This is a genomic window from Dongia rigui (genome assembly GCF_034044635.1).
In the GTDB taxonomy this organism is placed as follows: Bacteria; Pseudomonadota; Alphaproteobacteria; order Dongiales; family Dongiaceae; genus Dongia; species Dongia rigui.
In genome coordinates, this window is record NZ_JAXCLX010000004.1 from 1 (window position 1) to 112,979 (window position 112,979).

105 protein-coding genes and 1 tRNA gene (1 of these 106 running past the window's edge) are annotated in these 112,979 nt (G+C 62.2%); 55 read left to right on the plus strand and 51 right to left on the minus strand.

Annotated features, from left to right (window positions below; genetic code table 11):
• The 10 genes from SMD31_RS18870 to rpoC all read left to right on the plus strand — a co-directional run.
• On the plus strand, positions 1-76 hold a 76-nt coding region (locus SMD31_RS18870; RefSeq protein ID WP_211104280.1), incomplete at its 5' end, for an EF-Tu C-terminal domain-related protein.
• Positions 77-185: 109 nt separating this feature from the next.
• A tRNA-Trp gene (locus tag SMD31_RS18875) sits at positions 186-261 on the plus strand.
• Positions 262-307: 46 nt separating this feature from the next.
• Positions 308-505 carry a preprotein translocase subunit SecE gene (gene secE / locus SMD31_RS18880; protein WP_320502489.1) on the plus strand — a complete coding sequence of 66 codons (198 nt, stop codon included), beginning with the start codon at positions 308-310 and terminating at the stop codon, positions 503-505.
• A gap of 5 nt (positions 506-510) precedes the next feature.
• Positions 511-1,041: a transcription termination/antitermination protein NusG gene (gene nusG / locus SMD31_RS18885; protein ID WP_320502490.1), complete on the plus strand. Its 531-nt coding sequence runs from the start codon at positions 511-513 to the stop codon at positions 1,039-1,041.
• Between the two features lie 127 nt (positions 1,042-1,168).
• Positions 1,169-1,603, plus strand: a complete 435-nt coding sequence (gene rplK / locus SMD31_RS18890; RefSeq protein WP_320502491.1) for a 50S ribosomal protein L11 — start codon at positions 1,169-1,171, stop codon at positions 1,601-1,603.
• 3 nt (positions 1,604-1,606) lie between these two features.
• Positions 1,607-2,299, plus strand: a complete 693-nt coding sequence (rplA, locus tag SMD31_RS18895; RefSeq protein ID WP_320502492.1) for a 50S ribosomal protein L1 — start codon at positions 1,607-1,609, stop codon at positions 2,297-2,299.
• Positions 2,300-2,644: 345 nt separating this feature from the next.
• Positions 2,645-3,160 carry a 50S ribosomal protein L10 gene (rplJ, locus tag SMD31_RS18900; protein ID WP_320502493.1) on the plus strand — a complete coding sequence of 172 codons (516 nt, stop codon included), beginning with the start codon at positions 2,645-2,647 and terminating at the stop codon, positions 3,158-3,160.
• A 64-nt stretch (positions 3,161-3,224) separates the two neighbouring features.
• Positions 3,225-3,599, plus strand: coding sequence for a 50S ribosomal protein L7/L12 (gene rplL, locus SMD31_RS18905; RefSeq protein ID WP_320502494.1), 375 nt, complete (start codon positions 3,225-3,227; stop codon positions 3,597-3,599).
• Positions 3,600-3,889: 290 nt separating this feature from the next.
• Positions 3,890-8,080: a DNA-directed RNA polymerase subunit beta gene (gene rpoB, locus SMD31_RS18910; protein WP_320502495.1), complete on the plus strand. Its 4,191-nt coding sequence runs from the start codon at positions 3,890-3,892 to the stop codon at positions 8,078-8,080.
• Positions 8,081-8,148: 68 nt separating this feature from the next.
• Positions 8,149-12,321, plus strand: coding sequence for a DNA-directed RNA polymerase subunit beta' (rpoC, locus tag SMD31_RS18915; RefSeq protein WP_320502496.1), 4,173 nt, complete (start codon positions 8,149-8,151; stop codon positions 12,319-12,321).
• 83 nt (positions 12,322-12,404) lie between these two features.
• Here the strand turns inward: rpoC and SMD31_RS18920 are convergent, their stop codons facing one another.
• Positions 12,405-13,607 (minus strand): PAS domain-containing sensor histidine kinase, encoded by a 1,203-nt coding sequence (locus SMD31_RS18920; RefSeq protein ID WP_320502497.1) that lies wholly within the window; start codon positions 13,605-13,607, stop codon positions 12,405-12,407.
• A gap of 286 nt (positions 13,608-13,893) precedes the next feature.
• Here SMD31_RS18920 and SMD31_RS18925 point away from each other — a divergent pair, with 286 nt between their 5' ends.
• The 6 genes from SMD31_RS18925 to gabD all read left to right on the plus strand — a co-directional run bounded on the left by SMD31_RS18925 (position 13,894) and on the right by gabD (position 20,414).
• Positions 13,894-15,078, plus strand: a complete 1,185-nt coding sequence (locus tag SMD31_RS18925) for a glycosyltransferase (protein WP_320502498.1) — start codon at positions 13,894-13,896, stop codon at positions 15,076-15,078.
• Positions 15,075-15,944: a squalene synthase HpnC gene (gene hpnC, locus SMD31_RS18930; RefSeq protein WP_320502499.1), complete on the plus strand. Its 870-nt coding sequence runs from the start codon at positions 15,075-15,077 to the stop codon at positions 15,942-15,944. The genes SMD31_RS18925 and hpnC overlap by 4 nt, the downstream gene beginning before the upstream one ends.
• Positions 15,941-16,789: a presqualene diphosphate synthase HpnD gene (gene hpnD, locus SMD31_RS18935; RefSeq protein ID WP_320502500.1), complete on the plus strand. Its 849-nt coding sequence runs from the start codon at positions 15,941-15,943 to the stop codon at positions 16,787-16,789. Before hpnC ends, hpnD begins: the two co-directional genes overlap by 4 nt.
• A complete protein-coding gene (hpnE, locus tag SMD31_RS18940) occupies positions 16,776-18,041 on the plus strand; it encodes a hydroxysqualene dehydroxylase HpnE (RefSeq protein WP_320502501.1) in 1,266 nt (421 codons plus the stop codon). Before hpnD ends, hpnE begins: the two co-directional genes overlap by 14 nt.
• Entirely contained in the window at positions 18,038-18,817 is a 780-nt protein-coding gene (locus SMD31_RS18945) for a GNAT family N-acetyltransferase (protein WP_320502502.1), read from the plus strand. Before hpnE ends, SMD31_RS18945 begins: the two co-directional genes overlap by 4 nt.
• 109 nt (positions 18,818-18,926) lie before the next feature.
• Positions 18,927-20,414 carry an NADP-dependent succinate-semialdehyde dehydrogenase gene (gene gabD / locus SMD31_RS18950; RefSeq protein WP_320502503.1) on the plus strand — a complete coding sequence of 496 codons (1,488 nt, stop codon included), beginning with the start codon at positions 18,927-18,929 and terminating at the stop codon, positions 20,412-20,414.
• A 57-nt stretch (positions 20,415-20,471) separates the two neighbouring features.
• Here the strand turns inward: gabD and gltX are convergent, their stop codons facing one another.
• Positions 20,472-21,866: a glutamate--tRNA ligase gene (gene gltX / locus SMD31_RS18955; RefSeq protein ID WP_320502504.1), complete on the minus strand. Its 1,395-nt coding sequence runs from the start codon at positions 21,864-21,866 to the stop codon at positions 20,472-20,474.
• A 167-nt stretch (positions 21,867-22,033) separates the two neighbouring features.
• Here gltX and SMD31_RS18960 point away from each other — a divergent pair, with 167 nt between their 5' ends.
• On the plus strand, positions 22,034-24,343 hold the full coding sequence (locus SMD31_RS18960) for a ComEC/Rec2 family competence protein (protein ID WP_320502505.1): 2,310 nt from the start codon (positions 22,034-22,036) through the stop codon (positions 24,341-24,343).
• On the opposite strand, the gene lexA is transcribed toward SMD31_RS18960, so the two are convergent.
• Positions 24,300-25,034, minus strand: a complete 735-nt coding sequence (gene lexA, locus SMD31_RS18965; protein ID WP_320502506.1) for a transcriptional repressor LexA — start codon at positions 25,032-25,034, stop codon at positions 24,300-24,302. The two genes, SMD31_RS18960 and lexA, sit on opposite strands and share 44 nt — an antisense overlap.
• Before the next feature lie 315 nt (positions 25,035-25,349).
• Between lexA and SMD31_RS18970 the strand changes: the two genes are divergently transcribed.
• Positions 25,350-25,745, plus strand: a complete 396-nt coding sequence (locus SMD31_RS18970; RefSeq protein WP_320502507.1) for a lysozyme inhibitor LprI family protein — start codon at positions 25,350-25,352, stop codon at positions 25,743-25,745.
• Between the two features lie 12 nt (positions 25,746-25,757).
• Here the strand turns inward: SMD31_RS18970 and SMD31_RS18975 are convergent, their stop codons facing one another.
• Genes SMD31_RS18975 through SMD31_RS18995 form a run of 5 tightly spaced genes read right to left on the minus strand, consistent with a single transcriptional unit; the run spans position 25,758 to position 29,924 of the window.
• Complete coding sequence (locus tag SMD31_RS18975; protein WP_320502508.1) at positions 25,758-26,975, minus strand: molybdopterin molybdotransferase MoeA; 1,218 nt, start codon at positions 26,973-26,975, stop codon at positions 25,758-25,760.
• Positions 26,975-27,451, minus strand: coding sequence for a cyclic pyranopterin monophosphate synthase MoaC (moaC, locus tag SMD31_RS18980; RefSeq protein ID WP_320502509.1), 477 nt, complete (start codon positions 27,449-27,451; stop codon positions 26,975-26,977). Before moaC ends, SMD31_RS18975 begins: the two co-directional genes overlap by 1 nt.
• The gene (gene trpC / locus SMD31_RS18985) at positions 27,452-28,276 is read right to left on the minus strand and encodes an indole-3-glycerol phosphate synthase TrpC (protein WP_320502510.1); all 825 of its coding nucleotides are present in this window, start codon (positions 28,274-28,276) and stop codon (positions 27,452-27,454) included.
• Positions 28,273-29,316 (minus strand): anthranilate phosphoribosyltransferase, encoded by a 1,044-nt coding sequence (gene trpD / locus SMD31_RS18990; RefSeq protein WP_320502511.1) that lies wholly within the window; start codon positions 29,314-29,316, stop codon positions 28,273-28,275. The genes trpC and trpD overlap by 4 nt, the downstream gene beginning before the upstream one ends.
• On the minus strand, positions 29,313-29,924 hold the full coding sequence (locus tag SMD31_RS18995) for an anthranilate synthase component II (protein ID WP_320502512.1): 612 nt from the start codon (positions 29,922-29,924) through the stop codon (positions 29,313-29,315). The genes trpD and SMD31_RS18995 overlap by 4 nt, the downstream gene beginning before the upstream one ends.
• Before the next feature lie 82 nt (positions 29,925-30,006).
• On the opposite strand from SMD31_RS18995, the gene SMD31_RS19000 reads away from it, so the two are divergent.
• Genes SMD31_RS19000 through SMD31_RS19010 form a run of 3 tightly spaced genes read left to right on the plus strand, consistent with a single transcriptional unit; the run spans position 30,007 to position 33,623 of the window.
• Positions 30,007-31,893, plus strand: a complete 1,887-nt coding sequence (locus tag SMD31_RS19000) for a hypothetical protein (RefSeq protein WP_320502513.1) — start codon at positions 30,007-30,009, stop codon at positions 31,891-31,893.
• A gap of 1 nt (position 31,894) precedes the next feature.
• On the plus strand, positions 31,895-33,106 hold the full coding sequence (locus SMD31_RS19005; RefSeq protein ID WP_320502514.1) for a divergent polysaccharide deacetylase family protein: 1,212 nt from the start codon (positions 31,895-31,897) through the stop codon (positions 33,104-33,106).
• A gap of 16 nt (positions 33,107-33,122) precedes the next feature.
• A complete protein-coding gene (locus tag SMD31_RS19010) occupies positions 33,123-33,623 on the plus strand; it encodes a GNAT family N-acetyltransferase (protein ID WP_320502515.1) in 501 nt (166 codons plus the stop codon).
• 13 nt (positions 33,624-33,636) lie between these two features.
• On the opposite strand, the gene SMD31_RS19015 is transcribed toward SMD31_RS19010, so the two are convergent.
• From SMD31_RS19015 to SMD31_RS19025, 3 genes are read right to left on the minus strand one after another with little or no spacing between them, the layout of a single operon-like run.
• Complete coding sequence (locus SMD31_RS19015; protein ID WP_320502516.1) at positions 33,637-34,158, minus strand: PAS domain-containing protein; 522 nt, start codon at positions 34,156-34,158, stop codon at positions 33,637-33,639.
• Between the two features lie 7 nt (positions 34,159-34,165).
• Positions 34,166-35,680, minus strand: coding sequence for an anthranilate synthase component I (trpE, locus tag SMD31_RS19020; protein ID WP_320502517.1), 1,515 nt, complete (start codon positions 35,678-35,680; stop codon positions 34,166-34,168).
• 26 nt (positions 35,681-35,706) lie between these two features.
• Positions 35,707-37,593: a peptidylprolyl isomerase gene (locus SMD31_RS19025; protein WP_320502518.1), complete on the minus strand. Its 1,887-nt coding sequence runs from the start codon at positions 37,591-37,593 to the stop codon at positions 35,707-35,709.
• A 211-nt stretch (positions 37,594-37,804) separates the two neighbouring features.
• On the opposite strand from SMD31_RS19025, the gene tpiA reads away from it, so the two are divergent.
• From tpiA to SMD31_RS19050, 5 genes are all read left to right on the plus strand, one after another.
• Positions 37,805-38,563: a triose-phosphate isomerase gene (gene tpiA / locus SMD31_RS19030; RefSeq protein ID WP_320502519.1), complete on the plus strand. Its 759-nt coding sequence runs from the start codon at positions 37,805-37,807 to the stop codon at positions 38,561-38,563.
• 88 nt (positions 38,564-38,651) lie between these two features.
• Entirely contained in the window at positions 38,652-39,038 is a 387-nt protein-coding gene (gene secG, locus SMD31_RS19035; protein ID WP_320502520.1) for a preprotein translocase subunit SecG, read from the plus strand.
• Positions 39,039-39,119: 81 nt separating this feature from the next.
• Complete coding sequence (locus SMD31_RS19040; protein ID WP_320502521.1) at positions 39,120-40,748, plus strand: CTP synthase; 1,629 nt, start codon at positions 39,120-39,122, stop codon at positions 40,746-40,748.
• A 16-nt stretch (positions 40,749-40,764) separates the two neighbouring features.
• Positions 40,765-41,610, plus strand: a complete 846-nt coding sequence (gene kdsA, locus SMD31_RS19045; protein ID WP_320502522.1) for a 3-deoxy-8-phosphooctulonate synthase — start codon at positions 40,765-40,767, stop codon at positions 41,608-41,610.
• Between the two features lie 158 nt (positions 41,611-41,768).
• Entirely contained in the window at positions 41,769-42,938 is a 1,170-nt protein-coding gene (locus tag SMD31_RS19050) for an acyl-CoA dehydrogenase family protein (RefSeq protein WP_320502523.1), read from the plus strand.
• Between the two features lie 131 nt (positions 42,939-43,069).
• Here SMD31_RS19050 and SMD31_RS19055 read toward each other — a convergent pair whose 3' ends face one another.
• The 3 genes from SMD31_RS19055 to SMD31_RS19065 all read right to left on the minus strand — a co-directional run bounded on the left by SMD31_RS19055 (position 43,070) and on the right by SMD31_RS19065 (position 46,875).
• Positions 43,070-45,388, minus strand: coding sequence for an aminotransferase class III-fold pyridoxal phosphate-dependent enzyme (locus SMD31_RS19055; protein WP_320502524.1), 2,319 nt, complete (start codon positions 45,386-45,388; stop codon positions 43,070-43,072).
• A gap of 130 nt (positions 45,389-45,518) precedes the next feature.
• Positions 45,519-45,992 (minus strand): hypothetical protein, encoded by a 474-nt coding sequence (locus SMD31_RS19060; protein WP_320502525.1) that lies wholly within the window; start codon positions 45,990-45,992, stop codon positions 45,519-45,521.
• Complete coding sequence (locus SMD31_RS19065; RefSeq protein WP_320502526.1) at positions 45,982-46,875, minus strand: LysR substrate-binding domain-containing protein; 894 nt, start codon at positions 46,873-46,875, stop codon at positions 45,982-45,984. Before SMD31_RS19065 ends, SMD31_RS19060 begins: the two co-directional genes overlap by 11 nt.
• Before the next feature lie 112 nt (positions 46,876-46,987).
• On the opposite strand from SMD31_RS19065, the gene SMD31_RS19070 reads away from it, so the two are divergent.
• The 3 genes from SMD31_RS19070 to phnY are packed head-to-tail and all read left to right on the plus strand — an operon-like array spanning position 46,988 to position 50,813.
• Positions 46,988-48,118, plus strand: coding sequence for a 2-aminoethylphosphonate--pyruvate transaminase (locus SMD31_RS19070; protein WP_320502527.1), 1,131 nt, complete (start codon positions 46,988-46,990; stop codon positions 48,116-48,118).
• A gap of 4 nt (positions 48,119-48,122) precedes the next feature.
• A complete protein-coding gene (phnA, locus tag SMD31_RS19075) occupies positions 48,123-49,373 on the plus strand; it encodes a phosphonoacetate hydrolase (RefSeq protein WP_320502528.1) in 1,251 nt (416 codons plus the stop codon).
• 12 nt (positions 49,374-49,385) lie between these two features.
• Entirely contained in the window at positions 49,386-50,813 is a 1,428-nt protein-coding gene (gene phnY / locus SMD31_RS19080) for a phosphonoacetaldehyde dehydrogenase (protein WP_320502529.1), read from the plus strand.
• Here phnY and SMD31_RS19085 read toward each other — a convergent pair.
• A complete protein-coding gene (locus SMD31_RS19085) occupies positions 50,779-51,696 on the minus strand; it encodes a LysR substrate-binding domain-containing protein (protein WP_320502530.1) in 918 nt (305 codons plus the stop codon). The two genes, phnY and SMD31_RS19085, sit on opposite strands and share 35 nt — an antisense overlap.
• A gap of 105 nt (positions 51,697-51,801) precedes the next feature.
• Here SMD31_RS19085 and tmpA point away from each other — a divergent pair, with 105 nt between their 5' ends.
• Both tmpA and SMD31_RS19095 read left to right on the plus strand, forming a co-directional pair.
• On the plus strand, positions 51,802-52,944 hold the full coding sequence (tmpA, locus tag SMD31_RS19090) for a 2-trimethylaminoethylphosphonate dioxygenase (protein WP_320502531.1): 1,143 nt from the start codon (positions 51,802-51,804) through the stop codon (positions 52,942-52,944).
• Positions 52,941-53,483: a phosphonate degradation HD-domain oxygenase gene (locus SMD31_RS19095; RefSeq protein WP_320502532.1), complete on the plus strand. Its 543-nt coding sequence runs from the start codon at positions 52,941-52,943 to the stop codon at positions 53,481-53,483. The genes tmpA and SMD31_RS19095 overlap by 4 nt, the downstream gene beginning before the upstream one ends.
• A gap of 134 nt (positions 53,484-53,617) precedes the next feature.
• Here SMD31_RS19095 and SMD31_RS19100 read toward each other — a convergent pair whose 3' ends face one another.
• The gene (locus tag SMD31_RS19100) at positions 53,618-54,109 is read right to left on the minus strand and encodes a Fur family transcriptional regulator (RefSeq protein ID WP_320502533.1); all 492 of its coding nucleotides are present in this window, start codon (positions 54,107-54,109) and stop codon (positions 53,618-53,620) included.
• Positions 54,110-54,315: 206 nt separating this feature from the next.
• Here SMD31_RS19100 and SMD31_RS19105 point away from each other — a divergent pair, with 206 nt between their 5' ends.
• The 4 genes from SMD31_RS19105 to SMD31_RS19120 are packed head-to-tail and all read left to right on the plus strand — an operon-like array spanning position 54,316 to position 57,616.
• Positions 54,316-55,149 carry an NAD(P)-dependent oxidoreductase gene (locus SMD31_RS19105; RefSeq protein ID WP_320502534.1) on the plus strand — a complete coding sequence of 278 codons (834 nt, stop codon included), beginning with the start codon at positions 54,316-54,318 and terminating at the stop codon, positions 55,147-55,149.
• Complete coding sequence (locus tag SMD31_RS19110; protein WP_320502535.1) at positions 55,149-55,454, plus strand: DUF2849 domain-containing protein; 306 nt, start codon at positions 55,149-55,151, stop codon at positions 55,452-55,454. The genes SMD31_RS19105 and SMD31_RS19110 overlap by 1 nt, the downstream gene beginning before the upstream one ends.
• A 7-nt stretch (positions 55,455-55,461) precedes the next feature.
• Positions 55,462-57,144 carry a nitrite/sulfite reductase gene (locus SMD31_RS19115; RefSeq protein WP_320502536.1) on the plus strand — a complete coding sequence of 561 codons (1,683 nt, stop codon included), beginning with the start codon at positions 55,462-55,464 and terminating at the stop codon, positions 57,142-57,144.
• Positions 57,107-57,616: a DUF934 domain-containing protein gene (locus SMD31_RS19120; protein ID WP_320502537.1), complete on the plus strand. Its 510-nt coding sequence runs from the start codon at positions 57,107-57,109 to the stop codon at positions 57,614-57,616. Before SMD31_RS19115 ends, SMD31_RS19120 begins: the two co-directional genes overlap by 38 nt.
• Positions 57,617-57,683: 67 nt before the next feature.
• Here SMD31_RS19120 and SMD31_RS19125 read toward each other — a convergent pair whose 3' ends face one another.
• Both SMD31_RS19125 and SMD31_RS19130 read right to left on the minus strand, forming a co-directional pair.
• Positions 57,684-58,337, minus strand: a complete 654-nt coding sequence (locus SMD31_RS19125; protein ID WP_320502538.1) for an OmpW/AlkL family protein — start codon at positions 58,335-58,337, stop codon at positions 57,684-57,686.
• A 139-nt stretch (positions 58,338-58,476) separates the two neighbouring features.
• Positions 58,477-59,943, minus strand: a complete 1,467-nt coding sequence (locus tag SMD31_RS19130; RefSeq protein ID WP_320502539.1) for a cryptochrome/photolyase family protein — start codon at positions 59,941-59,943, stop codon at positions 58,477-58,479.
• A 126-nt stretch (positions 59,944-60,069) separates the two neighbouring features.
• On the opposite strand from SMD31_RS19130, the gene SMD31_RS19135 reads away from it, so the two are divergent.
• Positions 60,070-60,849 (plus strand): 5'-methylthioadenosine/adenosylhomocysteine nucleosidase, encoded by a 780-nt coding sequence (locus SMD31_RS19135; protein WP_320502540.1) that lies wholly within the window; start codon positions 60,070-60,072, stop codon positions 60,847-60,849.
• Positions 60,850-60,851: 2 nt separating this feature from the next.
• Positions 60,852-61,076, plus strand: coding sequence for a hypothetical protein (locus SMD31_RS19140; protein ID WP_320502541.1), 225 nt, complete (start codon positions 60,852-60,854; stop codon positions 61,074-61,076).
• Here SMD31_RS19140 and SMD31_RS19145 read toward each other — a convergent pair.
• Positions 61,070-61,489: an HIT family protein gene (locus tag SMD31_RS19145; RefSeq protein WP_320502542.1), complete on the minus strand. Its 420-nt coding sequence runs from the start codon at positions 61,487-61,489 to the stop codon at positions 61,070-61,072. The genes SMD31_RS19140 and SMD31_RS19145 overlap by 7 nt on opposite strands.
• A 100-nt stretch (positions 61,490-61,589) precedes the next feature.
• Here SMD31_RS19145 and SMD31_RS19150 point away from each other — a divergent pair, with 100 nt between their 5' ends.
• Together SMD31_RS19150 and SMD31_RS19155 are read left to right on the plus strand one after the other, a co-directional pair.
• Entirely contained in the window at positions 61,590-62,480 is an 891-nt protein-coding gene (locus SMD31_RS19150) for an EamA family transporter (protein ID WP_320502543.1), read from the plus strand.
• Positions 62,464-63,738 (plus strand): MFS transporter, encoded by a 1,275-nt coding sequence (locus tag SMD31_RS19155; protein ID WP_320502544.1) that lies wholly within the window; start codon positions 62,464-62,466, stop codon positions 63,736-63,738. Before SMD31_RS19150 ends, SMD31_RS19155 begins: the two co-directional genes overlap by 17 nt.
• A 16-nt stretch (positions 63,739-63,754) precedes the next feature.
• Here SMD31_RS19155 and betA read toward each other — a convergent pair whose 3' ends face one another.
• Positions 63,755-65,422: a choline dehydrogenase gene (gene betA / locus SMD31_RS19160; RefSeq protein ID WP_320502545.1), complete on the minus strand. Its 1,668-nt coding sequence runs from the start codon at positions 65,420-65,422 to the stop codon at positions 63,755-63,757.
• A 5-nt stretch (positions 65,423-65,427) separates the two neighbouring features.
• Positions 65,428-66,012 carry a transcriptional regulator BetI gene (betI, locus tag SMD31_RS19165; protein ID WP_320502546.1) on the minus strand — a complete coding sequence of 195 codons (585 nt, stop codon included), beginning with the start codon at positions 66,010-66,012 and terminating at the stop codon, positions 65,428-65,430.
• A 326-nt stretch (positions 66,013-66,338) separates the two neighbouring features.
• Between betI and choX the strand changes: the two genes are divergently transcribed.
• The 4 genes from choX (at position 66,339) to SMD31_RS19185 (ending at position 70,237) form a co-directional block, all read left to right on the plus strand.
• Positions 66,339-67,277, plus strand: a complete 939-nt coding sequence (choX, locus tag SMD31_RS19170) for a choline ABC transporter substrate-binding protein (RefSeq protein WP_320502547.1) — start codon at positions 66,339-66,341, stop codon at positions 67,275-67,277.
• 105 nt (positions 67,278-67,382) lie between these two features.
• A complete protein-coding gene (choW, locus tag SMD31_RS19175) occupies positions 67,383-68,264 on the plus strand; it encodes a choline ABC transporter permease subunit (RefSeq protein ID WP_320502548.1) in 882 nt (293 codons plus the stop codon).
• Between the two features lie 13 nt (positions 68,265-68,277).
• A complete protein-coding gene (gene choV / locus SMD31_RS19180; RefSeq protein WP_320502549.1) occupies positions 68,278-69,519 on the plus strand; it encodes a choline ABC transporter ATP-binding protein in 1,242 nt (413 codons plus the stop codon).
• A gap of 4 nt (positions 69,520-69,523) precedes the next feature.
• Positions 69,524-70,237 (plus strand): HAD family hydrolase, encoded by a 714-nt coding sequence (locus SMD31_RS19185; RefSeq protein WP_320502550.1) that lies wholly within the window; start codon positions 69,524-69,526, stop codon positions 70,235-70,237.
• A 9-nt stretch (positions 70,238-70,246) separates the two neighbouring features.
• Here SMD31_RS19185 and SMD31_RS19190 read toward each other — a convergent pair whose 3' ends face one another.
• Positions 70,247-71,029: a carnitinyl-CoA dehydratase gene (locus tag SMD31_RS19190; protein ID WP_320502551.1), complete on the minus strand. Its 783-nt coding sequence runs from the start codon at positions 71,027-71,029 to the stop codon at positions 70,247-70,249.
• Positions 71,030-71,090: 61 nt separating this feature from the next.
• The gene (rnd, locus tag SMD31_RS19195) at positions 71,091-72,269 is read right to left on the minus strand and encodes a ribonuclease D (RefSeq protein WP_320502552.1); all 1,179 of its coding nucleotides are present in this window, start codon (positions 72,267-72,269) and stop codon (positions 71,091-71,093) included.
• A 177-nt stretch (positions 72,270-72,446) separates the two neighbouring features.
• Between rnd and aspS the strand changes: the two genes are divergently transcribed.
• The 3 genes from aspS to SMD31_RS19210 all read left to right on the plus strand — a co-directional run bounded on the left by aspS (position 72,447) and on the right by SMD31_RS19210 (position 76,023).
• Positions 72,447-74,228 carry an aspartate--tRNA ligase gene (aspS, locus tag SMD31_RS19200; RefSeq protein WP_320502553.1) on the plus strand — a complete coding sequence of 594 codons (1,782 nt, stop codon included), beginning with the start codon at positions 72,447-72,449 and terminating at the stop codon, positions 74,226-74,228.
• Between the two features lie 118 nt (positions 74,229-74,346).
• On the plus strand, positions 74,347-75,384 hold the full coding sequence (locus SMD31_RS19205) for an agmatine deiminase family protein (protein ID WP_320502554.1): 1,038 nt from the start codon (positions 74,347-74,349) through the stop codon (positions 75,382-75,384).
• 9 nt (positions 75,385-75,393) lie between these two features.
• Positions 75,394-76,023, plus strand: a complete 630-nt coding sequence (locus SMD31_RS19210; RefSeq protein ID WP_320502555.1) for a nucleoside triphosphate hydrolase — start codon at positions 75,394-75,396, stop codon at positions 76,021-76,023.
• Here SMD31_RS19210 and SMD31_RS19215 read toward each other — a convergent pair.
• The 5 genes from SMD31_RS19215 to bmt all read right to left on the minus strand — a co-directional run bounded on the left by SMD31_RS19215 (position 76,017) and on the right by bmt (position 82,075).
• Complete coding sequence (locus tag SMD31_RS19215) at positions 76,017-77,150, minus strand: aminotransferase class I/II-fold pyridoxal phosphate-dependent enzyme (protein WP_320502556.1); 1,134 nt, start codon at positions 77,148-77,150, stop codon at positions 76,017-76,019. The genes SMD31_RS19210 and SMD31_RS19215 overlap by 7 nt on opposite strands.
• 12 nt (positions 77,151-77,162) lie before the next feature.
• Positions 77,163-77,792 carry a helix-turn-helix transcriptional regulator gene (locus SMD31_RS19220; RefSeq protein WP_320502557.1) on the minus strand — a complete coding sequence of 210 codons (630 nt, stop codon included), beginning with the start codon at positions 77,790-77,792 and terminating at the stop codon, positions 77,163-77,165.
• 778 nt (positions 77,793-78,570) lie between these two features.
• Entirely contained in the window at positions 78,571-79,107 is a 537-nt protein-coding gene (locus SMD31_RS19225; protein ID WP_320502558.1) for a GNAT family N-acetyltransferase, read from the minus strand.
• Positions 79,107-80,870, minus strand: a complete 1,764-nt coding sequence (gene argS, locus SMD31_RS19230) for an arginine--tRNA ligase (RefSeq protein ID WP_320502559.1) — start codon at positions 80,868-80,870, stop codon at positions 79,107-79,109. Before argS ends, SMD31_RS19225 begins: the two co-directional genes overlap by 1 nt.
• A 158-nt stretch (positions 80,871-81,028) precedes the next feature.
• Positions 81,029-82,075, minus strand: a complete 1,047-nt coding sequence (gene bmt / locus SMD31_RS19235) for a betaine--homocysteine S-methyltransferase (protein WP_320502560.1) — start codon at positions 82,073-82,075, stop codon at positions 81,029-81,031.
• A 128-nt stretch (positions 82,076-82,203) separates the two neighbouring features.
• Between bmt and SMD31_RS19240 the strand changes: the two genes are divergently transcribed.
• Positions 82,204-82,857 (plus strand): gamma-glutamylcyclotransferase, encoded by a 654-nt coding sequence (locus tag SMD31_RS19240; RefSeq protein WP_320502561.1) that lies wholly within the window; start codon positions 82,204-82,206, stop codon positions 82,855-82,857.
• Here the strand turns inward: SMD31_RS19240 and SMD31_RS19245 are convergent.
• Positions 82,854-83,318, minus strand: a complete 465-nt coding sequence (locus tag SMD31_RS19245; protein WP_320502562.1) for an Lrp/AsnC family transcriptional regulator — start codon at positions 83,316-83,318, stop codon at positions 82,854-82,856. The genes SMD31_RS19240 and SMD31_RS19245 overlap by 4 nt on opposite strands.
• 132 nt (positions 83,319-83,450) lie before the next feature.
• On the opposite strand from SMD31_RS19245, the gene phhA reads away from it, so the two are divergent.
• Complete coding sequence (gene phhA / locus SMD31_RS19250; protein ID WP_320502563.1) at positions 83,451-84,344, plus strand: phenylalanine 4-monooxygenase; 894 nt, start codon at positions 83,451-83,453, stop codon at positions 84,342-84,344.
• A gap of 10 nt (positions 84,345-84,354) precedes the next feature.
• On the opposite strand, the gene SMD31_RS19255 is transcribed toward phhA, so the two are convergent.
• From SMD31_RS19255 to SMD31_RS19265, 3 genes are all read right to left on the minus strand, one after another.
• Positions 84,355-85,875 carry a hypothetical protein gene (locus tag SMD31_RS19255; protein ID WP_320502564.1) on the minus strand — a complete coding sequence of 507 codons (1,521 nt, stop codon included), beginning with the start codon at positions 85,873-85,875 and terminating at the stop codon, positions 84,355-84,357.
• 101 nt (positions 85,876-85,976) lie between these two features.
• Positions 85,977-86,750 carry a ferredoxin--NADP reductase gene (locus SMD31_RS19260; protein WP_320502565.1) on the minus strand — a complete coding sequence of 258 codons (774 nt, stop codon included), beginning with the start codon at positions 86,748-86,750 and terminating at the stop codon, positions 85,977-85,979.
• A 348-nt stretch (positions 86,751-87,098) separates the two neighbouring features.
• Positions 87,099-87,662, minus strand: coding sequence for a GNAT family N-acetyltransferase (locus SMD31_RS19265; RefSeq protein WP_320502566.1), 564 nt, complete (start codon positions 87,660-87,662; stop codon positions 87,099-87,101).
• Between the two features lie 159 nt (positions 87,663-87,821).
• On the opposite strand from SMD31_RS19265, the gene SMD31_RS19270 reads away from it, so the two are divergent.
• Entirely contained in the window at positions 87,822-88,313 is a 492-nt protein-coding gene (locus tag SMD31_RS19270; protein ID WP_320502567.1) for a cytochrome b, read from the plus strand.
• A gap of 7 nt (positions 88,314-88,320) precedes the next feature.
• Here SMD31_RS19270 and SMD31_RS19275 read toward each other — a convergent pair whose 3' ends face one another.
• From SMD31_RS19275 to SMD31_RS19290, 4 genes are all read right to left on the minus strand, one after another.
• The gene (locus tag SMD31_RS19275; RefSeq protein WP_320502568.1) at positions 88,321-89,229 is read right to left on the minus strand and encodes an alpha/beta hydrolase; all 909 of its coding nucleotides are present in this window, start codon (positions 89,227-89,229) and stop codon (positions 88,321-88,323) included.
• An 87-nt stretch (positions 89,230-89,316) separates the two neighbouring features.
• The gene (gene darG / locus SMD31_RS19280; RefSeq protein ID WP_320502569.1) at positions 89,317-90,372 is read right to left on the minus strand and encodes a type II toxin-antitoxin system antitoxin DNA ADP-ribosyl glycohydrolase DarG; all 1,056 of its coding nucleotides are present in this window, start codon (positions 90,370-90,372) and stop codon (positions 89,317-89,319) included.
• Between the two features lie 14 nt (positions 90,373-90,386).
• Positions 90,387-91,034: a type II toxin-antitoxin system toxin DNA ADP-ribosyl transferase DarT gene (gene darT, locus SMD31_RS19285; RefSeq protein ID WP_320502570.1), complete on the minus strand. Its 648-nt coding sequence runs from the start codon at positions 91,032-91,034 to the stop codon at positions 90,387-90,389.
• Positions 91,035-91,247: 213 nt separating this feature from the next.
• The gene (locus tag SMD31_RS19290) at positions 91,248-93,809 is read right to left on the minus strand and encodes a GcvT family protein (RefSeq protein WP_320502571.1); all 2,562 of its coding nucleotides are present in this window, start codon (positions 93,807-93,809) and stop codon (positions 91,248-91,250) included.
• A gap of 366 nt (positions 93,810-94,175) precedes the next feature.
• Here SMD31_RS19290 and SMD31_RS19295 point away from each other — a divergent pair, with 366 nt between their 5' ends.
• Both SMD31_RS19295 and SMD31_RS19300 read left to right on the plus strand, forming a co-directional pair.
• Positions 94,176-95,753, plus strand: coding sequence for a trimethylamine methyltransferase family protein (locus tag SMD31_RS19295; RefSeq protein ID WP_320502572.1), 1,578 nt, complete (start codon positions 94,176-94,178; stop codon positions 95,751-95,753).
• Between the two features lie 100 nt (positions 95,754-95,853).
• The gene (locus SMD31_RS19300; RefSeq protein WP_320502878.1) at positions 95,854-96,381 is read left to right on the plus strand and encodes a L,D-transpeptidase family protein; all 528 of its coding nucleotides are present in this window, start codon (positions 95,854-95,856) and stop codon (positions 96,379-96,381) included.
• A gap of 9 nt (positions 96,382-96,390) precedes the next feature.
• On the opposite strand, the gene SMD31_RS19305 is transcribed toward SMD31_RS19300, so the two are convergent.
• From SMD31_RS19305 to SMD31_RS19315, 3 genes are all read right to left on the minus strand, one after another.
• Positions 96,391-96,912 (minus strand): PAS domain-containing protein, encoded by a 522-nt coding sequence (locus tag SMD31_RS19305; RefSeq protein WP_320502573.1) that lies wholly within the window; start codon positions 96,910-96,912, stop codon positions 96,391-96,393.
• 67 nt (positions 96,913-96,979) lie between these two features.
• Positions 96,980-97,735, minus strand: a complete 756-nt coding sequence (locus SMD31_RS19310) for a sulfite exporter TauE/SafE family protein (protein WP_320502574.1) — start codon at positions 97,733-97,735, stop codon at positions 96,980-96,982.
• 10 nt (positions 97,736-97,745) lie between these two features.
• Positions 97,746-98,312 (minus strand): septation protein A, encoded by a 567-nt coding sequence (locus tag SMD31_RS19315; protein ID WP_320502575.1) that lies wholly within the window; start codon positions 98,310-98,312, stop codon positions 97,746-97,748.
• Between the two features lie 120 nt (positions 98,313-98,432).
• Here SMD31_RS19315 and can point away from each other — a divergent pair, with 120 nt between their 5' ends.
• Positions 98,433-99,092: a carbonate dehydratase gene (gene can / locus SMD31_RS19320; RefSeq protein ID WP_320502576.1), complete on the plus strand. Its 660-nt coding sequence runs from the start codon at positions 98,433-98,435 to the stop codon at positions 99,090-99,092.
• A gap of 3 nt (positions 99,093-99,095) precedes the next feature.
• On the opposite strand, the gene SMD31_RS19325 is transcribed toward can, so the two are convergent.
• The 8 genes from SMD31_RS19325 to SMD31_RS19360 all read right to left on the minus strand — a co-directional run bounded on the left by SMD31_RS19325 (position 99,096) and on the right by SMD31_RS19360 (position 107,162).
• Positions 99,096-99,557: a Rap1a/Tai family immunity protein gene (locus SMD31_RS19325; RefSeq protein ID WP_320502577.1), complete on the minus strand. Its 462-nt coding sequence runs from the start codon at positions 99,555-99,557 to the stop codon at positions 99,096-99,098.
• Between the two features lie 64 nt (positions 99,558-99,621).
• A complete protein-coding gene (locus SMD31_RS19330) occupies positions 99,622-100,023 on the minus strand; it encodes a hypothetical protein (protein WP_320502578.1) in 402 nt (133 codons plus the stop codon).
• On the minus strand, positions 99,974-100,912 hold the full coding sequence (locus SMD31_RS19335; RefSeq protein ID WP_320502579.1) for a DMT family transporter: 939 nt from the start codon (positions 100,910-100,912) through the stop codon (positions 99,974-99,976). The genes SMD31_RS19330 and SMD31_RS19335 overlap by 50 nt, the downstream gene beginning before the upstream one ends.
• Entirely contained in the window at positions 100,909-101,799 is an 891-nt protein-coding gene (locus SMD31_RS19340; RefSeq protein ID WP_320502580.1) for a DMT family transporter, read from the minus strand. The genes SMD31_RS19335 and SMD31_RS19340 overlap by 4 nt, the downstream gene beginning before the upstream one ends.
• Positions 101,800-101,975: 176 nt before the next feature.
• Positions 101,976-102,587, minus strand: coding sequence for a sarcosine oxidase subunit gamma (locus SMD31_RS19345; RefSeq protein ID WP_320502581.1), 612 nt, complete (start codon positions 102,585-102,587; stop codon positions 101,976-101,978).
• Positions 102,580-105,594, minus strand: coding sequence for a sarcosine oxidase subunit alpha (locus SMD31_RS19350; RefSeq protein WP_320502582.1), 3,015 nt, complete (start codon positions 105,592-105,594; stop codon positions 102,580-102,582). Before SMD31_RS19350 ends, SMD31_RS19345 begins: the two co-directional genes overlap by 8 nt.
• 1 nt (position 105,595) lies before the next feature.
• Positions 105,596-105,886, minus strand: coding sequence for a sarcosine oxidase subunit delta (locus SMD31_RS19355; protein WP_320502583.1), 291 nt, complete (start codon positions 105,884-105,886; stop codon positions 105,596-105,598).
• Between the two features lie 22 nt (positions 105,887-105,908).
• Positions 105,909-107,162: a sarcosine oxidase subunit beta family protein gene (locus tag SMD31_RS19360; RefSeq protein WP_320502584.1), complete on the minus strand. Its 1,254-nt coding sequence runs from the start codon at positions 107,160-107,162 to the stop codon at positions 105,909-105,911.
• Between the two features lie 343 nt (positions 107,163-107,505).
• Here SMD31_RS19360 and SMD31_RS19365 point away from each other — a divergent pair, with 343 nt between their 5' ends.
• Positions 107,506-108,555, plus strand: a complete 1,050-nt coding sequence (locus SMD31_RS19365) for a GlxA family transcriptional regulator (RefSeq protein ID WP_320502585.1) — start codon at positions 107,506-107,508, stop codon at positions 108,553-108,555.
• Here SMD31_RS19365 and SMD31_RS19370 read toward each other — a convergent pair.
• The 3 genes from SMD31_RS19370 to SMD31_RS19380 form a co-directional block, all read right to left on the minus strand.
• Positions 108,552-108,848 (minus strand): hypothetical protein, encoded by a 297-nt coding sequence (locus SMD31_RS19370; RefSeq protein ID WP_320502586.1) that lies wholly within the window; start codon positions 108,846-108,848, stop codon positions 108,552-108,554. The two genes, SMD31_RS19365 and SMD31_RS19370, sit on opposite strands and share 4 nt — an antisense overlap.
• 175 nt (positions 108,849-109,023) lie before the next feature.
• Complete coding sequence (locus SMD31_RS19375) at positions 109,024-109,299, minus strand: hypothetical protein (protein WP_320502587.1); 276 nt, start codon at positions 109,297-109,299, stop codon at positions 109,024-109,026.
• 8 nt (positions 109,300-109,307) lie between these two features.
• Positions 109,308-109,880: an HD domain-containing protein gene (locus SMD31_RS19380; RefSeq protein WP_320502588.1), complete on the minus strand. Its 573-nt coding sequence runs from the start codon at positions 109,878-109,880 to the stop codon at positions 109,308-109,310.
• 88 nt (positions 109,881-109,968) lie between these two features.
• Between SMD31_RS19380 and SMD31_RS19385 the strand changes: the two genes are divergently transcribed.
• Together SMD31_RS19385 and SMD31_RS19390 are read left to right on the plus strand one after the other, a co-directional pair.
• Positions 109,969-110,646 (plus strand): ferredoxin, encoded by a 678-nt coding sequence (locus tag SMD31_RS19385; RefSeq protein WP_320502589.1) that lies wholly within the window; start codon positions 109,969-109,971, stop codon positions 110,644-110,646.
• Positions 110,647-111,147: 501 nt separating this feature from the next.
• Positions 111,148-112,089: a hypothetical protein gene (locus tag SMD31_RS19390; RefSeq protein WP_320502590.1), complete on the plus strand. Its 942-nt coding sequence runs from the start codon at positions 111,148-111,150 to the stop codon at positions 112,087-112,089.
• Positions 112,090-112,269: 180 nt separating this feature from the next.
• Here SMD31_RS19390 and SMD31_RS19395 read toward each other — a convergent pair whose 3' ends face one another.
• Positions 112,270-112,979: the 3' portion of a hypothetical protein gene (locus SMD31_RS19395; RefSeq protein WP_320502591.1), read on the minus strand. 190 nt of this gene lie beyond the right edge of the window; the window shows 710 of its 900 coding nt (coding positions 191-900); its start codon lies off the right edge, out of view; the stop codon is at positions 112,270-112,272.

Sequence of the window (112,979 nt, forward strand, 5' to 3'; positions counted from 1 at the left end):
TGAAGGCCTGCGCTTCGCGATCCGCGAAGGCGGCCGCACCGTCGGCGCCGGCGTCGTCGCCAAGATCGTCGAGTAAGTTCGGCGGCGAAAGCCGCCGAATAAGGCCTGAAAATGCTGCTCCGGCGGCTGCGAAGAGCGGTCGCCGGATCGGCGTTAGAAAGGCCCAGAGTTGTCTGGAAGCGGATAGGGGCATAGCTCAACTGGTAGAGCGTCGGTCTCCAAAACCGAAGGTTGCGGGTTCGATCCCTGCTGCCCCTGCCAACTAGGCAATGCGTGATTTTAGTAGCTGATTTCGGGTTTCGAAACGATGGCGAAGACAAGTCCGATCGAGTTTTTCCGGCAGGTCCGGCAAGAGGTGGCGAAAGTCACCTGGCCGAGCCGCAAGGAAACGACCGTCACCACCTCGATGGTGTTCCTGATGGTGGTCGTGGCCTCCGTCTTCTTCCTCGCGGTTGATGCGATCCTGTCATGGGGCATCACCTCGGTCCTGGGTCTGGGGAGCTGAGCGCCATGGCGCATCGTTGGTACGTGGTCCACGTCTATTCCGGCTTCGAGCGCAAGATCGCTGAATCGATCCGCGATCAGGCCAAGCAGAAGGGCATGGAAGAGTTGCTGACGGACGTGCTGGTGCCGACCGAAGAAGTGGTCGAAGTCCGGCGCGGTTCGAAGGTGAATGCCGAGCGCAAGTTCTTCCCAGGCTATGTCCTGGTGCGCATGGAACTCACCGACGAGTCCTGGCACTTGATCATGAACACGCCGAAGGTCACCGGTTTCCTCGGCGGCAAGGGGAAGCCCAGCCCGATCTCGGAAGCTGAAGCGCAGCGCATCCTGCACCAGGTGCAAGAGGGCATCGAGCGCCCCAAGCGCGCGATTATTTTCGAAGTGGGCGAGCAGGTCCGTGTCAACGACGGTCCGTTCACCTCCTTCACCGGCCATGTCGAGGAAGTCGACGAAGAAAAGGGCCGCCTGAAAGTGGCGGTGTCGATCTTCGGTCGTGCCACCCCGGTCGAGCTTGAATATTCGCAGGTCGAGAAGGTCTGAGGACCCGGTCGACTTGTTTATCCGCCCGGTGACGGTTTCGCCGGAATGAGAAGTGTGGGAGGCCAGCCAGGGCCGGACCACAGAACCCAAAGGGGCCGGGTAAAGGCCCCCGAAATGAGGTTAGATCATGGCAAAGAAGATCGAAGGCTACATTAAGCTGCAGATCCCGGCCGGTAAGGCGAATCCGTCTCCGCCGGTGGGTCCGGCGCTCGGTCAGCGTGGCTTGAACATCATGCAGTTCTGCAAGGAGTTCAACGCAGCGACCCAGCAGATGGAAGCGGGCATGCCGATTCCGGTGGTCATCACCGCGTATAGCGACCGTTCCTTCACGTTCGTCACCAAGACTCCGCCGGCCAGCTACTTCCTGAAGAAGGCCGCGAAGATCGACAAGGGTTCGAAGACGACCGGCATCGGCGCGTTCGTCGGAAAGGTGACGATGACCCAGTGCCGCGAGATCGCCAAGCAGAAGATGGCCGATCTCAATGCGCACGACATCGAAGCCGCCGCCCAGATGATCAAGGGCTCGGCGCGTTCGATGGGCCTGCAGGTTGTGGAGGACTAAATCATGACCGGTAAGCGCATTAAGAAGGCCTATGAAGGCATCGACGCGACCAAGTTCTATTCGCTGCAGGACGCAGTGAAGGAGATCAAGTCGCGTTCCAAGACCAAGTTCGACGAGACCGTCGAGATCGCCATGAACCTCGGCATCGATCCGAAGCATGCCGATCAGAACGTCCGCGGCGTTGTCTCGCTCCCGGCGGGTACCGGCAAGAGCGTGCGCGTTGCCGTGTTCGCCAAGGGCGACAAGGCCGAGGCCGCGAAGAAGGCCGGCGCCGATATCGTCGGCGCTGACGATCTGGCTGAGCTGGTTCAGGCCGGCAAGATGGATTTCGACCGCGTCATCGCGACGCCCGACATGATGGTCACCGTCGGCAAGCTGGGCAAGGTTCTGGGTCCGCGCGGCCTGATGCCGAACCCCAAGCTCGGCACCGTGACCGCCGACGTCGCCGAAGCCGTGAAAGCGGCCAAGGGCGGCCAGGTTGAATTCCGCGCCGAGAAGGCCGGCATCATCCAGGCCGGTGTTGGCAAGGTCAGCTTCTCGGAAGCCGATCTCGTCAACAACGTGAAGGCGTTCGTCAATGCCATCACCAAAGCCAAGCCCGCCGGCGCCAAGGGCACCTACATTCAGAAGGTGTCGCTGGCTTCGACGATGGGCCCGGGCTTGAAGCTCGACGTCGCGACGCTCGCGGCGGAGTAAAGGATTTGGCGGGGTCCGGTTCGCCGGACCCTGTCGAAGGATGGACGAGCAATCGTCCATCTCCCTGTCCGAGACTGCAGGTCCCCAAGGCGTCGGGGACTAATGGAAGGCCGCTCCGCCTTTCGCCTGCAATAGACAGAGGTGAACCGAATTTGGCGAAAGCCCATGTGGCGGACGTCGTGTTCGGAGCGAACTTCTGGGACAGGTCAACCGGGGCTTCCGGTTCTGTCTTCGACGCTTTCCCCCAAAGGGAAGGCTGCTGAGATGGGTCGGAAGGTCCAATTGTAACCGGTCCCGCGCTCTGCTTTTAGTGGAGCAAGGGGTCACAAGTATCGGAGACGAAACGTGGACCGATCTGGCAAAGAGAAGCTGGTCACGGAACTCCAGGAAACGCTGAATGCCGCAAATCTGGTGGTTGTTACCCAGCAGAACGGCCTGAGCGTTGCTGAAGTATCCGACCTGCGTCGCAAGATGCGGGCGGCCGGAGCCGGCTTCAAAGTCGCCAAAAATCGGCTGGCAACGCTCGCTCTGAAGGGTACCAAGCACGAAGACCTGGGGACGTTCCTCAAGGGCCCGACGGCAATCGCCTATTCGGCGGATCCGATCGCGGCCGCAAAGGTCGCCGTGCTGTACGCCAAAACAAACGACAAGCTCAAGATCGTCGGCGGCTCGATGGGCACGCAGACGTTGAACGCTGCAGGGATCACGGCCTTGGCCACCCTGCCGTCGCTCGATGAGCTTCGCGCACGTCTTGTCGGCATGCTGCAGACCCCGGCCACGCGTTTGGCCGTTGTCACTGGAGCCCCTGCTGGCCAGCTGGCGCGTGTGTTTGGCGCTTACGCCCGGAAGGGTGAGGCCTAACGGCCGATCCGCGACCCAATAACTGAAGTTCGAACCTAACAAGACTTAAGCCTAGGAGAATAAAATGGCTGATTTGCAGAAGCTGGTTGACGAGCTCTCGAAGCTCACCGTGCTCGAGGCTGCTGAGCTTTCGAAGAAGCTCGAAGAAGCCTGGGGCGTGTCGGCTGCGGCCCCGGTGGCCGTTGCTGCTGCTGGTGGTGGCGCTGCCGCCCCGGCTGCCGAGGAAAAGACCGAATTCAACGTCGTTCTCGTTGATGGCGGCGCCAACAAGATCAACGTGATCAAGGAAGTGCGTGCCATCACCGGTCTCGGCCTGAAGGAAGCCAAGGACCTCGTCGAAGGCGCGCCGAAGCCGGTGAAGGAAGGCGTTGGCAAAGCGGAAGCCGAAGAGCTGAAGAAGAAGCTCGAAGCTGCCGGCGCCAAGGTCGAGCTGAAGTAAGCTCGAACGCCGTTTTTGGGGTGAGGAAGCGCCGGCCGCAAGGCTCGGCGCTTCCGTGCCTCCGGAGATACGGTGATTTTCGGGTGAATTGACTTTCCACCCCCGGCGCTGAAGCCGGAAAATGCGAAGACAGCGGCTCATCCGCGAGCCGTGCCGGTGCCGATCGATGAAGTTGGCAGGCGAAAGTTCCGAAGTTCCGGCAACGAAATTCGGGATCGTGCGGATTGAGATTTGAGCGGGCAGCCGTTGCCAGTTGTCCGCTGGCCCCACAGTTGAGACGAGGGATGTCAATGTCGAAGTCGTTTACCGGCCGCAAGCGCATCCGCAAGACCTTTGGGCGTATCGCCGAGGTCACCACCATGCCGAACCTGATCGAGGTGCAGAAAAGCTCCTACGACCAGTTCCTCCAAGTCGGCGTGCCTGCGGAAAAGCGTCAGAATTCCGGCCTTCAGGAAGTTTTCCGGTCGGTGTTCCCGATCCGGGATTTTTCCGAGAAGTCCGAGCTGCAGTTCGTGCGTTATGAACTGGAAGAGCCGAAATACGACGTCGAAGAATGCCAACAGCGCGGGATGACCTTTGCCGCGCCGCTGAAGGTCACCTTGCGTCTTGTCGTCTGGGATCACGACGAAGAGACCGGTGCGCGTTCCATCCGCGACATCAAGGAGCAGGATGTGTACATGGGCGACATGCCGCTCATGACGCATAGCGGCACCTTCGTCGTTGCCGGCACCGAGCGCGTCGTCGTCAGCCAGATGCACCGTTCGCCTGGCGTGTTCTTCGATCACGACAAGGGCAAGACGCATAGCAGCGGCAAGTACCTGTTTGCCGCGCGCGTCATTCCATATCGCGGCTCGTGGCTCGATTTCGAATTCGACGCCAAGGATCTCGTCTATGTCCGCATCGACCGTCGCCGCAAGCTGCCGGCCACCACGCTGTTGCTGGCGCTGTGGAACAAGACCGTCGACGCCAAGCTGAAGAAGGGCGAGCAGATCAGCGATGACGAGCGTCGCTTCGGCGGCATGTCGACGGAAGAAGTCCTGTCGTTCTTCTATAAGCAGGTCGTCTTCACGAAGACCAAGAAGGGCTGGACCACGCCTTTCGAGCTGGAGCGCTTCAAGGGCATCAAGCTGGTTGCCGACCTGGTCGACGCCAAGACCGGAAAGGCCGTCGCTGAAGCCGGTACCAAGATGACGCCGCGCCTTGCCAAGAAGCTGCAGGAAGCGGGTCTCAAAGACATGCTGGTGCAGCCCGAAGAAATCATCGGCCGCTTCTCGGCGCTGGACGTCGTCAATGAAGATACTGGCGAAATCCTCCTTGAGGCCGGTGACGAGATCAGCCAGGCGACGTTGACGACGCTGGAAGAGACGGGCGCCAAGGAATTGGCGACGCTCAATATCGACCACGTCAATGTCGGCCCCTATATCCGCAACACCCTCAAGGCCGACAAGAATTCGAGCCGCGAGGAAGCGCTGATCGACATCTACCGTGTCATGCGTCCCGGCGAGCCGCCGACCCTCGACACGGCCGAAGCGCTGTTCCGCGGCCTGTTCTTCGATCTCGAGCGCTATGACCTTTCGTCGGTCGGCCGCGTGAAGATGAACTCGCGCCTCTCGGTGCTGCCGGGTGAGCAGTTCGATCCGGCCGGTGCCGACGACCAGGTGCGTGTGCTCCGCAAGGAAGACATCCTCGCCATCCTTTCGGTCATGCATGAACTGAAGGACGGTCGCGGCGAAATCGACGACATCGATCACCTCGGCAATCGCCGCGTGCGCTCTGTCGGCGAGTTGCTGGAGAACCAGTATCGCCTGGGCCTGCTGCGCATGGAGCGGGCGATCCGCGAGCGCATGAGCTCGGTCGAGATCGACACGGTCATGCCGCATGACCTCATCAATGCCAAGCCGGCGGCCGCTGCCGTGCGCGAGTTCTTCGGCTCGTCGCAGCTCAGCCAGTTCATGGACCAGACCAACCCGCTGTCGGAAATCACCCACAAGCGCCGCCTGTCGGCCCTTGGGCCGGGTGGTCTGACACGCGAGCGTGCCGGCTTCGAAGTGCGCGACGTGCACCCGACGCATTACGGCCGCATCTGCCCGATTGAAACGCCGGAAGGCCCGAATATCGGTCTCATCAACAGCCTTGCGACCTTTGCCCGCGTCAACCAGTACGGCTTCATCGAGAGCCCGTATCGCCGCGTCGACAAGGGCCATGTGGGCGACGAGGTGGTCTACCTCTCGGCCATGGAAGAAGGGAAGTACACCATCGCCCAGGCGAACGCGCAGTTCGACCAAAAGGGCAAGCTGGTGGACGATCTCATCTCGTGCCGTCGCGGTGGCGACTTCATCATGGCGCGTCGCGAGGACATCCACTTCATCGACGTCAGCCCGAAGCAGCTTGTGTCGGTTGCCGCGGCGCTCATTCCGTTCCTCGAGAACGACGACGCCAACCGCGCCCTCATGGGTTCGAACATGCAGCGTCAGGCGGTGCCGTTGCTCCGCGCTGAATCGCCGCTGGTCGGCACCGGCATGGAAGGCACCGTGGCGCGCGATTCGGGCGTTGCTATCGCCGCCAAGCGCGCCGGCATCGTCGACCAGATCGACGCCACGCGTATCGTCATCCGTGCGACGGAAGAGGCCGATAGCGGCGCGCCCGGCGTCGACATCTACAACCTGCTGAAGTTCCAGCGGTCGAACCAGAACACCTGCATCAACCAGCGTCCGCTGGTGCGTGTCGGCGATCTGATCGACAAGGGCGACATCATCGCTGACGGTCCCTCGACCGAGCTCGGCGAATTGGCCCTCGGCCGCAACGTGCTCGTCGCGTTCATGCCGTGGAATGGCTACAACTTCGAAGATTCGATCCTGATCTCGGAGCGCATCGTCTCTGACGACGTGTTCACCTCGATCCACATCGAGGAATTCGAGTGCATGGCCCGCGATACCAAGCTGGGCCAGGAAGAAATCACCCGCGACATTCCGAACGTGGGCGAAGAAGCGCTGAAGAATCTCGACGAAGCCGGCATCGTCTACATCGGCGCCGAAGTGAAGCCGGGCGACATCCTCGTCGGCAAGGTGACGCCGAAGGGCGAAAGCCCGATGACGCCGGAAGAAAAGCTGCTGCGCGCCATCTTCGGCGAGAAGGCCTCGGACGTGCGCGACACGTCGATGCGCCTGCCGCCGGGAGTGTCCGGTACCATCGTCGAAGTGCGCGTCTTCTCGCGTCGTGGCGTCGACAAGGACGAACGTGCGCTGGCGATCGAGCGGGCGGAAATCGAGCGTCTCGCCAAGGATCGCGACGACGAAAAGGCAATTCTTGAGCGCAACTTCTACAGCCGCTTGAAGGAACTGCTGGTCAATCAGGTCGCGGCCGGTGGGCCCAAGACGCTGAAGCCGGATACCAAGATCACCGACAAGGTGCTCTCGGAGTTCACGCCGGGCCAGTGGCGCCAGATCGGCATCAAAGCCGACAAGCGCATGGCCGAAATCGAGGCCTTGAAGAAGCAGTTCAACGAGAGCGTCACCGCCCTCGAGAAGCGCTTCGAGAACAAGGTCGAGAAGCTGCAGCGCGGCGACGAGCTGTCGCCGGGCGTCATGAAGATGGTGAAGGTGTTCGTCGCGGTTAAGCGCAAGCTGCAGCCGGGCGACAAGATGGCCGGCCGTCACGGCAACAAGGGTGTCGTCTCGCGCATCGTTCCCAGCGAAGACATGCCGTTCCTCGAGGACGGCCGTCCCGTCGACATCGTCCTCAACCCGCTGGGCGTGCCGTCGCGCATGAACGTCGGTCAGATCCTCGAGACCCATCTGGGCTGGGCCTGCGCGAACTTGGGTCGCCAGGTCGGCGAGATGGTCGAGCAGGTCCGCTCCAACGGCAAATACGCGGAACTGCGCAAGGCCGTGAAGGACATCTATGGCGAGAAGACCTACAAGTCCGAAGTCATGGAACTGCCCGATGACCAGCTGATGGAGTTGGCGCAGAACCTCAAAGGCGGCGTCCATATCGCAACCCCCGTCTTCGACGGTGCGCGCGAAGAGGACATCGTCGAGATGCTGACCAAGGCGGGGCTTGCCAGCTCCGGCCAGGTGACGCTGATCGACGGCCGTACCGGCGAGCAGTTCGAGCGCCAGGTGACCGTTGGCTACATCTACATGCTGAAGTTGCACCACCTGGTCGACGACAAGATCCACGCGCGTTCGATCGGCCCGTACAGCCTCGTCACCCAGCAGCCGTTGGGCGGCAAGGCGCAGTTCGGCGGTCAGCGCTTCGGCGAAATGGAAGTCTGGGCCCTGGAGGCCTATGGCGCCGCCTATACGCTGCAGGAAATGTTGACGGTGAAGTCCGACGACGTGTCCGGCCGTACCAAGACCTACGAAGCCATCGTTCGCGGCGACGACAATTTCGAGTCCGGCATCCCCGAGAGCTTCAACGTGCTCGTGAAGGAACTCCGGTCGCTCGGCCTCAATGTCGAATTGACCTCGAACGAATATTAATCGGATAGCCGACTGAAGGCCCGGCGGGTGCACACCGCCGGGCCTCTGGTCGGCAGAAGGAGATGGCGATGAACCAAGAATTGATGAGCGTTTTCGGTCAGCCCCAGGGCCCGCAAACCTTCGACAACATCCGTATCTCGATCGCGAGCCCGGAGCGTATCCGCTCTTGGTCGTTCGGTGAGATCAAGAAGCCGGAAACCATCAACTACCGGACCTTCAAGCCGGAGCGCGACGGTCTGTTCTGCGCCCGCATTTTCGGTCCGATCAAGGATTACGAATGCTTGTGCGGCAAGTACAAGCGCATGAAGTATCGCGGCATCGTCTGCGAAAAGTGCGGCGTCGAAGTTACGCTCTCGAAGGTCCGGCGCGAGCGCATGGGCCATATCGAGCTCGCTTCGCCGGTTGCCCATATCTGGTTCCTGAAGTCGCTGCCCTCGCGCATCGGCCTGCTGCTCGACATGACCCTGAAGGATCTCGAGCGCATTCTCTATTTCGAGAACTATGTCGTCATCGAACCGGGCCTGACGCCGTTGAAGCAGCATCAGCTGCTCAACGAAGAGCAGTATCTCGACGCGCAGGATGAGTACGGCCAGGATGCGTTCCAGGCCGGCATCGGCGCCGAGGCCCTGAAGGGCATGCTCTCCTCGATCGATCTCGCCGAAGAGCGCGATCAGATGAAGATCGACCTCAAGGAGACCGCCTCGGAAGCCAAGCGCAAGAAGCTGGTAAAGCGTCTGAAGCTGGTCGACGCCTTCCTCGAATCCGGCTCGAAGCCGGAATGGATGATCCTTGACGTCGTCCCGGTCATTCCGCCGGAACTGCGCCCGCTGGTGCCGCTTGACGGTGGCCGCTTCGCGACCTCGGATCTCAATGATCTCTATCGCCGCGTCATCAACCGCAACAACCGCCTGAAGCGCCTCATCGAACTGAAGGCGCCGGACATCATCGTGCGCAACGAAAAGCGCATGCTGCAGGAAGCGGTCGATGCTCTGTTCGACAACGGCCGTCGCGGCCGCGTCATCACCGGCGCCAACAAGCGTCCGCTGAAGTCGCTCTCTGACATGCTGAAAGGCAAGCAGGGCCGCTTCCGTCAGAACCTGCTCGGCAAGCGCGTCGACTATTCAGGCCGTTCGGTCATCGTCGTCGGTCCGGAGCTGAAGCTGCATCAGTGCGGCCTGCCGAAGAAGATGGCGCTCGAACTGTTCAAGCCGTTCATCTATTCGAAGCTCGAGATCTACGGCATGGCCTCGACCATCAAGGCTGCCAAGCGCATGGTCGAGAAGGAGCGTCCCGAGGTCTGGGACATCCTGGAAGAGGTCATCCGCGAGCATCCGGTGATGCTCAATCGCGCGCCGACGCTGCACCGCCTCGGCATCCAGGCGTTTGAGCCGGTCCTCATCGAAGGCAAGGCGATCCAGCTGCATCCGCTGGTCTGCACCGCCTTCAACGCCGATTTCGACGGCGACCAGATGGCCGTCCACGTGCCGCTCTCGCTGGAATCCCAGCTCGAAGCGCGCGTGCTGATGATGTCGACCAACAACATCCTCAGCCCCGCCAACGGCAAGCCGATCATCGTCCCCAGCCAGGACATCGTCCTTGGCCTCTATTACCTGACGATGGAAGGCAAGGGCGAGCCGGGCGAAGGCATGGCGTTCGCCAATATCGGTGAGATCCAGCATGCGCTGGAAGCCAAGGTCATTACCTTGCACTCGCCGATCAAAGCGCGCCTGAAGACGGTCGACGAACACGGTGCGCCGGTCACCAAGATCGTGCAGACGACCCCTGGCCGCATGATCCTGTCGGAAGTGCTGCCGCGTCACCAGAATCTGCCGTTCGCCCTCATCAACCGCGTGCTGACGAAGAAAGAGATCACGAACGTGATCGACGCCGTCTATCGTCACTGCGGCCAGAAAGAGACGGTCATTTTTGCCGACCGCATCATGGGCCTCGGTTTCGCGCAGGCCTGCAAGGCCGGCATTTCCTTCGGCAAGGATGACATGATCATCCCCGAGGCGAAGAAGAAGCTCGTCCTCGATGCGCAGCAGAAGGTGAAGGAATACGAGCAGCAATACCAGGACGGCCTCATCACCCAGGGTGAGAAGTACAACAAGGTCGTCGACGTCTGGTCGAACTGCACCGAGCGCGTGGCCGAGGAAATGATGAAAGTCATGTCCAAGGAATCCACCGGCAAGGGCATCAACTCGGTGTTCATGATGGCCCATTCGGGTGCTCGTGGCTCCGCGGCCCAGATTAAGCAGTTGGCCGGCATGCGCGGCCTGATGGCCAAGCCGTCGGGTGAAATCATCGAAACGCCGATCATCGCGAACTTCAAAGAAGGCTTGTCGGTGCTAGAATACTTCAACTCGACCCACGGCGCCCGTAAGGGCCTTGCGGATACCGCGTTGAAGACGGCGAACTCCGGCTACCTGACGCGTCGTCTGGTCGACGTGGCGCAGGACGCCATCATCACCGAACTCGATTGCGGCACGGAAAACGGCCTCAGCACGAAGGCGGTGGTGGAAGGTGGCGAAACGATCGCCTCGTTGTCCGAGCGCATCCTGGGCCGCACCGTCGCGGCCGACATCAAGGATCCGCTGTCGGGTCGTGTCATCGCGGCGCGTGGCGTGCTCATCGACGAGCCGCTGGCTGATGAGATCGAGCGCGCTGGTGTCGACACCGTGAAGATCCGCTCGGTGCTGACCTGCGATACCAAGACCAGCGTGTGCGCTGCCTGCTACGGCCGCGACCTCGCCCGTGGTACGCCGGTCAACATCGGTGAAGCAATCGGCGTCATCGCCGCCCAATCGATCGGTGAGCCGGGCACGCAGCTCACGATGCGTACGTTCCACATCGGTGGCGCGGCGCAGCGTGGCGCCGAGCAGTCCGCCATCGAAGCGACCTATAACGGCGAAGTCCAGGTCAAGAACCGCAACGTCGTCATCAACAGCGACGGCCTGCCGGTTGTGATGGGCCGTAACTGCGAAATCGTCCTGGTCGACGATCAGGGCCGCGAACGCGCCCGTCACCGTGTTCCTTATGGTGCCAAGCTCCTCCAGGATCAGGGCAAGAAGGTCACGAAGGGCCAGAAGCTCGCGGAATGGGATCCCTACACGCTGCCGATCATCACTGAAAAAGAAGGCATCGTGAACTACATCGACCTGGTCGAAGGCCTGTCGATGCGCGAAGTGCTTGACGAAACCACCGGCATTTCAAGCCGCGTGGTCGTCGACTGGAAGCAGCAGCCGCGTGGCGCCGATCTGCGCCCGCGTGTGACGCTGCGCGACGACAAGGGCAATGTCGTCACCCTGCCGAACGGCGTCGAGGCCCGTTACTTCATGTCGGTCGACGCCATTCTGTCGGTCGAGAACGGTGCACATGTTCGCGCCGGTGACGTGCTGGCCCGCATCCCGCGTGAAAGCTCGAAGACGCGTGACATCACCGGTGGTCTGCCGCGTGTCGCCGAACTCTTCGAAGCGCGCAAGCCGAAGGATTACGCGATCATCAGCGAGGGTCCGGGTCGTGTTGAGTTCGGCAAGGACTACAAGGCCAAGCGCCGCATCGTCGTGGTGCCCGAGGATGCCAGCCAAGAGCCGGTCGAGTACTTGATCCCGAAGGGCAAGCACATCTCGGTCCAGGAAGGCGATTACGTCCAGAAGGGCGATCTCCTCATGGACGGCAGCCCCGTGCCGCACGACATTCTGCACGTGCTGGGTATCGAGGCGCTGGCTTCCTACCTCATCAACGAGATCCAGGAAGTCTACCGTCTGCAGGGCGTGAAGATTAACGACAAGCACATCGAGGTGATCGTTCGCCAGATGCTGCAAAAGGTCGAAGTGTCCGATCCGGGCGATACCACGTTCCTTGCGGGCGAGCAGATCGACCGCACGGAAATGGAGATCGAGAACGAGAAGGTCCTCAAGGAAGGCGGTCGCCTTGCCACGGCCAAGCCCGTGCTGCTCGGCATTACCAAGGCCAGCCTGCAGACCCGTTCGTTCATCTCGGCGGCGTCGTTCCAGGAGACCACGCGTGTCCTGACCGAGGCTTCGGTGTCGGGTCGTGTCGACTCGCTCATCGGCCTCAAGGAGAACGTCATCGTCGGCCGCTTGATCCCGGCCGGTACCGGCTCGGTGATGGCGCGCCTGAAGCAGGTTGCGGCGTCTCGTGATCGCGCGCTGCAGGATGCGGCGGGCGAAAACAAGCCGGCCATTACCGATCAGTCGCCCAAAGCCGAAGTCGCCTAAGGCGAACGAAACCATCGAAGAATGAGGAACCCCACTGCTTCGGCAGTGGGGTTTTTCTTTTTGGCCACCGAGCGGGTGTGTCGTTACGGATGCCAGCGACCATCGTAGCGCCGCGGAAACTGCAACGTCGCCGTGGTGCCGAGATTTGGTGCGCTGGAGAGCGACAGCTTGCCGCCGATCAAATGCAGGAAGGCACCGCACAAGGACAGCCCACCATTCGTGCCGTGCTGGTTGGTGTCGATGGAGCTTTGCACGCGGCGCAATTGGTCGGCCTGGAAACCGGGCCCGTTATCGGCCACCGTCAGGACGACCTGCGCCGCCTCGCCGTCCTGGGCTTGTTCGATGGTTGCGCCGATCTCGACCTTGCCGCCAAAGCGGTTGTACTTGATGGCGTTTTCCACCACATGGCCGATCATTTTTTCAAGCGCTTCGTCGTCCAGCACGACGGGCATGCTGCCACGGCGCAAGGTATGGGTCATGCGCACACCTTGAACGGCTGCGGCACCGGCATGGGCGGCGAGGACATGCTCCACTATCTCGGCAAGATCCGCGGTGCGCGCATGGGCGACAGCCATGCTGCCTTCAAGGCGCGTGACGTCGATGATGCGTTCCACCACGTCGGTCAGTTGTCGTCCGCTCTTGCAGATGTCGGCAGCATAGGTGCGATAGATCTTGACGCCAATCGGCCCGAACATCTCGTCGCGCATGACTTCGGCAAAGCCGATCACCGTCGCAAGCGGCGTGCGCAGTTCGTGGGACAATTGGCCGAGGAATTCGAGCTTCGTGAAATTGGCGCGTTCGGCCTGTTCCTTGGCCTTCGTGAGAACCCGCTCGCTTTGCTTGCGATGGGTGATGTCGCGGATGGCGGCAACGATCACGGCCGGACCGGGCTTGGAAATCTCTGGTTGGTGCAGAACCAGGCTGGTGATCTCGACCGGCACGCTGTCGCCGTTGAGTTTATGAGCGACAGTCTCGATCGGGCGACCGTCGAAGCCGGCGAGAGCGTCGAGCAAGAGGGCAATGGAGGGTTTGCCGTCGCCGTCGGGCAGACCTTCGAGAAAGGCCCCGACATGCGCGCCGATCAGGAGGCGACCATGACAGTTGAGCATTTCGGTGGCGCGGTCGTTGGCGTCGATGATCGCGCCATCGGGGAGCAGGGCGAGAAGCGGGTCGGGCGACAGCGTCCCGGCAAGGCCGCCGATCTGCGCCAGCCCGGGATGACCACTTCCATTGTCGCCGACTGGATCACTCAAACGCAGATGTCGCGCGGGGTCGTGGTTGGTCACGTCTGTGTCCTTCCACCGGCCGCCCGGGCGGCGCGCCGCCCGCGACCAGTTACCAAAACCGCTGCGTCGCCCCGCAGCAGCGATGCCCCCAATGGCATCCATCATTGGCCATAACGTCTGCCGCCGCAAGCAAGCTTCACCAGTCTCTCAGGGAAGCGAATCCTGACGGGGCAGTAAGTATTCAAAATCAGTGTCTTATCGGACGAAATCCAAGGCCATTGCGCGGGGTTCGGGCGCGCCGAGTTAGGGGGTGGCATGCCTGCGCTGTTCCGGCTATAGGAACGCCATGTCCGAATTCCTCATCGTCCTTGCCGGCCTTCCCGCCGGTATCTGGCTCTATCTTCTGCTGTTTCGCGGCGCTTTCTGGCGGGAGCGGCCGGAGGCGGGGATCGTCGTCGCATCCGAAAACCTGGCATGTCCCGACGTCGTGGCGATCGTGCCGGCGCGCAACGAGGCTGGCGTGGTTGGCCAGGCGGTGACCGCCCTGCTGCACCAGAACTATGCCGGCAAGCTCACGGTCGTCCTGGTCGATGACAACAGCGAAGACGGAACAGCCGCAGAAGCGACCGAAGCCGCCAAGGTGGCAACTGCCGCCGGCGGCGCGCATCGCCTGCGGGTCATCGCGGGCAAGAAGCTGGCCGCAGGCTGGACGGGGAAGCTGTGGGCGGTCAACCAGGGGCTGGCAGAGGCGCAGCGTGCGGTACCTGGCGCCGCGTTTTATCTGCTGACCGATGCCGACATTCTCCATGCGCCCGATAGCCTGACGCGGCTGGTCGAAAGGGCGCAGCAGGGTTCGTTCAACATGGTGTCGCTGATGGCGAAGCTGCGGACCGATACTTTTGCCGAAAAGGCGTTGATCCCGGCCTATATCTTCTTTTTTCAGAAGCTCTATCCCTTCAACTGGGTGCGCGATCCCAAGCATAAATTGGGCGCGGCGGCCGGTGGTTGCATGCTGGTGCGCGCATCGGCCCTGCGCAAGATCGGTGGTATCGCGGCGATCCGCGGCAGCCTGATCGACGATTGCGCCCTGGGACGTGCGATCAAGGCCACCGGACCGATCTGGCTTGGGCTCGCCAGCAATGTGAGTTCGCTGCGCGGCTATCCTGCCTGGCGCGATATCTGGAACCTCGTCGCTCGTTCCGCCTTCACGCAGCTCAATCATTCCGCCGCGCTGCTGATCGGCTCGGTACTGGGCATGGTGCTGACCTATCTGTTGCCACCGCTCATCACCATCAGCCCGGATCCGGGCATTCGGCCGCTTGGGATCATTGCCTGGGCGGCGATGGCCTTTGCTTATCTGCCGACCCTTGCCAATTACCAGCGCTCGCCGCTCTGGGCGCCGTTCCTCCCGCTGGTCGCCTTGTTCTATACGCTTGCCACCATCGCCTCGGCGATCCGCTATTGGACGGGGAAAGGCGGGCAGTGGAAGGGGCGCGCGCAGGCCGAACACATCAAGAAGAGTGCGGCATGAACAAGGCCTCACCCGAAATCGCCAAGGCGGGGATCGCGACGCCGTCTGGCAAGAACGCAACGAACGAGAATTTCCCTGTCGGGTCCGCGCTGATCCGGGCCGACCTGCGTCCCCATGTGCACGCCTTCTATCGCTTCGCTCGCATGGGCGACGACATTGCCGACAACAATGCCTTGTCGCCGCAGGACAAGGTGGCGCGCCTCGACATGATGGAAGCAGTGTTGCTCGATTCAATGCGGGAAGACATTCGCGAGGCGGCCGATCTGCGCCGGTCGTTGGCCCAGACACATGTCGCGCCGATCAATTCGACCGAGCTCCTGAAGGCCTTCCGCATGGATGCCACCAAGCAGCGCTATGCGGATTGGGAGGAGCTGATGACCTATTGCCGCTATTCCGCCGCACCGGTCGGCCGGCAATTGCTCGATCTGCACGGCGAGCCGGTGGCTGCCCGCGGTCCCTCGGACGCGCTGTGTGCCGCACTTCAGGTAATCAATCATCTGCAGGATTGCGGTGTCGACTATCTCGAGATGGACCGGGTCTATTTCCCGCAAGATCACCTGGCGAGGCATGGTGCCGCGACCAAAGACTTGTCAGAGCGCGGTTCCAGCCCGGCCGTCGCCAAGGCATTGAACGAGGCGCTCGACAAGACCGACGCGTTGATGGTGGAGGCGCGGCAATTGCCTGGGCGCCTGAAGGATTTTCGCCTGCGAGCTGAATCGGCCACCATTGTCCGTCTTGCAGACAAGATGATCGGCCAGCTGCGGCGCAACGATCCGCTCGCCGGCCGGGTGAAGCCGACCAAGATGTTCTTTTTGACGGCGATGCTGGAAGGCATTGCCTGGGCCTGTTTCGCGCGGGGGAAATGATGGACGCCACTCAGGCAAATACGGGGGCCATTGCCGCGCAGGTCAAAGCGTCGGGCACCTCGTTCTATGCGGCGATGCGCTTGCTGCCTGAGGCGCGGCGCGATGCGATGTTCGCGATCTACGCCTTCTGTCGCGAAGTTGACGATATCGCCGATGAAGAGGGATCGCAGGAGGAGAAGCGGCGCGGGCTTGCCGAATGGCGTGCCGAAATCGACCGGCTCTATGCCGGTGAGCCGAGTGGTCCGATCGCGCAGGCGCTGTTGAAGCCGGTGCGCGAGTTCAAGTTGCGGCGTGACGATTTCATTGCCGTGATCGACGGCATGGAGATGGATGCGACCGACGCGATCCAGGCGCCGGATATGGCGCTGCTTGATCTCTATTGCGACCGTGTCGCCTCGGCCGTCGGCCGCCTGTCGGTGCGGGCCTTTGGTGCGACTGAGGCGATCGCCGACGATGTTGCCTATCATCTGGGGCGTGCCCTGCAGCTGACCAATATCCTGCGCGATATCGAGGAAGATGCCGGCCGCGGCCGGCTCTATCTGCCACGCGATCTTCTCGCCAGGCATGGCATCGTCAGCGACGATCTGGGCGTCATTCGGGCGCACCCGCATCTGCCGCGCGTATGCCGCGATCTAGCCGCGACGGCGAAGGAGCATTTTGCCAAGGCCGATGCGGCAATGCGCCAATGCGCCAAGGAACCGATGCGGCCGGCGCGCATCATGGGGGCCGTTTACGGCGCGCTGCTCGATAAGCTGATCGCCTGGGATTGGCGCGATCTCACCACCGAAATCAAGGTGCCGAAATGGCGCAAGATCTGGCTGGCCGTCCGCTATGGCTTCCTCTGATCAGACGAATCCGGGCCGCGTCCATGTGATTGGCGCGGGCCTTGCGGGCCTTGCCGCGGCGACGCGCCTCGTGCGCGCCGGGCGGCAGGTGACGCTCTATGAGGCGGCAAGCCAGGCCGGGGGGCGCTGCCGCTCCTATGACGACGCCGAGTTGGGCTGCCGCATCGATAACGGCAACCATTTGATCGTCAGCGGCAATGTCGCGGCAATGGCGTATATCTCGGAGATCGGTGCCGCCTCGACCTTCGCGTCGGAAGACAAGGCGATCTACCCGTTTGTCGACCTTGCCAGCAACGAGCGCTGGTCGGTGCGTCCAACCGAAGGCTTGATGCCGTGGTGGCTGCTGGTGCCGAGCCGCCGCACCAAGGGCACGTCGTTGCTGGACTATCTCGACGCCGAGAAACTGGCGCGGGCCAGCGAGCATGCCGTCGTCACTGACATCGTCGACAAGCGCAAGGTCGCCTTCCGCCGACTGTGGGCACCGCTCTGTGTGGCGGCCCTCAACACGGCGCCGGAGGAAGCGTCGGCGCAGCTGCTGGGCCGGCTGTTCAAGGATACATTCGGGCAGGGCGGGGCAGCATTGCATCCGCTTTTCCCGCATGTGGGGCTGTCCGAAAGCCTGGTTGACCCCGCCTTGGCGCAGCTGTCTGCGAAGGGTGCTGAAGTCATGTTCGGTCATCGGCTGCGCAGCTTGACGTTCAGCAATGACGCGGTGACCCATCTCGATTTCGGCAAGACGGAAGTGACCTTGGCGCCAGGCGACGAGGTGGTACTGGCCGTCACCGCGCCTGTCGCCACGGATCTGCTGCCGGGGCTTACCGCACCGGATTCCTTCCGCGCCATCGTCAACGCGCATTTCCGCTGGTCAGGTGTCGTGCCGCCGCGGCCCTTCATCGGCGTGATCGGTGGGACGGCGGAATGGGTCTTCGTGAAGCCGGGCATTCTCTCCACCACGACGTCTGCCGCCGAGGCGATCATCGACCTCCCGGCCGAGGAACTCGCGGCGCGGCTGTGGCGCGACGTTGCGGCCGCGTGCGATCTGGGCAACGCAGCCTTGCCAACCTGGCGCGTGGTGAAGGAAAAGCGCGCGACTTTCGCGGCAACCCCAGTGCAGCTGCGCCGGCGACCAGGCCCCAAGACGTCTTGGTCCAACCTTGTACTGGCGGGGGATTGGACCGATACCGGTTGGCCCTCGACCATCGAGGGCGCCATTCAATCCGGCTTCACCGCCGCGGCGGCTCTCGCTGCATGAGCCTGCGACCGCTCTCCCGCCTCTCCCCGGCGGAGCGGGAGGTCGTGGGAAAGATGCTGAAAGGGGATCCGGTATTGTCGCTCTACTGGGCGGCTGGCATGGAAGATCTGGCGCGCGGCATCGACAACCGTCTTGTTCATCTGGCGCAGGAAGAGGGTGGCATCATCCTGGGCGCCACTTTCGGCGATCTCTCGGTCTTCTCCTTCTGCGGCAGGCTGGCGGATGCCGACATCGCGCATTGCATTGCCCTTCCGGGCGCCGTCGAACTGCATGCGCCGGAAGCGGATACTGTGCGCTATGCGACGATTGCCGGCCGACGATTGAAGCAGTCGCGCGGGATGCTGCTGATGGCGTCACCCACGACGCATCTCGATGAATTCCCGGTTGATTGTCTGGATTTGCACGCGGCACATGCCAGGGACGTTGCGGCTTTCTATCGCAGCCACTACCCGGAGACCGTCTTCGATGACTATATGCTGTCCATGCCGTTCGTGGGCGGCTTCGCCAGCGACCAGTTGGTCGCCTGCGCCGGAACCATCGCCGTCTCGCGCGAGCTGCGTTCTGCGCTTGTCGGGCATTTCGCAACGGCGCCGGATTTTCGCGGGCAGGGCTTTGCCGCGAGGCTTGGCGGCTTGTTGCTGGATCGTCTGGGGCGGCATGGCTTCGACCTGGCCTATTTGGCGACGACAACGGAGAATGCCGCCGCCATCAGGACCTATGAAAAGCTCGGTTTTGTGCCCATCGAACGGCTTGTGCAACTCGATCTAATGCCCTGATTTAACGAGGTTATTGGCCAGGCTTCTACCCCATTGGTGATACTTTCAATCGCCCCATGTGGCGCGTATACTCCGGCCGAATTTGCAACACCAGCAAGGATTTCCCATCATGACCCAAGCCGCTATGAAGGCGCAGAAATTCGTCCTGCCGATCAAAGACCAGGGCCTGTTCCGGCAGCAATGCTACATCAACGGCCAGTGGGTCGATGCGGATTCGGGCAAGACGATCGAGGTCACCAATCCGGCGACGGGTGAAGTGATCGGCACGGTCCCGCAGATGGGTGCTGCCGAAACGAAACGCGCCATCGACGCGGCCAATGCCGCCTGGGGTGCCTGGCGCAAAAAGACCGCCAAGGAACGCGCCAATCTGCTGCGCCAGTGGTTCAACCTGATGATGGCGGCGCAGGAGGATCTGGCGATCATTCTGACCGCGGAACAAGGCAAGCCGCTCGCCGAAGCCAAGGGCGAGATCGCCTATGGCGCCTCATACATCGAATGGTTCGCCGAGGAAGCCAAGCGCATCTATGGCGACATCATCCCGCCGCACCAGGGCGACAAGCGCATCGTCGTCACCAAGGAGCCGGTCGGCGTCGTCGCCGCGATCACGCCCTGGAACTTCCCCAACGCGATGGGCACCCGCAAGGCAGCGCCGGCCATGGCCGCGGGCTGCCCGGTGGTCATGAAGCCCGCGTCGCAGACGCCGTTCTCGACGCTGGCGATTGCCGTGCTGGCGGAGCGCGCCGGCATTCCCGCAGGCGTTCTCAACATCGTGACGGGTTCGGCGTCGGCTATCGGCGGTGAAATGACCAGTAACCCGATCGTGCGCAAGCTGACCTTCACCGGCTCGACCGAGATCGGCAAGTTGCTGATGCAGCAATGCGCCGCCACGGTGAAGAAGACCTCGATGGAACTGGGTGGCAATGCGCCGTTCATCGTGTTCGACGATGCCGATCTCGACGCCGCTGTCGAAGGCGCCATGATGTCCAAGTTCCGCAACACCGGCCAGACCTGCGTTTGCGCCAACCGCATCTATGTGCAGGACGCGGTCTATGATGCTTTCGCCGAGAAGCTGAAGGCGGCGGTCGCCAAGATGAAGATCGGCGACGGCCTCAAGGGCGAAACGCAGCAGGGTCCGCTCATCGACATGAAGGCGGTGGAGAAGGTCGAGGAACACATTGCCGATGCCGTTGGCAAGGGCGCCAAGGTCGCCCTGGGCGGCAAGCGCCACGCGCTGGGTGGCAGCTTCTTCGAGCCCACCATTCTGACCGGGGTCACGTCGCAGATGGCGGTGGCCAAGGAAGAAACATTCGGCCCGCTGGCGCCGCTCTTCCGCTTCAAGACGGAAGAAGAGGTGATCAAGATGGCCAACGATACCGAGTTCGGCCTGGCCTCCTATTTCTACGCCCGTGACCTCGGCCGCGTCTGGCGTGTCGCCGAGGCCGTGGAATACGGCATCGTCGGCATCAACACCGGCATCATCTCCAGCGAAGTCGCTCCCTTCGGCGGCGTCAAGGAATCGGGCAACGGCCGCGAAGGGTCGAAATACGGCATCGAGGATTATCTCGAGATCAAATACATGTGCATGGGCGGCATCTGACGCCGCATCGGGCTGAAACGAAAACCCCGCCTCAAGCGATTGAGGCGGGGTTTTTCTTTACCCGAGCGGGGCGTCTTTCAGCCGCGCCATCGCCTCGTCCTTGCCGAGGATCTCCATGACCTCGAAGATCGGCGGCGACTGGGTCGAACCGGTGAGTGCCGCCCGCAGGGGCTGCGCCGCAGCACCGAGCTTCACGCCGTTGCTCTCGGCAAAGGTGCGCGCCTTCTCTTCAAGCGGTGCGGCAGCCCATGTGTCGGCACCGGCATAAGCCTCGATCAGCTTGGGCATCAGGCCGACCGTTTCCGGGGCGGAGAGGATCGCCTTCGCCTTGTCAGTAAAGGGCAGGGGACGCGCCTGCAGATAGAACGCCGAATTCTCGGCAAGCTCCTTGAGGTTCTTGGCGCGACTCTTCAATCCCGGCATGGCGCGGGTCAGTAGGGCGATGCCGCTCGCGTCGCTGGCTTTGCCGAGGCGATCGGCCACGGCCTTCGCCAATTCGCCGTCATCCGACTGGCGCATGTAATGGCCGTTGAGATTGTCGAGCTTGGCGAAGTCGAAGCGCGAGGGCGAGCGGCCGATACCCGATAGCTCGAACCACTCAATCGCCTGCTCGGTCGAGATGATCTCGTCATCGCCATGACCCCAGCCGAGGCGCAGCAGGTAGTTGCGCAAGGCGATCGGCAGATAGCCCATGTCGCGATAGGCCTCGACGCCGAGCGCGCCGTGGCGCTTGGAGAGCTTGGCACCGTCCGGCCCGTGAATGAGGGGGATGTGGCTGAAATGCGGCGCCTCCCAGCCCATCGAGTCATAGATCTGGCGCTGGCGGAAGGTGTTGGTGAGGTGGTCGTCGCCGCGGATCACATGGGTGATGCCCATGTCGTGATCATCCACCACCACAGACAGCATATAGGTCGGCGTCCCGTCGGAGCGCAGCAGCACCATATCGTCGAGCTGTTCGTTGGCAACCCGCACTTCCCCCTGCACGCCGTCGACCACGATGGTCTCGCCAATCTGCGGCGCCTTCAAGCGGATCACGGGCTTCACACCGGCCGGCGCGTCCTTGGGGTCGCGGTCGCGCCAGCGGCCGTCATACTTCATCGGCTTGCCAGCCGCCTGGGCGGCCTTGCGCATCTCGTCCAGTTCCTCGGGCGAGCAATAGCAGCGGTAAGCCTTGCCGGCCTCCAGCATCTGCAACGCTACCTCGGCATGACGCGGTGCGCGGGCGAACTGATAGGTGATGTCGCCATCCCAGCCCAGGCCCAGCCATTTCAGGCCGTCGATGATCGCCTCGATCGCAGCGTCGGTTGAACGCACCCGGTCGGTGTCCTCGATGCGCAGATGGAAGATGCCCTTGTGGTGGCGTGCATAGAGCCAGTTAAAGAGGGCCGTGCGGGCGCCACCGATGTGGAGGAAGCCGGTCGGCGAGGGGGCAAAACGGGTAACGACGGTCATGATGTGGATCCGATGGAGGTGTTGATTTTGGCAGGGTTCTAACACGAAAAGCGACTGCCCAGGCAATGCTTCCGGCACCGCCCAGTACCGCCCGGGCTAGATCAGGCTACCCAGCCGTGAGGCGATCTGATACGAGGGATATACAACTTATCGAAGATTAGAAAGCCATGCCCGGCCTGTCCTGGGAACGTATTGAGGAGTTTATCGCCGCACAGCGCCCCAATTGGCCGGGCTGGGCCGCGGTCGCCCTTGGTGCCGGGATCGCAGTCTATTTTGGCCTGCCGATAGAGCCGGCGCTTTGGGTCGGTCCTTGTTTGATCTTGGCTTCAGTCGCGTTGGCCGTTCTGGCCCGCCGGCGGCCCCTGGCGCTGATCATCGTCGGGGCGCTACTGACGGGCAGCCTCGGATTTGCTGTTGCCTCTTGGCGCGCCGATTGGGTGGGGGCACCCCAGCTCAGTCGGTCCCTCTACCGGGCCGATGTGACCGGGCGGGTGGTTGAGGTCGAGCTTTATCCCGGCAGCCTGCGCGTGACACTCGACGGACTCGCGATCTCGACTGCCAAAGACGGCGTTCTCGATGCCGCCATTTTACCGGCGCAGGTCCGGATCAAGCTCGCCAAGGCCAGCGAAGAGATCCAGATCGGCGATTGGATCAAGGTCGTGGCCGATCTGCAGCCGCCAGCCCCGCCGGCCATGCCGGGCGCGTTCGACTTTCGACGTCAGGCTTTTTTCGAACGACTGGGCGGTGTCGGTTTTTCACTGCAACCGGCGGTGAAGATCGAAGGCGGACAGGCCCATGCCTCTCCCATCGCAGGCCTGCTCGATTGGTTCGATGCCCTGCGCCTCACTATCGGGCGGCGCATCCAGGCGGAACTGCCGGGCGCCACCGGTGCGATGGCAATGGCGCTGATCGTCGGCAACCAGACGGCCTTGCGGGCCGATGATGTCCAGGCCATGCGGGATTCGGGCCTTGCGCATCTCACCTCGATCTCCGGGCTTCATATCGGTCTTGCCGCCGGCATCTTTTTTTTCGGCGTGCGCGCCCTGCTGGCCTTGGTGCCGCCGGTGGCGCTGCGCTTCGATATCAAGAAATGGGCGGCTGTGCTGGCCCTCGGCGGCGCCTTCTTCTACGCAGGTCTTGCCGGCATGCCGGTGCCTACCGAGCGCGCATTGGTCATGACCGGTGTGTTCTTTTGCGCCATCCTGCTGGACCGCTCGCCGATATCGATGCGGGTCATCGCTTTTGCGGCCATCGTCGTGCTGCTGCTGGCACCGGAAGCCCTGATCGGTGCCAGCTTCCAGATGTCCTTTGCGGCCGTCCTGGGATTGGTGCGCGTCTTTGACGGCGGGCGCGCGCAGTTCTCGGCGCTGCGCCGTGTCGGCCGCGACGCGCCGGATTTCTTTGGCCGCGTCATCGGTGTGGCCGAGCGGGGTGGCGTCTGGCTCGGCACCCTGATGGTGACCAGCCTCATCGCCAGCCTGATGACGGCGCCTTACGCCGCCTATCACTTCAACCGGCTGACCCTCTACGGCATCGCCGCCAACATGCTGGCCGTACCGCTGACCGGTTTCTGGATCATGCCGCTGGCTGTCCTGGCCTTGCTGGCGATGCCGTTCGGGTTGGAGCATTGGCCCCTGGTCGCAATGGGATGGGGCTGTGATGTCATCATCGCCATCGCGCATTGGGTGGCGGATTGGCCCGGGGCGGTCTTTCTCATTCCTGCTATGCCGATTATCGGCCTGTTGACCGCGAGCCTGGGTCTCGTCTGGCTCTGCCTTGTCATCGGCCGATGGAAATGGCTGGGCCTCGCCTTGCTCTTGATTGGTTGCCTGTCGCCGGCGACGCAGCGCCCGCCGGAAATCCTCGCCTTCGCCGGCGGGCAAAGCAGCCGCTTGGTGGCGATTCTGGAGCCGGACGGCCTCTATCACTTCAGCTCGATACGTTCGGCCAAGATCTCGGCGGAAACCTGGATGCGCCGAAACGCGCAGGAGAAGCGCCTGCCATTTCCACAGCCGCCGCTGCCGGAGATGCCCCTGAACACGCACCAGGCGCGCATTGACGCGATGCGCGCACCAAAACAGATCGCCGCGGCGGACATGCCAGGCTCTGGCGACTGCACGGCGGATTGGTGCCGCTTCGACACGCGGATGGGTTATATCGCCGTGGCGCTGACGGAAGCAGGTGCAGGGCCTGCCTGCCTGACGGCGCGGCTCGTCATCAGTCTGGAGCCGATCGAAGACGGCTGCCGTTCGGCCGAGCGCGTCATCGATTTCTTCGACCTGTGGCGGCATGGAACACATGCCATCACGATCAACGCCGACGGTTCATTCGTGGTAACGCGCGCTTTCGATACGGGCGAGCGGCCCTGGACCCTGCAACGCTTTGCAAAAACGGCGCAGCCGATGGAGGCCGCGCCGTCTGCAGAAAGCGGGATCAGTACTGGCGCATCAGGCCAATCAGACGACCCTGGATCTTGACCCGATCGGGGCCAAAAATCCGCGTCTTGTGATTGGGATTGGCCGGCTCGAGTGCGATGGAATCGCCTTTGCGGCGCAGGCGCTTCAGCGTGACTTCATTGTTGTCGACCAGTGCCACGACGATGGTGCCGTTCTCGGCATTCTCGCAGCGCTCGATGAGGACGGTGTCGCCCTCATGGATGCCGGCGTCGATCATGGAATCGCCTTCGACAGAGAGCGCATAATGCTCACCACGGCCGAGCATGCCCGCGGGCACGTCGACGGCATTGCTGTTGTCGCGCAAGGCTTCGATCGGCGTGCCGGCCGCGATCTTGCCATAGAGCGGCAGTTGCACGGTGTGGCCGGCCTGCGCCACGACAGCGCCGGGCAGGGTGGGGGTGAAATCGCCTTGAATCACGCTGGGAGTGAAACCGCGGCGCGCGGGTTCGCGATCGGCCGCAGCCGGCGTCGCCGGTGCTGGCTTGCCGCCCACTTGATCCTCGGCCAGACGCATCACTTCGAGCGCACGGGCCCGATGCGGCAGGCGGCGAATGAAGCCGCGTTCCTCAAGGCCGGTAATCAGGCGATGCACGCCCGATTTCGACTTCAGGCCCAGCGCATCCTTCATTTCATCGAACGACGGCGACACGCCGGTCTCGCCGAGGCGGTCCTGGATGAACTGCAGCAATTCGCGCTGTTTTCTGGTCAACATGCCCGTACTACCCCCTCAAAAAGGTGCTGCCGAACACCGCCCCCTCGTGGGCATCCGGCTGGTTTCAACGGGACCGCTTGCTCCTGCGACCGACCAATCTTGGCGCTTAGCCGACATGTTGGGCCGGAACAAACGATCAACAACTACATATGTTCTAGTTTAGTTCATGATAAAGTCAAGACCCTACCTGACACTTGGTCAAGATGACGCCGCGGCGCAGCGGGCCCGGTGCAATCCCAAGTTGAGAATCGGCCGGGGTTTTGCGAGGCTCACCACCGGATCGGCCGAGCCGGCCGCGTCACGAAATGGGGAGCAATGATGAGTCTTTTCAAAGGTCTGGGTGCCGCCGCGATTGTGTTGGCAGCGATAACATGGGGCGGCCAGGCGAAAGCGGATTGCGAAGACCCGAAGAACGCCTTTGACGACGTCTATTGCTACTCCAAGCTCTATATCGAAGCAGATGGCGATCTCAACAAGGCCTATGGCGAACTTACGAAGCTGCTCTCCAAAGACGAAAAGGCGACGCTGAAGAAGGGCGAGCTGGCCTGGATGCGGGCGCGCAATGGCAAATGCAGCAAGCAGGAAGGCGACGACAACTTCGTCGACCTCGATTGCGCCGTCGAAGAAACGCGGCATCGCATCGCCTTCCTCGAAGAACGTACCCAGGAATGCAAGGCGAGCAAGTGCCAGTCAAGCAAGCTCGGGGATTAAGGCCCTAACGCTTCAGATTCCCAAGCATCCACCGCTGAGCGGAAGAATCTCGGTAACATCGCCTTCCTTGGCCGCCGGTGCATGTGGCGGGCGGATGATGAGGGCGTCGGCTTTGGCGATGAGGGACAGCATCGCGCTGTCCTGCTTCGGGAAGGGGCTTGCGACCACGCTGCCGTCCGCGCCGCGGGTGAGCGTCGCGCGCAGGTAGTCCTGGCGCTGGTCGTTGGCTTTGAGGGCCGTACCCAAACGGGCGAAGACGGGTTGCGTATCGATCCCTTTCTGACCCAGCAGGTGCTGGATAAGAGGGCGCAGGAACAGCGTCGCCGTGACGATGGCCGAAACCGGATTGCCGGGGAGACCCAGGACCGGCAGGGCGCCCAGTGTTCCGAACATCACGGGCTTGCCCGGGCGCATCGCGATCTTCCAGAAATCGAGCTTGGCCCCCTTGTCCTTCAATGCCTGCTGGATGAGATCGAGCTCGCCAACCGAGGCACCGCCGGTGGTGACCAGCACATCGGCGCCGCGCGCACCATCGAGGGCGCGGTGGAGATCGGCCATGTTGTCGCGGGCGATGCCGAGATTGATGGGTTCGCCGCCGCAAGCGGTCACGAAGGCGGCGAGGCCGATGCCGTTCGAGGCGATGATCTGGGCCGGTCCCAGCGGCTCGCCCGGATGCTGCAATTCATCGCCGGTTGAGAGCAATGCGACGCGCGGGCGGCGCGTGACGCTGAGGCTCGGCCAGTTCATGGCAGCTGCCAGGGCGATGTCGCGGGCGCTCAGCAGCCGGCCGGCTTCGAGCCCGACTTCACCGAGGCGAAAATCATTGCCGCCAGCGCGGACATGCTGGCCAAGCGTGGTGCTGCCTTCGCGCACAGTGACATGATCGCCGTCGCGGTCGCAGTTTTCCTGGATGACGATCGTGTCGCTGGCACCCGGCAGGATGGCACCCGTGAAGATGCGTGCCGCCTGGCCGGGCTTGAGCGTGACGGCCGGCGCGATGCCGGCAGCGATGGTGCCGATCACGCGGAGCTTCACCGGCAGGGCACCAAGGTCGGCCGCCCGCACGGCATAGCCGTCCATGGCAGAGACGGCGGCCGGCGGCTGCGACAGGCGCGCCACGACGGGTGCAGAAAGGACGCGGCCAACGGCGCGGTCAATACCGACCACTTCGCCGACGAGCGGTGCGAAGGTGCTGAGGATGCGTTGCTGCGCTTCGGCGACCGGCAGCATCAGAGCGCCTCGTAGGTCCCGGACTTGCCGCCGCTCTTGTGCACCAGGCGAATGTCGCCGATGCGCATGCTCTTATCGGCCGCCTTCACCATGTCGTAGACGGTAAGGGCGGCGACCGAGACGGCGGTCAGGGCCTCCATCTCGACACCCGTCTTGCCAACCAGCTTGCAGGTGGCGGTGATGTCGACGGCATTGCGTGCGGCATCCAACTGCAGCTCGACCTTCACCGAGGTAAGCGCCAGGGGATGGCAGAGCGGAATGAGATCGGGCGTGCGCTTGGCGCCCATGATACCGGCAAGCTGCGCCACCGTCAGCACGTCGCCTTTCTTGACCTCGCGATCGCGGATGAGCGCCAGTGTCGTAGGTGACATGTAGACCGAGCCCTTGGCTGTCGCCGATCGTTCGGTCGCATCCTTGTCGGACACATCGACCATGCGGGCATTGCCGGACTCATCGAAATGGGTGAGCGTCGACATTCAGGCGGCCGAATTGAGCGGCGTGCGGGCACCAAGCAATGCCCGGGTGGCGGCGGTGACATCGGCCTGGCGCATCAGGCTTTCGCCGACCAGGAAGATCGAGGCGCCGATGCGGTTCATGCGTTCGAGGTCGGTGGTGGTGTAGAGCCCGCTTTCGGCCACCAGCAACTTGTCCTTCGGTGCCATGGCGGCGAGCTGTTCTGTGGTCGCGAGATCGATGGCGAGCGTCTTAAGGTTGCGGTTATTGACGCCGAGCAGCCGCGATTTCAGCTGCAAGGCGCGCGTCATCTCCGCCGCATCATGCACTTCAACCAGCACATCCATGCCGAGGGAGAAGGCGAGGGCCTCCAACTCGGCAGCCTGCGCATCGTCGAGGCAGGCCATGATGAGAAGAATGCAATCGGCGCCCAGAGCGCGCGCTTCATAGATCTGGTAGGGCACCAGCATGAAATCCTTGCGCAGCGCCGGCAAATCGACTGCTGCCCGGGCCTGCTGCAGATAGGCATCGGCGCCCTGGAAATAGGGCATGTCGGTCAGCACCGAAAGACAGGTGGCACCGCCGGCCTTGTAAGCCTTGGCAAGAGTCGCGGGATCGAAATCGGCGCGGATCAGGCCCTTCGAGGGCGAGGCTTTCTTGATCTCGGCAATGAGGCCGAAATGCCCGTCCTGCACGGCCTTCTCAAGGCGCGCTGCGAAGCCACGCGGCGGGTCGCTGCGTTGGCTCTCTTCGGCACGGCGGCGGATCTCGGCCAGCGGCACCGCCTTTTCGCACGCGGTCACATGCACGCGCTTGTCATCGCAGATTTGGGCAAGTACGTCGCTCATTGCAGCACGTCTTCGGTGTTCTCGGTGGTGAAACGGACCAGCGCCTTGAGCTTCGCCTTGGCTTTGCCGGAATCGAGCGCGTCTGCCGCCAGCGCCAAACCTTGCGGGATGTCGGCGACCTTGCCGGCCACCAGCAATGCGGCAGCCGCATTGAGGCGGACGATGTCGCGATAGGGGCCGACGACGCCATCGAACAATCCGCGCAGGGCCTCGGCATTCTGACCCGGATCGCCGCCCTTCAACTCCGCCGCCGTGCTGCGCGACAGGCCGAACTGCTCTGGCGAGATTTCGAATTCGCGCAACTGACCGTCGCGCAATTCGACGACATGGGTCGGGCCGGTGGTGGTGATCTCATCGAGGCCGTCACTGCCATGCACCAGCCAGGCGTGCTCGGTGCCGAGGGCGCGCAGGGCATCGGCCATCGGCGTCAGCCATTGCCGCGAATAGACGCCGATCAATTGGCGCTTGACGCCGGCCGGGTTCGACATCGGCCCCATCAGGTTGAAGATGGTACGCGTGCCAAGCTCGACCCGGGCAGGGCCGACATGGCGCATGGCGCTGTGGTGCTTCTGCGCCCACAGGAAACTGGTGCCGACCTCGAACAGCGCCGCTTCCAGCACCTTCATGTCGGCATCGATATTGACACCGAGCGAGGTGAGGATATCGGCGGCGCCGCTTTTCGAGGAGGCTGCTTTGTTGCCGTGCTTGGCGACAGTGACGCCGCTGGCGGCACAGACGAAGGCGACCGCGGTCGAGATGTTGAGCGTGCCGGCACCATCGCCGCCGGTACCGCAGACATCAATGGCACCCTGCGGCGCCTGGATGCGGGTCATCTTTTCGCGCATCACGCTGACGGCGCCGGTGATCTCGTCGACGGTTTCGCCGCGCACGCGCAGCGCCATCAGGAAGGCGCCGATCTGGGCCGGCGTCGCTTCGCCGGTCATGATGATGTTGAAGGCCGTCTCGGCTTGTGCGCGCGACAGGGCCTTTCCTTGTGCCACTACGCCGATGAGGGCCTTGAGGTCGGTTGCGGCGCTCACTGCACGGCCTTCGCACTTGCCGGGGCCTTGAGCTTGTTGAGGCCGGCGGAGGTCAGGAAATTGCCGAGCAGCTTGTGGCCATGCTCCGAGGCGATGCTTTCGGGATGAAACTGGACGCCGGCAATGGGCAGGGTCTTGTGGGCGAGGCCCATGATGGTGCCGTCTTCGGTCTCTGCCGTGATCTCGAGATCGGCTGGCAGTGTTTCCCTGTCGACAACCAGCGAGTGGTAGCGGGTCGCCGCGAAATCGTTGGGCAGGTCCTGGAACACGCTCTTGTTGCCATGATGCACATGGGACATCTTGCCATGCATCGGCTTGCCGGCGCGAACCACTTTGCCGCCAAAGGCTTGGCCGATCGCCTGGTGGCCCAGGCATACCCCCAGCACCGGAATCTTGCCAGCCGCCGTCTTGATGAGGTCGAGGCAGATGCCGGCGCGGTCGGGGTCGCAGGGGCCGGGCGACAGGATGATGCCCTGGGGCGCCTTTGCCATCACCGCGTCCACCGTGATCTGATCGTTGCGGTAGACTTCGATCTCGGCGCCGAGCTCGCCCAGGTAATGATACAGGTTGTAGGTGAAGCTGTCGTAATTATCGATTAGTATGAACATCTTAGTAATCCCCGGGCACGGCGTTCGCCGGAGTTTAGCAGGGGTGTTGCTGGAACGGAAGATTCGGAGGCTGAAGGATCCCATGCGTTGGCAGGGCGTACGTGCGAACATGACGCTGGTTGATGTCCTGCGCCTGCCATGGCTGCTGGCGCCGCTGCTGGTGCTGGGGCTGACCGGGACCTGGTGGGGCTTGTCGCCACTGAAGCCGGTGCTGGATTACACGGGGCTGGTGCTGGCCGCTGCCGGCGCGATCCAGTTCGGCATCGGTCTGCCGGTCTATCAACGTGCGCTTGGCAAGCTTATGCGCCTGCGCATCGATAGCGACACGCTGCTCGTCACCGGGGCGAGTGCGGCCTTCGCGCTCAGCCTGTGGCGCTTCCATCACCTGCCGATGGAAGTCCAAATCGACCAACAATTGGTCATCTGGCGGGATGCGGCGTTCGGCGCCAGCCTCGTCGCGGTCGCCATGCTGGGCGGCATGATCCTGCGTCAGGCGCGGCGGTCTTCGCTGGTCCCGCTGCCCCGTCCGCCTGCCGGCCGCATCGTGGTGGCGCCAGGCAATCTCATTCCCGCCGATGGCGTGGTGGTCGACGGCATCAGCGAGATCCAGGATCCGGTCGGAGCGGACGATGTTTTCCCCATCGTCGTGTCAGCCGGGGCGCGGGTGCATCTGGGTGCCCGCAATGGCGATGGCACGCTGACGATCGAGGTGCAGCGGCCGGCAGAGGCTGCCGCCGCGCGCCGGGTTGTGACGGCTGACGGATTGCAACGCATCCTGGACTGGATCGCGCGCGGGACCCTGGGGCTGGTGCTGATCGTCATCGGTGTCCGGCTTTGGCAATGGCAGGAGGCGGGCGATCCCATCGCCGCGTCCTTGCGCATGCTGTCCCTGGCAGCGCCGCTGGGCCTGGGCTTTGTCATGACAGCGCCGTCCTCGGAAGTGCTTGCGGCGGCACGCCGGCTGGGGCTCGAGATCCGGGATATCGCCGTGGTTGACCGCTTGCGGCGCATTGGCGGTGTCGTCATCGGGCATCGCGGCGTGCTGGTGCCGGACCGCCTGCGCTTCATCACCGCGACGCCGGTCGAGGGCATGGCCGCCACCGACCTGATCCGGCGTGCGGCAGCCGTGGCCGAGCTGGGCTACGATCCCTGGGGCAAGGCGATCCTCGATTTTGCTGTCGGCTATCGCATGCGGCTCAAGCCGGCCAGGGATTATCACAGCAAGATCGGCGCCGGCATGATGGCCATGACCGAGGGCCAGCAGATCCTGATCGGCACGCGCGAATTCCTTGAGGAGCACGGCATCGATTGCACCGCACTGGCGCCGGCGGCGGACAAGGCGCGTGAGCAGGGGCGCCGGCTACGCTGGGTGGGCACCGCTCTCCCAGCACGCCAGGTGCTCGGCCTGCTGGTGTTCGGCGCGCCGTCGGTGACGGGGGCTGTCGAGGCTGTGCGCAACCTGGATCGGCTGGGGCTGGCGACCGCCTGGCTTGCCAATCAAAATGACGCCGGCCATGTGGCCCTGGGCAAGCATCTGAAGATCGGCCGCCTGCTGTCGGATCAGCCCGAAACCGTCGCCGAGGAACTGCATCGGATGCGGGACGAGAGCGGTGCGCTGCTGGTCGTCGCGGCCGACGCGCCGCCGGCGGGCCTGGCGGCGGAAGATGTCGTACTGCCGTTCGGCCGGCGCCTGATGGAGCAGACTCCGGACGCCCGCGTGGCGACGACGCGGAATGACCCGCGCGTCATCGTCGACCTGCTGCGGCTGGCCGCGCGTCACCGGCAATTGGTCCTGGCGAATGCAGCGATCGCCTACATCTCGGCGCTGCTGTTCGCCTTTGCGCCATTCTGGCTGGGGCGACGCACCGATCTTGGCAGCTATGAGGTCGGCGTCGTCCTTTTCCTGGCGCTGTCCTCGCTCGGCTTGCGTGCCATGCCCACGACCGCTAATGAGGTCGATGAGGAATAGCATGGCAAAGCGCAAGCAAAAGTCCCGCAAGCGGACACCGGCCGGACGATCGCGACGCAAGGGCGCCGGCGCGGCATGGCGGGGGCTGATCGGATCGCTGGCGGGGGCTGGCGGCGCACTGCGCAAGGGCACGCTGCTGTTTACTGCGGGCATTGTCCTTGGCCTTGCTATCGGCTTGGCGATAACGCTCCTGGCGCCGGCCTTGCTGCAGAAACCGCCATCGCCCATGACGGTCGCCGAGGCACCGGCGACGCTGCCCAAATCAACCCCGGCCGCCAGCAAAGCCAAGCCCGCGGCGCAGACCCCCGCGGTCGCCCCAGATTTTGTCGAGAAGACGCCGGCAACGCCGGTTCCGGCGCCGTCCGCGCCTGCCGACATCCCGGCCCAGGCCGAAGAAGGTGCGCATCAATCCGCCCCGGATATCGTGTTGCCGGCCGAGGACGACGCGGCGGCGCTGCCCTCGCGCAGCGACAAGGAACCGGCGGCGGCGCAATGGCTCGAGAACTCGGTCGCGGTCCGGGATCCCGGAAACCGGCCGATGATCACGATCGTGCTCGACGACGTCGGTGTAGCACCTCAGCATGCGGAAATGGCGGTGGCGTTGCCGGCACCCATCGTCCTCTCCATCATGACTTACGCCAAGAATTCGGCGGCACTGGCGCGCGAGGCGCGGGCAAAGGGGCATGAGATCATGGTCCATATGCCGATGCAGCCGGTGAACCCGGCGGTCAATCCCGGACCCAACGCGCTCGATGTCGGCATGGACGGCGACGAATTGCTGCGTCGGATCGTTTGGGGGCTGGGGCGTTTCAAGGGCTATGTCGGGTTCAACAACCACATGGGCAGCCGTTTCACCCAGGACGCCGCCGGCATGCGCATCGTGCTGCAGGAGGCAAAGCGCCGGGGCCTGCTGTTCCTCGATTCAAAGACCATCGCCGGCAGCGTGGGTGACAAGCTGGCGGCTGAGATGGGGGTCACCCATATCGCCCGCGACATTTTCCTCGACGACGATATGAGCGAGGCGGCGGTGGCGCGGCAGTTGGCGGCGGCAGAGGCGGTGGCCATTCGGCAAGGTTATGCCGTGGCGATCGGGCATCCGCATCCAGGTACGATTGCCGTCCTGAAGCGCTGGCTGCCTGAGGCCAAGGCGAGAGGCTTTGCTATCGTGCCCTTGACCACCATCATCAAGAAGCGCGAGGGTGTTGCCGGCTGAAGAAGGAACAGTGCGAATGCAGTTCGACCATGAATATTATCCGGGTGTCGTCGCGGATATCGTTGGTGCCCATGCGCGCTATTATGCCCAGGCATGGTCCTTCGGCATGAAATTCGAGGTCAAGGTATCGGCCGATCTCGCCGGATTCGTGCTCAATATGAACCGTGACCGTGACCTGCTGCTGGTCGCCAGACGGCCGGACGAACGCTTTCTGGGATCGATCGCCATCGACGGCATCGACCATGCAGGGCGGGGCGCACACCTGCGCTGGTTCATCGTGGCACCGGAAGCGCAGCGCACGGGGCTTGGCAGGCAATTGCTCGACCGGGCGATCGGCTTTTGCCGCGAGCGCGACTATCGCCACGTCTATCTCTACACCTTTGCCGGGCTGGACTCGGCGCGGCGCCTTTATGAGCAGACGGGCTTCACGCTGGGTGAAGAGCAGGACGCCAATACCTGGGGTCGCCCCATGCGCGAGCAGCGCTTTGACCTCACGCTTGAACCGGCAGCCGGCTGAACTTGCGGCCTCCTCACTCCGCTTTCTTGCCGTATCCCTTGCCGGTATCGGCCTCGGCGATGTCGTCCGGCCGGGTGCCGTCGTAATCCTCGATGGCGATACAGCGGTCGACCGTGGTGCCGTCGCTCGACAAGGGAAAAATCGAACCGGAAAAGGTGATCGCATGGCCGAACGTGGTGGTCAGGATATCCCGTGAGAAAGTTGGTCGCCGCTGGTGGCAGGCGAGCCGGTACTCGGCCGCCAATTCCGCGCGCACGTCGTCGGGGAATTCGGTGATCTGATCCAGATAGCGGCCGGTCAATTCGTGGCGGAAGCTGGCGGCCTTCGTGCCGATCAGGCGGTAAAAAACGCGGAATGGGTCATGCTCGATCGAGACGACGATCATGTTGGGCAACAGGCCGCGCATTTGGGCCGGGTCGAAGTCAGCCCAAGCCGGCATTGGCCGATCACCACGTTTCTGGTCCCAGATCTGATAGAAGGCGCGCACCAGCGGGGAAGTCACTTTGTCGAACGGGATGTCGAGTTCGACAATCATCGCCCGGCTACCGATTTCGACTGCCGCTTTGGGCGAAGAGCACCGCTTCCTGCGCGGCGCGTATCAATGCGCGCGCCTTGTGATGGGTTTCCTGAAATTCGCTCTCCGGCACGGAATCGTGCACGATGCCTGCACCGGCCTGAACGTACATGGTGCCGTCCTTGATGACCGTGGTGCGCAACGCGATGCAGGTGTCCATCGACCCGTCAGCGGCAAAGTAACCGACAGCGCCGCCATAGACGCCGCGCCGCTCCGGCTCCAGTTCCTCGATGATCTCCATGGCGCGCACCTTGGGCGCGCCGGACACCGTGCCGGCCGGGAAACCTGCCATCAGCGCATCCATCGCATCGTGCTTGCCGTCGATCTTGCCTTCGACGTTGGAGACGATGTGCATGACGTGGCTGTAATTCTCGATCGTGAACTTCTCCGTCACCTTGACCGAGCCAATCGCAGCAACGCGGCCGACATCGTTGCGCCCCAGATCGAGCAGCATCAGATGCTCGGCCAGTTCCTTTTCATCGCCGAGCAGGCTGGCGGCATTGGCCTTGTCTTCTTCCGGCGTCTTGCCGCGTGGACGGGTGCCGGCGATGGGGCGGATCGTCACCTTCTCGTCGCGCAGGCGCACCAGAATCTCCGGGCTGGAACCGATGATGGTAAAGCCGCCGAGATCGAGGAAGAACAGGAAAGGCGAGGGGTTGAGGCGCCGTAGCGAGCGATAGAGTGCAAAGGGCGGCAGCTTGAACGGCAAGGAGAAGCGCTGCGACAGCACGACCTGGAAGATATCACCGGCCAGGATGTAGTCCTTGGCCTTGGCGACCATCTCGCCGAAATAGTCCCGCGTCATGTTGGATTGCGGTTCCGGCAGGCTGGCCATGTCGACGGCCCCACCTTGCTGCGGCAGGCCGCGATCAAGATCCGCGACGATATCGTTGATGCGCTCCAAGGCCTGATTATAGGCCGCGCGCGCGTTGAGCCCGTCCGTATTCCAGACCGGCGTCACGATGGTCAGCGAATCCTCGACATTGTCGAAGATGACGATGAGGGTTGGACGCAGGAAAATGCTGTCATGAAGGCCGAGCTTGTCGGGCTTGAGCTCCGGCAGCTTTTCGACCTGCCGCACCATGTCATAGCCGAGATAGCCGAACAGGCCCGAGGCCATGGGCGGCAGGCCGGCCGGCACGTCGATCCTGCTTTCCTTGATGAGGGCGCGCAAGGAATCAAGCGCCGGCAGCTTTTCGGCCGAGAACTTCTCCGGCTCGAATCGGGCATTGCGGTTGATCTCAGCCGCATTGCCCCGGCAGCGCCAGATCACGTCGGGCTTCAAGCCGATGATGGAATAGCGGCCCCGGACGGCGCCACCTTCGACCGATTCCAAAAGGATGGAATTGGTGCGGCCGTCGGCCAGCTTCAGCATCACCGAAATGGTGGTTTCCAGATCGGCGATCAGCCGGGTCCAGACCAGCTGCGGTTTTCCCGCTTCGTGGCCACTGGCAAATCGCTCGAAATCCGGTTCCACTTTCATGATCGATATCCCCGCAGTTTTGGCATTTATTGATCGGCTTGCTCGATCAGCTTTTGCCACTGCGTGTCATCGCGCTCGACGGGGATCTCAGCTTTCAACGCCTCATAGAATTGCTGCTGCACATCGCTGGCGAGCGACTGCGCTACCCGCTCGGAGAGCTGCTTCAAATCGTCGGCATGGGTTTCCGGCGAGGCGGGTGTAATGCCTGTGAGGCGTGCCACGACCGGTCCCTCGGCGCTTTCACCCTGGGTCATCTCGCCCACCTTCAACTTGAAGAGGGCCTGGGCGATGACGGGGTTCACGCCGTTGTCCGGATCGCCTTCGCCGCGATAGAACGGCTTGCTGATCTTGAGCGTCAGGCCCATGGCGGTCGCCTCGGCATTGAGGTCACCGCCGCCTTTCAGCTTCTCCATCAAAGCCTTGGCCTTGGCAGTCGCAAGTTCCAATTGCTTGGCCGCGATCCAATCCTGCGTCACCTGGTCCTTGACCTGGTCGAGCGGCTTGACGACCGGCGCGGTGACGTCAGTCACCTGGGCCACGGCATAGGAACCGTCATTGAGGGCGGAGATGTCGCTGGGGTCGCCCGGCTCGGTGCTGAAGATCAGGTTCACGGCATCCGGTGACAGGGCCAGATCGGTACCGGCAGCATCCTTGCCCGTTGCGTCGATGGCGTCGATCTTCTGGGTGTGAAGCTGCAGCTTCTTGGCGGCATCTTCCAGCGTGGCGCCGCCGGCCAGTTCGTCCTGCAGCTGTTCGCGCACGCTTTCCATGGCATCGGCGGCACGGCCAAGGGCGAGGCTGTTGCGGATCTCGCCTTTCACATCCTCAAGCGTCTTTGTGGAGCCGGGGATGATCGATTGCACATGCGCGACGTGAATGCCGAAAGGGCTCTTCAGCGGCTCCGACACACCATCGGCTGGCAGGGCGAAGACGGCGTCAGCGATATCCGTCGGCAACTTGTCCTTCGTGACCTGGCCCAGCGCGACCGGGTCGCCCTGCGTTTCGGCCTTCACGGCGTCGGCGAAGGTCTGGCCGCCTTTGACGTCGGCCACAATCTTGTCGGCGACAGCTTGGTCCTGCACAACCACCTGCTGCACGTCGCGCACTTCAGGTGTCGAGAACTCCGCCTTGCGCGTATCATACTCCGCCTGGATCTCGTCGTCCGTGACGGTCACGTCCTGGACGAAATCAGCCGGCGCCATCTGGATGAGGGTCGCAGCACGGTATTCCGGCGCCTTGTACTTGTCGGCATGGTCTTCATGCCACTTTTTGAGTGCGGCATCGTCCGGTGTGCCGGCATCGGTGATGCTGGCGGTTGGGATGGTGAGCAGCTCGGCGCTGCGCTGTTCCTGGGTGTAGTGGTAAACGGCCGTCACAAGGGGATCCGGCGCCTCGAGCGCCCCCATCATGGCCACCAGGACCTGATTGGCGCGGAGCTGCCCGCGAATGCTCTCGACATACTGCGCTTCGCTCTGGCCGAGCTGGCGCAGGAAGTATTCGAACCGCGCGCGGTCGAACTGGCCAGTGGCCCCGGCGAAATTGGGGTCGCCCTGGATCGTCTGGACGGCAGCCGCCTGCGGCACGTCGATGCCGAGCTTCTCGCCATAGGCTTGCAGCAGGCCCTTGTTTTCGGCCTGCTCGACCAGGCGTTGGGCGCCGCCAAAGGCCGCGAACATCTGCGGTGTCACCTGAACGCCCTGGATCTGCGAAACGCGTTGCAGGGCCAGCTTCAATTCGCGATCAAAATCGGTCTGGGTGTATTCGAAGTTCTTGCCGATTTTCAGGATCGGTTGACCAACCTGGGCCTTGTTGAAGATGTCATTGATACCCCAAAAGCCAAACGACGCGATTAGGAAGACAAAGAGCGCCTTCGCGATCCAAGACTGCGTGTGTTTGCGAATGGAGCTAAGCATGTTCCCCGATAAACCTATTTTACGCCGGTAAACCCACTGGGCTAACCCTGGCCGGCCTTGATGATGCGCCCGTTTTTTAGAGCGGCGCGCATCATAGGGAGGGGGCAGGGGGCGGGCAAGGGCTGGAATCCGCCAGATTGGCGGCCACATAGGGGGCGTGTTATAGGCCCTGCGAAGCTCAATTCGGGGCAGCAGGAAGGGAAGTCAGAATATGGCAACGCCGGGAATTCGGCCCTTGGTGGCCGGCAACTGGAAGATGAACGGCAGCCTTGCCATGGCAAGCGCCCTGGTTGGTGCCCTCAAAGGTCGCCAAGGCAATGTCGATCTGCTGGTCTGCCCGCCCTTTCCATACCTGGCCGCCGTCGGCGCCGCGCTGGCGGGATCCAAGCTGGCCCTGGGCGCCCAGGACTGCCATGCCGATGCGAGCGGCGCCCACACGGGCGATGTTGCCGCCCCGATGCTGGCCGATCTTGGCTGCAGCTACGTGATTTTGGGGCATTCCGAGCGCCGCACGGACCATGGCGAGACCTCAGGCATGGTCGCTGCCAAGGCCCAGGCGGCGCTGGCGGCCGGTTTGACCGCCATCATCTGCGTGGGCGAAACAGAAGCGCAGCGCAATGCCGGTGAAGAGCTCAAAATCGTTGAAAAACAGATCGTTGAATCCGTTCCTTCAGGGGCAAATGCCGGCAATACGGTGATCGCCTACGAGCCGGTCTGGGCGATCGGGACCGGCAAGACGCCAACGGCGGCCGATGTCGAGGCCATGCACCGCCATATCCGGGCGTTGCTCAAAAGCCGGGTCACTGGCGGCGCCGGCATGCGCATCCTGTATGGTGGGTCGGTGAAGCCATCGAACGCGGCTGAACTGATGGCGGTGGCCGAGGTTAACGGCGCCCTTGTCGGTGGTGCCAGCCTAAAAGCCGAGGATTTCTGGGGCATTGCCGAAGGGGCGGCCAAATCCGCTGGCTGACACGCTTAAATTGGCGCTGGTCATTCCGGCGGAAAACCGCTAGAACCCGCGCCGAATTTCGACATTTCAAGAACTTGCGAGTACGTCCATGCTGGGAGCCCTGTTCCCGATCGTCCTGGCGATTCACGTCATCATCACGATCTTCCTTATCGGTATCATCCTGACCCAGAAGAATGAGGGTGGGATGGGTGGCCTTGGCGGCGGTGCCGCCGGCGGCATGGCCGGCTTCCTGTCGGGTCGCCAGCAGGCCAATCTGCTGACCAAAGCGACGCGCTGGCTGGCTGTCGGCTTCTTTTGCACGAGCCTGTTCCTGGCCTATTCGGACAGCCACCGGGCAGCGAAATCGACCATCGTCGGCGCGACGCCCGTGACGACCACCCCGGCGGCGCCGGCGGGTGATCTGCCCGCCGACTCGGGCGTCACGAACACGACGCCGACCGCACCGGCCCAGCCGGCGGCTCCCTCCGGCCAATAAACCGTGATCCATCAGGACCTTCCGACCGGCAAGCACACAGCGCTTGCCGGACTACCCCGACTCGTTCCATAAGGACCACCCATGACGCGATTTATTTTTATCACCGGCGGCGTGGTCTCCTCTCTCGGCAAGGGTCTTTCGTCAGCAGCGCTCGGCGCTTTGCTGCAGGCACGCGGATTCAAGGTCCGGCTGCGCAAGCTCGATCCCTACATCAACGTCGATCCGGGCACGATGAGCCCGTATCAGCACGGCGAAGTCTATGTGACCGATGACGGCGCCGAGACCGATCTCGATCTTGGCCATTACGAGCGCTTCACGGGCATCTCCAGTCGTCGCTCGGACAGCGTCACCACGGGCCGCATCTATTCAGAAGTGATCGCCAAGGAGCGCCGCGGCGATTATCTCGGTGCCACCATCCAGGTCATTCCGCACATCACCGACGCGATCAAGGAATGGATCAAGGCCGACGTCCAAGACGAAGACTTCGTTCTTTGTGAAATCGGCGGCACGGTCGGCGATATCGAAAGCCTGCCGTTCCTCGAAGCCATCCGTCAGTTCGCCAACGAGGTAGGTCCCGAACGCTCGATGTTCGTGCACCTGACCCTGGTGCCGTGGATTCCCGCAGCCGGCGAATTGAAGACCAAGCCGACGCAGCATTCGGTGAAGGAACTGCAATCGGTTGGCATACAGCCGGACATCCTGCTGTGCCGTTGCGACCGCGAAGTGCCGGCGGATTCCCGCCGCAAGATCGCGCAGTTCTGCAATGTGCGCCCCTCGGCCGTGATCCAGGCGCTCGATGTCGACACGATCTATGCCGTGCCGCAGGCCTATCATGCCGAAGGCTATGACGACGAAGTGCTGCGCCATTTTGGCCTGACGGCACCGGCACCCGACCTCAAGAAATGGGAAGCAGTCGTCAACCGCATCCGCCAGCCGGAGGGCGAGGTCACCATCGCCATTGTCGGCAAGTACACCTCGCTGCTCGATGCCTATAAGTCGCTGGCGGAAGCCCTGCGCCATGGCGGCATCAGCAACCATGCCAAGGTCAACCTCAACTGGATCGACAGCGAAGTCTTCGAGCGCGAAGACGCGGTGCAGCACCTCGAAGGCGTGCACGGCATTCTGGTGCCGGGCGGCTTCGGCGAGCGCGGTTCGGAAGGCAAGATCCAGGCCGTCAAATTCGCCCGCGAACGCAAGATTCCCTATTTCGGTATCTGCTTCGGCATGCAGATGGCGGTCATCGAGGCAGCGCGGCACTTGGCCGGTGTCACCAAGGCCGGCTCGACCGAATTTGGCCCCTGCGAGGACGCGGTGGTCGGCCTGATGACCGAATGGGTCCGCGGCAATGAACTGGAAAAACGCGCCAAGGACGGTGACCTCGGCGGTACGATGCGTCTCGGCGCCTATGAGTGCAATCTCAGCGCTGGCTCGCTGGTGTCGCAGATCTACGGCAACAAGCTCACCATCAGCGAGCGGCACCGCCATCGCTATGAAGTGAACTACCATTACCAGGAGCGGCTGGAGAAGGTCGGTCTCCGGTTCTCCGGCATGTCGCCGGACGGCGTGTTGCCGGAGATCGTCGAGATTCCCGGCCACCCCTGGTTCGTCGGCGTGCAGTATCACCCGGAACTGAAATCGCGCCTCTTCGAACCGCATCCGCTCTTCGTGTCGTTCATCGAGGCAGCGGTCCACCAATCGCGTCTGGTTTAAGAAGGCTGTTGCAGAGATGACCACGATCCGCGTCGGCAAAATCGACATCGCCAACGATAAGCCGATGACGATGATCGGCGGCATGAATGTGCTGGAAGATCGCGACACCGCCTTCCGCGTTGCCGAGGCCTTTTGCGAAGCGACGGCCAAGCTTGGCATCCCCTATATCTTCAAGGCCTCCTACGACAAGGCCAACCGGTCGTCGATCCACTCGTTCCGCGGCCCCGGTGTCGAGGAAGGGCTGAAACTGCTGGGCGACATCAGACAGCATTTCGGCGTGCCGGTCCTGACCGATGTACACACCGAGGCGCAGGCGGCCCCCGTGGCAGCCGTTTGCGACATCATCCAGATTCCGGCCTTCCTCGCGCGCCAGACCGATTTGGTCGACGCGATGGCCCGGACGGGCGCGGTCATCAATATCAAGAAGCCGCAATTTCTCTCGCCGCCGCAGATGAAGAACATCGTCGAGAAGATCCGGGAATGCGGCAACGAAAAGATCCTGCTCTGCGAGCGTGGCAGCTCGTTCGGCTACGACAATCTGGTGGTCGACATGCTGGGCTTCCGCACCATGAAGTCGGTGAGCGGCAATCTGCCGATCATCTTTGACGCGACCCATGCCCTGCAGATGCGCGATCCGATGGCCGGCGCTTCCGGCGGTCGCCGCGCGCAGGTGGCGGAACTGGCCCGTGCCGGCCTCGCGGTTGGCATCGCCGGTCTCTTCATCGAGGCGCATCCCGATCCCGATAACGCCAAATGCGACGGCCCCTGCGCCTTGCCGCTCGACAAGCTGCCGGCCTTCCTGGCGCAGATGAAGGCGCTCGACGACCTCATCAAGAGCTTGCCGCCGCTTGATATCCGTTAGGCCGACCTAACTCATCGCGTCATGCCCGGGCTTGACCCGGGCATCCACTCTCGAAGACGGCATTCGCCCGGGGGTGACGGCTCAGAGTGACCCCGTTGCCGCGGAAAATGCGGCCCTCTATGATCCTATTAAACAAGTGGTCAAGGGGAGCCTTAGTCATGGATTTCAAGCTGAGCGCCGCCGATCTCGAAGTTCAGGCGCGTGCGCGCGCGTTTTCCGAGCAGCATCTCTTTCCGAACGAGATCGCCTGCGACGAGCGCAAGCTGACGAAGGAGAAGCTCGCCGAGATTCGACAGCAGGTCATCGCCCATAAGCTCAACGGCTATATCCATAGCAAGACCGATGGCGGGCAGGGCTACACGCCCATGCAGCAGATTCTGGTCGCAGAGGAGATCGGCAAAGCGACCTGTGGCATGTGGACGGTGGTGTGGAAGGCGTCGACGCCGCTGCGCCGTGGCACGCAATGGCAGCGCGATACTTTCCTGTTGCCCTTCAATGCCGGGAAGGGCCGCTCTTGCTTTGCGATCACGGAAGAAGGCGCCGGTTCCGACCCGTCGCTGGTGAAGACCAGTGCCGTGATGCGCAACGGCAAATGGGTCATCAATGGCGAAAAATGGTTCGTGACTTCAGCCGATGCGTCGACCGTGGTCATCGTCCATGCCCATGTCGATGGCGATGCGGCGAAGCCGACGCTCTTCATCGTCGACATGGATCAGCCGGGGGTGAAGATCAAACGCATCCCGCAATTCATGCATTCCTATCTTTATGAACACTACGAAATGGTGTTCGACAATGTCGAGGTCGAGGACAATCGCCGCTTAGGGGAGGTGGGGCAAGGCTTCGACCTCACCAAGGAGTGGTTCACCGAGACTCGCGTCGAGATCGCGGCGCACTGCCTGGGTGCCGCCATCCGGGCCACCGAGATCGCCAATGACTATGCAGCGGGGCGCATCCAATTCGGCAAGCCGATCCGCGACTTCCAGGCGATCGAGTTCATGCTGGCCGACATGGCGGTCGAGATCATGGCCGCGAAATCCTTCCTCTACCGCGTTGGTGCCGAACTCAACGAGGGTATGGACCCCAAGCTGATGCATGCCAAGGCCTCGGCGCTGAAACTCTATAATTCCGAGATGGCCGGCCGCGTCGTCGACAAGGCTTTGCAGATCTTAGGTGGCCGCGGCTATATGCGCGAGAACCCCGTCGAACGCCTCTACCGCGATGTCCGTGTCGACCGCATCTGGGAAGGTACGTCCGAGATCCAGCGCGTCATCATCGCCGGCCAGATCAAGAAGCGGGGCCTCGGAATCTATACTGGGTGGACGGCGTAGTTCGCCAGCTTTCATTACCCCGTCATGGTCGGCGAAGGCCGACCATCCACGAATTTGCCTGCGACTGCGCTGCCGCCTGATAGAAACTCATGGATGGTCGGCCTTCGTCGGCCATGACGATTAGGCTTATGTCAGAGCCTCGCAAGCGCCCGATCCAGCGCAGCCACCGCAATATCCGCGTGCTCTTTCTTGAAAACAATTGGCGGGCGGATCTTCAGGATGTTACCGAGGATACCTTCGCTGCCGATCAGCACACCTTCATCGCGCATTGAATTGACGATCCGCTTGGTTTCAGTGGCCGCGGGTGCCAGGGTCTGGCGATTGGTGACCAGCTCAACGCCGAGTGCAAGACCCGTGCCGCGCACATCGCCAATGAGTGCGTGTTTCGACATCAGCCCCTTGATTCCGGCTTTGAAATAGTCGCCGACGACGCGGGCGCTTTCCACCAACCCCTCGCGCTCGATCACGTCGAGGACAGCGAGCCCGGCGGCACAGGAGACGTTGTTGCCGCCGAAGGTCGAGAAGAACGCATATTCCTTCAGGAGGGCTTCCATGATCTCTGGCGTCGTGATCACGACACCCAGTGGATGACCATTGCCCGCCGGCTTGCCGATGGTGACGATATCCGGCACCACGTCATGATGCGTGTGGCCCCACATATGGGTGCCCATGCGGCCGAAGCCTGACTGGACCTCATCGCCGATGCAGAGGCCACCGGCAGCGCGGATCTTCCTGAAGACCTCCGCCACATATCCCGGCTGAGGCTCCAGCACACCATTGGTCATCAGCGCGGAATCGATCATGAAGGCCGCAGGTTTCATCCCCGCATCGGCCAGCGAGGCAATCGCCCGGTCGGCGTCGGCGGCATATTTGCGCCCCCAATCCGGCGTGCCATAGCGATATTCGCCGCGATAGCCGTCGGGCGGCGTCAGGGCGCGCATATGCGGCGGCAGGCTGTTGCGGTGATTGCCGCTGGGCGAGAAGGCGTCGACGGCATCGGTGATGCCGTGATAGGCGAAATCCATCGTGATGCCGCCGTTGTTCCCGGTATAGGTCTTGGCCATGCGCCAGGCGATGTCGTTGGCTTCCGACCCGGAATTGACGAAGGCGCAGACCTTGAGCTTGCCGGGCAGCGTGGCGCCCAGGCGCTCGCTGTACTCAAGTACCTGCTCGCCCAGATAGCGGGTGTTGGTGTTGAGTGTGCGGATCTGGCGGGTCAAGGCGTCGACCACATGCGGGTGGCAATGGCCGACATGCGGCACATTGTTGTAGCAATCGAGGAAGCGGCGGCCCGAGGCGTCGGTCAGCCAGACGCCGTCACCTTTCACCATGTGCAGCGGCGGATCGTAGAAGACATAAAGCTTGGAGCCCATCGTCGCCTTGCGCCGCGCGATCAAGCCGTCGACATCCGTCATTGCTGGCAAAGTTGTGAGGCCGCACACCCGCCGCATGCGGTCGGTAAACGCGGGGCGCCCGATCTTCTCCAAGGCGAGGCAGACGTCGATCGCATGCTCGCCATATTCGGCCATGTAATTGGGCTCATCCGGCGTCTCATGGGCACGGACGGCGTTGGTGAGCGGCGTCAGCAGCAGGCGCGCGCTGATGAGATCAAAAAGCAGATCGATCTCGGCCTCTTCGAGCGGGGTCACGGCATGATAAGCGGCAACGATCGCCTCCGGCACCACGGCAAGGCGGGCGGGATCAAGGGCGAAATCGGCAATCACGTTGGCGACGTCGAAGACCAGCGGCCCATGAATCATGTCACCAAAATCGATGATGCCGGCAATGCCGTCGTCACCCAGGATCAGATTGTGTTCGTGAACGTCGGCATGAACCAGCTGGGCCCGTAAGCTGTCGAGGTGCGGAACGACCACGTCACGCAAATGAGTGAGGATCTGCTGCGCGACGCGGCGATGCTCCGGTTTTTGCAACAGGTCTACATGCGGCAGGAATTGCGGTGCCATGCGAACGTCCCACAGCAGTTCGCGATTACCCGCCGCCGGGTGAAACAGACCGCGCATGGCGCGGCCGAGGCGCGCCACCATGGCGCCGATGCCCCGATAGAGCGCCGCATTCTGGTCGCCAGTCCCGGCGATACGCCCGTCGAGATAGGAAAGAACGAAGAAGATGTGCGACGCGCCGTCTTCGGCCGTCACGCGCACCGTCGTCGCACCATCCATGGTCAGCCGCACCCGAGGAACGGGCAGCGACGGATCGACGCGGGCGATGTGGCGCAGTGTTTCGATCTGGCAATCGATGATGGCCGGGTCTTCGGCGACGTTGGCGATCTTCAAGACCCAGGCGGCACCACTCTTCTCGCGCAAGCGCAGGTTCTGATCGCGCTCGCTGTAGAGGGGCGTCACCTCTCCTTCGAGACCAAAATGCTGTCGCGCCAGCTGTTCCACCAGCGATGTGTCAAGATGTGGTGCGTTGGTGCGCAGAAATTTCATGATGCCGTGCTCCCCGATTGGTGGCGAAAGGTAAGGGGCAGCCCGCAGGCGCGTCAATGTGCGACGAAGGGGGAGGGGGTGGGATCAAAGCGCATGGCGGAAAACGGCGTGGAATGCGGCGCACCGGATGTCAGAGGCACTTATCCATCAGGCCGTCGAGCTTCTCAGCGGCATTGGTGTAGTCATAGCTGCCGCGCCAGCCGATTGCGGCGATGCCCATCTGCAGGCGATTGCTGGCCTTCACCGCATCATAGAGCCGCGCCAGCGTCAGCTGCTGGCTGAGGTCGTTGGCCTCGTACCACAATTCGATATCCTTGGCCTTCAAGGTGACGCTGTCGCGCGCCCCGTCGATGACGATGTTAAGCGAATAGCTCTCCTCGTCACGGATCAGCGTGTGGAAGACCGGCATCTTCATCACCATGCCGCCGACGAACTTGTTGTCCACCTTGCGACAGAAGAATCCGAAGAGATCGGCGACGCCTGATTGCATGTTGGCATAATCGATTCCCTTGGCGGAACCGCGTACCCATTCGGCCGCCTGCTGTGCATTGGCCGGTGCGGCGGCCAGCAAGGCCAGGCACAGGGCGAGAAGACTAACCCGCATTGCGGCCATCATTCGAACTCTCCCGCGCGACATCGAGGAAGGCTTTGACGAGCGGCGTGCCGCGCCGGTCGGCGAGACACGCCACGAATTCCGTTGATTTGATGCGTGGCCCCTCGAATTCCAGGGCCTTCAGCCGCATGTCGTCGCCAAATTCCGAACGCGCAACGATGCCGATGCCAAGACCGGCCGCAACCGCCTCGCGGATCGCTTCGCGGCTGCCGATCTCGAGCACTTCGCCGGTCTGGATATTGGCCTTGCCGATCGCGGCGTCGAAGGCGCGCCGTGTCGTCGAGGCCGGCTCACGCAGAACCAGGCGATGCCCGGCCAGTTCCTCCAGCTTGATCTTGCGCTTCCTGGCCCAGGGATGCGCCCGGTCAACAAAGGCGATGAGGTAGTCCTCCTGGAAGGGAAAGGCGTGCAGCTTCGCATCGCCCCCGATATCGGCGGCAATGACGACGTCGAAACGCTGGTCGATCAGGTCGGCCTTCAAGCCCAGCGAATTGCCGATCGACATGGAAAGACGCACATTGGGATAGCGCCGGTTGAAGGCGGCGAGGAAGGGGATCGAGTGATAGGGGGCGTCGGCACCGATCCGCAGGTGCCCGCGCTTGAGGCCCTTGGCGGCGGTGAGGACCTGCTCGGCCTCGGCTTCCAGCCCGAACATGCGCCAGGTGATGTCGAGGAGATTGCGCCCGATATCGGTGAGTTCGATCTTGCGCTTGCGCCGGTCGAACAGCCTGACGCCGAACTGTTCCTCTAACCCTTTGACCTGGCCTGATAAAGTTGGCTGAGTCACATTGAGGGTGCGGGCTGCTTTGGTGAAGCTGCCTTCGGTCGCGACCGCATGAAAGGCCCTGAGGGCAGAGTGACTTATCGACGTCATCTATAGATCGGATCGTATATAGCGATTGGACTTATGGTAGGGGCCGGCGCATGTTCCTGCAACATGAATCGGCGACGCTCTCTCGCCCTTAAGTTCTTCGAGGATGAAATCCATGGCGCAAGATCCCTGGCTGCTGACCCCCGGCCCGCTCACCACCTCCATGACCGTCAAGCAGGCGATGCTGCATGATTGGGGATCGCGGGACGCCGGCTTCATCGCCGTCAACGACCGCATGCGCCAGCGCCTCGTTGCCATGATCGGCGGCGAGGGGACGTTCAGCACCGTGCCGATGCAGGGCAGCGGCACCTTCGCGGTCGAAGCCATGATCGGCACGTTCATCGGGCCGAAGGACAAGCTCCTCATCCTCATCAACGGCGCCTACGGCAAGCGCATCGAGAAGATCTGCCAGGTCGCCAAGCGCGCCTGTGCCACGCTGGAATGGGCCGAGGACATGCCGGTCGATCCCAATCTGGTGAAGCTTGCCTTGGCGCGCGACCCGGCCATTACCCATGTGGCGGTCGTGCATTGCGAGACGACCTCTGGCGTCCTCAACCCGGTGGCCGAGGTGGCGCAGGTCGTGGCCGATGCCGGCAAGAAGCTGCTCATCGACGCCATGAGCGCCTTCGGCGCCATCGAGCTCGACAGCCGCAAGGTGCCGTTCGATGCGGTGGCGGCTTCCTCCAACAAATGCATCGAAGGCGTGCCGGGCCTCGGCTTCGTTCTGTGCCGGGTGAGTGCCTTGCAGCAGACGCAAGGGAATGCCCACGCGCTGACACTCGATCTCTTCGATCAATGGCAGAACATCGAGAAGACCAAGCAATACCGTTTCACCCCGCCGATCCATTGCATTGTCGCCTTCGACCAGGCGCTCAATGAGCATGAGGCCGAGGGCGGTGTCGCGGGGCGCGGCGGGCGTTACCGGAACAACTGCAAGATCCTGGTCGACGGCATGCGCCGCCTGGGCTTTGAGACGCTGCTGCCCGATCACCTGCAGGCGCCGATCATCGTCACCTTCCACATGCCGGCGGACCCCAATTTCCAGTTCCAGGTCTTCTACGACAAGCTCAAGGACCGCAATTTCGTGATCTATCCCGGCAAGCTGACGGTGGCGGATTCCTTCCGCATCGGCTGCATCGGCCGCCTCGGCGAGACCGAGATGAAGGCCTTCCTCGGCGTGGTCGCGGATGTGCTCAAGGAAATGAATGTGAAAAGCGGCGCTCCGGCGCGCAAGGCGGCGGAGTAACCCCATGAAGACGATCAGCGTCAACGGCAAGACCTATGCCTGGCCGAGCGAACCCATCGTCGTGGTCTGCGTCGATGGCTGCGAGCCGGATTACCTGAAGCAAGCGATCGAGGCCGGCGTCATGCCCTGGTTGAAATCGGCCATCGCGCGAGGCAGCGACCTCATCGGCGATTGCGTGGTGCCGAGCTTCACCAACCCCAACAACCTCTCCATCGTCACCGGCGCGCCGCCCTCGGTGCACGGTATCTGCGGCAATTACCTCTATGACCGCGAAAGCGGGCAGGAGGTGATGATGAACGATCCGAAATTCCTGCGCGCCGACACGATCCTCGCCACCTTCGCGCGCGAAGGCGCCAAGGTGGCGGTCGTCACGGCGAAGGACAAGCTGCGCCTGCTGCTCGGGAAGGGCATGAAGGGCATCTGCTTTTCGGCCGAGAAAGCCGACCAGACGACAAAGGCCGAACACGGCATCGACAATGCCTTGGGTTTTGTCGGCCTGCCGCTGCCCTCGGTCTACAGCGCCGACCTCTCGGAGTTCGTGTTTGCTGCTGGCGTGAAGCTGATGAAGTCGGAACAGCCTGACATTATGTATCTGTCGACCACCGATTACATCCAGCACAAGCACGCGCCGGGCACCAAGGTCGCCAACGATTTCTATGCCATGATGGATCGCTATCTGGGTGAGATCGAGGCCATGGGCGCCACCATCGTCTTCACTGCCGATCACGGCATGAACGACAAGCATGGTTCCGACGGCAAGCCGCAGGTGATTTATCTGCAGGACACGCTGGATGGGTGGCTCGGTGCCGGTGTTGCCCGCGTTATCCTGCCGATCACGGACCCTTACGTCGTCCATCACGGTGCGCTCGGTTCCTTCGCCACGGTCTATCTCCCCGACAGCGTCGATCACAAGGACATCATCGCGCGGCTCGCCAAGCTGCCGGGCATGGAACTGGTGGTCGATCGCGCCGAGGGCTGCCGCCGTTTCGAATTGCCGGAGGACCGCGTCGGCGACGTGATCGCCATTTCAGCCAAGAACTTCGCGCTCGGTACCGCCGTGTCGCGCCATGATCTCTCCGGTCTCACCGTCCCCTTGCGCTCCCATGGCGGCATGACCGAGCAAAAGGTGCCGGTCATCGTCAACCGCAAGCTCAAGGCGCTCCCCGCCGGTTACCGCCTGCGCAATTTCAGCGCCTTCGATCTTGCCTGCAACTACGCCATTCCTGCGGCACAGCCGCAAAAGAAAGCCATTTGAGGAACACGCGTCATGGGTATCTTGCGCAAAGAGAAGATGCGGACCGTCAACAGCTCGACCGCCGGCGATCGGCATTTCGAGGTCTTCAACCCCTATACCAATGAAGTGATCGGCACCTGCCCGAAGGCGAGCCTCGATGATATCGCCGGCGCCTTCAGGACGGCGAAGAACTACAAGGCCAGCTTGAGCCGCGCCGAACGCAGCCAGATCCTGCGCAAGACCGCCGACATCCTGGTCAGTCGCCGTCAGGAGATCGCCGAGCTGATCACGGCTGAGTCAGGCCTGTGCCTCAAGGATTCCACCTACGAAGTGGGCCGCGCCTATGACGTGTTTCATCTGGCCTCCAGCATCGTGCTGAAGGACGATGGCGAGATCTTCTCCTGCGATATCACGCCCCATGGCAAGAAGCGCCGCATCTACACCCAGCGCGATCCGCTGTTGAACGCGATCTCGGCCATCACGCCGTTCAACCATCCGCTCAACCAGGTGGCGCATAAGGTGGCGCCGTCGATCGCCACCAACAACCGCATGGTGCTGAAGCCCAGCGAAAAGACGCCGCTCACCGCTTTGGTGCTGGCCGACGTGCTCTACGAAGCCGGCCTGCCCAGGGAAATGTTCCAGGTCGTCACCGGCGATCCGCGCGAGATTGCGGACGCACTGCTGACCGACCCCAATATCGATCTCATCACCTTCACCGGCGGCGTCTCGGTCGGCAAATACATTTCGGCTCATATGGGTTATCGCCGCGCCGTGCTGGAACTCGGCGGGAACGATCCGCTCATTGTCATGGAAGATGCCGATATCGAGGAAGCGGCGACCTTGGCCGTGGCCGGTTCCTATAAGAATTCCGGCCAGCGTTGCACGGCGGTGAAGCGCATGATCGTGGTCGAAAGTGTCGCTGATAAATTCGTCGAGTTGCTGCTCGAGAAAACCAAGAAGATCAAATACGGCGACCCGATGGATCCGGAAATGGATATGGGCACCGTCATCGACGAAGCCTTGGCCAAGTATTGCGAGGACAAGGTCAACGATGCCGTCGCCCACGGCGCCAAGCTGCTCTATGGCAATATCCGCAAGGGCGCGCTCTATTCGCCGACCGTGGTCGATCACGTGCCGTTCGATTGCGATTTGGTGCGCATCGAGACCTTCGGCCCGGTATCGCCGGTCATCCGCGTCAAGAACATCGACGAGGCGATCCGCGTCTCCAATTCGACGGCCTACGGCCTTTCGTCCGGTGTCTGCACCAACCGGCTCGACTACGTCACGCGATTTGTGAAGGAGCTCGAGGTCGGCACGGTCAATGTGCGCGAAGTGCCGGGTTACCGTATCGAAATGTCGCCCTTTGGCGGCATCAAGGATTCCGGCCTCGGCTACAAGGAAGGCGTCATCGAAGCGATGAAGTGCTTCACGAACGTGAAGACCTACTCCTTGCCGTGGTAAGGCCCCCTTGCGCAAGGAGCCAGGCCTTGAAGGCCAGCACCTTGCGCGGTTCGCCGTTGCGGCGCCGGTGAACGACCCAGTAGCCGGCGCTGGTCTTGAGTTTACGCGGGAAGGGCGCCACCAGGCGCCCTTCCTTCAACTCTCGCTGGATCAGCGGTGATCGTCCCAGGGCGACGCCACGGCCATCGAGGGCCAGTTGAATCGCCATCACCGATTGATCGACGGCAATGCGATGCCTCATCCAGTCGAACGATACCTTTGCGCTTCGCAGCCAATCGGACCAGCCTTGCGGATATCCCGGAACATCGATCAAGTCGAACTTCGCCAGGTCCTTCGCTGCCTTCAGGCCGGGCTTGCGTTTGAGCAGATCGGGGTGGCAGACCGGAAAGATGCTCTCTTCCGCCAGCAGCGCGGCCTCAAGATCGGGCCAGTCTCCGGTGCCGTAGCGGATCTCGATATCGGCTGCCGACCGGTCGCTCTCGATCGGCTCGGCGGTTGCCGATATCTGGACGGTGATGCCGGGATGGCGGGTGCGGAAGTCGTCGAGGCGCGCCATCAGCCATTGGCTGCCGAAGGACGTCGTGACCTTCACGGTGAGAGACTGCGGGCGTCGCGCGGGGAGGGAATCATCGACCGCCTCATGCAGCAGATTAAGTGCGTTGCTGAGCTTAGGCGCCATCAAGGCGCCGGTGGCCGTCAAGGTCAGGCGCCGGTTGGCGCGCCGGAACAACGGCCGCCCCAGATAGGCCTCCAGCGAGGTGATCTGCTGGCTGACAGCCGAGGCGCTGATGTTCAGTTCGGCCCCAGCCTTGGTCATGCTCAAATGCCGCGCCGTCGCTTCGAAGGCGCGCAGCCAGGGAAAGGGCGGCGGAGCAGGGCGCATGATGCCATCTTTAAGTGCCACTTAACGATGAGCCAGGCTAGGCTCATTTGTGGCAGGGTTCAACCTCGTTCATGATATCGGCATTGCACATATTTTGAGGCAGCCATGATCGCCAACTTCACCAGCACGGGTTATTCCATCGCCATCACCTGGGCCGACAAGGTGGCCGCGGTATTTCCGGCCATCTGGTTGCGCGACAATTGCCGCTGCGCCGCTTGCCGGCATCCTGGCAACGGCCAGCGCCTCTACGAGATCACCGACCTGCCGGAAGATGTGCGGATCGCGGAAGCCGTGCAACTGGGGGACGGCGCCATCCGCATCACCTTTGCACCGGAGAACCATGTCAGCACCTTCTCCGAAAGCTGGCTCGCCGAGCACAACCTGGCGGCAAATGCACGCAAGGCCCGCAAGCCGCAACGCAGCTTGTGGAACGGCAGCATCGGCAACGCCATGCCGGTCGGCGATTGGCGCCAGATGGTGGCGGACCCGGCCGCGGAGCTTGCGTTTCTTGATGCCTATCATGCCCACGGCTTCGGGTTGATCAAGCATTCACCGACCCAGTCGGAAACGGTTCTGGCCATCGGCAACCGTCTGGGCTTCGTGCGCGTCACCAATTACGGCGCCTATTTTGATGTGATGTCGGTGCCCAACCCGACCAATCTGGCCTACACGCCGATCGGTCTGGGTGTTCACTCTGATAATCCCTATCGCGACCCAACGCCGGGCGTGCAGCTGCTGCATTGCCTGCTGTCGGATGCGCCGGGCGGTGACACCTTGCTGGTCGACGGCTTCCGCGCCGCCTCGCTACTGCGCGCCGAAGATCCTGCGGCCTTCGATCTGCTGACCCGCATTCCGGTCAATTTCAAATTCCGCTCGAACGATGCCGAGCTGGTGGCGCGCCAGACCATGATCTCGGTCGACGAGGATGGCGACATCGTCGGCGTGCATTTCAACAACCGGTCGCTGGATTGGCTCGATGCGCCGGCCGAGGTCATCGAGCCCTGGTTTGCGGCCTACCGGAAATATGCCGAGGTCCTGCACCGCCCCGAGGGCGAGCTGATCTTCCGCCTGGAACCCGGCGATTGCGTTGTCATGCAGAATGACCGGGCGCTCCATGGGCGGACTGCCTTCGATCCGTCACGCGGTCGTCGTCATTTGCAGGGATGCTACGTGGACAAAGACGGGCTGGAAAGCCGAGCGCGGGTCTTGCGCCGCAATCTTGCTGAAAAGAAGGGAGCGGCAGCATGAACCCCATCCGCGCCATCCAGGCGGCGTTCGACAAGCGCGGACAGGACAGCTATGGCGAAGGCGTCAACCAGCTCGACCATGCGCTGCAATGCGGCTATTGCGCTGAGCGCGACGGTGCCACACCGGCGCTGATCGTGGCGACTTTGCTCCACGACATCGGCCACCTGCTGCACGATTTGCCCGACGACATCGCCGACCAGGGCATCGACACACAGCATGAGAGCCTTGGCTCTGCCTGGCTGTCGCAGCATTTCGGCCCGGAGGTATCGGAGCCGGTGCGGCTCCATGTTCCGGCCAAGCGCTACCTCGCGACGGTGGAGAAGGGCTATTACGATCTGCTGTCCGAGGCCTCGATCCTGTCGCTCAAGCTGCAGGGCGGCCTGATGTCGGAAACCGAAGTGAAGGCGTTCGAAAAGGAACCCTATTACCGCGATGGCATCCAGCTCCGCCGTTGGGACGATGAGGGCAAGATTGCCGGCTGGGAGGTACCCGATCTCGGGCATTTCCAGAAGTACATCGAAGCCTGCGTGGCGCGGTAACGCGTCCGATCTCGGTTTTATAGCTGTCATGCCCGCGAACGCGGGCATCCATGGATCGGTTCGCTTGATGAATGGATTCCCCCGCCGGCGCATGTCGGCATTCGCCGATTGGCGTGGGGGACGACAGCAGAGGCTCAGGCCGCGACCTTCCCGCAAGTCGGGCACAGCCCCTGCAATTCGATCGTGAGGCGGCTGACCGAGAACCCGGCGGCGGCCGCACTCTTTTTGACCGCACTTGAAATGCCGGAATCCTGGATTTCGACGGCCGAGCCACATTTGGTGCAGATCAGGAACTGGCTGACATGCCGGTTTTCCGGGTGGTCGCAGCCGATGAAGGCATTGAGGCTTTCCAGCTTGTGGATCAGTCCCTGTTCCATCAGGAAATCGAGGGCGCGATAGACCGTGGGCGGCGCCGCCCCGCGATCGCCTTCGCGCAGGTGATCGAGGATCGCATAGGCGCCGACCGGCTGGTGGCTGTTCCAGATTAGTTCGAGCACCTTGCGGCGCAATGGCGTCAGGCGCGCGCCACGTTCCTCGCACAGGCTTTCCGCCCGCGACAGCGCCTCGCTCTGGCAGTGGGCATGGTCGTGTGGCGCGGTGGCTCGGCTGGCGGATTTGTCCATCATTTCAAGGTCCGTGGCATCGATTCCGGTGCATTATAGCGAGTCCGTCGCAACCGGTCCTGCTGTTAAATTATCTCACGCCAGTGTGAATAATAATTCCACAGTGTAGAAATGCGTTGACGCCTTAACAGTCCGGTATATATCCAGAACTTAATGGCGCAGGGGTAGCTCTGCAGATATCCCACTTCACTTGTGTGAATAGGCTGATTATGCGTTCGTTTCCGTTGTTCATGCGTCTCCAAGGGCGACCGGTGCTGCTGGTCGGGCAGGGCGATATGGCTGCGGCGAAGGCGCGCTTGTTGACCGCCGCCGGTGCTTCGGTCATTGAGCGCACAGCCGTTGAATTCAAATCAAGCGACGTTGCCGGCATGGCGCTGGTGGTCAGTGCTATCGGCGACGATGCGCGTGATGCCGAAGTCTCGGCCGCTGCTCGCGACGCCCACGTGCCGGTCAACGTCGTCGATCGGCCGGAGCTTTCCGACTTTACGATGCCCGCCATCGTCGATCGCGGCGAGATTGTGGTGGCGATCTCGACCCATGGCGGCTCGCCGGTCCTGGCACAGCGCGTCCGGTCGGCCGTTGAGGCGGCACTGCCGCATGGTATCGAGCGCCTGGTGAGCTTTGCGCGCCGTTTCCGCAGCGCGGTTCATGCCCGCATCGACGACCACGACCGCCGCCGCCATTTCTGGGCCGGTTTCTTCGACGGCCCCATCGCCAAGGCATTGCTGGCTGGCCGCGAACGTGACGCGGCACGCGAGGTGATCCGCGCCATCAATGGCGATTTGGCACCCGAACATGGCGCCGTCGTCGAATTGCTGGTCGATGCGCAAGATGCCGACCAGATCACGCTCGGCGATCTGCGTGCGCTGCAACAGGCCGATGTCGTCTTGTTCGATGCCGATATTGCCCCGGAAATCGTTGACCTTGCGCGGCGCGACGCTGTGCGCGCGGTGTGGCAGGGTCAGGAAATCGTTGCTGGCCAACGTGTCGTGCGCCTGAAGGCGCGGACGCGAGCGAGCCACGGCCAATTCAAGGTGATGTGATGAACCAGATGGTAACGGCGCAGTGGTTGCTGGGGGGTGAGTCCATCTATTGGACTGCCGCAGGCAACTGGTCTGAATCCTTCGCCGACGGCGCGGTTTTCGCGCAGCAGGCCGATGCCGACGCGGCCCTCGCGGCGGCACAGGAATTCGTGAAGCAGCGCGTTGTCGTCGGCCCCTATCTCATCGACGTCGAGGTCGATGCCGCAGGCCCGAAGCCGACATCGGCGCGTGAGCGCATTCGCGCCGCGCACAACGCGACATTTGATATTGATCACGGGTCGTGGACGGCCCGTATTTCCGACTGAGGCAGCGATGTACCGCTACGACCAATTCGACGCCACCTTCGTGCGCGAGCGGACCGAACAGTTTCGCGGCCAGGTGGTGCGCCGTCTTGCCGGTGAATTGACGGAGGAAGAGTTCCGTCCCTTGCGCCTCAAGAACGGCCTCTATCTGCAGCTGCACGCCTATATGCTGCGCGTCGCCATTCCCTATGGCGAACTCAATTCCAAGCAGATGCGCAAGCTGGCTTTTATCGCGCGGCGTTATGACAAGGGCTATGGCCATTTCACGACGCGCCAGAACATCCAGTACAACTGGCCGCGCCTCGATGACGTGCCCGACATCCTGAAGCATCTGGCTGAGGTCGAGATGCACGCCATCCAGACCAGCGGCAATTGCATCCGCAACGTGACCGCCGATCATCTGGCTGGTGTCGCTGCGGACGAGATCGAGGACCCCCGCGTCTGGGGCGAGATCATCCGCCAATGGTCGACGCTGCACCCGGAATTCAGCTACCTGCCGCGCAAGTTCAAGATCGCAATCATCGCCGCCGATCAGGACCGCGCCGCCATGCGGACGCATGACATCGGGCTGAAGATCGTCCGCAATGACGCGGGCGAGGTTGGCTTTGCCTTCTATACCGGCGGTGGCCAGGGTCGCACGCCGATCATCGGCCCGCTGGTCAAAGCCTTCGTGAAGAAGGAAGACCTGCTCTCCTATCTCGACGCCACCTTGCGCGTCTACAACATGCATGGCCGTCGCGACAACATCTACAAGGCACGCATCAAGATCCTGGTGCAGGCATTGGGCCCAGAGGAATTCGGCCGCCAGGTCGAAGAAGAATGGCTGCGCATCAAGGATACGGTGCTGAAGCTTCCCGAGGCCGAAGTGGCGCGCATCCGTGCTTATTTTGCCGATCCCGATTACGAGAAGCTGCCGGCCTTCTGGCCGGAATTCGAGACGCAGAAGAAGAACGATGCCGAGTTCGGCCGTTGGATCCGCGCCAATATCGATCCACATAAGGTCGATGGCTATTCTGCGGTCACCATTTCCTTGAAGCCGGTGGGCATGGCGCCGGGCGACATCACAGCCGACCAGATGGACGTGGTCGCCGATCTTGCCGACGAATACAGCTTTGGTGAAGTGCGGGCCACGCATCGCCAGAACCTGCTGCTGCCGCATGTCCGCAAGCAGGACCTCTACCATCTCTGGCAGCGCCTCAAGGCAGTTAAGCTGGCCGAACCGAATATCGGGCTTGTCACCGACATGATTGCCTGCCCGGGCCTCGATTATTGCAACCTCGCCAACGCCCGCTCGGTCCCGGTGGCGCAGCGCATTTCCCGCCGCTTCAGCGACCCGAAGCGTCTGGCCGATATCGGCGAGCTGCGCCTCAACATCTCCGGCTGCATCAACGCCTGCGGTCACCACCATGTCGGTCATATCGGCATTCTGGGCGTCGACAAGAAGGGCGAGGAGTTCTACCAGGTCACGTTGGGGGGCTCGTCGGCTGAAGACATTTCGATCGGCAGGATCTTGGGTCCCGCATTCTCGTATGACGAGATTCCCGACGCGATCGAAACCGTGATCGATATCTATCTCGATTTGCGCAGCGATGCGTCCGAACGTTTCATCGACACCTATCGCCGTGTCGGTATCGAACCCTTCAAGGAGAAGGTCTATGGTCGTCTTAAAGAACGGCGTTCCGCAGCCGAATGAGTGGGTGCGGGTGGCGGATGACGCCACCTTGCCGGACGGTGCCAAGGTCATCGTCTCGCTGGAGCGCTGGCAGGCCGAGCGTGACACATTGCGTCAGCGCAATGCCGCGGTCGGTATCTCACTGAAGAGCGACCAGTCGCCCTTGCTGATCAAGGACGATCTCGATCACTTGTCGCTGGTGGCGCTGGAATTCCCGAAATTCACCGACGGCCGTGCTTTCTCTTACGCCCGCGTATTGCGGGATCGCCTCGGCTATCGTGGTGAGATCCGCGCCTTCGGCCAGGTTTTGCGCGATCAGTATCTCTTCATGCTTCGCTGCGGCATCGACACGATCGAGCCGCCGGCCGAAAAGCGTGTCGAAGGTTACGCCGAGGCGTTGAAGGAGTTCTCTGTCTTCTACCAGCCGACCAACGATCAGCGCGAAACGGCGTTGCGGTTGCGGCACGGCCTGGCGAAATCAGCCGCCGCCTGAACTTCTATACGAACAAAAAGAAAGCCCGCGACCTTTCGGTGGCGGGCTTTTTTGTTAGGGCTACGACTCAGAATTTGTAGCCGATACCCATACCGAAGATCCACGGATCGACATTGACATCGGCTTTGACCGCGCCGTGGTTGATGTTGACATCAGTATCGAGGAACAGGCGCTTCACGTCGGCGTTGACATACCAGTTGTCGGCGATGCGCACATCGACGCCGGCCTGCAAGGCCCAGCCCAGGCTGTTCTCGTAATCGACATCGGTCACGACGCCATGGTTGGGGTTGTCGACAGCGTAGAAGATCGAATAGTTGATGCCAGCGCCGACATAGGGGCTGACCACGCCCTTGCTGAGGAAGTGGTACTGCAGCAGAAGTGTGGGCGGTAACAGCCAGACATCACCCAGATCAACGTCCCCGAGATCGGTGTTCTTCGCTTTGACGTCGTGATGCGTTGTCGCCGCAATCAGTTCCAGGGCGATGTTGTCGGTGATGAAATAGCTGATATCGATTTCAGGCGTCGCCGTATTCGAAAGGTCGGTATCGCCGCCGATCGGATCGATGTCGGCATTGTCGGCCGGCACGACGCCGAGCGCGCGCAAGCGCACCAGGAAATCGCCGGCAGTCTTGCCGGGCGCTTCCTGCGCCATCGCGGCATCCGCCGCAAAGAGTGAGCCTGCGGCGATGATGCCAGCAAGCCAGAGGCTTTTCTTGATCATTGTTTTTCATCCCGGAAAAGAACGCGAACGGATGTCGATGCCATCGGTGACGACGGGCGCCGGTATCCACCACGAACATGGGGGGATGGCAGGATACTGTCAGCGGTGCAGAATGACGCGTGACAGGCTGGCACAGAACCTAGATCAGGTTCGGGGAATTCTGTCTTGACGAGACGTCGGTGGTGGCCAGTTCTGCAGCCGCAGCTGTGCCCAGCGCCTTGAGCGTCGCCAGCGCCCGCAGGCGCGCCTTGGCGTGGTCGACCAACGGCAACGGGTAGCTGCGTCCCAAGGAGACATGCGCTGCCGACAATTCTGAGAGCGATGCCGTCGACGGCTCGTGAATGGCGTGCGTTGGCAGCTTAGCCAGTTCCGGCAGCCAGCGCCGAACATAGGTACCTTCTGGGTCGAATTTGATTCCCTGCGTGATGGGATTGAATACCCGGAAGTAGGGTGCGGCATCCGCGCCCGATCCAGCGACCCACTGCCAATTGCCGGCGTTCTGCGCGAGGTCGGCATCGACCAGCGTATCCCAGAACCATTTCTCGCCGTCGCGCCAATCGAGCAGCAGATCCTTGATCAGGAAGGATGCGGTGATCATGCGGACGCGGTTGTGCATCCACCCCGTGGTCCACAATTCGCGCATGCCGGCATCGACGATCGGATAGCCGGTCAGGCCCTTCTGCCAAGCGGCCAACTGTGTCGGTGCAGAGCGATAGGGAAAGGCATCGAACTGCCGGTTCCAATTGTCCACGGGCAGGCGGGGGAAGTGATAGAGCAGGTGGCTATTGAAATCGCGCCAACCCAGTTCGCGCAGGTATCCGTTTTGGCTCGGTGAGCCTTCCTGGCTCAGCTGCCGCCACAATGCGTGCACGCTGATCTCGCCCCAGGCGAGATGCGGGCTGAGGCGCGATGTTCCCTCGATATCCGGCCGATCACGCGCGGTGCCATAGTCCGCGAGCTTCTCCGGCAGGCGCTGCAGCATCGCCTGCGCGCCGGCTTCCCCCGGGCGCCACTGTGTGGTCATGCCGGCCGTCCAAGGTGCATGCTCCTCCAAGGCAGCGAGGTCGCTCGCCCCCGGCCATGTCGATGGTGCAGTTAGTGCTGTAGGCGCCGGGCAGGGTGCCGGTGGTTGGTAACTCTCGGCAAGGCGGCGCCAGAACGGCGTGAAGACGCGAAAAGGGTCGCCCTTCAGCGTCTTCAGCGTCCAAGGGTCGTGCAGGCGATTGCCGTGATGCTCGACAATCTCGATGCCGGCGGCGCGCGCAGCGGTGACCACCTTGGCATCGATGGCAAGTCCGCGCGGTTCCAGGCGGCGATTGAAGTGCAGCGCCGTGGCGCCGCTTTCCTGCGCCAGGCTCATGACCTGGTCGAGGGCATCGCCGCGACGCACGACCAGGTGCGAACCAAGCGATCGCAGCGCCGAATCCAGCGCCAGCAGGCTGCGTCCCCGCCACCAGCGCGCAGCGCCACCCAGGTGCTTGTCGTCGTCAACGAAGAACGGGATGACCGGTCGGCCGGTCTTGGCGGCATGGAAGATGGCCGGATTGTCGTCCAGCCGAAGGTCACGCCGCAGCCAGATGAGGATCGGTGGATGTGTTCTGTTCATTTACGCTGCGCCATCGATTGCGCTCCATTATACGTGGAGACTGGCGTTTGGGATCATTGCCAGTGCTGGACGTCAGGGTTTTCCCCATTTAACCTCTTTTCGCAGCAACCAAGCATTAGACGAAGCATGACCACAAAAAATGCCCCCTTGGCCGTCATCTGTGCGATGGCGGCGGAGAAAGCCGCTCTCAGGGAGCATATGTCCCATATCGAGGTTCGGGAACTGCTGGGACGCCCGGTGACGCTGGGGCGGTTGGAAGATCATGACGTCGTGGTGGCGGAGAGCGGTGTGGGCAAGGTGGCCTCGGCCGTGACCGCTGCCTTGCTGGCGCGGGAATTCTCCTGCCGCGGTTTGGTCGTCAGCGGGGTGGCGGGTGGTCTCGACCCCGCCCTCAACATCGGGGACACGGTCATCGCGCAGTCGCTGGTCCAGCACGATTATGGCCATCTGCATGACGCCGCCTTGACGCCCTTCCGCCCGGGTGTCCCGCCTTTGGGCGATCATCGCCATGACTTTTCCTTCGACCTGCCAGCGGCGCTGGCCGAGAAGCTGGGGCGCCTCGCTGCCGAAATAGCGTTGCCGGATCTGCCGGCGGATCTGCTGCCGACCCAAAGCGCAGAAGCGCCGCCGCGTCGGGTCTTGATGGGCCGCATCCTCTCGGGCGATCAGTTCATCAACAGTGAGGCGGTCCGTGACCGCCTGCACCGCGCGTTCTCGGCCCATGCAGTCGAGATGGAAGGGGCGGCGGTCGCCCAGGTCGGTGCCTTGCTCGGGCTGCCGGTTGTCGTGGTGCGCTGTCTCAGCGATCTCGCCGGCGCCGACAGCCATCTCGATTTTCCCCGCTTCGTAAGCGCGGTGGCACCGGGTGCGGCCTTGGTCCTGCGCCGCATCATCCGCGCGCTTTGAACATGCCCGGTGGTCCCGGCATTCTGACGAGCAGTATCGTTCTGGCCGTCGCCCTCGCTCTGGGCGTCCTTGCCAATCTGCAGACGCGTCGCCCCTATGAGAGGCGCATCCACGGCGTGCCCTGGGTCGCTGTTCAGTTCATGGCGGTGGTGATCTCTGCCATTCTCATCATGCATATCGCCGGTCTGGTGACCGGGCACGCCTTCACCGGTCGCGCACCTTACTGAAAGGGGCCGAAGGCGGGGCGCAGTTTGGCCAACTCGGCCTCGGCATCGCCGCCAAGGGCCACGGTCGGTTGCACGCCCCAGATCGGGCGCGGCCAGGCCGCATCCGTTTTATACCGCGCGATGATGTGGACATGGAGCTGCGGCACCGCGTTGCCGAGGGCCGCGACATTCAGCTTGTCCGGGGACAGCAACGCCTTCAGGGCGCGGCTTGCCCGGCTGATCTCGCCCATCAATTGCTGTTGCTGCGCTTCGGCAAGGTCGATGATCTCGCGGACATCCGGCACGCACGGCACCAGGATGAGCCAGGGATAGGCCCGGTCATTCATGCGCAGGACGCGGCACAGCGGCCAGTCACCGAGCGTGAAAGTGTCTGCAGACAATTGCGCATGCAGTGCGAATGTGTTGGCGCTCACATTCTCTCTCCTTGTTCAAAGGTCGGGGCGGCCCAGCCTTGTCATCGAATCCGGAACCGGGGCAAAGTAGCACAGATTTGCACCCCGCTGGGGACAGGTGATGAAACCGGTACATATTGCATTGGCGCTCCTGGTGGCGGCCCTGTGGGGCATCAATTTCGTTGCCATCAAGATCGGGCTGAAGGACTTCCCACCCTTTCTGTTGTCGGCGCTGCGTTTTGCAGCCGTTGCCATGCCGATGCTGTTTTTCGTCGGCAGGCCCTGTGTCAGCTGGCGCTGGATTTTGTCGATCGGCTTTGTTCTCGGCGTCGTCAAATTCGGGCTGCTGTTCCTCGGTATGGATCTCGGCATGCCGGCCGGGCTTTCCTCCCTGGTGCTGCAGGCGCAGGCGCTATTCACCGTTGTCTTTGCGATGCTGTTCCTGGGCGAGCGGCTGCGCACGGTCCAGGCCATCGGCATTGCGCTTGCTGCCGGCGGCCTCATTCTGATCGGGATCGAGCGCGCGCAGGAGACAAGCCTTGTCGGCCTGGTCCTGGTGGTTGCCGCCGCCTGTGCCTGGGGCTACGCCAATATCCTGATGAAGCAGGCCAAGGCGCCGAACATGCTGAACCTGATCATTTGGGTCGCGGTCATCCCGCCGCTGCCGATGGCATTGTTGTCCTGGACCTTCGAGGGGACCGAGCGCATCGCTGCCTCTCTCACCGCCCTGTCTTGGAGCGGGGTCCTATCCGTGCTCTACATTGCCTGGGCCTCGACCATCGTCGCGTTCACGCTTTGGGTCTATTTGCTGCGACTCTATTCGGCCAGCGTCGTGGCACCGTTCTCCCTGATGGTGCCGATTTTCGGGATCGCAGCTTCGGCGTTGGTTCTGGGCGAAAAATTGTCGCTGCTGGAGGTTGCGGCGGGCGTTCTGACGCTTATAGGGTTACTGTGCGTCGTTCGCGCTCCCAAAACACTTACTCAGGTTGCCGCCAGTGCTGCTCGTTCTTAGGCCCGTCTTCTCGCTTCTATTCGGCTGCGGTCTGCTGGTTTTGGGCAACGGCCTGATCGGCATTCTTCTGCCCGTGCGCTTAGGCATCGAACAGGTCTCGGCCGATATCTCCGGCCTCGTCATGTCGGCCTATTACCTGGGCTTCATGATGGGCAGCGTCTCTGGCCAGGGCATCATCCGGCGCGTCGGGCATATCCGCGCCTTCGCGGCTTTTGCGGCGCTGGCCACCGCCACGTCCCTCGTGCATGCCCTGGTCTTCAACGTGGCCCTCTGGGCGGTGCTGCGCATCCTGACCGGTTTCTGCATCGCGGCCCTCTATGCGACGATCGAGAGCTGGCTCAATGTGAAGGCCAGCAATGAAGGGCGCGGCCAGATTCTCTCGATCTATCTGGTGACGACCTATCTCGCCTCGCTGATCGGCCAGCTGCTGATCAATGCCATCGAGATCGAAGGGCTGGGCCTCTTCTGCCTCGGTGCCTTGCTGATGGCGCTGTCGCTGGTCCCCGTGGTGTTGACGCGCGTCGCCGGGCCGGAACTCGGCGGCGTCAAGCGGCTGGGCCTGCGCGTTCTTTACAAGGCATCGCCGCTGGGTGTCGTGGCGACCTGGGGTGCCGGCATGCTGTCCGGCGCCTTCTATGCTTTGGGCGCCATCTATGCCGGCAGTCTGCATCTCAGTGTCTTGCAGATATCGCTTTTCATGGGCGTGCCGATCTTCGGCGGGCTCGTGCTGCAATGGCCGATCGGGCGCTTGTCCGATCGCTATGACCGCCGCACCGTTCTGCTGGGCGTGCTGGTGATGTGCGTGCTCTCAAGTGTCGTCTTGAGCATCTTCAGCTTCGGCGGCGCATCGCTGACCACCTTGTTGATCGCCGTCGTGTTCCTAGGTGGTGCGCTCGCCACGATCTATCCGATCGCGGTGGCGCAGGCCTATGACTATGTCGATCGCTCCGACATGGTGGGCGCTTCCGGCGGGCTGCTGCTGGTCTGGGCCATCGGCGGTACGGTCGGCCCGCTGGTGGCATCGTTCTTCATGGGGCGTTTCGGGCCGTCGGCGTTGTTCGTCTATTTGGCTGTCGTCGGCTCCGCCATTGCCGCCTTCACCGCCTATCGTATGCTCCGCCGCCAGGCACTGCCGTCTGCCGAGCAGACGAATTTCGTGCCGATGCAGACGACCTCCGCCATCGCCAACGCGCTCGACCCGCGCACTGATCCGTTGCCGGAGTTCTATTACAACGACGAAGACCCGGGCGACCGTTAGGCCGCCCGGGACTTTTTCAGCGTTGCGACGTCTGCCAGTTCGGCGACTGCCAGACCGGCGCGTTGGCCGGGGGCAGGGGTGTTTTGCCGCGGATCATGTCGCTGCACTTCTCCGCCATCATGATGGTCGGCGCGTTGAGGTTGCCGCTGACGATCGAGGGCATGATCGAGGCATCCGCGACTCGCAGGTTCTCGATGCCGTGTACGCGCGCTTGCGGATCGACCACCGCCATCTCGTCCGTGCCCATCTTGCATGAGCAGGACGGGTGATAGGCGCTGTCGCCGCGGCGGCGGATGAAGGCGTCGATCTCGGCATCCGTCTTGACGCTTTCGCCCGGGTTGATCTCCGGCCCGCGATAGGGATCGAAAGCCTTCTGCGCGAAGATCTCACGCGTCAGTTTCACGGCGTCGCGGAACTCGCGGCGATCGTTTTCCGTCTGCAGGTAGAATGGCTGGATGCGCGGGTGATCCTTGGGGTTGTTCGACTTCAACTTGATCCAACCGCGCGCTTCCTGGCGCATATTGCCGATATGCACCTGATACGCATGGCTGGTGCCGTTGACGCGGCCGTGGTCGTTGACCGTCGACGGCAGGAAATGGAACTGCAGGTTCGGGTGCTCGATGCCGGCCGACGAGCGGATGAAGCCGCCGGCCTCCAGCTGCGCCGAGGCGCAAACGCCTTTGTGATCCAGGAACCAGCGCATGCCGGCCAGCACCATCGGGACCGGCTTCGTGTAGGTGTAGAGCGTGATCGGCTTGGTGCATTGCTGCTGGATATACATCTCCAGATGTTCCTGCAGGTTCTGACCGACGCCGGGCAGGTCATGCTTCACCTCGACCCCAACCTCGCGCAGATGATCCGCTGGACCGATGCCGGACAGCATCAACAATTGCGGTGAGTTGATGGCGCCACCGGAACAAATGACCTCGCGCTCCGCCCGGTAACGCTTGATCTCCCCGTTCTGCTCGAACTCGACACCGACGGCGCGCTTCCCTTCCAGGATGATGCGGGTGGTGAAGGCGCGTGTTTCGACGGTGACATTCGTGCGTTTTTCCGCCGGTCGCAGGAAGGCCTGGGCCGCGGACCAGCGACGACCGTTCTTGATCGTCATGTCCATGCGGCCGACGCCTTCCTGGCGATAGCCGTTCATGTCCTCGGTAAAGGCGTAGCCGGCCTGCTGCGCCGCTTCGATCCAGGCGTCGAACAGCGGGTTCTGCTGATCGCCGGTGTGCACATTGAGCGGCCCGCTATCGCCGTGATAGGCATCGCCGCCTTTTTCGCGCGTCTCGGCGCGTTTGAAATATGGCAGGATCTCCTGGTACGACCAGCCGGGGCAGTTCTCCTTGAAGGCCCAGCGATCGTAATCGAGCGCATGGCCGCGGATATAGACCATGGCGTTGAGCGATGACGAACCGCCCAGAACGCGACCGCGCGGCCAATACATGACGCGGTTGTCCATATAGGGCTGGGGTTCCGTGTGGTAGTACCAATTGTACTTGTCGTGGCACAAATTATACATCAGCGCCGCCGGCATATGGATCTGCCAGTTCCACCAATGATCCTTGGGCCCGGCTTCCAGCACGCAGACCTTGACGCTGCTGTCCTCGCTCAGGCGATTGGTCAGCACGCAGCCGGCCGAGCCGGCGCCGACGATGACATAGTCGAAGGTTGCGTCGAACTTCATGTGTTTCATCCCAGTTTCAAATCGAGTTTTGCGTTGAGATAGTCGAGCACCTGCAGCCGCGCTTCGCGCGAATTGGGCCCGTCTTCGGAAAGTGCTGCGCGCAGCCATAACCCGTCGATCAAGGCCGCCGTGACGCGGGCGATATGGTCGGCATCGCGCCGGCCCATCAGTTTGAGGGCATGGACGAGATTGTCGTGAAGGCGCGAAATGATGATGTGCTGTACGCGCGCGAAGCGCTCGTTCTTCGGCACCTGGGACCAGAAGGCGAGCCAGGCGGAAACGCCCTGTGGCGTGAATTGGTCGGTGCCCAGATTGCCGTCGATGACCGCGAGCAATCGCTCGATCGGTGAAGTGGCGCCTTGCAGCCGCCGCACGACGGAATCGCGCAGGCTGTCGCCCAATTGGCGCAAGGTGGCTTCGAGGAGATCGGCCTTGTCCTCGAAATAATGATGCACGATGCCGGTCGAGACGCCGGCCCGGGCGGAGATCCGCGATACGCTGCATTCGGAAAAGCCGATTTCGTGGATCGAGGCGATGGTTGCATCGATCAGCTGCCGGCGCCTGATTTCCTCCATGCCGACCTTGGGCATCGCTTACCTCGCGGAACTTTGATCCTGGCGCCTATTGCCGATGGTTTCGGCGCGGCCCACACTCGCCAGTACCCGGCGCCAGCCTATTCGGGACGCCTCGACGTCCCTTTCGGGCCAGCGACGCCACCGAAGCGAGGCATCCTGATGGTTTTATATTGGACGATCAATCAAAAAAAACCTTGGGAATTGCCGTGTAGCGACGATATTATGGCGTCCTGGCGAAACTTTTTTGCCAAATTGCCCCTAACTTTGAAGTCGCCCACAATGAAACGGCAAGAAGCGGGGCAGGCGTACGGGATGGCAACGGAAAAATGGGAGATACCTCTATGTTGATGCGTAAATTGCTCGCTGCGTCGGCGATGTCGCTGGTCATGGGCGTCGCAGCGACGGCGGCCATGGCGGCTGAGCCGGATTCCTGCAAGACCATCCGCATGGCGGATGTGGGTTGGACCGACAACACCGCGCAGAACGGCTTGCTGAAAAATGTCGTGAAGCCGCTGGGTTACGAAGTGAAGGAGGATGTGCTCGGCCTGCCGATCATCCTCGAGGGTCTGAAGAACAAGGATCTCGACCTGTTCCTTGACAACTGGATGCCCTCGAACGCCGCCAACGTGCAGCCCTATTTGGACGAGAAGTCGATCGACTCGCTGCAGCCGAACCTGGTTGGTGCCGGTTATGGCCCGGTGGTGCCGCAATACGTGGCCGATGCCGGTGTGAAGAGCCTCGCCGACCTTGCCGCCAACACGGACAAGTTCGAAGGCAAGTTCTACGGCATCGAGCCGGGCAACGATGGCAACAAGATCGTCCAGGCCAAGATCGATGACCCGGCCAACAAGCTCGATGGCTGGGAACTGGTTGAATCCTCGGAACAGGGCATGCTCGTCCAGGCCGAAAAGGCCATCAAGAACAACGAGTGGATCGTGTTCCTCGGCTGGGCGCCGCATCCGGTCATGGGCAAGATGCCGCTCGTCTATCTCTCAGGCTTCGAGGCTGACGGCTTCGGTGAAGCGAAGATCAACGCGCTGACCCGCCCGGGCTACACCACCGATTGCGCAAACATGGGCAAGCTGCTTGCGAACCTTAAGTTCGAGCTCAACATGGAATCGGCCATCATGGAAACGATCCTGGCGGGCAAGGACGGCGAGACCGCCGCCAATGAGTGGCTGAAGGCCAATCCGGCCGTGCTCGATACGTGGCTCGCCGGCGTCACCACCTTCGATGGTCAGGATGGTGCTGCTGCCGTGAAGAAGGCCCTCGGCCTCTAATCCCATCGCTGTGACTTAAGCGGCCTTGGCCAAGGTACGCCTTGCCAAGGCCGCTTTTCGTCATAAAGCTCGATATTCATCGCCGCACAATGCTGGGGGAAGAGCATGGAATGGCTGAACGAAATCGCTGACTGGATTTCCGCGCGCGACCACCGCATCCCGATCGGCGAATATGCGAAGAGCGTCGTCGAATACCTGACGACCAATTACGACAGCGTCTTCGATTCATTCACCAAGGTCTTCGAGAAGATTGTCGAAGGCACGGCTGACATCTTCATTGCCATTCCGGCACTTCTGCTCATCGTGCTGATCGCAGCCTTGGCCTATTACCTGCAGCGCAGCTGGAAATTGGTGGTCTTCGCCGTTCTCGGCCTGCTTCTGACGCTCAATTTCAACCTCTGGGAGTTGACCGTTCAGACCTTCGTGCTGGTCATCTATTCGACCCTGGTGTCGCTGCTGATCGGTGTGCCCATCGGCATCATCGCGGCCCGCCGTCCGGCCTTTTACCAGTTCCTCAGCCCGATCCTCGATCTGATGCAGACCTTGCCGACCTTCGTTTATCTGGTCCCGGTCTTGAGCTTCTTCGGCCTCGGCGTCGTGCCGGCGCTGGTCGCGACCGTCATCTTCGTGGTGCCATCGCCGATCCGTCTTACCTATCTCGGCATCAGCCAGGTTTCCAAGCCGCTGGTGGAAGCCGGCGAAAGCTTCGGCTGTACACGCTGGCAATTGCTGACCAAGGTCAAGCTGCCAGCCGCCATGCCGACCATCATGGCCGGCGTCAACCAGACCATCATGCTGTCCCTCTCGATGGTGGTCATCGCCGCCCTGGTCGGTGCCTCCAGCCTTGGCAAGCCGGTGGTTCTGGCGCTCAATCAGCGCAACGTGCCGCTCAGTGTTGAGTCCGGCCTTGGCATCGTCATCGTCGCGATCCTCTTGGATCGCATCATGAAGCAGCGGCGCCAGTCGCCGCGGCGCAAGTCGTCGTAAGCGGAGAGCAGCGATGAGCCAAATCAATGCAGTCCGCTTCGAAAACGTCGATGTCATTTTTGGTGAGCGCAGCAAGGAAGCGCTGACGCTGCTGGATGAAGGGCAGGGGCGTGACAGCATCCTGGACAAGACCGGTTCGCTGGTTGCCGTCCATGACGCCTCGCTCTTCGTCAACGAAGGCGAGATCCTCGTGCTGATGGGCCTCTCCGGCTCCGGCAAATCCTCGCTCCTGCGCTGCGTCAACGGCCTCAATCAGGTCACGCGCGGCAAGGTGATGGTGCATACCGAGAGCGGCGAGGTCGATGTGGCTTCCTGCTCCGAGGAGGCGCTCCGGCAGATTCGCCGCAAGCGGGTCTCCATGGTGTTCCAGCAATTCGCGCTGATGCCGTGGTTGACGGTCCGTGACAATGTCGGCTTCGGCCTCGACATTCGCGGCATGGCGAAGGCCGAGCGTGACCGGGTGGTCGACGAAAAGATCGCCCTGGTGCGCCTCGACAAATTTGCCGAGAAGTTTCCGCATGAGCTTTCCGGCGGCATGCAACAGCGCGTTGGCTTGGCACGGTCGTTTGCGACCGAGGCCGACATCCTCTTGATGGACGAGCCGTTCTCGGCCCTCGACCCGCTCATTCGCGAACACCTGCAGGACGAGCTCATCGAACTGCAGCGCAAGCTCAAGAAAACGATCATCTTCGTCAGCCATGATCTCGATGAAGCGCTCAAGATCGGCACGCGCATCGCCATCATGGAGGCTGGCAAGGTCGTCCAGTTCGCGGTGCCGGAGGAGATCATCCTCAACCCCGTCAATGATTACGTCCGTCAGTTCGTCGCCTCGATGAACCCGCTGACGGTGTTGAAGGGCGGCACCTTGATGCGGCCAGCAGGCGATCTCGTGCGCGAGGTTGGTTCCAGCTTCATCCAGCTCGATCGCGCCGGCCGGTGCCGTTGCCAGCTGGATGACGTGGGCCGCCCGATCAATCTCATGGTCAACGGCCGCCCGGGTGAATTCATCAGCTATTCAAGCGAACTCGACCTTGCCGCCATGGCCGACAGCAATGTGATGGTGACGGGTGTCGACCGCACGCCGATGCGGGCTGCCGTCACGGTGCGCCAGCAGACGAAGCGGCCACTGGTTCTCCTGGGTGACGATGGTTCCCTGCTGGGTGTCATCGGCGAGCATGAAATCTATCGCGGCATGCTGCGCCAGACGGAATATGCCAAAGTGAATACCTCCGGCCCCAACAAAGCGGTGGTCTGAAATCGTGCCCGAAATCTCGGATGCCATCCACGCCGTCCTGTTCGACAAGGATGGGACCCTGTTCGACTTCTACAAGACCTGGGGGCCGGTGACGGAGGAAGCCGCCTTGCTGGTCGCCAAGGGCGATCCGGTGAAGGCGCGGCATATCCTTAAGGAAAGTGGCAAGGATCTCGATACCGGGAAATACATCCCCGGCTCACCGATCGCATCGGGCAGCAACCGCGAGATTTCCGATCTGTGGACCTCGCTGGCCGGTCGCACCGACAATGACCTGGTCTATGCCGAGGTGCATGCGCTGTTCCTGAAGCGCCAGGCGACGGCGGCCACACCGGTCACCGACCTCGACGTCCTCTTCACGCGCCTCCGTGCCAAGGGCCTGTCGCTGGGTGTCGCCACCATGGACAGCGAGGAATCGGCCCGCGCCTCCATGGCCCGTTTCGGTGTCCACGGCGCCCTCGACTTCATCTGCGGTTTCGATACGGGTCACGGCGTGAAGCCCGGCGGCGGCATGGTCGAGGCTTTCGCCCGCGACATGAATCTGCGCCCGTCCATGATCGCGGTGGTGGGCGACAGCCCCCATGACATGGCGATGGCCCGGGCCGGCAAGGCGGGGAAAGCGATCGGCGTGCTGACAGGCGTATCCTTGCGCGAAAACCTGATCGATCACGGCGCCGATGTCGTCATTGCCAGCATCGCCGATCTGGAAAGCGTGCTGTAGCGCGTCGGCTCAATAGCCTTTCCAGACGGGCGCGCGCTTTTCGGCAAAGGCGCGGGCACCTTCCAGCTGATCTTCGCTGCCATAGAGTTTCGCGACACTCGGGAAGTCGCGCGTAGCGATGCGGTTCATGACGTCTTCGAAGCTGGCGGTTTCCGCTGCCCGCGCCACTTCCTTGATGGCGGCGTAGACCAAAGGCGGCCCGCCGGCCAAGATTTCAGCCAGCGCCCGGGCGCGTGTCATCAACTCGGCCGCAGGCACCACGTCATTGAGCAGGCCCCAACGTTGCGCCTCGTCCACTTCCATCCAGCGGCCAGTAAAGAGCAAATCCATCGCGATGTGATAGGGCATGCGCTTTGGCAGTTTGATGGTGGCGGCATCGGCTACCGTGCCGGAACGAATTTCCGGCAAGGCAAAGCGGGCCGTATCGGCCGCGATGATGAGGTCGGCCGAGAGGGCTAGCTCGAACCCGCCACCCACCGCCATGCCATTGACGGCGGCGATCACCGGCTTGTTAAGGTTGGGCAGCATCTGCAGGCCGCCGAAGCCGCCGACACCATAATCCGAATCGGGTGCCTCGCCGGCAGCCGCGGCCTTGAGGTCCCAGCCCGCGCAGAAGAAGCGCCCGGCGGCGGTGAGAATGGCGACACGCAAGGTCGGATCGTCACGGAAACTCGCGAACACCTCGCCCATCTGCCGGCTGGTCGGCGCATCGATCGCATTCGCCTTGGGCCGGTCGAGCGTCACTTCCAGAATGGCGCCGTTGCGGGTGACGTGGAGCGGGGCGGTGTCCATGGGATTGTCTTTCCGTCGATCTGATCCAGCGGTCCGTCGCGGCGGAGATGTGCCGCGCACGCTAATCCAGCGTGATGACCTTGACCTTCTTGCCAGCCGTGGTGAGGGCCAGCTTGCCATGCTTCAGCTTCAGAGCCTCTTCCCCGAAGACCTCTCGCCGCCAGCCCTTCAAGGCCGGGATATCGGCCTGGTCGTTGGCGGCCAGGGATTCGAGATCGCCTGAATTGGCGATGAGCTTCTGGGCGACTTCGTTTTCGTCGCAATGGAATTTGAGGAGCACGCGCAGGAGTTCGATGATCGGCCCCAATCCCGGCGGGATGTCGGGGCGCGGGTCGAGGCGCGGCGCCTCGCTCTCTGGTATCTCAAGGCCGCGCTTCACCGCCGCCAGCACGCCATCGCCGAGCTTCCCTTCCGCAAAGCTGCGCGAAAGCCCACGGCAGCGGGAGAGGGCATCGACGTCCTTGGGCGGATGGGCGGCGATCTCCAGCAGTGTCTCGTCCTTTACCAGGCGGTTCCGGGGCAGGTCGCGGGCCTGCGCCTCGCGCTCGCGCCAGGCGGCGATTTCCTTCAAGACCGCCAGGAAGCGCGGCTTGTCGCTGCGGGTCTTGAGGCGCATCCAGGCGTTTTCCGGATTGGCGCGATAGGTATTGGGATCGGTGAGAATGGCCATTTCATCTTCGACCCAATGCGCCCGGCCCGATTTCTCGACCTTGGCATTGAGCTTCTCGTAGACGGTCCTGAGATAGGTCACGTCCGAAAGGGCGTAAGAGAGCTGCTTTTCGGTCAGCGGCCGGTGCGACCAGTCGGTGAAGCGGGACGATTTGTCGATCCTTGCGCCGGCCAGTTTCGTGGCCAGCGTCTCATAGCTCGCCGCATCGCCAAAGCCGCACACCATGGCGACGACCTGGGTGTCGACCAGTGGGGTCGGCACCTTGCCCGTCATGCGCACGAAGATTTCCACATCCTGCCGGGCGGCGTGGAACACCTTGATCACCGATTCATTGGCAAGCAGGTCAAAAAGCGGTTTTAAATCAAGCCCTTCAGCCAGTGCATCGATCGCGGCGGCCTCGTTCGGGCCAGCGAGCTGCACCAGGCACAGGACCGGCCAATAGGTCTTGTCCCGCAGAAACTCGGTATCGATGGTGATAAAGGGTTCCGCCGACAGCCGCTGGCAGAAGGCGGCCAAAGTGGCTGTGTCGGCAATGACGGTGGGTTGTTGCTTCGCGCTGACCATGTTCATCAGGTTAAGCTATAGCGACAGGCGCCGAGTCAAGGGAAGTGCCTCGTTTGCAATGCGGGAATGCCGTCAGGATGGCTGGGGAAACCCTTGACATTCTGCCGCTTTCCGCGTCTTTTGCCGCCCTAATTCGCAGACCGCCCTTAACCAAAATCTGTCTGTTTTCAAGGACTTCCCAAGATGCACGCCTATCGTTCCCATACCTGCGGCCAATTGCGCGCCAAAGACACGGGCGAGACCGTCCGCCTGTCCGGCTGGATCCACCGCAAGCGCGACCATGGGAACCTGGTGTTCATCGATTTGCGCGACCATTACGGCCTGACGCAATGCGTGCTCGATATTTCGAATCCGATCTTCAGCCTCGTCGAGCAGACCCGTCTTGAGAGCGTCGTCACCGTGACCGGCAAGGTCGTGGCCCGCACCGGTGAAACGAAGAACCCGCGCATGCCGACGGGCGAGATCGAAGTCGTCATCCAGGATTACGCGGTCCAGGGCACCGCCGATGTCCTGCCGCTGCAGGTCAACAGCGATGAGGATTACAGCGAGGAGATCCGCCTCACCAACCGGTTCCTGGATCTGCGCCGCGACAAGGTCCACCGCAACATCGTGCTGCGCGCCAATGTGATCGCGAGCCTGCGTCGCCGCATGATCGCGCAAGGTTTCACCGAGTTCCAGACGCCGATCCTCACCTCGTCCTCGCCGGAAGGGGCGCGCGACTTCCTGGTGCCGTCGCGCATGCATCCGGGCAAGTTCTACGCGTTGCCCCAAGCGCCGCAGCAGTTCAAGCAGCTGCTCATGGTGGCGGGCTTTGACCGCTATTTCCAGATCGCGCCCTGCTTCCGCGACGAAGACAGCCGCGCCGATCGCAGCCCCGGCGAGTTCTATCAGCTCGATTTCGAAATGTCCTTCGTGACCCAGGAAGACGTCTTCCAGGCGATCGAGCCGGTGCTCCACGGCGTGTTCGAGGAATTCGCCGAGGACCGCGTGGTTTCGGCAATGCCCTTCCCGCAGATCCCTTATGAAGAATCCATGCTGCGTTATGGCTCGGACAAGCCGGATCTCCGCAACCCGATCCGCATCAGCGATGTGACCGAGGTCTTCCGCGGTTCGGGCTTCGGCATTTTCGCCAAGGCCGTCGAGGCGGGCTCCGTTGTGCGCGCCATCCCGGCGCCTGGCGCCGCCGCGAAGCCGCGTTCCTTCTTCGACAAGCTCAACGACTGGGCGAAGGCCGGCGGTGCCGCGGGTCTCGGCTACGTCATCTTCGAGGCGGCCGGCGCCAAGGGCCCGATCGCCAAGAATCTCGACGAAGCGCGCCTGGCGCAGCTCAAGGAACAGGCAGGCTTGAAGGACGGCGATGCCGTCTTCTTCTCCTGCGACAAGAAGCTCGCTGCCGCGAAGTTCGCCGGCTCGGTCCGCACGCGTCTTGGCGACGAGCTCGGCCTCATCGATCCGAAGAAGTTCGAGTTCTGCTGGATCGTCGACTTCCCGATGTACGAGCTCAACGAAGACACCGGCCAGATCGAGTTCAGCCACAACCCGTTCTCGATGCCGCAGGGTGGCCTCGAAGCGCTCCTCACCAAGGATCCGCTCACCATCAACGCCTACCAGTACGACATCGTCTGCAACGGCATCGAGCTGTCCTCGGGTGCCATCCGCAACCACCGTCCGGACATCATGTACAAGGCGTTCGAGATCGCCGGCTACGCGAACTCGGTGGTCGAGGAAAAGTTCGGCGGCATGCTCAACGCGTTCAAGTTCGGCGCCCCGCCGCACGGTGGCTCGGCGCCGGGCATCGACCGCATCGTCATGCTGCTCGCGGAAGAGAAGAATATCCGAGAAGTCATTGCCTTCCCGCTCAACCAGCGGGCCGAGGATTTGCTCATGCAGGCGCCGACCGAAGTACCGCCCGCGCGGCTGAAAGAATTGAGCATTCGCCTCGATTTGCCTTTGACGAAAAAGTAAGTCAGTATCCCGCAAATCCCGCGCTGTGGATGCCCCGCCGGTTCCAAGCCGGCGGGAAAAAGCTGGCCAGTCGAATGCCGGCGGGCGCCGGTGATCGGACCAATATCCAGGGGAGCGGATGTCCTTACCCTTCGATGACGGCTTCACCGTTCCGGCCGAGTGGGCTCTCCATGCCCGTTGCTGGATGGCGTGGCCGACCCGCGCCGAAAGCTGGGCCGAGCATCTGGATGCCGCGCGCGATTGCGTGGCGGAACTCGCCAACACCATCGCCGAGTTCGAGCCGGTGTCGATGATCACCAAGCCGAAAAACGTGGCCGAGGTATCGCTTGCAACGGGTTCCGGCGTCAGCCAGGTTTCATTGGCGCATGACGATTGCTGGATCCGCGACATGGGTCCGAATTTTGTCGTCAATGGCGGTGGTGACGTCGCCGGCACGGCCTGGGAATGGAACGCCTGGGGTCATCGCCATGATGATTACGAGCGTGACGCCGCCGTGGCCGACAACCTGCTCGAACATCTTCAGATGCGCCGCTATCTGGGGTCCCTCGTGCTGGAAGGTGGCGCCATCACCAGCGACGGCGAAGGCACGCTGCTGACCAGCGAGAGTGTGCTGCTCAATCCCAATCGCAACCCGGGTCTCAGCAGAGAACAGGTCGAAGAGCAGCTCATCCAGATGCTGGGTGTGCGCCACATCATTTGGCTGGGCGAGGGGTTGCAGGACGACCAGCGCGGCGGCCATGTCGAGAACCTGGCGCGCTTCGTGCGCCCGGGCGTGGTCATGGCGACGTCCTGCCTCGATCCGGCCGATCCCAATTTCAAGGTCTGTGCCGACAATCTGCAGCGCCTGCGGCAGATGCGCGACGCGGCGGGCCGCGAACTGGAGATCATCGAAGTCGAGCAGCCGCGCCCCTGCTTTGATGCCGAGGGGCGCCGCCTGGCGCTGTCATACACCAACTTCTATCTCCCGAACGGCGCTGTGATCCTGCCGGCCTTCGAAGACGGCCAGGCAGACAAGCGCGCCTATGATGTGGCGACGCGCGTTTTCAATAAGCGCGAGATTGTGCAACTGCCGGCCATCGAACTCGCCTATGGCGGCGGCGGCATTCACTCCATCTGCCTGCCGCAGCCGGCCGGCAATATCGCCAAGCCCCTCTAAGCCAACGCCGTGAATATCGACGAAGATAAGCTTGCCGCCCTGATCGCCGCTCGGGCGTCAACGGGCGGGCGTGTGATGGTCGGCATCGCCGGTCCACCGGGTGCGGGGAAAAGCACATTGGCCGAGAAGCTGTGCCGGCGCCTCAATCGCGAGATCGAAGGGTCGCCCGCCGCCATCGTCCCCATGGACGGCTACCATTTCGACGACGTCATCCTCAAAGCGCGGGGCGACCACGCGCGCAAAGGGGCACCGCACACCTTCGATGCCGCGGGGTTCTATCACCTGCTGACAAGGCTGCGCAGCAACGAGCCGGAAGTGGCCTTGCCGGTTTTCGACCGCACGCAAGAGCATTCGCGGGCAGGCGCGCGTGTCGTGACGCCGGCGCAACGCATCCTGCTGGTGGAAGGAAACTATCTGCTGTTGAAGCAGGACCCGTGGTCGAGATTAAAGCCGCTCTTTGATCTTACCGTGTTCCTGCCCGTGCCGAAGGCGGAACTGGAGCGGCGGCTCATCCAGCGCTGGCTGGATCACGGCTACGCCCCCGACGCGGCCAAAACCAAGGCCCTCAGCAACGACATCCCCAATGCCGAGCTGGTGATGCGCGACAGTGTGCCGGCGGAATACGACCTCAGCTATTGATTGCTGCGCAGGAACGCGCGCATCGCCGCAAGACCTTCCGGCACATAAGTGCGGCCGAAGCCGATGCGGAAGCGGTCGCTGGGTGTCGAGGTGAGTTCTGAAGCATAGAGGCTTGCCGGCAGGAGCACGATGCCGGCTTCTTCGACCAGACGACGACAGAAGGTCTCGACGCCGTCTTGGCCCAGATATCGGGGATAGGCGATGCAGCCGCCATCCGGATGGCGCCAATCGAAGAGGTCCGGAAACTCGGCGAAGAACGCGTCGACCGCAACCAAATTGCTGGCAATCAGATCGCGGTTGCGGCCAATTATCTTGTCCGATGCCTTCAATGCGATGACCGCCAGATGCTCGCTGGGGCCGGCATTGCAGATGGAAAGGTAATGCTTCACGCGTTCCATCTTGTAGAGCAGGTCGTGGTCCTTCGAGGCGATCCAGCCCACGCGCAGGCCCGGCAAGCCATAGGCCTTCGACATCACGCCCAGCGTCAGGCCCCTTTCATAGGCTTCGATGGCAGAGGGCAGGCGGATCGTGGCCGATCGTTCCAGCCCGCGATAGACCTCGTCCGAGAACAGCCAGATGCCGTGCTGCCGGCACAACGCCACCAGCCCGTCAAAGGTCTGGCGGTCGATCACCTTGCCGGTTGGGTTATGGGGGAAGTTGACGGCGATGAGCTTCGTATTTGAGCGAATGGCTGCCTTGACCTTGTCGAGGTCGAGTGACCAATTGTTGTCGGGATCAAGCGCCACGCCGGTTGTGGCACATAATGCCTTGGGCAGTTCCTCGCTCGACTGGTAATTGGGCGTCACGACGATGGCATGATCGCTCTTCTCCAGCAGCGCATGCATGGCGCAGAAGATGCCTTCCTCGGCACCGGCAAAGGCCAGGATGTCTTCTGGCGTGACACCTTGATAGGTCGCAGCCACGGCGGCGCGCAACGGCGCGGTGCCGGTCGGTTCGATATAATGCAGCGGCAACTCGTCCCAGGCGGCGCGATCTTCCGGGGTCGCCATCGCCAGCAGTTCCTTGAGGCTCAGCGTCTGCATGTCCGACGCCGTCATGTGATAGCGGCAGGCGAACTCCCATTTGCCAAGATAGGTCTCAAGGCGAAAGTCGGGCAGCATGGTCATGGCGTCATTTCCTCAAGAGCTGCGGGCATCGCCGAGCAGGTTGTAGATGGTGGCGCGCGACACGCTGAGCGCGTCGGCGATGTGCTGCGCGGCGTTGCGCGTGGCAAATAGATTGCGGGCGTCCAGCGCGCCCATCAGCGCCACGCGATCGGCACGGTCCAGCGCCTTCAAGGTCAATTGCCGCTCCTCAAGGAAGGCGCGAATGCCCAGATTGATCTGCTCGCGCCAATCCTGTGCAAAGATCGGCTCAGGCCGCGGCTGCTCCGCCTGTGTGAAGGCGCCCAGGAGCGCTATCGCCTTGTCGAAGACGGCGAGGTCGAAATTGATGCAGAGCAGGCCGATGCGACGGCCGGCCTCGTCTTTCAGAATAGCGCTCACCGACTTCAACCGGCCGCCGTCCGGCGCTGCCTTCTCATAAGGACCATAGACATCCTTCTCGCCGATCAGTTCCGGATCGTCACCCAGATGCGATGGATCGCCGACCTTGCGCTTGGAAAAGGCATTCCAGATACCGGCCACGCGGTCGCTGCGCAGATCATGCACCACCACCTCCGCCTGCGGCGCGAGGAGTGCCGCGATGGCGGCAGCCGTCGGGAAGTGCAGGGCAAGGGCGCCGGGAGAGGTTCGAAGGTTGCGGCTCATGTGACGATCGATAGTCTAATTTAGACATAGTGTCAAATTCATCCCATTTCCTCGCCGACAGCGGAGAAGCGCCCGATGGATCCCCGCTTTCGCGGGGATGACAATGAGGGACGTGCCCCCTCCCGCCCACCTTCTTTGTTATCCCCGCCACTACTGTCATCCCCGCGAAAGCGGGGATCCATGGAGCGTCCAGGTGAGGTCCAACCCAGCAAGTTCCTCAAATGTTCTTGACAAACATCTAGGAATTTGATACTAGTTGAGATGTGCACACACATTCTCCCGGTGCCCATCCGGGACCGCTCGGTTGCCCATCGGCGCAAGCCTCTTTCGAGGCGCAGGCCGACCATATCGGCTCCCCTTTCTTTTGTGGGAGCGGCCCCGGCCGGTGGCTTTAAACCGGCCTCCCGGATCGGACGGATGAGCGATCCCCCGAGCGCCATGGGGTGACAAGGGCGTCCATCAGGGCCACGGTGGAAACGAGGGCCCCCGCCGGATCCGATGCGGTGACCGGATCCCCTCCCGGATTGCAGGAAGCAATCCGCGTCACGGCCGACACGCACGGCCGGCTCACCTGTCCGAGCGGCGCCGAATGGGGATCGAGAGAGATACGAAGAAGCGTTCGAGAGAAGCCGGCAGAAGATCATCGCTTTCGCCCCCCTCCCGACCTCCCCCCTGGAGGTGGGAGGAGAAGTCGTCGCGATTACCTCGTTCCAAAGCCCTCCCACCTTCAGGGGGGAGGGTTGGGTGGGGGGCGCCCAGTGACGGGCGTAACATCTAATTAATTGCGCCGCTTTCGATAGAGCACGTGCCGCCGCAACGGATGATCCACCGCCAGCATCGGGTGATCGAAATCATCGCGCACATCATGCGCGAAGCCCAGCCGCTCCATGACGGCGCGGGAGCGCGTGTTGCTGGTAGTCGTGAAGGATACGATCTCGGCAAGCCTTAGTGTCTCGAAGCCGAAGCCGAGCGCCGCGCCGGCTGCTTCGGTCGCATAGCCATGTCGCCACTGATCAAAGGCAAGACGCCAGCCAATTTCGACACAAGGGGTGAAATGCGCCTCGAAGCGGGGCTGTGATAAACCGACAAAGCCGATGAAGTCGGCGGCACCCGGAACCTCGACGGCCCACAAGCCCCAACCGTGCTCGTTCATATGGGCGATGATGCGGTCGGCGAAAGCGTCGCTCTCCGCGCGGCTCATCGGCCCGGCAAGTGTTGCGTAGACGCGCGGGTCGCTGTTGAGTGCTGCGAAAGGCGCCTTGTCCGTCTCCCGCCACGGCCGCAGCAGGAGCCGCGCCGTGACGAGAGTGGCCATTACATCCGGTCCGGCACGCTGATGCCAAGAAGCTCGAGGCACAGCTCCAGCTCTTTCAGCACCAGTTCAGCCAAGGCGAGGCGCGAGCGGCGGCGGGCGACGTCCGGCTCGGAGAGCATATGAAAGGCGCTGTAATAGGAGCTGAATGTCTGCGCCAGGTTGAAGGCAAAATCGGCGATGCGGTTCGGCGCCAGTTCGGCATAGGCCGAGGCGATGGCGTCCGGCATGTGCCCCAGCATGAGGACCAGATCCCGCTCGCCTGTCTCCGGCGGCAGAATGGCGCCTGGCTTATCGCCTTGCGCTTCGGCTTTTTTGAGCAGCGACTTCACGCGCACGGCAGCGTAGAGCAGATAGGGTCCGGTCTTCCCTTCGAAGCGCGAGAAGCGGTCGATGTCGAAGACGTAATTGGCGATCGGGTTGTTGCTCAAGTCGGCGAATTTCAGCGCCGAGACGCCGACCTTCTTGGCGATGTCGTCGCGTTCCGCTTCCGAGTAATCGGCGCCAAGGCCATGCTCGTTGAGTTTCTTCAGCGCCTCGCCCGACATCATCTGGATGAGGTCATCAAGACGCATGACACCGCCGGCGCGCGTCTTGAACGGCTTGCCGTCGGTGCCGTTCATCGTGCCGTAGCCGAGATGGAACAGGCTGCCCTTGCCATTGATGCCGGCCTTGATCGCGGCACGGAACACCTGCACGAAATGCAGGCCCTGGCGATGGTCGACGACATAGATGGAGCGGTCCGGGTTCTGGCAGTTGACGCGGTCGACGATGGTCGCAAGATCCGTGGTGCCGTACATCGCCGCACCATCCGATTTGATGAGGATCAGCGGCGGGATGTCCTGCTTGTCGGTCTCTTCCTTCACCGGCACGATGAGGGCGCCCTTGTCCTCGATGGCGATGCCCTTCTTCTTCATCTCTTCGACCATCGGCGGGATGAGGTCGTTGACGCAGGCCTCGCCCTTCCACAGATCGAAATAGACGCCGAGATTGCCATAGTCGCGCTTCATCGCATCGACCGAGATGTCGAAGAAGTGCCGCCACACGGCGCGATAACCGGGGCGGCCGTCTTGCAATTCGGCCGTTGCCTGGCGCGCGCGGTCGAGGCGCGCGGGGTCCGCTTTGCAATCGCCCGAGGCCTTCGGATACATCTCCTCGAGCTCGGCCAAGGTGACCGGGCTGTCCTTGGGATAAGGCCCGGTGAAGTTGGCGTCGAAATAGGGGAGGTCGGGGCGGCGGATCTCAAGCTCCGAGATCAGCATGCCCATCTGCAGACCCCAATCGCCCATATGCACATCGCCGATGGTTTCATCGCCGACGAACTTGAAAATGCGGCGAATGGAATCGCCGATGATGGCGGCGCGCAGATGGCCGACATGCATCGGCTTGGCGATATTCGGTCCGCCGTAATCCAGCACGACGACCTCGGGCTTGGCCTTCACCGGCTGGCCAAGGCGCGGGTCGCCGGCGACGCGGTTCATCGCCTCGCCGAGATAGTCATCCGTGACGCTGAGATTGATGAAGCCCGGCCCGGCCAGCGAGACGTCGCGCAGGATCGGATTGGTCTTGAGTGCCTCAGCCACCTTCTCGGCGATCGCGCGCGGGTTCTGCTTGGCGGCCTTGGCGGCGGCGAGCGCCCCATTGCACTGGAACTGGCCCAGATCCGGGCGGCCGGACACGATCACCTGGCCAAAGGCCGGATCGAGCCCCTGGTCCTTGAACACGGAACCGGCAATGTCGCTGAGCTGGGCGGTAAGGGAGGTCATATCTTTTCTAACTATCTATCTAATCTCAGAAAAACGTCATCCCCGGGCCCACTCTTGATATTCGAGAATGGCCGGGGATCCACGTCTTGCTTGGCGGAACTGGATGCCCGGGTCAAGCCCGGGCATGACGGTTCTAATATTGGGCTGCTTATAGCGGATTAGAACGCGACGTCCCCAGTTGATGTGCGATCGCGGCGGCGGGCGCGCTTTGTGGCCTGGACCGGGTCTTCGCCCGAAAGCTGGGCCGTCGCCCCTGCCGTCACGGCGCCGAGGCGGGCCACGATGCTGTCCACCGTCGGCTTTTCGCCCGGCGTATAGGAATTGAGGGCGCTGCGCATATGCGCCAGATGCTCGGCCGAGGTGCCGCAGCAGCCGCCGACGATCCGGGCCCCGGAATCCCGCGCCAGACGGCTGTAATCGGCCATCAGGTCCGGGGTGCCGTTGTACTTGATCTTGCCGTTCTCGAAGAACGGGATGCCGGCATTTCCCTTGGCGATGATGACATCGCCCGGCCGGGCGGCGGCGGCAAGTTGCAGGACAGTGGCGGTGAGGTCCGAGGCACCGACGCCGCAATTGGCGCCATAGGCCGCGGGTTTGGGGTCCAGCGTATGGACGAAGTCGACGAAATCAGCGGGGCTGAGGCCCATCATGGTGCGGCCGTTGGTATCAAAGCTCATGGTGGTGACGAGCGGCAGGCCGGCAGCTGCGGCGCCTTTGACGGCGGCCGCTACCTCTTCCTTGGCCGACATGGTCTCGATCCACAGCACGTCGGCGCCACCGGCTTTGAGGGCCAGGGCCTGCTCCTTGAAGGCGGCCACGGCGTCGTCCTCGGTGAGCGCGCCCAAGGGCTGCAGCAATTCGCCGGTCGGACCCATGGAGCCCGCCACGACCACATCGCGGCCGCTGCGGTCGGCGACCTTGCGGGCCAGCTCGGCGGCGCGCTGGTTGATCTCCAGAACCCGATCTTGGGCGTTGTGCAGCTTCAGGCGATAGCGCGTGCCACCGAAACTGTTGGTGAGGATGATGTCGGCCCCCGCCTTCACAAAGCCCTCATGCAGCGCCTCGATCCGGTCGGGATGTTCGAAGTTCCACAATTCCGGGGCGTCGCCCGCCTGCAGGCCGACCTGGAACAGGTTGGTGCCGGTGGCGCCATCGGCCATCAGGAAGGGCTTTTCCGCCAGCAGGCGCAGGAAACGGTTGCTCATCAGGTCATTCCCGGGTCGGGCGCGCGCGTTCGCGCCATGTTCGTCATATAACGAGATTGTTATATCTGGGTGCAACCTAAGTCTTTCCCGCCCCTGGTTCAAGCCAAGAGATTGGTTAAACTGACGCCATGCCCGCAGATCACGCCCCCTGGGACCCCACGCAATACTGGCCCGACACCCCGGCTCCTGGGTGGTTGACCGATGACGAGCGACAGGCCTCGCTCGACGAGATCCTTGCTGCGCGGAATGGGCCGGTGTGGATCTTCGGTTATGGCTCGCTGCTGTGGCGGCCGGCTTTCCAGGCGGTGGAGAGCCGTCTGGCCACGCTCACCGGGTACCACCGGCGCTTCTGCCTGGTCATGCGCCGCTTTCGCGGGACGGAGGAATGCCCCGGCCTGATGCTGGCGCTCGATCGCGGCGGGGTCTGCCGTGGCATGGCGTTCCGGCTTGATGACGCCACGGCCGATGATGACCTCAAGGGCCTGTGGCGGCGCGAGATGGTGACGGGCGGGTATCGACCGCGCTGGATCAATTTGAAATCGCCGTTGGGGTCGCTGCGCGGCATCACCTTCGTCGCCAACCGCGCCAATGAGCGCTACCTCAAACCGCACTCGCTCGATTACGCGGCCGAGATGATCGCCTGCGCCTGCGGTCCGGTCGGCAGCAATGCCGAATATCTCCATACCACGCACGAGCATCTGCTGGGCCTTGGCATCAACGACCGTGGCCTTGCCGCCCTGGATCGCCTCGTGCGGGCGAAATGCGCTGCTAAATCAGGTTAAGCCAGCGGCACCGCCGTCTCGGCCTTCAGCACCGAGAGCACGATGCTGGATTGCGTGTCGCGGATGCCGGGCATGCGCAGGAGGGTGCGGGTCGTGAACTCGCTCAAGGCGTCGAGATCGGCGGCCATGACATGGATCAGGAAATCGCTGCTGCCGGTGATGGCATAGACCGCCACCACATCCTGTCGCCGCAGCAAAGCAGACTGGAATGCGGCCACCGTCTTCTCGGCATGGTCGCCCAGGCGAATGTTGATGAAGGCCTGCAGGCCGCAGCCGACTCTCTTCGGGTCGAGCACCGCACGATAGCCGCGGATATAGCCGTCATCCTCCAACCGCTTCAGGCGCCTGGCGCAGGGGGTCGCAGAGAGACCCACCTGGTCGGCAAGGTCGGTGGTGGCGATCCGGCCCTCGCGCTGCAGGATGCGCAGCATTTTGAGATCGATGCTATCCAACTCACTCATAGTGAAATCCTCCAACAATCACTTTTATGATAGGGAATGTCGCTAAGAAGTAAACGTGTTGGGCGATCTTTAGGGAAAATCACCCCGCCGATCCGCGCAAAATCGAGCATCGGATTTACGCGGAGAAGGACCATGCTCGATCTTCAATCCCAAGCCTCAGCCCAGCCGGGCTCGGCCCAGGATTGGCTGGCGACCCAGGAGAAGCTGCGCGGCGATTATTCGACCTGCGCCGCCGATTTCAGCATGACCCAAGACATGGGCGCCTATACGACCGCCGAGCATGATCGGTGGCGGCGGCTGTTCCGCCGCCAGAGCGAGGTCGCCAAGCGCTTTGCCGCCAGCGCGTTTCTCGACGGCATGACGAATCTGGATATGCCCGCCGATCGCATCCCGAATTTTGAGACCGCCAGCAAGCGCCTGCGGCAGCTCACCGGCTGGGAGATCGTGGCTGTGCCGGGCCTCATTCCCGACGACGCCTTCTTCCGCCATCTCGCCCATCGGCGGTTCCCGGTGACCGTATGGATCCGTGAAGAGCATGAGATCGACTACCTGGTCGAGCCCGATGTCTTTCACGACTTCTTCGGTCACGTGCCGCTGCTGACGCAGCCGATCTTTGCCGACTATCTGCAGGAATATGGCCGCAAGGGCGACGAAGCGATGGCGATGGGCGCCACCAAGATCCTGGCGCGCCTCTTCTGGTACATGGTCGAGTTCGGCCTCATCCGCGAGAACGGAAACATCAAGGCCTATGGCGCCGGCATGCTGTCATCGGCAACCGAGACGGAATTCAGCGTGACCTCACCCAAGCCGCATCGCCTGCGCTTCGATCTCGCGCGCGTCATGAGCACCGATTTCCGCATCGATGCGTTCCAGGAAACCTATTTCGTGCTGGAGAGCTATGACGAACTCTTCGCCGTCATGAGCGGCGATTTTGCGCCGCTCTATCGGCAGATCCTCGCGGCACCAGCCATTCCGGCGCGGGCGATCCGCGCCGGCGACACCATCATCCCACGCGACGCGCGATAGCGGGGAGGGCTCAAGCGTTCGCTGGCGTTGCCACGAAAGCCGGGCCATCAAACAGTTCATCGCCCTGCCACGCGCCGATATCGCCACCGGCGGGGCGCTTCCAAACCGTGCCGTCGACCAGTTCGATTGAAAGTGCGCCGGCATGGCCGCGGCAGGGGCTGTTGTTCTGCAGCTTGAAATCGCCTTTGAAGGGATTTACGAAAAGCGGATCGACGCCCGCCGCGGGCTGTACCGGATAGCCGTTGGCCTGCACCAAGGCCGGCCAGCTTGTATGCGCAACGACATCGTTCTGCATCTTGATATCGAGGGTTTTCCAATCCGTCGTGAAGCGGTTGGCGAGATCGGCCGGCGGTGATCCCAGATTGCCGAAGAGTGTCGCCGGAAAGATCTCTTCCTTATCGCGTGTCGCCGGATCGGTGATTACCGGATCATCCATGGCGACGAAGCGGAGCGCATTGTTCTGGTGCAGGAAGCGGCTGAGAATCCTGTTCCGCAGATAGTCGCCACGGAGATAGAAGCTGTTATTGAAGAAATAGTGTGGTCCGGTGACGGACTTGAATTCCTTCGGTGTCTTGAAAACACCACCGCCACTATGATCATCCGTGAGCGGTCCCTGGATGCTATCGAACCAGCCACGGTTGGCGAAGAAATAGAAGTAGCCGGACGTCTTCTGCTCGATCGAGATCCATTTGTGGCAGTTGATGATTTCGTTGTGGTGAAACCACCAGTTAGACGCCACCCGTTCGGCTTCGAAGATGTTGTCGCGGATCTCGCGGAAGGTGCAGTGGGCTACCTCGACGTCGCGGCACAATGGTTTTTTGGGTAAGTCATTGAAGAGGTGCACGGCGTTGAACGCTGCGGATATCTCGCTGTCCCAGATCCTGACGCGACCTAGGATCGTGCCGGCGCGAAAGAAATCGCCATCGAATAGGCGCCAGTCATTCTGAATGTCGACGACCCCGTCCTCGTTCGGATCGCCGTGAATACTGGCCCAATCAATTTTCTGCCACATTCGCTGCGCCACCGAATCCTGCACCCATTTGCATTTCTCGATGGTGATGTCGGAGGTCGTTTCACCTAGGGCACCGATGGCAAAGGTCCCATCCGTCAGATTGGCGCCGGTGATTTGGATCTGGTTGCTGTCGATGAGGGCGATCAGCGTCGGCCAGCTCCTGCGCATCACCAGATTGACGAGCCGGATGTGTTTGCATCCCTGCAGCACGATCTGACCCTCGGCCATCCAAGGGTAGAGGCCCGGATACGTCCCCTTGGGGTAACCGGGCACCTTGCCCTGATAGACGGAGTCAGCCATCTGATTGGCCTTGACCCGATAGGCATCGGCGGAAACGCCGCCATCAAATACGGCGCCGGGACCGGCCATGAGCGTGATTGGCTTGGCTTGGGTGCCTTGCAGGTTCTTCATCTGCAGGCGGGCGGCATAGGTCCCTGCGGCCAGGATGAATTTGTCGCCGGGCTTTGCCTGATTGACGTGCTGCTGCACGTCAGCCGGGGTGACGTGAATGTCAGACATGTCCTCATACCCCCAAGTTATCGCTGCCTGCCATGCAGGATAGCAAAGTCGGTGGCATGAACAACTAAAAAGGCATTACCTCGAAACCGGCCGAGCCGTGCTTACTGCTCGGCGAAAGCCTTTTCGATGACGTAGTGGCCGGGCTGGGCGACGCTGCCCTCGGTGAAGCCGCGGGTCTCGAATAGCGGCCGGAGATCGGTCAGCATGGCGGGCGAGCCGCACAGCATGATGCGGTCATCGGCCGAGTTGAGCTGCGGCAGGCCGATATCGCTGCACAGCTTGCCGCTCTCGATGAGATGCGTGATGCGACCGTTATGCTTGAAGGGCTCGCGCGTCACGGTCGGGTAGTAGATGAGCTTGTCGCGCACCAGCTCGCCCATCAGCTCGTGCTGCGGCAATTCCTTTTCCAGGAAATCGGCATAGGCCAGTTCATTGATGTGGCGCACGCCATGGACCAGAACGATCTTCTCGTACTGGTCATAGACTTCGGGGTCCTTCACCAGGCTCATGAAGGGGGCGAGGCCCGTGCCGGTGCCCAAGAGATAGAGATGCTTGCCCGGGAGCAGATTGGTCGGCAGCAGCGTGCCCGTGGCCTTGCGGCCGACCAGAATCTTGTCGCCGGTCTTCAAATGCTGAAGGCGCGAGGTGAGGGGGCCGTCCGGCACCTTGATGCTGAGGAATTCGAGCATGTCCTCGTAAGCGGCGCTGGCGATCGAATAGGCGCGCAGCAGCGGCTTGCCGTTGACCTCGAGGCCGATCATCGTGAACTGGCCGCTGGCGAAGCGGAAGGCGGGATCGCGGGTGGTCTTGAAGGTGAACAGGCGATCGGTCCAATGGTGAACCTCGGTGACTTCCGCCTGCAACAGATTGCTCATGATCTCTTCTCTTCACCACATCATCGGCTGGCCCGATTCTAGGCAGCCTATATTGCATTGCAGCATTAAACAGTTGATGCGCGCTGTCTAACCGGAAAACGACAGAATATCAATCACCTGCAGGGCGATATCCCGCGTGGGGCGGTGTGAATTCGGCGGATGGCGCTGCCCATCAATATTGCGAACCATTCGCAGGTGCAAGCCGAAATGTCGACCGCGGCCCTGCAAATACCTGCCGGACAAGGATATTTGCATACAAACAATCTTGTGCGCGCGGCCGAGGGCGGAACCGGCCTGACCAGCGGGTGGCTGAGCCATGCAAGGCTGCATCGCCGCCCCCAAAAATTCTCATCGCTGTTTGGCCTGCCACTCCCGGTCCAGCAGCGCAAAAACGAGCTCGTCGGTCCACTCGCCTTTGACGAATTCGTTCTCGACCAGATGCGCCTCGCGGCGCATGCCCAGCTTCTCCATGAGCCGCGCCGAGGCGGTGTTGCGCCCGTCGCAGCGGCCGATGACGCGGTGGATGTCCATGCGCGCAAAGGCGAAATCGATGAGCGGCCGGATCGCCTCGGCACCCAGGCCCTTGCCGTGAAAATTGGGATGGATGATGAAGCCGATCTCCGCCGATTTATGCGTGGCACTCAGCCAGATCAGCACGACCTCGCCAATGCATTGGCCGGTCTCCTTCAGTTCGACGGCGAGGACCAGCTTGTCGCCTTCGGTCTTGAGGGCGGTCTTGCTCTTGCGCTCCTCCAGCGCCGCCGCGATCTCGTCGACCGAGCGCTCGCCGACATAGAGGTAACGCAGCACCTCCGGCAGCCGATAGAGGGACAGCATCGCCGGCAAATCGGCGCCCCGAAACGGGCGCAGCCGCAAGCGTTCCGTCTCGATGGGATAGCGGGGAATGGCCATGGGAATTCCTTCGTAGCACATCGACGCTGGTTGAAGCGCCGGTTTCTTGGACCGGCGACAGATAACCGCAAGTCAGCTATGGTTATGCAACCGATATGTGATGGATCATCGGGCTTCACCCGAGTCGGGAAAAGCATCACCAAGATGGGGGATATGGCAATGGCCGTGGGGACCAAACAGGGTTATTCGGGATTGCAGATCACTTTGCATTGGCTGATCGCGCTGCTGGTTCTGTTCCAACTCATTTTCGGCGAGAGCATGACGAATGTTGTCGATGCCCTGGAAGAAAACCAGACGCCGGATCCCACCGACCAGACGCTGGCGAGCGCCCATTACTGGGTCGGCATCGCCATCCTGGTTTTGGCTGCCCTGCGCATCGTCATTCGGTTGGTTCAGGGTGCGCCGGAACCGGTGGGCGCGGGGCTGCAGCTGAAAGCCGCCAAAGCCATTCATGCCATCTTCTATCTGCTGCTGATCGCGGTGCCGGTCACCGGCTTGCTCGCAGTTTATGTCTCGCCGGAGATCGGCGACATTCATGAAATCGGCAAACCGCTCTTCATCGCCTTCATCGTCCTCCATGCCTTGGGGGCCCTCTACCATCACTTCATGGTCAAGGACGACACGCTGCGGCGCATGTTCGCGCCGCGCTGAGACCGGCTCAGCCGCGAATGAAGGCGGCGATTTCAGCCAGCGATTGATCGGCTTCGGGGAGATCGGCCTCGAACTCGAAGACGTGCCACATGCCTTCGAAGACGCGTAGCTCGCAGGCGATGCCGGCGGCGCGCATCTTGGTCGACAGGCGCGCACAATCGGACAGGAACAGATCGCGGGTGCCGGTGGTGATCAGGGTCTTCGGGAAGTCGGCGGGGAAGTTGGCATAGATCGGCGAGAGCTCGGGTGCGGCGAGGTCGCGGGCACCGGCATAGGCGCGCGCCGCCGGTTCCAGGGTCAGCTCGTAATGCAGCCAGGGATCGTTGCCGACCAAGGTCGAGAGCGTGTCGCCGGTCTTGGTGAGATCGGACCAGGGTGACATCAAGGCGGCTTTCGCCGGCTGCTGTGTGATCTTCAGGAGCAGCGACAGTGCCAAGCCACCGCCGGCGGACTCACCTGAAACGGTGAGAGCCGGCGCGCCATACCGCGCGACCAGCGCCTGATAGACCTTGAGTCCGTCTTCCAATGCTTGCGGGTAGGGCCGTTCCGGCGCCAAGGCGTAATAGGGCGCGTAGACACGGCTGCAGGTCAGATGCGCCAGCCGCGCCGTGATGCCAAGGTCCTCATCCGGCGAGCCCTGCACATAGCCGCCACCGAAGAAATAAAGAATGGCGCTGTTGCCGACGATGTTGGCCGGCGTCACCACCTGCGTGCGCACACCACCGATCATCTCTTCGGTGATGGTCATATCCAGACTGTCGGCCAACGCCTTCACCACGGGCACATAGAACGCCGCACTCGCCTGACGCCGTTCCTGGATGGCGGAAAGCTCTATCGAGCGCGCGGTGATTGCGGGCGCGTCGCGGAGCAGGGTCTGCGCCTGTGGGCTGATGGTGGTGGGTGGTGGCAAGCGCATGAGCGATCTCGAATGAAGTTTCTTCAAATTGAAGTTTCCTCAAATCGCGTCGTCGTTAGTGAAAGGCGGCGACAACTGAGCGGGATCTTAGACCGGAGACATCCATCCCCTTTGTTCCAGAGTTTTCCAAGCCACATGAATATGCTCAGGCTTAAATATCGCTTTTTTTCTTGGGTTCCATTCATGAACCTCAACAACCGCTTCTTGAGGAGTGGTTGCACGACTTGTGCTTTTCGGTCCACCTGAATGCGCCGCCCAGTGCACTGTTGCCAATAGCTCCATGCCGTAAGGAGTTTCAAATCCTTCTATCAGGTCTGAAACAGCCTGCAGTCTCTCAATCGAATCTGGCTTTTCACTCAGAAAGTCTGATGCTTCTTCGTCTGCTCCTGGCAAAAGCTCAATTTCTGCATTGGGCTTTTGGCTATCGCCGTACCCACGTGTGAAGTGGCCCTCCATTGCCTCAAGAACCTTATTCAGGTTCTGAGCATACGGACCATAATGACCTGCTGCATATTTTAACTTTAGGGGTTCTCCTGCGACTTGAAGGAAATACGCGAGCTTCTGAACCTCCAGAAGAGTTCGACTGTAATCCAATGCCGAATACGCCTGCATCAACTTGATAAATAGGGCGCGTGCCGGTGTCATCTTGGGCCTTTCTGTCCGAACAGGCATTGCTTTTGCGCTCGGAGCGCCTTTGGGCTCAAAGATTATAGTTTTGACATGCGGTAGTTTGGCAAAAGCACTCTCAATCAGTGGCCTTACATCAGCCCACCTAAGCCCGCCAAGTCCACATCCGAGCGGAGGCAATGCGATGGACTGGATGTTGAGTAGCTCAACGTCTTTGACCAATGCCTCGAGGCCAAATTGAATGTCTTCGATAAGAGACTTATTGCGCCAATGCCGCTTTGTTGGAAAATTCACTATGTATCTCGGACGCAGCAGGCCTCCGTTGTCGAAAATGAGCATTTCGCCAGGAACTACTCTCCCCAGTTTGCACGCTTCTTCGTACGCCTTGAAGTTCCTGGGAAAGGCCTGCTTAAATTGAAGCGCAATCCCCTTACCCATAAAGCCATCACAGTTGACGGTGTTTACTAGCGCATCAACTTCAGCTTCGAGAAGGTTGCCTTTGCCGATCTCGATCATCGTTCCAATTCCATTTAGTTATAGTACCAGTCTCTGCGCACAGTTACGTTTGGCTTATGACAGCCAGGAAATTCCGCGAGCGTTTCTTCCACCCTCTTTTTCACATCGGGGTTAAGTACGCCGATTTCTTCGATGATCGACCAGCTGCAGTGGCCATGGATTAAGAACTCCGCCTGTTTACGCCGTTGCCGATCATTATCTTCTGGACGATCTGACCAATAGCGAGCGTTGACCAGTGGCCAATCCACTTCCGACAACTGGCTAAGATCGTCGTACCACATAGTAAAGGACGCTAAGCCATGACCGTCGGTGAATACGAACTCACAGTTCGCCTGCACTGCGGCCTGGACGGTGGACTTCAGGTAAATTAGCGGTTCTTGCCCTTCGTTGTAGCCTGGCACCCTCCCTGTCTTCAGGTTGAGAAGCATCACCGAGAGCGGGCCGAAATAGAACGGCAAGTAGTCATGAACAGTTCCTCCACTGCCGCACGCAACTATTGCTGCGCGACGATTTGCTTGAACCGCCGCGTTATGAATTGTGCGATAAACAAGACCGTCTTGGGGCGTGGAGTTTGGCGCATGAATTGCCCGCCTCCGGAGCAGAATGGGCAGGTTGCCAATATGAATTATCCGATAAATCGGGGTTGGAACCGGGTATGTCATTGCCCGCCTCTACCCGGGACACAATGTGCGGCCTGGGAATAAAAAGATAAAACTCAGTTAGAGGATAAGATCGCTCAAATCGGTCGAGTCTGACAAACTTGATATCACAAATCGATCGTTCTTGTCTTGTTCCATTGTTCATACCTTCAGCCATCGAAACGCCCCGGTCTTTCGGCCGGGGCGTTTTGCTTGGATCAGTGCTGAAACCCGCGATCAGGTGCGCGGCTTCAGGTTTTCCGGGTCGTAGAGAGGCTTGTAGCCGACGCCCGCCACTTCCACCGGATACTGCTCGCCGAAATATTCGACGATCAGTTTGCGGCCGACCTGGGCATAGGACCAGGGGAGGTAAGCGAGCGCGATGTTCTTGCCGATGGTGGGGCCATAGGCGATCGAGGTGGTGAAGGAGCGGCGGCCGAGATCGTCGACCAAGGTTTCCTTCGTCGCCGGGTCCATCACGGGGAGGATGCCGACGGGATAGCGGGCGACACCTTTGCTGTCCTTGTTCTCGGTCATCACCAGGGTGCAGAGCATGGCGACCTGGTTCGGCAGCGCGCGGTGGCGGATGTTGGCCGCCTTGCCGCGGAAGTCGGGTTCCTTCACCTTCGGGCGCTGCAGGTCGCTTTCGATGAGGTTGTATTCGGTCAAGAGATCGGCGTTCTGCAGGCGCAGGCTCTTTTCCAGGCGGCGGCTGTTGGCGTAGGTCTCGACGCCGAAGGCCATAACGCCGGTCGAGCGCAGGGCATCCCAGACGGCGAGGCCGTCCTCGTATTTCATGTGGAGTTCCCAGCCCTGCTCGCCGACATAGGAGATGCGGAAGGCGGTGACGTTTTTGCCGCCGATCTTGATCTGCTTGATGGCGGCGAAGGGGAAGGCGGCGGGCTCCAAGCCGGCCGGGTCCTCGACGACCTTCTGCAGGGTCGTGCGGGCATTGGGGCCCCAGATGCCGATGGTCACGTATTGGGCGGCAACATCGGTCACCTTGACGTTCATGCCCTTATCTTCGGCCATGCGTCGGACATAGTGGAAATCGCGCGGGCCCGCGTCGGCGCCGTCGATGACGCGGATGCGGTCGGCCATGCGGATGACGGTGAGATCCGCACGCACCATGCCCTCGTCATCGAGGAAGTGCGTGTAGATGCCCTTGCCGATATTGGCATCGCCGCCAATCTTGGCAGCGCAGATCCATTCCATGAGTTCCACATGGTCCGGGCCTTCGACGTCGAACATGTAGAAGTGCGAGAGGTTGACGATGCCGCAATCCTCGCTCATCGCCAGATGTTCGGCATTGGAGACGCGCCAGAAATGGCGGTTGTCCCATTCATTGGCCCTGACCGGCACGCGGTCGCCGTATTTTTCCAGGAGATGCTCATTGGCCTTGTAGCCATGGGCACGTTCCCAACCGCCGAGTTCCATGAAATAGCCGCCGAGCTCCACTTCGCGTTCGTAGAAGGGCGAGCGCTTCACGTTGCGGCCGGTGTCATAGGGTTCACGCGGATGGACCGCGGGGTTATAGATCTTGCGCGCGGCTTCGCCACAACGGCCTTCGATGAACTTCTCTTCCATCATGTGCGGATAGAAGCGCGAGAAGTCGATGCGGTTGTGATCGATCGAGGTGCGGCCGTCGGTCATCCAGTCGGCGAGGAGCTTGCCCATGCCGGGACCGTCCTTGACCCAGATGCCGACCGCGTACCACAGCCCGCGCACCTTCTGGCTTTCGCCGATCGACGGGCCGCCATCGGTGGTGACCTGGAGGAGACCGTTGAAGGAGCGCTTTTCCTCATAGCCGAGTTCGGCGAGGATCGGCGTCAGTTCGATGGCACGCTCGAGCGGCTCGAGGATCTGGTCCATCTCGAGATCGCGCTGCGAGGGCGACAGACGCGCCTGTTCCTTTTCAAGAAGATCGCGCGGGTGGACGAGGCGCGGGTTCTTCTCTTCGTAATAGCCCCACTCGATCATGCCGCCTTCGGCGGTGGTGGGATCGCCCGTGTCGCGCATATAGGCCGAGTTGCCCTGGTCGCGCAGCAGTGGCCAGCCGATTTCCTTGCCCGTGCCCTTGAATTCGTCATAGGGGCCGAAGAAGCACAGCGGATGGTCGACCGGCATGACGGGAAGATCCTCGCCCGCCATTTTGGCGATGAGGCGGCCCCACAGGCCGGCACTCACCACGACATAATCGGCCATGATCGTGCCGCGGTCGGTGACGACACCCTTGATGCGGCCGTTTTCGATCACCAGCGACTTCGCGGCGGTGTGGGCGAAGACCTTGAGCTTGCCGGCGGCTTCGGCCTGCTCAACCAGCTTGCCGGCGACGGTCTGCGAGCGCGGGATGACGAGGCCGGCATCGGGGTCCCACAGGCCGCCCTGGACCTTGTCTTCCTCGATGAGGGGGAATTTCTTCTTGATCTCGGCCGGGGTCACCAGACGCGCGCGCGTGCCAAACGCCTTGGCCGAGGCGACCTTGCGCTTGATCTCGTCCATGCGGCCATCGTCACCGACGCGGGCCACTTCCAGACCGCCGACGCGGTCGTAATGGCCAAGCTTGCTGTAGAAGTCGATCGAGTAGAGCGAGGACCAGCAGGACAGGAAGTCGTGGCTGGTCATGTAGCAGAAATCGGAGGCGTGGGCGGTCGAGCCGATATCCGTGGGAACGCCAGATTTGTCGATGCCGACGATATCGTCCCAGCCGCGTTCGACCAGGTGATGCGCGATCGACGCGCCGACGATGCCGCCCAAACCGACGATGACGACTTTTGCCTTTGACGGAAACTCAGCCATTTCCCGTGACTCCGAAGTGGTAATGCTGGCGCGACTATATGGCCGCGGCGCGGCGATTGCTGCCTGTTTGCGACATTAGCAAAATGGGCCGCGACAAGGACCCTAGAAAATGGGTCCTATGCGCCGGTTTTTTCAGGGATTTTGCACCAGTGCATGGCGTTTGACGGGCAGGTGAGGCATTATGGCGCAAATGAGACAGGTCAAGCTATTGCGCCGCAAAATCAAGGTTTTCCGGAATGGCGCGTTTGGCGCGATCTGGTGAGGGGTTGTCGCGCTTTCGCTAGAGCAACAGGGCATCCGGTGCCGATATGAGCGACGATTTAGTCATCCCTCTATTAGTTTGATTCACGGGAAAGGCCCTTCATCATGTCCAATGTGGAACCGCTATCTGACGCCGTGGAAGGCCAGCCGGTTACCGGCCGCCGCACGCGCGGCGGCGCCGACGCCCGGCGCGCCCTGCGCCAGAAGCCGACCATCGTCCAGAACCCCTATATCGTGCGCAACATCCCGCTGGTGACGGTGCTGGACGAAGAGGGCCTCAGCATCATCGAGCGCAATGCCGACACCATCCTGCAGGAAGTCGGCATCGAGTTCCGCGACGAGCCGGAAGCGCTGGAGCTGTGGAAGAAGGCCGGCGCCGATGTGAAAGGTACACGCATCCATTTCCCGCGCGGCCTCGCCCGGTCGATCGTGCAGAAATCGGCGCCGAAGCAGTACATCCAGCATGCCCGCAACCCGGAGCGGAACGTGCAGATCGGTGGCAATGCCACGGTCTTCGCGCCGGTCTATGGCCCGCCCTTCGTGCGCGACCTCGACAATGGCCGCCGCTATGCGACCATCGCCGACTTCCAGAATTTCGTGAAGCTCGCCTACATGTCGCCCTCGCTCCATCATTCGGGCGGCACGGTGTGCGAGCCGGTCGATCTGCCGGTCAACAAGCGGCATCTCGACATGGTCTATAGCCACATGAAGCTCAGCGATAAGCCGTTCATGGGCTCGGTCACGGCGCCGGAACGCGCCGAAGACACGGTGGAAATGGCCAAGATCCTGTTCGGTGCCGATTTCGTCGCCAAGAACACGGTCATCACCAGCCTCATCAACGCCAACTCGCCCATGGTCTGGGACGGCACGATGCTGGGTGCGATGAAGGTCTATGCCCGCGCCAACCAGGCCTGCATCACGACGCCGTTCATCCTGGCCGGCGCCATGAGCCCGGTGACCGCCGCGGGTACGCTGGCCCAGGTGCTGGCCGAAGTGCTGGCGGGTGCCGGCACCTCGCAGCTCTATAACCCGGGCGCGCCCGTGATCTTCGGCGTGTTCGCCTCCTCGATTTCGATGCAGTCGGGTGCCCCCACCTTCGGCACGCCGGAACCGACCCTGGTGTCGCTGGCGGCGGCACAGCTCGCCCGTCGTCTCGGCATTCCGTTCCGCACCGGCGGCTCGCTCTGCGGCTCGAAGATCGCCGACGCGCAGGCGGCCTATGAAAGTGCCCAGACGCTGCTCCCGACCCTCCAGGCCGGCACGAACTTCGTCCTCCACGGCGCTGGCTGGCTTGAGGGCGGCCTCTCGGCCGGTTACGAGAAGTTCATCATGGATGCCGATCAGCTCGGCATGATGCAGACGCTGGCCAAGGGCATCGACCTTTCCGAAAACGGCCAGGCGCTCGACGCCATCCGCGAAGTGGGTCCGGGCAGCCATTTCCTGGGCTGCGCGCACACCCAGGCCAATTTCGAGACGGCCTTCTATCGCTCGAACATTGCCGACAACAACTCGTTCGAACAGTGGGAAGCCGAAGGCGCCCAGGACGCTGCCCAGCGCGCCAACAAGATCTACAAGCGCATGCTGTCGGAATACGAAGCCCCGGCGCTCGATCCCGCCATCGACGAGGCGCTGAAGGAATTCATCGCCAAGAAGAAGGCGGCCACGCCAGACAGCAACGTCTGATCCGAAGAGCCAAAGAGACAAAGGGCGCCTGCGGGCGCCCTTTTTATTTCCGCCGCAATTCGGCCCATTTTCCGCCATCAGGACGTGGCATGGCTTGGCGATGTATCTCGCCCGGATCTGCCTTGTCATCCTCGCCGTTACAGCCGCTGCCTGGATCGCCGCGGTCTCGCTGCGCGCCGACGTGATCCCGGCCGTTTTTCCAAAGGATCTCCTTGCGGACTCTATTTATGTCGACAAGTCCGAGCGGCGCCTGGAACTGCGCCGCGCCGGCGGGGTGCTGCGCAGTTACAAGATCGCGCTGGGCGGCAACCCTGTCGGGCCGAAGCGCCAGGAGGGTGACGAGCGGACGCCGGAGGGCCATTACGAGATCGATTTCCGCAAGGCCGACAGTGACTATCATCTGTCCCTGCACATCAACTATCCCAACGCGCAGGACCGCGCGGCCAGTCTGAAAATGGGTGTGCAGCCAGGCGGGGCTATTTTCATCCACGGCCTGCCCAACGCCTATCCGCTGTCGGTGGCGCCCAAGGTCGACTGGACGCTCGGCTGCATCGCGCTCGACAACGCCGAGATCGAGGAGATCTGGCGCCTGGTACCGGACGGCACGCCGGTCACGATCGTGCCCTGATCCAAGCTTCTACTTCGTGATGTAGTGACCGTAGACCAGGACATGGCTGGGGACGGTGCCGTCCTTTGACAGCGGCAGCAGCATCGTTTCCAGTTCGACATGGCGGTCGTCGGGAATGATGTCGACGGAAAAGTCGACGATGCCACACGGGTGGGCGACGGCGAGATCGTAATTCTCCAGCACAAAATCCAGCGCGTCGGCCGTGTAAATCCCGCGCACGGTCATGCCGGTCGGGTCATAACCGCGCAGCTCCGCCGCCCGCTTGCCGATGCGCAGATAGCGATAGTCCTTGGTATCGGGGAGGATCTCGACGATGAGGATGCTGGACTGCAGGTCCGGCACGGCACCGCTTGCATCCCATGCAACCAGGCTGGGGGCGGCGCCACCGGGTGTACGCAAGGCAAACCAGGCGTCGAAGATGCGGCGCGTCGGGTTGCTGGCCCGCGACATGGCCAGTTCGCAGGGGACCTTGTCGCCCGGGCCCAGCATGGTGCCGCCAAGGCCGATGATCGTGCCGCCACGTTTTGTCACGCTGCCTCGCGCCGTGAAGGGATCAACGCTAACAATTCCCGCGTAAGTCGTCCAGGCAAGGTCATCTTTAGCCGACTATCGCACGGGCGATGGCAAGGAGGGCAATCACCAGCAGGAAGGCCAAGGCCACCCGCTGATAGGTTCCAGTCTTTGCACGGCTGAACAGCCGGTCGCCCAGAACATTGCCGACCGCCATGACGGGAATCATGAGGAGAGCGAGAACCAGGACCTTGAGATCGAGCAGCCCCGCCACCCATTGGGTGACGATGCTCCAGGCTGAGATGAAGAAGAAATAGACCAGCAACGAGGCGCGCCCCACCGCGACGCCTTCCGGCGAGGCCAGAAAGAACAGGATGACCGGCGGCCCGCCCATGGCGGTGGCGCCATTGAGGAGGCCCGACGCCACGCCAATGCCGATTTGGGCACCGGTGGTCGGCCGTTGCTTGAACCGGTAGCCACGCCACAGCGCCAGGACCGCCAGCAGCAGGACCAGGCCGATCATGATGCGCATGACGTTGGGCGAGAAAAAGGTGAGGGCGAAGACGCCGAAGGGGGCGCCCAGGACCGCGCCGATCAGCAGCCGATAGATGGCATGCCAATTGGCGCTCTTCCAGGCACGGGTCAATTGCTCGGCACCGGCCACCATGGCGACGATCGGGATCGCCGGCACAACGGCCGCAGGTTCGACAAAGAGGGTGAGGACGGGGACAGCGGCCAGGGCAAAGCCGAAGCCGGTGAAGCCGCGCAGGAACCCAGCCAGAAAGACCGTGCCGAAGACCAGCACGGCAGCGCCGGCACTCATATGCGGCAGGAACTCCGACATGGCGGCGGCGTCAGGCCACTTCGTCGGTCTCGATCATATGCCGCTTCATCAAGGGCATCTGGCTCAACGAGAACAGCACGGTCAGCCCTAAGATGCCGAAGACCTTGAAGTCGATCCACAGATCTTCCGACACATTGCGCCAGACGACTTCGTTGAGGATCGCCATCGCGGTAAAGAACAAGGCAAAGCGCAGGGTAAGGATACGCCAGCCGGTATCGGTGAGCTGCAGCGCATCGCCCATGACATATTGCAGGGTCGGGCGTTTCAGGACCAAGCCGCCGAACAGCAGGAGCGCAAAAATGCCCTGCACGATGGTCGGCTTCATCTTGATGAAGATGCCGTCGTTGAACCACAGGGTCAGCCCGCCGAAGATGATGACGACCACCGCGGTGATCAGCGGCATCAAGGCAACGCGCCTGGTGGCGACATAGCCGATCCCCAGGGCAATGACCGTGGCGATGATAAGGGCAATCGTGGCCTGCATCAGCCCGGCGGTTTTGTAGGCGATGAAGAAGACGACGAGCGGGCCGAAATCGACCAGAAATTTGATGCCCTTGGGCGAGTTCGAGCCGGCCATGAAAGGTTTGGGTCCTATTGTTTTGACGCAATGCGGCATGGTATGCGAGGCCATGCGTTCTGCCTAGTCCCACGCGATGGTGGGGTTGGCGGCCAGTCTGCCGGAATCAAGGGCCAGGAAATGACCGAAAAGACCCATGCCGAGGTTTTCCAGCGCAACCGCAAATGGGCCGAGCGCCAGGTGGCGGGGGACCCCGACTATTTCAACCGGCTGGCCGAGCAGCAGGCGCCCAAATATTTCTGGATCGGTTGTTCCGATGCGCGGGTTCCTGCCAACCAGATTCTCGATCTGCCGCCGGGTGAGATCTTCGTCCACCGCAACATCGCCAATCTGGTCTACCACATCGACATCAACTGCCTGTCGGTGCTGGAATTCGCCGTCAACGTATTGAAGGTCGAGCACATCATCGTCTGCGGCCATTATGGCTGCGGTGGTGTGCGCGCGGCGATGGGCAATACCGAGATCGGCCTCATCGACAACTGGCTGCGCCAGATCAAGGATGTTTACGCCGCCAATTCAGAGGTGCTGGAAGCGGAGCCGAATGTCGAGCGGCGGCTCAACATGCTGTGCGAGATGAATGTGCGCCAGCAGGTGCGCAACATCTGCCACACCACCATCGTGCAGAATGCCTGGAAGTCCGGCCATCCCTTGAGTGTCCATGGCTGGGCCTATTCCGTGCGCGACGGGCGCCTGCGCGATCTCGACTTCTGGGCCGATGGTGTTCATGATCTCGATCCCATCTACCAGATGCTCTCCTTCGAAGAGACGCCGAGCTTTTGACGATTATTGCTGCTCGGTATTGCAAGGAAAGCGGCTCGCTACCGCATAGCCAATTACCTGAGATGCTGGCAAGTCCAACTGTTCTGGGTGGGAACGCATCCATGCAACAACTGCGTCTGCGAGTTCTTCATATTCGGTGAGGCGCGATAGGCGTGGACGAATTGCCGCGGAATGGGTCTCGAAAGAGGCGTCACCGAAAATACAAGTGTCGACGCCTTTCCGTTGGCTCGGCGCAAAATTTATCAAGATAATTGCGGCACATGAGGTGGAGTCGATGTCACCTTCCTGCCTGGATGCGTCGCAATCGGCGAGAATCTCGCGTGCAGTCGTCGTATGCGAATCCAAAAATGCCGCCGAGATCCAAATAGCTATCCCCGCCAGCACGAACCCTGCGCAATAACGCCAGCTTTTCGCCAAAGCCGCGATCAAAGCGAACAGAAGGAGGAAGAAGCAAACGATAATCATCGGGGTAACCGCGTGCACAAAGGATGGCGTATGCTATCCGAGGTTGCGGTTTCGTAGAAGTGCCTCAATCGTGCGGCGTCTGGTTTCCCTGCAGCAGGGTCGAGGTGTAGTGGTTGCCGTCGCGGGTGACCCAGATGAGGGTCCAGCCGTCTTTGAGGATATCGTAACAGGCTTGCGGCGCATCGCCCCATATCGAGCAGTATTGCGTCGGGTTGGTGCTCCAGCGGCCAGTCTGTAAGGGCGCGTCCTTGGTTTTGTAGGTGGTCCAGCCGTCGGGGCCGAAATAGCTCCAATACTCCTTGCCGGCCCATTCGCCGTGGACCGTGTTGCCCTTGAAGAGTTCGTAGATCTCCTGGCCGGTCATATGCATCGGCTCGGCGCTGGCGGTGGCGGTGAGGCCTGCCAGCAGAACGCAGCTATTCAGGCAGAACCGGATTTTCCGGGACCAGGTCTTTCTTGCGAGCATGGTGCACCTCGCGCTGGGCGATATAGATGTTGGCCGCAATGATGATTGCCGCACCGGCGAGGATCTGCAAGGTCGGAATCTCGGCCCAGATCGACCAGCCGAAGAAGGCGGCCCAGACCAGCGCCGTATATTCCAGCGGCACCAGCATCGACGCCTCGCCACTGCGGAACGCCTTGATCATGCACAGCTGCGCCACGGCCGAGCTGACGCCCTGCAGCAGCAGGATGACCCAATCGGCACCGGTCGGCCAGTTCCAATCGAAGGCGGCGAGGGGGCAGACGATGACCAAGGTGGCCGTCGAGGTGTGGAACAGGATGTTGTGCGAACTGTCCTTGCCGGAGATGCGCCGCAAGGTGATCAGCGTCAGTGAGTAGAAGAAGGCCGAGCCCAACACCAGAATGGCGCCGACATTGAGATGGGTGAAGAAATTGCCATCCGCTCGTGGCGTGGCAATAAGCGCAATGATGACACCGACGAAACCGATGGCGACGGCGGCCCAGCGCCTGGGGCCGACCTGCTCGCCGTTCAAGGGGCCGGATAAGGCGGTGACGAAAAGCGGGGCGGCGAAAGCGATGGCGATGCAATCGACCAAGGGAAGGAAGCGCAGACCTTCGAAGAAGGTGTAACCTGTCAGCATGATCAGCACGCTGCGCAGGGCGTGAAAGCGGAAGTAGGATGTCTTGACGCGGAACGGGCTGCCGGTTGCCCGCCAGGTGAGACCGATGGCCACGATCAGCGCGGGCACGCGACCGACAGCGAGAATTTGCCAGGTGCTGTAGCCATGGGTCAGCCACTTGACGCAGGCATCGGCGACGCAGAAGCCGAAGACGCCGAGGCCCATGAAGAGCATGGCACCGGCCGGCGACAGCTTCGGTGCCGGCGCCGTCATGGGGCCGCCGCGCCGCGCTTCACGGCCTCGCGATGCGCGATATAGAGACTTGCCGCAATGATGATGGCGGCGCCACCCAGCACCTGCAGCGTCGGCACATCACCCCAGATGAGATAGCCGAGGAGCCCCGCCCAGACGAGCGCCGTGTATTCGAACGGCGCCAGCAGCGACGCCTCGCCGACGCGGAAGGCGCGCACCATGCAGATCTGGCCCAAGGTGCTGCAGCTGCCCTGCACCAGGAACAGCATCCAGTCGACGGCATTGACCGGCCATTTCCATTCATGGATCGCCGGACCGAGCACGATGAGGCCGCTGAACAGCGTGCCGTAGAAGACGATGTTGTGACCTTGTTCGCGCCCCGCCAGTGGCCGCAGCCACAGCTGGCCGATGGCATAGGTGATGGCGGCAATAAGGGCGAGGAGGGCGCCCCAGCTGACGCCATGACGTCCCGGCTCGAGCGCCACGACCACGCCGACAAAGCCGACGACCACAGCCGTCCAGCGGCGCCAGCCGACCTTCTCGCCCAGGATGGGCCCGGACATCGCGGTGATGAAGAGCGGTGCCGCAAAGGCGATGGCGATGGCGTCAGCAAGCTCCAAATAGCGCAGGCACTCGAAGAAGGTCCAGGTCGTGGCGACGATGAACAGCGAGCGCAGCATATGCGTCTTGATGAAGCTGCTGCGCAGCACCAGGACATTGCGGTGCTGGTGCAGCGTGATGACCAGCACGGCGCAGATGGTGATGAAACGCGACGTGGCGCTGATCTGCCAGGTGCCGTAGCCCTCGGTCAGCTTCTTGGTGACGGCATCGAGGACCGAGAACCAGAACACGCCGAAGGCCATGAACGCCATGGCTTGATAAAGGGCTTTGGTGGTTGGCGCGGTCATGGGAGGGGCACGCGGGCTTTGCTACCGGGATTTATTGTCCAACTGGATAGCATGCCCTCTGACGCCTGAGGCCATCTATTAACGCGTCCCCCGCATGCGGCGCTTTCCTTCGCGCGCGCAGCAAAAGAAAAGGCCGCTGGTGAGCGGCCTTTTCAATCGCGAAGACAGGGCGGCAATCAGTGCGCGCGGATGGCAAATTTGAAGTCGCGGCCGATCAGCCAGAACCATTGCCACAGATAGTCGGCAAAGCTCTTCAAGACATAGATGTCGTAGCTGGGCGTGTCGGAGATTTGATCGAGCACGATATTGGCCTTGGTGAGGCCGGTCTGGGCGCATTGGCCGGTGTTGAAGACACGCGGATGTAGATCGAGGCTGCAACCGCGGGCCAGCACATCGCGGGCCGAGGGTCCGGAGATGCTGATGACCGTGCGGCTTTCCGACACGTCGATGACGGCGGCATGCTGGCCGTTGAAGGCCGCGCGCAGGTCTTCGACCAGCTTGGCCGTGTCGGCATTGCTGCTGACGACCCACCATTCGGTGGGGCCCAGCCACAGGATGCGGAAATCGCCGGCCTTGGCCGTGGTGTTCGGTGTCGTCGGCAGATCGACGCCGGTCACGGAACGGACGGCTGCTTTGAAGGCATCGCCGCCATCGCCACGGATGTTGACGATGGTGCGATGCGCGGCTTCGCCGATGAGAAGATCGGCGCCGGCGGCATCGCCCTTGGCTGCGGCCGCAGTGAGGCCGAAATGCTGCAGCGCGCTGCGGCGGGTGTAGGCGTCAGCCATTGGCGGGGGCTCCATCCTCAAGGAAGGTCGGTTTGGTGATCTTGGCCGTGACGACCTTGCCCTCGTAAGGCAGATAGACCGTCTGGCCCATGCGGTTGCGGCCGTTCTTGATGACCGCCATGGCGATGGAGCGGCCGGCATTGGGGCTGTAATAGCTCGACGTCACATGGCCGATCATGGTCATCGGCGGCTTGTCCTTGACGTGTTCGACCACCTGGGCGCCTTCGGGCAGGACTTCCGAGGGGTTCTCGGTGAGGAGGCCGACCAGATGCTTGCGGTCCGGCCGCTTCGTGTCGGAGCGCAGATGCGAGCGGCGCCCGATGAAGTCCGGCTTCGCCTTGCCGATGATCCATTCAAAGCCCAGATCCTGCGGCGTCATGGTGCCGTCGGTTTCCTGGCCGACGATGACGAAGCCCTTCTCGGCGCGCAGCACGTGCAGTGCCTCGGTGCCGTAAGGCGTGATGTTGAATTCCTCGCCGGCCGACATCAGTGCCCGCCAGACGTGGAGCGCGAAGCTCGGCTGGACGTTCACTTCGTACGAGAGCTCACCGGTAAAGCTGATGCGGAAGATGCGCGCCTTGGCACCAGCGACCGTGCCGTCGCGCCAGGTCATGAAGGGGAAGGCTTCTTCCGAGAGGTCGATGCCTTCAACGACTTTCTCCAGCACCTTGCGCGAATTCGGGCCGTTGAGGGCGATGACCGCCCATTGCTCGGTCACGCTGGTGAAATAGACCTTCTTGTCGGGCCATTCGCACTGGTGCCATTCCTCCAGCCAACTCATGACGCGCGGGGCGCCGCCGGTGGTGGTGGTCATGTGGAAATGGTTCTCCGAGATGCGGCTGGTGACGCCGTCATCGAACACCATACCGTCTTCGCCGCACATGAAGCCGTAGCGGCACTTGCCTGGCTCCAGCTTGGTCCAGGCGTTGGTGTAGACCATGTTGAGGAACCACGCGGCATCCGGGCCCTGGATGTCGATCTTGCCGAGCGTCGAGGCGTCGACGATGCCCACGGAATCACGGGTCGCCTTCACTTCGCGGTTGACCGCGTCATGCATCGTTTCGCCGGGCTTCGGATAGTACCAGGCGCGGTGCCATTGGCCGACGCATTCGAACGGCGCGCCGTGCTCGACATGCCATTGATGGATCGGCGTCTTGCGGATCGGGTCGAGGAAGTCGCCCTTGTCCGACCCCGCGAACACACCGAAGGTCACCGGCGTATAAGGCGGACGGAAGGTGGTCGTGCCGACTTCCGGGATCGAGACGTTCTTCAGCCCGGCCATGATGGCCAGCGCATTGACGTTGCTGGTCTTGCCCTGGTCGGTCGCCATGCCCATCGTGGTATAGCGCTTCAGATGCTCGACCGAGACATAGCCTTCGCGGTGGGCGAGCTTCACGTCGGCGGCGGTGACGTCGTTCTGGTAGTCGATGAAATGCTTGCCGCCTTGCCCGACCGGCACGTTCGACGGCACGATCCAGACCGAGCGCAGCGGCTGGCTTTCCGGTTCCGCTTCCGCACTCGGGGCGTTGCCGGTGACGTTGCTGAAGCCGAACTTCGCCGCGGCTTCGGCGCCGGCCTGATGGCCTTCCTTCAGCGCCGCGTCGAGGCCGAAGCTGCCACGCGCCGCTGCGACCGAGCGGTTGTTCTGGCCAGGCATGATGGGGCCGGGAATGAAGGCCTGGATGCCATCGTCCCAAACGACCTTGGCGCGGGTCTGCGAATGGAGATGGACGGTCGGCTGCCAGCCGCCCGAGCTCAACACCGTGTCGCAATAGATATGGCGGGCGGAACCGACGACGCCGGTCGCATCCTGGTTGAGGCTCTGCACCTCGACCTCGCGCACCTGCTTGGTGCCCTTCACCTGGGTGATCGCCGAATTGTCGATGATCTCGATGCCCTTGGCGCGGGCGGCCTGGGGCAGGGCGCCGGTCGGGTTGGCGCGGAGATCGACAACGGCAGCAACCGACACGCCGGCGGCAGTGAGGTCGAGCGCCGTCTGATAGGCCGTGTCGTTGTTGGTCATGATGACGACGCGCTGGCCCGGTGTCGTGCCATAGCGGTTGACATAGGTGCGTGCAGCCGACGCCAGCATGCAGCCGGGGCGATCGTTATCGCTGTAGACCAGCGGACGCTCAATGGCGCCGGTCGCCAGGATCACTTCCTTGGCGCGGATGCGCCACAGGCGCTGGCGCGGACCCTTGGCCGAGGGGCCAATGTGATCGGTGAGGCGCTCGACCAGGCTCAGCATGTTGGCATCGAGATAGGCAAAAGCCGTCGTCCTGGTCAGGACGCGGACTTCCGGGAGGCTCGCCAGTTCCGCCTTCGCGGCGTCGATCCATTCATTGACGGGCTTGCCGTCGATGGTGCGTTCACGCTCGGAGAGGAGCGAGCCGCCCAGTTCCGATTGCTCGTCGACCAGCACCACGCGGGCGCCTGCACGACCGGCGGCAAGGGCTGCCGCCAAACCGGCGGGACCGCCGCCGACGACCATCACATCGCAATGGCCGTAGACCTTGTCATAGCGGTCCGGGTCGGTTTCGGTCGACCCGGTGCCGAGGCCGGCGGCCTTGCGGATGAACTTTTCATAGAACATCCAGCCGTCCTTCGGCCATTTGAAGGTCTTGTAATAGAAGCCGGACGGCAGGAACCGGCTCATCACCGAATTCACGGCGCCGACGTCGAAGTCGAGGCTCGGCCAGCGGTTCTGGCTCTGCGTGACGAGGCCGTCATAGAGCTCGATCTGCGGAGCGCGGGTGTTGGGCTCGCGATAGGCGCCGGTGCCGACTTCCACGAGGGCATTGGGCTCTTCGGGGCCGGCGGTCACGATGCCGCGCGGGCGATGATATTTGAACGAACGGCCGACCAGCGTCACGCCATTGGCGAGGAGGGCGGAGGCGAGGCTGTCGCCCTGATAGCCGTAATAGGTCTTGCCGTCGAAGCTGAAGCGGACCGGTTTCGAACGGTCGATGCGGCCACCGGTGGCGACGCGGTTCTTCTGCGCGCTCATGTTACTTCTGCTCCAGCTTCGGGGCCGGTTCGCCCATCTTGTAGACCTTGATGATTTCGTGCGTCACCGTATGGCGCGCCACGTTGAACCACTGGCGGCAGCCGCGGCTGTGCACCCAGCGCTCGAAGTGAACGCCCTTAGGGTTCTTGCGCATGAACAGGTAATCGGCCCATTCGGCGTCCGACATGGTTTGCTGCTGTTCCAGCGTCGGGCGCGCGATATGCGCCTCATGGCCGTAAGCAAACTCATGCTCGTCGCGGGGACCGCAATAGGGGCAGGAGATGAGAAGCATCTGATTGTCTCGTCTGCTTGAATTAGTGAGCGACGCCGGCAGCGCCGTGTTCGTCGATGAGGTAACCGCTCGTGAAGCGCTCGAGGGCGAAGGGCACAGCCAGCGGATGCGGCTCGCCCCGCGCAATGGTGTGCGCAAAGACGTTGCCGGAACCCGGCGTCGCCTTGAAGCCGCCGGTGCCCCAACCGCAATTGAGGAACAGATTCTCGACCGGCGTCTTGCCGATGATCGGCGAGGCGTCGGGGCAGGTGTCGACGATGCCGCCCCACTGGCGCAGCATGCGCAAGCGACCGAAGCAGGGGAAAAGGTCGGTCAGCGCGTTGAGCTGGTTCTCGATGATGAAGGGCGAACCCACCTGGGCGTAGGAGGTATAGGCGTCGATACCGGCACCCAGCACCAATTCGCCCTTGTCCGACTGGCTCACATAGACGTGGACCTGCGGCGACATGACGACGGTGTTGAGGATCGGCTTGATCGGTTCGGAAACGAGCGCCTGCAGCGGATGGCTCTCGACCGGCAGGCGGAAGCCGGCAAGACCCGCCATCACGCCGGAATGGCCGGCGACGACGATGCCGACCTTCTTGGCGCCGATGAAGCCACGGTTCGTCTCGACGCCCTTCACCACGCCGTTCACGATCTTGAAGCCGGTGACTTCGGTGTTCTGCAGTATGTCGACGCCGCGCTCGTCGGCCTTGCGGGCAAAGCCCCAGGCGACGGCGTCATGGCGGGCAACGCCGCCACGGCGCTGCAGCGAAGCACCCATGATCGGGTAGCGCGCCTTGGGCGAACAATCGAGGATCGGCACCATTTCCTTGATCTGCTCGGGCGTCAGGATCTCGCTGTCGATGCCGTTGAGCTGGATGGCGTAGACGCGGCGGCGCAGGGCCTGCATGTCATGCTGCGTATGCGCAAGATTCATCAGGCCGCGCTGGCTGAACATGACGTTGTAGTTGAGGTCCTGGCTGAGGCCTTCGAACAATTTCAGCGAGTGTTCATAGAGATGGGCTGATTCATCCCACAGATAGTTCGAGCGCACGATGGTCGTGTTGCGACCGGTATTGCCACCGCCGAGCCAACCCTTTTCCACCACAGCGACATTGGTGATGCCGTGTTCCTTGGCGAGGTAGTAGGCCGTCGCCAGACCATGGCCGCCGCCGCCGATGATGATGACATCGTATTCCGGCTTCGGCGCCGGGCTGCGCCAGGCCTCCTGCCAGCCCTGGTGGTAGCTGAGGGCGTTCCGGACCAGGCTGAAAATCGAATAGTTCTGCTTCATAGCAATCCCGATTTGGGGGTTTCCCCGACAAGCTGTGGCGCGAATGGGGTGTGATGCGTGTTCTACGGTCGCGGATCATGCCAAGGCAATGGGTGCGAATCCCCCAACCGCGCGCCATCTAATGTCGCGTTAACGCCGTGGGTCAAGCTGCCACAGCGCATAGGCTTTTGAGTTTTTTTCCCTCAAGACCATGACCTAGGCGTGGATGCAGCTATTATTCGCGCGTCATTACAAGAAATTGGCGCAATGGCGGAATTGCTCGGATTCCTGACCGACGGGTCCAATCAATGTCGCATGTGCGCTATTTTGCCTGTGGACGACATGTCGGAAATGGGATATTTCCGTGCCCGACTATTTTTCGCTGAACTCACTCGATGGGGGTATGGCCGTGTTCGGTGACTTGCCGGTGAAGCTGCCGCAGGAGATGGCGTTCCTGCTGGTGCCGAATTTTTCGATGATCGCCTTCACCTCGGCCGTCGAGCCCTTGCGCCTTGCCAATCGCGTGGCGGGAAAAGAACTCTATCGCTGGCATCTGTTCTCGTCGGACGGGAAGGCGGTGGCGGCGTCGAACGGTATACCGCTGACGCCGGAAGGCTCGGTTGAGCAGATCATCAATTTCGACACCATCGTGCTGTGCAGCGGCGTCGACGGGCATCTCTACGAAGACAAGAACGTGTTCGCACATTTGCGCCGAGCCGAAAGGCAAGGGGCGGATATCGGGGCACTTTGCACAGGTGCCCATATCCTTGCCAAAGCCAATATGCTCAACGGCTATCGCTGCACCATTCACTGGGAAAATCTGGCAAGCTTTGCCGAGAATTTCCCGGATATCGAAACCACATCGGAACTGTTCGAGATCGACCGCAACCGGTTCACCTGTTCAGGCGGCACGGCGGCCCTCGACATGATGCTCAATCTCATCTCGCAGCAGCACGGACATGAGCTCGCCGCGGCGGTCTCGGAACAGTTCATCCATGAGCGTATCCGCGATCGCCACGACCATCAGCGCATGGCCCTGACCGCGCGGCTCGGCGTGCGGCATCCCAAGCTCATCCAGGTCATCCAGCAGATGGAGGCCAATCTGGAAGAGCCGCTCGATCGGGCGGAACTTGCCGATGCGGCCGGGCTTTCCAGCCGCCAGATGGAGCGCTTGTTCGCAAAATACCTGCATCGGTCGCCTGCGCGTTATTATGTTGAACTGCGCCTGCATCGGGCGCGTCTTCTGTTGCTGCAGACCAACATGTCGGTCATTGACGTGGCGTTGGCCTGCGGCTTCGTCTCGGCGTCGCATTTCTCGAAATGCTATCGCGACTTCTTCGGCAAGACGCCGCGCCGGGAACGCGCGACACCCAATGCCAATCCGCGCCTGCAGATCGGCAGTGTCGCCGCCTAAATCTCCAAAGGCGCGTCGCGCTTGATCTCAGGCTCTTCGACGCTCTCGGCGTCGACGGCCGGACCGGTCGCGGCACCGTTCAGATACTCGCTGAAGTCGTAGCGGTCCTGGTCCCGCTTGGCGAGATTGGGTTCATAGAACTCGTCAACCGGACGCGAGGCATCGATGGTCTGCTCTTGCGCCGTGCCGGTGCTGATCTCGGTCTTGCCCTCGTCGGCAATGGCGAGGCTGGCGCCGATGAAGAAGCACAGCGCGATCAAGACCAGCGTGGCGATGCTCATGATGCGGAACATGTCGAACCCCTTGGCAGCACTCGATTCGGGCGATGTCGCCGTTTCGATGCTGCCAATCTAGGCCTAACGGGGGCGGTCCGTCTGTGATCCGGCCCACAGCTTGGACTCTCATCTAAGTACCTGAAAAATAAATATAAAGAGCGGCGATGTGACGCATCTCACGGCGTTAACCGCCTCACTTGGCGAGGCGCAGGCTCTTCTTCCAATACTCCAGAGCGCAAGCGACTGGGACGGGCAGGTTCTTGTACTTGTTGCGCATCAACTGCTCTGCCAGCGCGCCGCCGGAAATGTTTTCAAGCACATTGGTCCCGAGATCGTTGCCGCCGGTTTCCAGCGCAATGGTCTTTTGTTCCAATGCGCTGCAAGGGTTGCTGGTGGCTTCGAGCAGTTGCGGCGCCCAGAGGAAGGCAACCGCCAGTAACACGAGCGGCAGAAGAACACGCCGGATCATCGCGGCACTTATTCGGGGCGCGCGCGGCCGAAGGGCGGCTTGGCGAAGAGGCGCCGCACCATCGGCTCGAACGCGTCAATCGGGGCCGTGTCGTATGCCGGGTCGAAGCTGTTCTGGTCGTAGTTCTGGCAGAAGAGGGCGGTCTTCTCGAACATCGGGTGGCCGCGATAACGCTCGCGCTCGAAGCGGTCGAGCCCCAGGTGATGGAAGAAATAATAGCCCTGGAAGATGCCGTGATGCTTCACCAGCCAGTAATTGTCGTCCGAGACATAGGGACGCAGGATCGAGGCGGCGAGTTCGGAATGGTTTTCCGGCGCCAGCAGGTCGCCGATGTCGTGGACGAGGGCGCAGACGGTCAATTCCTCGTCGGCACCGTCGCGCATCGCCCGTGTCGCGGATTGCAGCGAGTGCTGATAGCGGTCGATCTTGTAGCCCATCTTGTCGCCGGCAAGCTTCTTGAGGTTGCCAAGAACGTTGTCGGCCAGATCGTGGTTGAGCTTCTGGTAGATCCCGTCGAGGAACTGGTATTCCGCGTAAGTACCGTCTTCCATGCGGATGAAGTTGACGGATTCAGAGTCCATGGCGGCGCATCCTCGACATCATTTTGCCAAAATCGCGTGCAGTTTAGGGGCCGCAAACATTCCGGTCCAGGTCCCACCAGGTTTATCGATGCTCACCGCGCTTCATAAGGCTCTCAATCCCTTGGGGATGGCGTTGCGTGGTGGCTTTGTGGCCGAAAGCGACGGCGATCTGCCGCTTTTGCGTTCAGGCGAGCCGGCGCGGTCGGTCTTGCTGATCGGCAATGTGGGCGGGGCTATGTGGCCAGCCTTTGCCGCCTCGGGTGCGCTGGCACGCTTTGCCACCCATCCGCTGGATCGGTGGACCCGCGAAGCGCTCGATCCGATCGCGGCACTCTTTGGCGCGACGGCGCTTTATCCCTCCGACGGGCCGCCTTACCAACCATTTCAGCGCTGGGCCGCGCGGGCCGAAGCGGTGCATGTCTCGCCCTTGCGGATCTTCATCCATCCGACTTATGGGCTGTGGCATGCCTATCGCGCCGCGTTCTTGCTGCCGACCGATCCGGGTCTAGCGCCACGCCAGGATATCGCGTCGCCCTGCGTCACCTGCTCAGCGCGGCCGTGCCTGTCGACCTGCCCAGTCGCGGCTTTCACCGCAAACGGCTTCGACGACCGGCGCTGCGCGCAGCATGTCGACGGTCCGGACGGGCAGGAGTGTCGCGACAACGGGTGCCTGGCACGCCGGGCCTGTCCCGTGGGCCGCGAATATTCCTATCCGCCGGCGCAGATGGCATTTCACATGGAGGCCTTTCTCGCACCACGACGTTGATCTCCACGTGAACCTTCTCCGGCCCTGCGGCGACCGACGGGCCTTAGCAAACGCTTCAGACGACAGACCAAGACGATGAAACAGTATCCTGGACTTAAAGCTTTCGGCAGCCTCGCCCTTGCCGGTTTCCTGATGGTGGGCGGTGCCTTGCTGGCCAGCTTCCTCGCCGGCAGCGCCTTCGGCGGCTAACGCGGCGACGGGGCGCCTTGCGGGCATCGGGTTGGCATTTTACATGCCAGATCATCGCGTTAACGTTTACCCGAATCCCCGCCTGGCCTGGCTAAAAAAGATGCACCCCACCCCCAGCTATGGTATCAACCCCGCCTAGAACTGTACCCGTGGGGGATGGTTGATTCTCTGGCTTTGCTGCGCGTCCGTCGCTCAGCGCTCCGCTTGGCAAGCTGTTCTGCCAGGCGGGTCTGGCTGAGCTTTCGGGCGATCGGTCGTTTCGGAGCATCAATTCCTTCCCCGTGCGTTGCTCCAACTGGTGGAGGGCGGGCTTTGCGCTCACTCATTCTTTCGCTGGCGGCCTTCTGCGCCAGCCTCGCGGTAATTGTCGGTCTTAGCGTCTCGACGGCACGTGCAGCCGACGTCACCTTGCTTGCGGTCGAAAAGGCTGGCGGCGCCGAAGTGAAGGGCGACATCGCCTGGTCGGTGGTGAAGGTGAACAAGGAAACCGGCAAGCCCGAGGCGAAGCCCTCGGCGACCGGCAAGGGTGCGCGTCTCGTCACGAAGCTCGATCCCGGCCAGTATTTGGTGACCGCCAAGCTCGGCAAAATCGAGAGCAGCCAGGCGATCCTGATCGGCAAGTCGGCGACCACGCGCTCGCTGGTCCTTGCCGACCCGAGCAAACAGACCGCATCGAAGAAGCCGGAAGCTGGCCCACCGGCGCAGCTCTCCATCAACATGAAGCTGAGCAAGGGCAAGAACCCGGTCAAAGAGCCGGTCCTTTGGGAAGTCTATGAGTATCGCAAGGGTGCCACTGAAAACGGCGAGAAGATCGCCGAGCAGAAGGCCGCTGTTGGCCAGTTCAGCTTGCCCGGCGGTTCCTATGTCGTGCGTGCCCATTTCAAGGACGCCAAGGCCGACCTCGTCATTCCGATCCAGGCCGGCCAGTCGCTGAAATACACGCTCAACATGTACGCGGGCTATGCGAAGCTGACGGCCTTGAAGCCGAAGAAGCAGAAGACCCAGGCCGAGGCCCTCAATTGGCAGATCCTGCGCCAGCGCCCCAATGCTCCTGGGGTCTACGAGCTGGTCGCCAGCAGCATCAAGCCGGACCCCACCTTGATGCTGCGCGAAGGCCGCTATCTGGCCGTCGCACGTCTTGGCGCCAAGCTCTGGGGCAGCGAGCCGATTGTCATCACGGCCGGTGAGACGACAGCCAAGAAGATCAACCTCAAGGAAGGCGTCGGCGCCCCCGAGGTCGCCGCGGCGAACTAAGCCTTTCCTGGAGTGGATCCCCGGGTCAAGGCCGGGGATGACGGGAGAAATCGGACCGAACCTTTAGAAACATCCGTCATGTCCGGGCGAAGATCCGGGCATCTACTGCCGGCAAATGAATGAATAGTTGAACGGCGCCCTTATCGGCGCCGTTCTCCGTTTCGCCCCGGATGACAGCCTTTAGTGCTGCCAATGGAACCATGAAAGATCTGCGGCAAAGCCCAGCGCGGGCGTGCAGGCGGGAGAGTCTCCGACCTCCCAAGACAACGCCCATGAGGGAACGAAACGACCGGCGTTGTAACTCCAATGCGCCCGCGTGCTGCTCGCCGGTTGGGCCGTGACGATTTTGGCATGCCGCTCGGAGTATGGATATCTCGCGGTCATCACGAGCGGGTGGAGATCCCATAGGGATACGGCGGCATGGTAGGAGCCTGGGCCGTCATTGTTCGCAACCTCAATGCAATACGGCGTGTTTCCTGCCGCCTGCTCCGCACTCTCGACGATTCGTGTCGTATAGAAAGCGCCTCCTAAGAAACTCATAATGGCGCTCAGGCCAATCATCGCCATGAACAGTCCGCATGAGGCGGGGAGCATGACCCATTGAACATACCGGTTCGACACACGGGCACCATGAAGCGAGCCCACGATTAGAAGTGTTGCCGAGCCCAACATCAAGCATTGAAGTAATGCAGCGCGGCCTTGGAGCAAGGGTATCATCATTAGGCCGCCGAGATATGTGACGATCATCCCTGCGCCGACAATCTCGAAATGATGGAGTTGAAAGGGTGATGGAGATTGCAAGCCGATCAACTCGCTTGAGTTTTCCTTCGTGCAAAGCCAACGGAAAATGACGCCGAGTATCGAGCCGCAGATGACCGATATTTCAGTCA

Excerpts from the sequence above, each read along its gene's own strand:
- secE (WP_320502489.1), top strand. The coding sequence starts at position 308 with ATGGCGAAGACAAGTCCGATCGAGTTTTTCCGGCAGGTCCGGCAAGAG.
- nusG (WP_320502490.1), top strand. The coding sequence starts at position 511 with ATGGCGCATCGTTGGTACGTGGTCCACGTCTATTCCGGCTTCGAGCGC.
- rplK (WP_320502491.1), top strand. The coding sequence starts at position 1,169 with ATGGCAAAGAAGATCGAAGGCTACATTAAGCTGCAGATCCCGGCCGGT.
- rplA (WP_320502492.1), top strand. The coding sequence starts at position 1,607 with ATGACCGGTAAGCGCATTAAGAAGGCCTATGAAGGCATCGACGCGACC.
- rplL (WP_320502494.1), top strand. The coding sequence starts at position 3,225 with ATGGCTGATTTGCAGAAGCTGGTTGACGAGCTCTCGAAGCTCACCGTG.
- rpoB (WP_320502495.1), top strand. The coding sequence starts at position 3,890 with ATGTCGAAGTCGTTTACCGGCCGCAAGCGCATCCGCAAGACCTTTGGG.
- rpoC (WP_320502496.1), top strand. The coding sequence starts at position 8,149 with ATGAACCAAGAATTGATGAGCGTTTTCGGTCAGCCCCAGGGCCCGCAA.
- SMD31_RS18925 (WP_320502498.1), top strand. The coding sequence starts at position 13,894 with ATGTCCGAATTCCTCATCGTCCTTGCCGGCCTTCCCGCCGGTATCTGG.
- hpnC (WP_320502499.1), top strand. The coding sequence starts at position 15,075 with ATGAACAAGGCCTCACCCGAAATCGCCAAGGCGGGGATCGCGACGCCG.
- hpnD (WP_320502500.1), top strand. The coding sequence starts at position 15,941 with ATGATGGACGCCACTCAGGCAAATACGGGGGCCATTGCCGCGCAGGTC.
- hpnE (WP_320502501.1), top strand. The coding sequence starts at position 16,776 with ATGGCTTCCTCTGATCAGACGAATCCGGGCCGCGTCCATGTGATTGGC.
- SMD31_RS18945 (WP_320502502.1), top strand. The coding sequence starts at position 18,038 with ATGAGCCTGCGACCGCTCTCCCGCCTCTCCCCGGCGGAGCGGGAGGTC.
- gabD (WP_320502503.1), top strand. The coding sequence starts at position 18,927 with ATGACCCAAGCCGCTATGAAGGCGCAGAAATTCGTCCTGCCGATCAAA.
- gltX (WP_320502504.1), bottom strand. The coding sequence starts at position 21,866 with ATGACCGTCGTTACCCGTTTTGCCCCCTCGCCGACCGGCTTCCTCCAC.
- SMD31_RS18960 (WP_320502505.1), top strand. The coding sequence starts at position 22,034 with ATGCCCGGCCTGTCCTGGGAACGTATTGAGGAGTTTATCGCCGCACAG.
- lexA (WP_320502506.1), bottom strand. The coding sequence starts at position 25,034 with ATGTTGACCAGAAAACAGCGCGAATTGCTGCAGTTCATCCAGGACCGC.
- SMD31_RS18970 (WP_320502507.1), top strand. The coding sequence starts at position 25,350 with ATGATGAGTCTTTTCAAAGGTCTGGGTGCCGCCGCGATTGTGTTGGCA.
- SMD31_RS18975 (WP_320502508.1), bottom strand. The coding sequence starts at position 26,975 with ATGCTGCCGGTCGCCGAAGCGCAGCAACGCATCCTCAGCACCTTCGCA.
- moaC (WP_320502509.1), bottom strand. The coding sequence starts at position 27,451 with ATGTCGACGCTCACCCATTTCGATGAGTCCGGCAATGCCCGCATGGTC.
- trpC (WP_320502510.1), bottom strand. The coding sequence starts at position 28,276 with ATGAGCGACGTACTTGCCCAAATCTGCGATGACAAGCGCGTGCATGTG.
- SMD31_RS18995 (WP_320502512.1), bottom strand. The coding sequence starts at position 29,924 with ATGTTCATACTAATCGATAATTACGACAGCTTCACCTACAACCTGTAT.
- SMD31_RS19000 (WP_320502513.1), top strand. The coding sequence starts at position 30,007 with ATGCGTTGGCAGGGCGTACGTGCGAACATGACGCTGGTTGATGTCCTG.
- SMD31_RS19005 (WP_320502514.1), top strand. The coding sequence starts at position 31,895 with ATGGCAAAGCGCAAGCAAAAGTCCCGCAAGCGGACACCGGCCGGACGA.
- SMD31_RS19010 (WP_320502515.1), top strand. The coding sequence starts at position 33,123 with ATGCAGTTCGACCATGAATATTATCCGGGTGTCGTCGCGGATATCGTT.
- SMD31_RS19015 (WP_320502516.1), bottom strand. The coding sequence starts at position 34,158 with ATGATTGTCGAACTCGACATCCCGTTCGACAAAGTGACTTCCCCGCTG.
- trpE (WP_320502517.1), bottom strand. The coding sequence starts at position 35,680 with ATGAAAGTGGAACCGGATTTCGAGCGATTTGCCAGTGGCCACGAAGCG.
- SMD31_RS19025 (WP_320502518.1), bottom strand. The coding sequence starts at position 37,593 with ATGCTTAGCTCCATTCGCAAACACACGCAGTCTTGGATCGCGAAGGCG.
- tpiA (WP_320502519.1), top strand. The coding sequence starts at position 37,805 with ATGGCAACGCCGGGAATTCGGCCCTTGGTGGCCGGCAACTGGAAGATG.
- secG (WP_320502520.1), top strand. The coding sequence starts at position 38,652 with ATGCTGGGAGCCCTGTTCCCGATCGTCCTGGCGATTCACGTCATCATC.
- SMD31_RS19040 (WP_320502521.1), top strand. The coding sequence starts at position 39,120 with ATGACGCGATTTATTTTTATCACCGGCGGCGTGGTCTCCTCTCTCGGC.
- kdsA (WP_320502522.1), top strand. The coding sequence starts at position 40,765 with ATGACCACGATCCGCGTCGGCAAAATCGACATCGCCAACGATAAGCCG.
- SMD31_RS19050 (WP_320502523.1), top strand. The coding sequence starts at position 41,769 with ATGGATTTCAAGCTGAGCGCCGCCGATCTCGAAGTTCAGGCGCGTGCG.
- SMD31_RS19055 (WP_320502524.1), bottom strand. The coding sequence starts at position 45,388 with ATGAAATTTCTGCGCACCAACGCACCACATCTTGACACATCGCTGGTG.
- SMD31_RS19060 (WP_320502525.1), bottom strand. The coding sequence starts at position 45,992 with ATGCGGGTTAGTCTTCTCGCCCTGTGCCTGGCCTTGCTGGCCGCCGCA.
- SMD31_RS19065 (WP_320502526.1), bottom strand. The coding sequence starts at position 46,875 with ATGACGTCGATAAGTCACTCTGCCCTCAGGGCCTTTCATGCGGTCGCG.
- SMD31_RS19070 (WP_320502527.1), top strand. The coding sequence starts at position 46,988 with ATGGCGCAAGATCCCTGGCTGCTGACCCCCGGCCCGCTCACCACCTCC.
- phnA (WP_320502528.1), top strand. The coding sequence starts at position 48,123 with ATGAAGACGATCAGCGTCAACGGCAAGACCTATGCCTGGCCGAGCGAA.
- phnY (WP_320502529.1), top strand. The coding sequence starts at position 49,386 with ATGGGTATCTTGCGCAAAGAGAAGATGCGGACCGTCAACAGCTCGACC.
- SMD31_RS19085 (WP_320502530.1), bottom strand. The coding sequence starts at position 51,696 with ATGCGCCCTGCTCCGCCGCCCTTTCCCTGGCTGCGCGCCTTCGAAGCG.
- tmpA (WP_320502531.1), top strand. The coding sequence starts at position 51,802 with ATGATCGCCAACTTCACCAGCACGGGTTATTCCATCGCCATCACCTGG.
- SMD31_RS19095 (WP_320502532.1), top strand. The coding sequence starts at position 52,941 with ATGAACCCCATCCGCGCCATCCAGGCGGCGTTCGACAAGCGCGGACAG.
- SMD31_RS19100 (WP_320502533.1), bottom strand. The coding sequence starts at position 54,109 with ATGATGGACAAATCCGCCAGCCGAGCCACCGCGCCACACGACCATGCC.
- SMD31_RS19105 (WP_320502534.1), top strand. The coding sequence starts at position 54,316 with ATGCGTTCGTTTCCGTTGTTCATGCGTCTCCAAGGGCGACCGGTGCTG.
- SMD31_RS19110 (WP_320502535.1), top strand. The coding sequence starts at position 55,149 with ATGAACCAGATGGTAACGGCGCAGTGGTTGCTGGGGGGTGAGTCCATC.
- SMD31_RS19115 (WP_320502536.1), top strand. The coding sequence starts at position 55,462 with ATGTACCGCTACGACCAATTCGACGCCACCTTCGTGCGCGAGCGGACC.
- SMD31_RS19120 (WP_320502537.1), top strand. The coding sequence starts at position 57,107 with ATGGTCGTCTTAAAGAACGGCGTTCCGCAGCCGAATGAGTGGGTGCGG.
- SMD31_RS19125 (WP_320502538.1), bottom strand. The coding sequence starts at position 58,337 with ATGATCAAGAAAAGCCTCTGGCTTGCTGGCATCATCGCCGCAGGCTCA.
- SMD31_RS19130 (WP_320502539.1), bottom strand. The coding sequence starts at position 59,943 with ATGAACAGAACACATCCACCGATCCTCATCTGGCTGCGGCGTGACCTT.
- SMD31_RS19135 (WP_320502540.1), top strand. The coding sequence starts at position 60,070 with ATGACCACAAAAAATGCCCCCTTGGCCGTCATCTGTGCGATGGCGGCG.
- SMD31_RS19140 (WP_320502541.1), top strand. The coding sequence starts at position 60,852 with ATGCCCGGTGGTCCCGGCATTCTGACGAGCAGTATCGTTCTGGCCGTC.
- SMD31_RS19150 (WP_320502543.1), top strand. The coding sequence starts at position 61,590 with ATGAAACCGGTACATATTGCATTGGCGCTCCTGGTGGCGGCCCTGTGG.
- betA (WP_320502545.1), bottom strand. The coding sequence starts at position 65,422 with ATGAAGTTCGACGCAACCTTCGACTATGTCATCGTCGGCGCCGGCTCG.
- betI (WP_320502546.1), bottom strand. The coding sequence starts at position 66,012 with ATGCCCAAGGTCGGCATGGAGGAAATCAGGCGCCGGCAGCTGATCGAT.
- choX (WP_320502547.1), top strand. The coding sequence starts at position 66,339 with ATGTTGATGCGTAAATTGCTCGCTGCGTCGGCGATGTCGCTGGTCATG.
- choW (WP_320502548.1), top strand. The coding sequence starts at position 67,383 with ATGGAATGGCTGAACGAAATCGCTGACTGGATTTCCGCGCGCGACCAC.
- choV (WP_320502549.1), top strand. The coding sequence starts at position 68,278 with ATGAGCCAAATCAATGCAGTCCGCTTCGAAAACGTCGATGTCATTTTT.
- SMD31_RS19190 (WP_320502551.1), bottom strand. The coding sequence starts at position 71,029 with ATGGACACCGCCCCGCTCCACGTCACCCGCAACGGCGCCATTCTGGAA.
- rnd (WP_320502552.1), bottom strand. The coding sequence starts at position 72,269 with ATGAACATGGTCAGCGCGAAGCAACAACCCACCGTCATTGCCGACACA.
- aspS (WP_320502553.1), top strand. The coding sequence starts at position 72,447 with ATGCACGCCTATCGTTCCCATACCTGCGGCCAATTGCGCGCCAAAGAC.
- SMD31_RS19205 (WP_320502554.1), top strand. The coding sequence starts at position 74,347 with ATGTCCTTACCCTTCGATGACGGCTTCACCGTTCCGGCCGAGTGGGCT.
- SMD31_RS19215 (WP_320502556.1), bottom strand. The coding sequence starts at position 77,150 with ATGACCATGCTGCCCGACTTTCGCCTTGAGACCTATCTTGGCAAATGG.
- SMD31_RS19220 (WP_320502557.1), bottom strand. The coding sequence starts at position 77,792 with ATGAGCCGCAACCTTCGAACCTCTCCCGGCGCCCTTGCCCTGCACTTC.
- SMD31_RS19225 (WP_320502558.1), bottom strand. The coding sequence starts at position 79,107 with ATGGCCACTCTCGTCACGGCGCGGCTCCTGCTGCGGCCGTGGCGGGAG.
- argS (WP_320502559.1), bottom strand. The coding sequence starts at position 80,870 with ATGACCTCCCTTACCGCCCAGCTCAGCGACATTGCCGGTTCCGTGTTC.
- bmt (WP_320502560.1), bottom strand. The coding sequence starts at position 82,075 with ATGAGCAACCGTTTCCTGCGCCTGCTGGCGGAAAAGCCCTTCCTGATG.
- SMD31_RS19240 (WP_320502561.1), top strand. The coding sequence starts at position 82,204 with ATGCCCGCAGATCACGCCCCCTGGGACCCCACGCAATACTGGCCCGAC.
- SMD31_RS19245 (WP_320502562.1), bottom strand. The coding sequence starts at position 83,318 with ATGAGTGAGTTGGATAGCATCGATCTCAAAATGCTGCGCATCCTGCAG.
- phhA (WP_320502563.1), top strand. The coding sequence starts at position 83,451 with ATGCTCGATCTTCAATCCCAAGCCTCAGCCCAGCCGGGCTCGGCCCAG.
- SMD31_RS19255 (WP_320502564.1), bottom strand. The coding sequence starts at position 85,875 with ATGTCTGACATTCACGTCACCCCGGCTGACGTGCAGCAGCACGTCAAT.
- SMD31_RS19260 (WP_320502565.1), bottom strand. The coding sequence starts at position 86,750 with ATGAGCAATCTGTTGCAGGCGGAAGTCACCGAGGTTCACCATTGGACC.
- SMD31_RS19265 (WP_320502566.1), bottom strand. The coding sequence starts at position 87,662 with ATGGCCATTCCCCGCTATCCCATCGAGACGGAACGCTTGCGGCTGCGC.
- SMD31_RS19270 (WP_320502567.1), top strand. The coding sequence starts at position 87,822 with ATGGCCGTGGGGACCAAACAGGGTTATTCGGGATTGCAGATCACTTTG.
- SMD31_RS19275 (WP_320502568.1), bottom strand. The coding sequence starts at position 89,229 with ATGCGCTTGCCACCACCCACCACCATCAGCCCACAGGCGCAGACCCTG.
- darG (WP_320502569.1), bottom strand. The coding sequence starts at position 90,372 with ATGATCGAGATCGGCAAAGGCAACCTTCTCGAAGCTGAAGTTGATGCG.
- darT (WP_320502570.1), bottom strand. The coding sequence starts at position 91,034 with ATGACATACCCGGTTCCAACCCCGATTTATCGGATAATTCATATTGGC.
- SMD31_RS19290 (WP_320502571.1), bottom strand. The coding sequence starts at position 93,809 with ATGGCTGAGTTTCCGTCAAAGGCAAAAGTCGTCATCGTCGGTTTGGGC.
- SMD31_RS19295 (WP_320502572.1), top strand. The coding sequence starts at position 94,176 with ATGTCCAATGTGGAACCGCTATCTGACGCCGTGGAAGGCCAGCCGGTT.
- SMD31_RS19300 (WP_320502878.1), top strand. The coding sequence starts at position 95,854 with ATGTATCTCGCCCGGATCTGCCTTGTCATCCTCGCCGTTACAGCCGCT.
- SMD31_RS19310 (WP_320502574.1), bottom strand. The coding sequence starts at position 97,735 with ATGTCGGAGTTCCTGCCGCATATGAGTGCCGGCGCTGCCGTGCTGGTC.
- SMD31_RS19315 (WP_320502575.1), bottom strand. The coding sequence starts at position 98,312 with ATGGCCGGCTCGAACTCGCCCAAGGGCATCAAATTTCTGGTCGATTTC.
- can (WP_320502576.1), top strand. The coding sequence starts at position 98,433 with ATGACCGAAAAGACCCATGCCGAGGTTTTCCAGCGCAACCGCAAATGG.
- SMD31_RS19325 (WP_320502577.1), bottom strand. The coding sequence starts at position 99,557 with ATGATTATCGTTTGCTTCTTCCTCCTTCTGTTCGCTTTGATCGCGGCT.
- SMD31_RS19330 (WP_320502578.1), bottom strand. The coding sequence starts at position 100,023 with ATGCTCGCAAGAAAGACCTGGTCCCGGAAAATCCGGTTCTGCCTGAAT.
- SMD31_RS19335 (WP_320502579.1), bottom strand. The coding sequence starts at position 100,912 with ATGACGGCGCCGGCACCGAAGCTGTCGCCGGCCGGTGCCATGCTCTTC.
- SMD31_RS19340 (WP_320502580.1), bottom strand. The coding sequence starts at position 101,799 with ATGACCGCGCCAACCACCAAAGCCCTTTATCAAGCCATGGCGTTCATG.
- SMD31_RS19345 (WP_320502581.1), bottom strand. The coding sequence starts at position 102,587 with ATGGCTGACGCCTACACCCGCCGCAGCGCGCTGCAGCATTTCGGCCTC.
- SMD31_RS19350 (WP_320502582.1), bottom strand. The coding sequence starts at position 105,594 with ATGAGCGCGCAGAAGAACCGCGTCGCCACCGGTGGCCGCATCGACCGT.
- SMD31_RS19355 (WP_320502583.1), bottom strand. The coding sequence starts at position 105,886 with ATGCTTCTCATCTCCTGCCCCTATTGCGGTCCCCGCGACGAGCATGAG.
- SMD31_RS19360 (WP_320502584.1), bottom strand. The coding sequence starts at position 107,162 with ATGAAGCAGAACTATTCGATTTTCAGCCTGGTCCGGAACGCCCTCAGC.
- SMD31_RS19370 (WP_320502586.1), bottom strand. The coding sequence starts at position 108,848 with ATGTTCCGCATCATGAGCATCGCCACGCTGGTCTTGATCGCGCTGTGC.
- SMD31_RS19375 (WP_320502587.1), bottom strand. The coding sequence starts at position 109,299 with ATGATCCGGCGTGTTCTTCTGCCGCTCGTGTTACTGGCGGTTGCCTTC.
- SMD31_RS19380 (WP_320502588.1), bottom strand. The coding sequence starts at position 109,880 with ATGGACTCTGAATCCGTCAACTTCATCCGCATGGAAGACGGTACTTAC.
- SMD31_RS19385 (WP_320502589.1), top strand. The coding sequence starts at position 109,969 with ATGCTCACCGCGCTTCATAAGGCTCTCAATCCCTTGGGGATGGCGTTG.